At 52.8% G+C, this 86,473-nt stretch carries 72 protein-coding genes and 1 tRNA gene; 40 read left to right on the forward strand and 33 right to left on the reverse strand.

Going from position 1 to position 86,473, the window contains the following annotated elements; translation table 11 throughout:
- The 9 genes from Q4579_RS16535 to rpoC form a co-directional block, all read left to right on the forward strand.
- Positions 1-612 (forward strand): EF-Tu/IF-2/RF-3 family GTPase (locus Q4579_RS16535; protein WP_303565714.1); only part of this gene is annotated, 612 nt, incomplete at its 5' end.
- Between the two features lie 207 nt (positions 613-819).
- Positions 820-1,203, forward strand: a complete 384-nt coding sequence (gene secE, locus Q4579_RS16540; protein ID WP_303565716.1) for a preprotein translocase subunit SecE — start codon at positions 820-822, stop codon at positions 1,201-1,203.
- Positions 1,204-1,215: 12 nt separating this feature from the next.
- Positions 1,216-1,761: a transcription termination/antitermination protein NusG gene (gene nusG / locus Q4579_RS16545; RefSeq protein WP_027254132.1), complete on the forward strand. Its 546-nt coding sequence runs from the start codon at positions 1,216-1,218 to the stop codon at positions 1,759-1,761.
- A 124-nt stretch (positions 1,762-1,885) separates the two neighbouring features.
- A complete protein-coding gene (gene rplK, locus Q4579_RS16550; RefSeq protein WP_211646837.1) occupies positions 1,886-2,314 on the forward strand; it encodes a 50S ribosomal protein L11 in 429 nt (142 codons plus the stop codon).
- A 4-nt stretch (positions 2,315-2,318) separates the two neighbouring features.
- Positions 2,319-3,020 carry a 50S ribosomal protein L1 gene (gene rplA / locus Q4579_RS16555; protein WP_303565718.1) on the forward strand — a complete coding sequence of 234 codons (702 nt, stop codon included), beginning with the start codon at positions 2,319-2,321 and terminating at the stop codon, positions 3,018-3,020.
- A 238-nt stretch (positions 3,021-3,258) separates the two neighbouring features.
- On the forward strand, positions 3,259-3,747 hold the full coding sequence (rplJ, locus tag Q4579_RS16560; protein WP_211646839.1) for a 50S ribosomal protein L10: 489 nt from the start codon (positions 3,259-3,261) through the stop codon (positions 3,745-3,747).
- Positions 3,748-3,808: 61 nt separating this feature from the next.
- Entirely contained in the window at positions 3,809-4,177 is a 369-nt protein-coding gene (gene rplL / locus Q4579_RS16565) for a 50S ribosomal protein L7/L12 (RefSeq protein ID WP_211646840.1), read from the forward strand.
- A 222-nt stretch (positions 4,178-4,399) separates the two neighbouring features.
- Positions 4,400-8,425 carry a DNA-directed RNA polymerase subunit beta gene (rpoB, locus tag Q4579_RS16570; RefSeq protein WP_303565719.1) on the forward strand — a complete coding sequence of 1,342 codons (4,026 nt, stop codon included), beginning with the start codon at positions 4,400-4,402 and terminating at the stop codon, positions 8,423-8,425.
- A 94-nt stretch (positions 8,426-8,519) separates the two neighbouring features.
- On the forward strand, positions 8,520-12,737 hold the full coding sequence (rpoC, locus tag Q4579_RS16575) for a DNA-directed RNA polymerase subunit beta' (protein WP_303565720.1): 4,218 nt from the start codon (positions 8,520-8,522) through the stop codon (positions 12,735-12,737).
- Positions 12,738-12,926: 189 nt separating this feature from the next.
- Here rpoC and rsd read toward each other — a convergent pair whose 3' ends face one another.
- Complete coding sequence (rsd, locus tag Q4579_RS16580; protein ID WP_303565797.1) at positions 12,927-13,418, reverse strand: sigma D regulator; 492 nt, start codon at positions 13,416-13,418, stop codon at positions 12,927-12,929.
- A gap of 156 nt (positions 13,419-13,574) precedes the next feature.
- Between rsd and nudC the strand changes: the two genes are divergently transcribed.
- Positions 13,575-14,369, forward strand: coding sequence for an NAD(+) diphosphatase (gene nudC, locus Q4579_RS16585; protein WP_303565721.1), 795 nt, complete (start codon positions 13,575-13,577; stop codon positions 14,367-14,369).
- A gap of 51 nt (positions 14,370-14,420) precedes the next feature.
- Here nudC and Q4579_RS16590 read toward each other — a convergent pair whose 3' ends face one another.
- A complete protein-coding gene (locus Q4579_RS16590) occupies positions 14,421-14,600 on the reverse strand; it encodes a hypothetical protein (RefSeq protein ID WP_303565801.1) in 180 nt (59 codons plus the stop codon).
- A gap of 244 nt (positions 14,601-14,844) precedes the next feature.
- Between Q4579_RS16590 and hemE the strand changes: the two genes are divergently transcribed.
- Complete coding sequence (gene hemE, locus Q4579_RS16595) at positions 14,845-15,909, forward strand: uroporphyrinogen decarboxylase (protein ID WP_303565722.1); 1,065 nt, start codon at positions 14,845-14,847, stop codon at positions 15,907-15,909.
- A gap of 46 nt (positions 15,910-15,955) precedes the next feature.
- Here hemE and Q4579_RS16600 read toward each other — a convergent pair whose 3' ends face one another.
- Positions 15,956-16,579 carry a uracil-DNA glycosylase family protein gene (locus Q4579_RS16600; RefSeq protein ID WP_303565723.1) on the reverse strand — a complete coding sequence of 208 codons (624 nt, stop codon included), beginning with the start codon at positions 16,577-16,579 and terminating at the stop codon, positions 15,956-15,958.
- Positions 16,580-16,587: 8 nt separating this feature from the next.
- Entirely contained in the window at positions 16,588-17,496 is a 909-nt protein-coding gene (locus Q4579_RS16605; RefSeq protein WP_303565724.1) for a D-2-hydroxyacid dehydrogenase, read from the reverse strand.
- A 69-nt stretch (positions 17,497-17,565) separates the two neighbouring features.
- Here Q4579_RS16605 and Q4579_RS16610 point away from each other — a divergent pair, with 69 nt between their 5' ends.
- Positions 17,566-18,153, forward strand: coding sequence for a YjaG family protein (locus tag Q4579_RS16610; protein WP_303565725.1), 588 nt, complete (start codon positions 17,566-17,568; stop codon positions 18,151-18,153).
- Positions 18,154-18,206: 53 nt separating this feature from the next.
- Here the strand turns inward: Q4579_RS16610 and Q4579_RS16615 are convergent, their stop codons facing one another.
- The gene (locus Q4579_RS16615) at positions 18,207-19,277 is read right to left on the reverse strand and encodes a CNNM domain-containing protein (RefSeq protein ID WP_303565726.1); all 1,071 of its coding nucleotides are present in this window, start codon (positions 19,275-19,277) and stop codon (positions 18,207-18,209) included.
- Positions 19,278-19,764: 487 nt separating this feature from the next.
- Here Q4579_RS16615 and hupA point away from each other — a divergent pair, with 487 nt between their 5' ends.
- Positions 19,765-20,037: a nucleoid-associated protein HU-alpha gene (hupA, locus tag Q4579_RS16620; protein WP_211646849.1), complete on the forward strand. Its 273-nt coding sequence runs from the start codon at positions 19,765-19,767 to the stop codon at positions 20,035-20,037.
- Between the two features lie 45 nt (positions 20,038-20,082).
- Positions 20,083-20,754 (forward strand): DUF1481 domain-containing protein, encoded by a 672-nt coding sequence (locus Q4579_RS16625; RefSeq protein WP_303565728.1) that lies wholly within the window; start codon positions 20,083-20,085, stop codon positions 20,752-20,754.
- Between the two features lie 71 nt (positions 20,755-20,825).
- Here the strand turns inward: Q4579_RS16625 and purD are convergent, their stop codons facing one another.
- Together purD and purH are read right to left on the reverse strand one after the other, a co-directional pair.
- Positions 20,826-22,112: a phosphoribosylamine--glycine ligase gene (gene purD / locus Q4579_RS16630; protein WP_303565729.1), complete on the reverse strand. Its 1,287-nt coding sequence runs from the start codon at positions 22,110-22,112 to the stop codon at positions 20,826-20,828.
- A 96-nt stretch (positions 22,113-22,208) separates the two neighbouring features.
- Positions 22,209-23,801 (reverse strand): bifunctional phosphoribosylaminoimidazolecarboxamide formyltransferase/IMP cyclohydrolase, encoded by a 1,593-nt coding sequence (gene purH, locus Q4579_RS16635; protein ID WP_303565731.1) that lies wholly within the window; start codon positions 23,799-23,801, stop codon positions 22,209-22,211.
- 221 nt (positions 23,802-24,022) lie between these two features.
- Between purH and zntR the strand changes: the two genes are divergently transcribed.
- Both zntR and Q4579_RS16645 read left to right on the forward strand, forming a co-directional pair.
- The gene (zntR, locus tag Q4579_RS16640) at positions 24,023-24,439 is read left to right on the forward strand and encodes a Zn(2+)-responsive transcriptional regulator (protein WP_303565733.1); all 417 of its coding nucleotides are present in this window, start codon (positions 24,023-24,025) and stop codon (positions 24,437-24,439) included.
- Positions 24,440-24,526: 87 nt separating this feature from the next.
- Complete coding sequence (locus Q4579_RS16645; RefSeq protein WP_211646854.1) at positions 24,527-24,808, forward strand: pyrimidine/purine nucleoside phosphorylase; 282 nt, start codon at positions 24,527-24,529, stop codon at positions 24,806-24,808.
- Positions 24,809-25,323: 515 nt separating this feature from the next.
- Here the strand turns inward: Q4579_RS16645 and fis are convergent.
- From fis to Q4579_RS16700, 11 genes are all read right to left on the reverse strand, one after another.
- Positions 25,324-25,620 (reverse strand): DNA-binding transcriptional regulator Fis, encoded by a 297-nt coding sequence (fis, locus tag Q4579_RS16650; RefSeq protein WP_027254108.1) that lies wholly within the window; start codon positions 25,618-25,620, stop codon positions 25,324-25,326.
- A 22-nt stretch (positions 25,621-25,642) separates the two neighbouring features.
- Positions 25,643-26,608: a tRNA dihydrouridine synthase DusB gene (gene dusB / locus Q4579_RS16655; protein ID WP_303565735.1), complete on the reverse strand. Its 966-nt coding sequence runs from the start codon at positions 26,606-26,608 to the stop codon at positions 25,643-25,645.
- Between the two features lie 154 nt (positions 26,609-26,762).
- Positions 26,763-27,647: a 50S ribosomal protein L11 methyltransferase gene (gene prmA / locus Q4579_RS16660; RefSeq protein ID WP_303565736.1), complete on the reverse strand. Its 885-nt coding sequence runs from the start codon at positions 27,645-27,647 to the stop codon at positions 26,763-26,765.
- Between the two features lie 143 nt (positions 27,648-27,790).
- The gene (gene panF / locus Q4579_RS16665; protein WP_303565737.1) at positions 27,791-29,266 is read right to left on the reverse strand and encodes a sodium/pantothenate symporter; all 1,476 of its coding nucleotides are present in this window, start codon (positions 29,264-29,266) and stop codon (positions 27,791-27,793) included.
- The gene (locus Q4579_RS16670) at positions 29,259-29,540 is read right to left on the reverse strand and encodes a YhdT family protein (protein WP_303565738.1); all 282 of its coding nucleotides are present in this window, start codon (positions 29,538-29,540) and stop codon (positions 29,259-29,261) included. The genes panF and Q4579_RS16670 overlap by 8 nt, the downstream gene beginning before the upstream one ends.
- 193 nt (positions 29,541-29,733) lie before the next feature.
- The gene (accC, locus tag Q4579_RS16675; RefSeq protein WP_303565739.1) at positions 29,734-31,077 is read right to left on the reverse strand and encodes an acetyl-CoA carboxylase biotin carboxylase subunit; all 1,344 of its coding nucleotides are present in this window, start codon (positions 31,075-31,077) and stop codon (positions 29,734-29,736) included.
- 11 nt (positions 31,078-31,088) lie between these two features.
- Positions 31,089-31,550: an acetyl-CoA carboxylase biotin carboxyl carrier protein gene (accB, locus tag Q4579_RS16680; RefSeq protein WP_211646862.1), complete on the reverse strand. Its 462-nt coding sequence runs from the start codon at positions 31,548-31,550 to the stop codon at positions 31,089-31,091.
- 22 nt (positions 31,551-31,572) lie between these two features.
- A complete protein-coding gene (gene aroQ, locus Q4579_RS16685; protein ID WP_303565741.1) occupies positions 31,573-32,025 on the reverse strand; it encodes a type II 3-dehydroquinate dehydratase in 453 nt (150 codons plus the stop codon).
- 508 nt (positions 32,026-32,533) lie between these two features.
- Positions 32,534-34,483, reverse strand: coding sequence for an acetate--CoA ligase (acs, locus tag Q4579_RS16690; RefSeq protein ID WP_303565743.1), 1,950 nt, complete (start codon positions 34,481-34,483; stop codon positions 32,534-32,536).
- Positions 34,484-34,713: 230 nt separating this feature from the next.
- Entirely contained in the window at positions 34,714-35,340 is a 627-nt protein-coding gene (locus tag Q4579_RS16695; RefSeq protein ID WP_303565745.1) for a 3'-5' exonuclease, read from the reverse strand.
- Positions 35,341-35,363: 23 nt separating this feature from the next.
- Positions 35,364-37,178: a DUF294 nucleotidyltransferase-like domain-containing protein gene (locus Q4579_RS16700; protein ID WP_303565748.1), complete on the reverse strand. Its 1,815-nt coding sequence runs from the start codon at positions 37,176-37,178 to the stop codon at positions 35,364-35,366.
- A 230-nt stretch (positions 37,179-37,408) separates the two neighbouring features.
- Here Q4579_RS16700 and Q4579_RS16705 point away from each other — a divergent pair, with 230 nt between their 5' ends.
- A complete protein-coding gene (locus tag Q4579_RS16705; RefSeq protein ID WP_303565749.1) occupies positions 37,409-38,581 on the forward strand; it encodes a 3-phenylpropionate MFS transporter in 1,173 nt (390 codons plus the stop codon).
- Between the two features lie 117 nt (positions 38,582-38,698).
- Complete coding sequence (locus Q4579_RS16710; protein WP_303565798.1) at positions 38,699-42,163, forward strand: hybrid sensor histidine kinase/response regulator; 3,465 nt, start codon at positions 38,699-38,701, stop codon at positions 42,161-42,163.
- Positions 42,164-42,402: 239 nt separating this feature from the next.
- On the opposite strand, the gene Q4579_RS16715 is transcribed toward Q4579_RS16710, so the two are convergent.
- Both Q4579_RS16715 and Q4579_RS16720 read right to left on the reverse strand, forming a co-directional pair.
- A complete protein-coding gene (locus Q4579_RS16715; protein ID WP_303565750.1) occupies positions 42,403-44,106 on the reverse strand; it encodes a sodium:solute symporter family protein in 1,704 nt (567 codons plus the stop codon).
- A gap of 14 nt (positions 44,107-44,120) precedes the next feature.
- The gene (locus tag Q4579_RS16720) at positions 44,121-44,387 is read right to left on the reverse strand and encodes a DUF4212 domain-containing protein (RefSeq protein ID WP_211646870.1); all 267 of its coding nucleotides are present in this window, start codon (positions 44,385-44,387) and stop codon (positions 44,121-44,123) included.
- 411 nt (positions 44,388-44,798) lie between these two features.
- On the opposite strand from Q4579_RS16720, the gene Q4579_RS16725 reads away from it, so the two are divergent.
- On the forward strand, positions 44,799-46,553 hold the full coding sequence (locus tag Q4579_RS16725; RefSeq protein ID WP_303565751.1) for a potassium/proton antiporter: 1,755 nt from the start codon (positions 44,799-44,801) through the stop codon (positions 46,551-46,553).
- Between the two features lie 170 nt (positions 46,554-46,723).
- Here Q4579_RS16725 and Q4579_RS16730 read toward each other — a convergent pair whose 3' ends face one another.
- The 3 genes from Q4579_RS16730 to Q4579_RS16740 all read right to left on the reverse strand — a co-directional run bounded on the left by Q4579_RS16730 (position 46,724) and on the right by Q4579_RS16740 (position 50,788).
- Positions 46,724-47,362 carry a response regulator transcription factor gene (locus Q4579_RS16730; RefSeq protein ID WP_303565752.1) on the reverse strand — a complete coding sequence of 213 codons (639 nt, stop codon included), beginning with the start codon at positions 47,360-47,362 and terminating at the stop codon, positions 46,724-46,726.
- 136 nt (positions 47,363-47,498) lie between these two features.
- Positions 47,499-49,358, reverse strand: a complete 1,860-nt coding sequence (locus tag Q4579_RS16735; RefSeq protein ID WP_303565753.1) for a protein-disulfide reductase DsbD — start codon at positions 49,356-49,358, stop codon at positions 47,499-47,501.
- A gap of 128 nt (positions 49,359-49,486) precedes the next feature.
- On the reverse strand, positions 49,487-50,788 hold the full coding sequence (locus Q4579_RS16740) for an anaerobic C4-dicarboxylate transporter (protein ID WP_303565754.1): 1,302 nt from the start codon (positions 50,786-50,788) through the stop codon (positions 49,487-49,489).
- A gap of 251 nt (positions 50,789-51,039) precedes the next feature.
- Between Q4579_RS16740 and Q4579_RS16745 the strand changes: the two genes are divergently transcribed.
- The gene (locus Q4579_RS16745; protein ID WP_303565755.1) at positions 51,040-51,570 is read left to right on the forward strand and encodes an FxsA family protein; all 531 of its coding nucleotides are present in this window, start codon (positions 51,040-51,042) and stop codon (positions 51,568-51,570) included.
- A 51-nt stretch (positions 51,571-51,621) separates the two neighbouring features.
- Here Q4579_RS16745 and Q4579_RS16750 read toward each other — a convergent pair whose 3' ends face one another.
- Positions 51,622-53,013, reverse strand: a complete 1,392-nt coding sequence (locus tag Q4579_RS16750; protein ID WP_303565756.1) for an MATE family efflux transporter — start codon at positions 53,011-53,013, stop codon at positions 51,622-51,624.
- A gap of 215 nt (positions 53,014-53,228) precedes the next feature.
- Between Q4579_RS16750 and Q4579_RS16755 the strand changes: the two genes are divergently transcribed.
- The 16 genes from Q4579_RS16755 to Q4579_RS16830 all read left to right on the forward strand — a co-directional run bounded on the left by Q4579_RS16755 (position 53,229) and on the right by Q4579_RS16830 (position 71,276).
- Positions 53,229-53,519 (forward strand): co-chaperone GroES, encoded by a 291-nt coding sequence (locus tag Q4579_RS16755; protein ID WP_036750845.1) that lies wholly within the window; start codon positions 53,229-53,231, stop codon positions 53,517-53,519.
- A gap of 41 nt (positions 53,520-53,560) precedes the next feature.
- The gene (gene groL / locus Q4579_RS16760) at positions 53,561-55,201 is read left to right on the forward strand and encodes a chaperonin GroEL (RefSeq protein ID WP_303565760.1); all 1,641 of its coding nucleotides are present in this window, start codon (positions 53,561-53,563) and stop codon (positions 55,199-55,201) included.
- A gap of 1,126 nt (positions 55,202-56,327) precedes the next feature.
- Positions 56,328-57,998 carry a group II intron reverse transcriptase/maturase gene (gene ltrA / locus Q4579_RS16765; protein WP_303565761.1) on the forward strand — a complete coding sequence of 557 codons (1,671 nt, stop codon included), beginning with the start codon at positions 56,328-56,330 and terminating at the stop codon, positions 57,996-57,998.
- 45 nt (positions 57,999-58,043) lie between these two features.
- A complete protein-coding gene (locus Q4579_RS16770) occupies positions 58,044-58,346 on the forward strand; it encodes a hypothetical protein (RefSeq protein WP_303565762.1) in 303 nt (100 codons plus the stop codon).
- Positions 58,347-58,746: 400 nt separating this feature from the next.
- The gene (locus Q4579_RS16775) at positions 58,747-59,187 is read left to right on the forward strand and encodes a DUF805 domain-containing protein (protein WP_303565763.1); all 441 of its coding nucleotides are present in this window, start codon (positions 58,747-58,749) and stop codon (positions 59,185-59,187) included.
- Between the two features lie 372 nt (positions 59,188-59,559).
- Positions 59,560-60,180: a hypothetical protein gene (locus Q4579_RS16780; protein WP_303565764.1), complete on the forward strand. Its 621-nt coding sequence runs from the start codon at positions 59,560-59,562 to the stop codon at positions 60,178-60,180.
- Positions 60,181-60,408: 228 nt separating this feature from the next.
- Complete coding sequence (locus Q4579_RS16785) at positions 60,409-61,053, forward strand: DsbA family protein (protein ID WP_303565766.1); 645 nt, start codon at positions 60,409-60,411, stop codon at positions 61,051-61,053.
- A gap of 42 nt (positions 61,054-61,095) precedes the next feature.
- Positions 61,096-61,698, forward strand: a complete 603-nt coding sequence (wrbA, locus tag Q4579_RS16790) for an NAD(P)H:quinone oxidoreductase (RefSeq protein WP_303565768.1) — start codon at positions 61,096-61,098, stop codon at positions 61,696-61,698.
- A 94-nt stretch (positions 61,699-61,792) separates the two neighbouring features.
- Complete coding sequence (locus Q4579_RS16795; RefSeq protein WP_303565769.1) at positions 61,793-62,704, forward strand: LysR family transcriptional regulator; 912 nt, start codon at positions 61,793-61,795, stop codon at positions 62,702-62,704.
- A 94-nt stretch (positions 62,705-62,798) separates the two neighbouring features.
- A complete protein-coding gene (locus Q4579_RS16800; protein WP_303565771.1) occupies positions 62,799-64,256 on the forward strand; it encodes an ATP-binding cassette domain-containing protein in 1,458 nt (485 codons plus the stop codon).
- Positions 64,257-64,464: 208 nt separating this feature from the next.
- On the forward strand, positions 64,465-65,982 hold the full coding sequence (locus Q4579_RS16805) for a 3-hydroxyacyl-CoA dehydrogenase NAD-binding domain-containing protein (protein WP_303565773.1): 1,518 nt from the start codon (positions 64,465-64,467) through the stop codon (positions 65,980-65,982).
- Between the two features lie 11 nt (positions 65,983-65,993).
- Positions 65,994-67,217 carry an acetyl-CoA C-acyltransferase gene (locus Q4579_RS16810; RefSeq protein ID WP_303565775.1) on the forward strand — a complete coding sequence of 408 codons (1,224 nt, stop codon included), beginning with the start codon at positions 65,994-65,996 and terminating at the stop codon, positions 67,215-67,217.
- Between the two features lies 1 nt (position 67,218).
- A complete protein-coding gene (gene hemA / locus Q4579_RS16815) occupies positions 67,219-68,430 on the forward strand; it encodes a 5-aminolevulinate synthase (RefSeq protein WP_303565777.1) in 1,212 nt (403 codons plus the stop codon).
- The gene (locus Q4579_RS16820; protein WP_303565779.1) at positions 68,427-69,605 is read left to right on the forward strand and encodes an MFS transporter; all 1,179 of its coding nucleotides are present in this window, start codon (positions 68,427-68,429) and stop codon (positions 69,603-69,605) included. Before hemA ends, Q4579_RS16820 begins: the two co-directional genes overlap by 4 nt.
- Positions 69,595-70,326, forward strand: a complete 732-nt coding sequence (locus tag Q4579_RS16825; protein ID WP_303565781.1) for an enoyl-CoA hydratase-related protein — start codon at positions 69,595-69,597, stop codon at positions 70,324-70,326. Before Q4579_RS16820 ends, Q4579_RS16825 begins: the two co-directional genes overlap by 11 nt.
- Positions 70,327-70,565: 239 nt before the next feature.
- On the forward strand, positions 70,566-71,276 hold the full coding sequence (locus Q4579_RS16830) for an autoinducer binding domain-containing protein (protein WP_303565782.1): 711 nt from the start codon (positions 70,566-70,568) through the stop codon (positions 71,274-71,276).
- Positions 71,277-71,895: 619 nt separating this feature from the next.
- On the opposite strand, the gene rimK is transcribed toward Q4579_RS16830, so the two are convergent.
- The 4 genes from rimK to epmB form a co-directional block, all read right to left on the reverse strand.
- Positions 71,896-72,795, reverse strand: a complete 900-nt coding sequence (rimK, locus tag Q4579_RS16835) for a 30S ribosomal protein S6--L-glutamate ligase (RefSeq protein ID WP_211646883.1) — start codon at positions 72,793-72,795, stop codon at positions 71,896-71,898.
- Positions 72,796-73,035: 240 nt separating this feature from the next.
- A complete protein-coding gene (alr, locus tag Q4579_RS16840) occupies positions 73,036-74,268 on the reverse strand; it encodes an alanine racemase (protein ID WP_303565783.1) in 1,233 nt (410 codons plus the stop codon).
- A gap of 25 nt (positions 74,269-74,293) precedes the next feature.
- Positions 74,294-75,922, reverse strand: coding sequence for a methyl-accepting chemotaxis protein (locus Q4579_RS16845; protein ID WP_303565784.1), 1,629 nt, complete (start codon positions 75,920-75,922; stop codon positions 74,294-74,296).
- A 274-nt stretch (positions 75,923-76,196) separates the two neighbouring features.
- Positions 76,197-77,219 carry an EF-P beta-lysylation protein EpmB gene (gene epmB, locus Q4579_RS16850; RefSeq protein WP_303565786.1) on the reverse strand — a complete coding sequence of 341 codons (1,023 nt, stop codon included), beginning with the start codon at positions 77,217-77,219 and terminating at the stop codon, positions 76,197-76,199.
- Between the two features lie 32 nt (positions 77,220-77,251).
- On the opposite strand from epmB, the gene efp reads away from it, so the two are divergent.
- Together efp and epmA are read left to right on the forward strand one after the other, a co-directional pair.
- On the forward strand, positions 77,252-77,818 hold the full coding sequence (gene efp, locus Q4579_RS16855; RefSeq protein WP_303565788.1) for an elongation factor P: 567 nt from the start codon (positions 77,252-77,254) through the stop codon (positions 77,816-77,818).
- Positions 77,819-77,925: 107 nt separating this feature from the next.
- Positions 77,926-78,891 (forward strand): elongation factor P--(R)-beta-lysine ligase, encoded by a 966-nt coding sequence (gene epmA, locus Q4579_RS16860; RefSeq protein WP_303565800.1) that lies wholly within the window; start codon positions 77,926-77,928, stop codon positions 78,889-78,891.
- A 12-nt stretch (positions 78,892-78,903) separates the two neighbouring features.
- Here epmA and Q4579_RS16865 read toward each other — a convergent pair whose 3' ends face one another.
- The 5 genes from Q4579_RS16865 to rsgA form a co-directional block, all read right to left on the reverse strand.
- Positions 78,904-79,791 carry a DMT family transporter gene (locus Q4579_RS16865; RefSeq protein WP_303565789.1) on the reverse strand — a complete coding sequence of 296 codons (888 nt, stop codon included), beginning with the start codon at positions 79,789-79,791 and terminating at the stop codon, positions 78,904-78,906.
- A 158-nt stretch (positions 79,792-79,949) separates the two neighbouring features.
- Positions 79,950-81,833 (reverse strand): methyl-accepting chemotaxis protein, encoded by a 1,884-nt coding sequence (locus Q4579_RS16870; RefSeq protein ID WP_303565790.1) that lies wholly within the window; start codon positions 81,831-81,833, stop codon positions 79,950-79,952.
- 177 nt (positions 81,834-82,010) lie between these two features.
- Positions 82,011-83,426: a DASS family sodium-coupled anion symporter gene (locus Q4579_RS16875; RefSeq protein WP_303565791.1), complete on the reverse strand. Its 1,416-nt coding sequence runs from the start codon at positions 83,424-83,426 to the stop codon at positions 82,011-82,013.
- Between the two features lie 131 nt (positions 83,427-83,557).
- Positions 83,558-84,448 carry an archaetidylserine decarboxylase gene (gene asd, locus Q4579_RS16880; protein ID WP_303565793.1) on the reverse strand — a complete coding sequence of 297 codons (891 nt, stop codon included), beginning with the start codon at positions 84,446-84,448 and terminating at the stop codon, positions 83,558-83,560.
- Positions 84,449-84,591: 143 nt separating this feature from the next.
- On the reverse strand, positions 84,592-85,644 hold the full coding sequence (gene rsgA / locus Q4579_RS16885) for a small ribosomal subunit biogenesis GTPase RsgA (RefSeq protein WP_303565794.1): 1,053 nt from the start codon (positions 85,642-85,644) through the stop codon (positions 84,592-84,594).
- 80 nt (positions 85,645-85,724) lie between these two features.
- Here rsgA and orn point away from each other — a divergent pair, with 80 nt between their 5' ends.
- Positions 85,725-86,270 carry an oligoribonuclease gene (gene orn / locus Q4579_RS16890; protein WP_303565795.1) on the forward strand — a complete coding sequence of 182 codons (546 nt, stop codon included), beginning with the start codon at positions 85,725-85,727 and terminating at the stop codon, positions 86,268-86,270.
- 130 nt (positions 86,271-86,400) lie between these two features.
- Positions 86,401-86,473: transfer RNA gene (locus Q4579_RS16895), tRNA-Met, on the forward strand.

The raw sequence follows: 86,473 nt of genomic DNA on the forward strand, positions 1-86,473 counted from the left end.
CTGGCTGAAGCGCTGGACAACTACATCCCAGAGCCAGAGCGTGCAATCGACAAGCCGTTCATCCTGCCAATCGAAGATGTATTCTCAATCCAGGGCCGTGGTACTGTAGTTACGGGTCGTGTAGAGCAAGGTATCGTTCGTGTAGGTGACGAAGTTGCTATCGTTGGTATCAAAGAGACCACGACAACAACTTGTACTGGCGTTGAGATGTTCCGTAAGCTTCTGGACGAAGGCCGTGCTGGTGAGAACGTTGGTGTTCTGCTGCGTGGTACTAAGCGTGACGAAGTTGAGCGTGGTCAAGTTCTGGCGAAGCCTGGTTCAATCACGCCGCACACAACGTTCGAGTCAGAAGTATACGTTCTGTCTAAAGACGAAGGTGGCCGTCATACGCCGTTCTTCAAAGGCTACCGTCCACAGTTCTACTTCCGTACAACTGACGTGACTGGTACTATCGAACTGCCAGAAGGCGTTGAGATGGTTATGCCAGGTGACAACATCAAGATGGTTGTTACTCTGATCGCACCTATCGCAATGGACGAAGGTCTGCGCTTCGCAATCCGTGAAGGTGGCCGTACCGTTGGTGCTGGTGTTGTTGCTAAGATCGTTGAATAATATTTGACGACAAGGCACGAAAAAGGGCATCATTTGATGCCCTTTTTCTACGTTCCGATTCAGATTAGCGCATTTTTTGGTCAGTGTGCCGAGTAAAAAGTGCGTTAGGCGTACAGAGCGTCAATAGGGATTGATTAAATCCTTTGAATGCCTCGCCACTTGCGAGGTTATTTTCGTCTATATTGAGACAAGTTACAGGTTGGTTGTATGAAAGCGAATGCTGAAAACCAAAGCAGCTCTAGTAGTATGGATGGCCTGAAGTGGGTTGTTGTATTTGCACTGCTGGCAACTGCCGTGGTTGGTTTTTACCTGTTTAGTGAGCAGGTAACTTCTGTCGCTGCCAGAGCTGCAGGCGTAGTGGTTCTTGTTGCTGCTGCTGGTGGCATTGCCGCAATGACTGCGAAAGGTAAAACAGCGATCACTTTTGCTCGTGAATCGCGCATGGAAGTCCGCAAGGTCGTATGGCCAACTCGTCAGGAAGCGACGCAGACAACCTTTATCGTTTTAGCTGTCACTGTCATTATGGCGTTAGCCCTGTGGGGTATCGACGGCATCATGGTCCGTTTGGTCCGCCTGGTTACCGGTGTATAGAGGTAAAAGTTCATGAGCGAAGCTCCTAAAAAACGATGGTATGTTGTGCAGGCCTTTTCTGGTTTTGAAGGTCGTGTAGCACAGTCACTACGTGAACATATCAAGATGCATGGCATGGAAGACTACTTTGACGAGGTCCTGGTACCGACAGAGGAAGTTGTTGAAATGCGCGCTGGTCAGCGCCGCAAAAGCGAGCGTAAGTTCTTCCCAGGGTACGTGCTTGTGCAAATGGTGATGAACGATGAAACCTGGCATCTGGTTCGTAGCATCCCTCGTGTGATGGGGTTCATTGGCGGTACTTCTGATCGTCCGGCACCGATTTCTGATAAAGAAGCTGCAGCGATTCTGAATCGTCTTCAGCAGGCAAGTGAATCTCCGGTTCACAAGACCGTATTCGAGCCGGGTGAAGTGGTTCGCGTGACAGACGGTCCGTTTGCCGACTTTAACGGTGTGGTGGAAGAAGTCGATTATGACAAGAGCCGCGTGAAGGTCTCTGTATCGATCTTCGGTCGTGCAACGCCGGTAGAATTGGAGTTTGGTCAGGTTGAGAAAAACTGATCAATAAATAATCAGGCATTATTGTCAGGGGCGCGGAATTGGACTATAATTTCGCGCCCTTTCGTTAGACGGGGAGTCTGTTTGCAGAAAGCAGACGTTTGAACCCAAATTAAGGTAATTTGTAATGGCTAAAAAAGTAGAAGCTTACATCAAGCTGCAAGTTGCAGCTGGTATGGCAAACCCTTCTCCACCAGTAGGTCCAGCTCTGGGTCAGCACGGTGTGAACATCATGGAATTCTGTAAAGCGTTCAACGCAAAAACAGACTCTATGGAAAAAGGTCTGCCGACTCCAGTTGTTATCACTGTTTACAGTGACCGTTCTTTCACTTTCATCACCAAGACTCCACCTGCAGCAGTTCTGCTGAAGAAAGCTGTAGGTATCAAGTCTGGTTCTGGTCGTCCGAACACTGAGAAAGTTGGTACGATTACTGACGCTCAGATTCAGGAAATCGCAGAAACTAAAGCTGCTGACATGACTGGTGCCGACATCGAAGCGATGAAGCGCTCTATCGCGGGTACTGCCCGTTCTATGGGTCTGGTAGTAGAGGGTTAAGACAATGGCAAAACTAACTAAGCGTATGCGCGTTATCCGCGAGAAAGTTGACGCAACTCGTGAATACGACATCAACGAAGCTGTTGCTCTGCTGAAAGAACTGGCTACTGCTAAATTCGTAGAAAGTGTTGACGTTTCAGTTAACCTGGGCATTGATGCGCGTAAATCTGATCAGAACGTTCGTGGCGCAACTGTACTGCCACACGGTACTGGCCGTGACATCCGCGTAGCGGTATTCACGCAAGGTGCTAACGCTGAAGCTGCGAAAGAAGCTGGTGCGGATCTGGTTGGTATGGAAGATCTGGCTGAGCAAGTGAAGAAAGGCGAAATGAACTTTGACGTCGTTATCGCTTCTCCAGACGCAATGCGCGTTGTGGGTCAGCTGGGTACTATCCTGGGTCCACGTGGCCTGATGCCAAACCCGAAAGTTGGTACTGTAACGCCAAACGTTGCTGAAGCGGTTAAAAACGCAAAAGCAGGTCAGGTTCGTTACCGTAACGACAAGAACGGTATCATCCACACCACCATTGGTAAGGTTGATTTTGACGCTGACAAACTGAAAGAAAACCTGGAATCTCTGCTGGTTGCGCTGAAAAAAGCGAAGCCTGCTTCTGCGAAAGGTTCTTTCATCAAGAAAGTTAGCATCTCAACCACAATGGGTGCGGGTGTTGCGCTAGACCAGAATTCTCTGGACGCTAACGCTTAATATTTGCAGAATCGCTGGGATTATGTATAATCCTGCGTTTCGAATTTATGGCTAAGATCCGGGCAGTTTTCCTGCCGGGATCTTCGTCCCAGACCGTAGGTGTTCTCTGAGCTTAATAATTCAGCCTACGTAGACGGTGCCAGGAACATGATTGATTTTTTCTTTCTTGGATCTGCGCCGTACAAACTCTCCTGCAATTTTGCAGTGAGTGGGTAAACACAATCCAGGAGCAAATCCAATGGCTTTAAACCTTCAAGACAAAAAGGCAATTGTTGCTGAAGTCAACGAAGCTGCCAGCGGTGCCCTGTCTGCAGTTGTAGCTGATTCTCGTGGCGTGTCCGTGGGTGCAATGACTACTCTGCGTAAACAAGCGCGTGAAGCGGGCGTTTACGTACGTGTTGTTCGTAACACTCTGGCTCGTCGTGCAGTGGTTGGTACTAACTACGAGTGTCTGACTGACACTTTCGTAGGTCCGACTCTGCTTGCTTTCTCTAACGAGCACCCAGGTGCTGCGGCGCGTCTGTTCAAAGACTTCGCTAAAGAGAACAAAGATTTCGAGATCAAAGCTGCTGCATTCGAAGGCACACTGACTGATGCAGACGTTCTGGCGAAACTGCCGACTTACGACGAAGCGATTGCACGTCTGATGATGTGCATGAAAGAAGCTTCTGCTGGCAAGCTGGTTCGCACTATTGCAGCTATCCGCGATCAGAAAGAAGCCGCTTAATCTATTTGGCTTTTCACTGGTTGCTATTTAAACTAATTGTTGACTTTTAAAGAGAATTGTTATGTCTATCACTAACGAGCAAATCCTAGACGCAGTTGCAGAAATGTCTGTAATGCAAGTTGTTGAACTGATCGAAGCTATGGAAGAGAAGTTCGGCGTTTCTGCTGCGGCAGCAGTTGTTGCTGGCGGTGCTGCTGAAGGTGCAGCTGCAGAAGAGCAAACTGAATTCGACGTAATCCTGACTGCTGCTGGCGCGAACAAAGTTGCTGTAATCAAAGCAGTACGTGGCGCAACTGGTCTGGGTCTGAAAGAAGCGAAAGGCCTGGTTGACGGCGCTCCAGCACCTCTGAAAGAAGGCGTTGAGAAAGCTGAAGCTGAAGCTCTGAAAGCTCAGCTGGAAGAAGCTGGTGCTTCTGTTGAAATCAAGTAATTATTACTTAATTTCTTAGCCTTAATGGCTATGGGCTGGTGGCTAAAAAGCCACCGGCCCTTTTGCGCTGTAGGGTAGTGGTGTTTTTCACATTGTTTTGCAACCATTTCCCATGCGTTTAACAGCCTGTAATCCAGTGCTGTCCCTGCGACAAACAATGTTATTAGTCACTGCCTCTTACTAGAGGTAGTTAGGATCACTTATCAGCGATCTGAGGAACCTATGGTTTACTCTTATACCGAGAAAAAGCGTATCCGTAAGGATTTTGGTAAGCGTCCACAAGTATTGGATGTACCTTACTTGCTGTCGATCCAGCTTGAGTCTTTTGATAAGTTCATCGAGCAGGATCCGGAAGGGCATTACGGTCTAGAAGCTGCCTTTCGTTCTGTTTTCCCAATTCAGAGCTATAACGGCAATTCCGAGCTGCAATACGTTAGCTATCGTCTCGGTGAGCCGGTGTTCGATGTCAAAGAATGTCAGATTCGTGGTGTAACGTACTCCGCGCCACTGCGCGTGAAGCTACGTCTTGTTATGTATGACAAGGATGCACCAGCTGGCACCGTCAAAGACATTAAAGAACAAGAAGTTTACATGGGCGAAATTCCGCTCATGACAGATAACGGTACATTCGTTATTAACGGTACCGAGAGGGTTATCGTATCCCAGCTGCACCGTAGCCCGGGCGTCTTTTTCGACAGCGATAAGGGTAAAACCCACTCCTCAGGTAAAGTGCTGTATAACGCACGCATCATTCCATACCGTGGTTCATGGTTGGATTTCGAATTTGATCCGAAGGATAACGTCTACGTTCGTATCGACCGTCGTCGTAAATTGCCTGCGTCTATTATTCTGCGCGCCCTGGGTTACACCACCGAGCAAATTCTTGACCTGTTCTTTGAGAAGATCAATTTCGAAGTGCAAGGCAAGTCTCTGGTGATGGAACTGATCCCTGACCGTCTGCGTGGGGAAACTGCGAGCTTCGATATCGAAGCGAACGGTACAGTGTACGTTGAGAAAGGCCGCCGGATTACCGCGCGCCATATCCGTCAACTGCAGAAAGACAATGTTGACCACATTGAAGTGCCTGTTGAGTACATCGTCGGTAAAATTTCTTCACGTGATTACGTGAGCGAAGAAACCGGTGAACTGATCGCAGAAGCTAACCAGGAACTAAGCCTGGAAAGCCTGGCGAAGCTGTCTCAGGCGGGTCATAAGTCAATTCAGGTGCTGTTTACGAACGACCTGGACTACGGTCCGTACATGTCTGATACCCTGCGTATCGACAGCACGACTGATCGTCTGAGTGCTTTGGTCGAAATCTACCGCATGATGCGCCCTGGTGAGCCACCAACGCGCGAAGCGGCAGAGCAGCTGTTCGAAAGCCTGTTCTTCACCGAAGATCGCTATGACCTGTCTGCGGTAGGCCGCATGAAGTTCAACAGCTCTCTGGTGCGTGAAGAAACCACTGGCCCGGGAACGCTGGACCACGATGACATCATCGAAGTCATGCGTAAGCTGATCGACATCCGGAACGGTAAAGGTGAAGTTGATGATATCGACCACCTGGGTAACCGTCGTATCCGTAGTGTCGGCGAAATGGCTGAGAACCAGTTCCGTGTCGGCCTGGTGCGTGTTGAGCGTGCAGTGAAAGAGCGTCTGAGTCTGGGTGATCTGGACAACGTGATGCCTCAGGATCTGATCAACGCCAAACCAATTTCAGCGGCAGTGAAAGAGTTCTTCGGCTCTTCTCAGCTGTCTCAGTTTATGGATCAGAACAACCCGCTGTCAGAAGTCACGCACAAGCGTCGTATCTCTGCACTGGGTCCGGGCGGTCTGACACGTGAGCGTGCGGGCTTTGAAGTTCGAGACGTTCACGCAACGCACTATGGTCGTCTGTGTCCGATCGAGACCCCTGAAGGTCCGAACATCGGTCTGATCAACTCGCTGTCTGTATTTGCTCGTTGTAACCCATACGGTTTCCTGGAAACGCCATACCGTAAAGTGGTTGACGGCAAAGTGACCGACCAGATTGATTATCTGTCTGCGATTGAAGAAGGTCAGTTTGTTATCGCTCAGGCAAACGCCGCGCTTGAAGAAGACGGTGGTTTTACTGATGAACTGATCACGGCTCGTCACAAAGGTGAATCTGGTCTTCACCCACGTGATCACGTCCAGTACATGGACGTTGCAACCAACCAGGTGGTTTCTGTGGCAGCGTCCCTGATCCCATTCCTGGAGCACGATGATGCGAACCGCGCCCTGATGGGTGCGAACATGCAACGTCAGGCTGTTCCAACACTGCGTGCAGACAAGCCGCTGGTTGGTACAGGTATTGAGCGTGCGGTTGCGGTTGACTCCGGTGTAACAGCCGTTGCGAAACGTGGCGGTATGGTTCAGTCCGTCGATGCTTCTCGTATCGTGATTAAAGTCAACGAAGACGAGCTGGTACCAGGCGAAGCGGGTATCGACATCTACAACCTGACCAAATACACCCGTTCTAACCAGAACACCTGTATTAACCAACGTCCGACTGTGATGCCTGGTGAACCTGTTGCACGTGGTGACGTGTTGGCAGATGGTCCTTCAACCGACCTGGGTGAACTGGCTCTTGGGCAGAACATGCGTATCGCGTTCATGCCTTGGAACGGTTACAACTTCGAGGACTCCATCCTGGTGTCTGAGCGTGTTGTTCAGGAAGATCGCCTGACCACTATCCACATTCAGGAACTGTCCTGTGTGGCACGTGATACCAAGCTGGGTGCTGAAGAAATCACAGCAGATATCCCGAATGTGGGTGAAGCTGCCCTGTCCAAACTGGACGAGTCCGGCATCGTATATATCGGTGCGGAAGTGAAGGGTGGTGACATTCTGGTGGGTAAGGTAACACCGAAGGGTGAAACCCAGCTGACGCCAGAAGAGAAACTGCTGCGTGCTATCTTTGGTGAGAAAGCCTCTGATGTGAAAGACTCGTCGCTGCGTGTACCGAACTCCGTGTCGGGTACCATCATCGACGTTCAGGTCTTCACCCGTGATGGCGTAGAGAAAGACAAGCGTGCACTCGAAATTGAAGAGATGCAGCTGAAAGAAGCGAAGAAAGATATCACCGAAGAATTCCAGATTCTGGAAGGTGGTTTGCTGGCTCGTGTCCGTTCTCTGCTGCTGTCTGCCGGTTATGCTGAAGACCGACTGTCTGGCATGGACCGTGAGAAGCTGTTCTCGCAGACACTGGATGACGAATCTCTGCAAAACCAGCTGGAGCAGTTGGCTGAGCAGTACGACGAGCTGAAAGCTGAGTTCGACAAGAAGTTCGAAACCAAGCGCCGTAAGATCACTCAAGGTGATGATCTGGCCCCTGGCGTCCTGAAGATCGTGAAGGTCTATCTGGCCGTGAAGCGCCGCATTCAGCCGGGTGATAAGATGGCCGGTCGTCACGGTAACAAAGGTGTTATCTCGAAGATCTGTCCGGTTGAAGACATGCCTTACGATGAGAAAGGTCAGACTGTCGATATCGTACTGAACCCACTGGGTGTACCTTCGCGGATGAACATCGGTCAGATTCTGGAAACTCACCTGGGTCTGGCTGCGAAAGGTATCGGTGACAAGATCAATCAGATGCTGAAAGAACAGCAGGAACTGCATAAGTTCCGCGAGTTCCTGCAGAAGGTCTATGATCTGGGCGATACCCGTCAGAAGGTAGACATTGCGTCTATGTCTGATGATGAAGTTCGTACCCTGATTGAGAACCTGCGTGGTGGTCTGCCAATCGCGACCCCTGTTTTCGATGGTGCACCAGAGCCTTCAATCAAAGAGCTGCTGAAACTGGGTGATCTCCCAGAATCTGGTCAGCTGAACCTGTTTGATGGCCGTACGGGTGAGCAGTTTGAGCGTCCTGTAACCGTAGGTTACATGTACATGCTGAAACTGAACCACCTGGTCGACGACAAGATGCACGCGCGTTCTACTGGTTCGTACAGTCTGGTTACTCAGCAGCCACTGGGTGGTAAAGCTCAGTTCGGTGGTCAGCGCTTCGGTGAGATGGAAGTGTGGGCACTGGAAGCTTATGGTGCCGCTTATACGCTGCAGGAAATGCTGACCGTGAAATCGGATGACGTGAATGGCCGGACGAAGATGTATAAGAACATCGTCGATGGCGATCACCGTATGGAACCAGGTATGCCGGAATCCTTCAACGTACTGTTGAAAGAGATCCGCTCGTTGGGTATCAACATCGAGCTGGAAGACGAGTAATCCTGACTTGGTCAGGGACTCTTAAATCCGGTATCAATATGAAGGCGCCGCTGCCCCGGCGCCTTTATGGGTCAACTCCTCACAGGAGCCGAATGTGAAAGACTTACTTAAGTTTCTGAAAGCACAGCACAAGACCGAAGAATTTGACGCGATCAAAATCGGTCTTGCTTCACCTGACATGATTCGTTCATGGTCTTTCGGTGAAGTGAAAAAGCCAGAAACCATTAACTACCGTACCTTTAAGCCTGAGCGTGACGGTCTGTTCTGTGCACGTATCTTTGGCCCGGTCAAAGACTATGAATGTCTTTGTGGTAAATACAAGCGCCTGAAGCACCGTGGCGTGATCTGTGAAAAATGTGGTGTAGAAGTTACTCAGACCAAAGTACGTCGTGAGCGTATGGGTCACATTGAGCTGGCTTCTCCTGTAGCCCACATCTGGTTCCTGAAATCACTGCCATCCCGTATCGGTCTGTTGATGGACATGCCGCTGCGTGATATCGAGCGTGTGCTTTATTTTGAATCTTATGTGGTTATCGAACCAGGCATGACCAATCTTGAGCGGAGTCAGCTGCTGTCTGAAGAACAGTATCTGGACGCGCTGGAAGAGTGGGGCGATGAGTTCGACGCGCGCATGGGCGCCGAAGCAGTGAAAGCACTGCTGGCCAACATGGATCTGAATGCTGAAATCGAACTGATGCGTGAAGAGCTGGAAGAAACCAACTCTGAAACCAAGCGTAAGAAGCTGACTAAGCGTCTGAAGCTGGTTGAAGCATTTGTTCAATCCGGTAACAACCCAGAATGGATGATCCTGTCAGTACTGCCAGTACTGCCGCCGGATCTGCGCCCGCTGGTACCGCTGGATGGTGGTCGTTTCGCGACTTCTGATCTGAACGACCTTTACCGTCGTGTGATCAACCGAAACAACCGTCTGAAGCGTCTGCTGGATCTGGCTGCCCCAGACATCATCGTACGTAACGAAAAACGTATGCTGCAAGAGTCTGTGGATGCGCTGCTGGACAACGGCCGCCGTGGTCGCGCCATCACTGGTTCGAACAAGCGTCCGCTGAAATCTCTGGCTGACATGATCAAAGGTAAGCAGGGTCGTTTCCGTCAGAACCTGTTGGGTAAGCGTGTTGACTACTCAGGCCGTTCGGTGATTACCGTGGGTCCATACCTGCGTCTGCATCAGTGTGGTCTGCCGAAGAAAATGGCACTGGAGCTGTTCAAACCGTTCATCTACGGCAAGCTGGAAACCCGTGGTCTGGCGACCACCATCAAAGCTGCCAAGAAGATGGTTGAGCGTGAAGAAGCTGTCGTTTGGGATATCCTGGACGAAGTGATCCGCGAACACCCGGTGATGCTGAACCGTGCACCAACACTGCACCGTCTGGGTATCCAGGCGTTCGAACCTGTTCTGATCGAAGGTAAAGCAATTCAGCTGCACCCGCTGGTTTGTGCGGCTTATAACGCCGACTTCGATGGTGACCAGATGGCTGTTCACGTGCCGCTGACGCTGGAAGCCCAGCTGGAAGCGCGTGCGCTGATGATGTCGACGAACAACATTCTGTCGCCAGCATCCGGTGATCCAATCATCGTACCGTCTCAGGACGTTGTACTGGGTCTGTACTACATGACCCGTGACAAGATCAACGCGAAAGGCGAAGGCATGTACCTGGCTGGCTCTGCTGAAGCAGAGAAAGCGTACCGCACCGGCAATGCTGAATTGCATGCCCGTGTGAAAGTGCGTATCACCGAGCACGTGAAAAACGAGCAAGGCGAGCTGGTGAAAAACACCCAGCTGGTGGATACCACTGTCGGTCGTGCCATGCTGTGGCAAATCGTGCCAAAAGGCCTGCCATACAGCCTGGTCAACACGGAAGCACTGGGCAAGAAGCAGATCTCAAACCTGCTGAACACCTGTTACCGTGAACTGGGTATGAAGCAAACTGTTATCTTTGCTGACCAGATCATGTACACAGGTTTTGCTTACGCAGCCCTGTCTGGTGTGTCGGTTGGTATCGACGATATGGTCGTGCCTGATGCGAAATACACCAAGATCGCTGAAGCAGAAGCTGAAGTTGCAGAAATTCAGGATCAGTTCCAGTCCGGTCTGGTGACCGCGGGCGAACGTTACAACAAAGTTATCGATATCTGGGCAACGGCGAACGAGCAAGTTGCGAAAGCGATGATGGATAACCTGTCTTTCGATACCGTGATTAACCGTGACGGTGAAGAAGAGCAGCAGAAGTCGTTCAACAGCGTTTACATGATGGCCGACTCTGGTGCGCGTGGTTCTGCGGCACAGATTCGTCAGCTGGCGGGTATGCGTGGTCTGATGGCGAAGCCAGATGGCTCGATCATCGAAACGCCAATCACCGCGAACTTCCGTGAAGGTCTGAACGTACTGCAGTACTTCATCTCGACGCACGGTGCGCGTAAAGGTCTGGCGGATACGGCACTGAAAACAGCGAACTCCGGTTACCTGACCCGTCGTCTGGTAGACGTTGCGCAGGACGTTGTGATCACTGCAGACGACTGTGGAACCCATGCGGGTATCAACATGATGCCACTGATCGAAGGTGGTGACGTGAAAGAGCCACTGCGCGATCGCGTACTGGGTCGAGTTGTTGCAGAAGATGTGCTGAAACCAGGTACGGAAGAAGTACTGGCACCACGGAACACCCTGCTGGATGAGAAATGGTGTGACATCCTGGAAGAAAATTCTGTCGACCAGGTGAAAGTACGTTCTGTTGTAACCTGTGAAAACGACTTCGGTGCATGCCGTAACTGTTACGGTCGTGACCTGGCGCGTGGTCACCTGGTGAACCAGGGTGAAGCGGTCGGTGTTGTGGCTGCACAGTCAATCGGTGAACCAGGTACACAGCTGACAATGCGTACGTTCCACATCGGTGGTGCGGCATCGCGTGCTGCGGCAGAAAACAGCATTCAGGTGAAGAACAAAGGTTCTGTGAAGCTGCACAATGCGAAGTTCGTTACCAATGGTGACGGCAAGCTGGTGATCACTTCCCGTGCTGCTGAAATGACCGTTGTTGATGAGTTCGGCCGTACCAAGGAAAGCTATAAGCTGCCTTACGGTTCGATGCTGAGCAAAGGCGACAATGATGCAGTTGATGCGGGTGAAGTTGTGGCGAACTGGGACCCGCACACCATGCCAATCATCACCGAAGTAGCAGGTCACCTGCAGTTCGTTGACCTGATTGACGGTGTGACTGTCTCTCGTCAGACCGACGAGCTGACTGGCCTGTCTTCCATCGTGATCCTGGACGGTGCAGAGCGTACCGGTGCAGGTAAAGACATGCGTCCGATGGTGAAACTGGTGGATGACAAAGGCAACGATGTCATGATCCCGGGTACCGAGATGCCGGCACAGTACTTCCTGCCAGGTAAAGCGATCGTTCAGCTGGATGATGGTGCATCTGTAGGTATCGGTGACACACTGGCACGTATTCCTCAGGAATCCGGCGGTACAAAAGATATCACCGGTGGTCTGCCGCGCGTTGCTGACTTGTTCGAAGCGCGTAAGCCGAAAGAGCCTGCAATCCTGGCTGAAATCACAGGTGCAGTCTCCTTCGGTAAAGAGACCAAAGGTAAGCGTCGTCTGATCATCACCCCAACTGAGGGTCAGCCATATGAGGAAATGATTCCGAAATGGCGTCAGCTGAACGTCTTCGAAGGCGAGAAAGTTGAGAAAGGTGATGTGATCGCCGATGGTCCAGAAGCGCCGCACGATATCCTGCGTCTGCGTGGTGTTCACGCTGTTGCTGAGTACATCGTGAACGAAGTTCAGGAAGTTTACCGTCTGCAGGGCGTTAAGATTAACGATAAGCACATCGAAACGATTGTTCGTCAGATGCTGCGTAAGGTAACCATTACCTCCCACGGCGACTCTGAGTTCCTGGAAGGCGAGCAGGTGGAATTCTCCCGCGTGAACATCGCGAACCGTCAGCTGATTGCCGATGGCAAACAGCCAGCACTGTTCGAGCGTGATCTGCTGGGTATCACCAAAGCGTCTCTGGCAACTGAGTCCTTCATCTCTGCGGCGTCGTTCCAGGAAACGACTCGCGTACTGACTGAAGCTGCTGTTGCTGGTAAGCGTGATGAGCTGCGTGGTCTGAAAGAGAACGTGATTGTAGGTCGTCTGATTCCTGCAGGTACGGGCTTCTCTTACCACCAGGAACGTCAGCGCCGTCGCGATGCGGATCTAGCACCAGTTGAGCCACAGGTTGATGCCGAGCAGGCGTCTCAAGATCTGGCGGCACTGCTGAATGCAGGCCTGAACGACGAAGACTAAGTTCCGGGGCAAGCTCCGAGACAAAAAAGGCACCCTCCGGGGTGCCTTTTGTTTATCTGCTGTTTTGCGCCATGAAACGCTGGAAACGGGTTGCCTCTGGTTTCATTGTTGTTGGATTTCAGGACAGATCTGTCTCCGCGTGGTCAGCCGCACCGGACAACGCAGGGTGGGAAGCATAACACCTGCTGGTTAAGCGCCCGGTGGCACCGCCAAACTCTCACTGATGAGTTCAATCAGCTCATCTTCCAGTTCAAATCGCCATTCCATCTGCTCACCCATTTCAGACAAATCCTGATCAAAATCGTCCCAGTCTTCACTCTCATCCGTAATTTCGCAGTAGCGATCAGCGAAATTCAGTAAAGGATCTGTGGTATCTGTGATTTTGTGATAAAGCTGAGAGATTTCAGTGGTAGGAGAGTATCCGGTGGCCTGCCATCTTGCCATGACCTGGTCATAGATCTTAAAGTGACCTTCTGAGATGTAATCCACCAGTTGTTGGCTGAATAGTTGCAGTTGGGCAGAGGTGGGCAGATGTCGTGATTTGTTTTCGAAAGGAGGCAGTCCGGCCAGTTTGCAGTAATCGATCAACAGTTGCTGCCTCGACATGAGCCAGTGATCGATGACATCATTACTGCCACCCCATTGTTTTTGCACTTGTTCGAATTTACTTAACATGACCATGTCCTCATGATCGCCCAGCATCAGTGCATGAGCAGAAAACAATACCTGTCAAACTCTTAGACAGTCCAAGAGTACCATGTATGGCGACGCCAAATTCCGTTGTTCTGTTTAGATTGCCAGCAAAATATCCCCCCTGCAAGGAGAGAGGAATTCCTGATGTCAAAAAAGCAAGACCCTGCTTACTGGTGTGTCATCCGTGATCGCCGGATCTATTTGGAAGCGGGTAAGTTACCGCTAACCCCACCGAGTGCTTTTTGTCTAGATCACACGCGATCGCGTCAGATCGGGAGCTATCAGGGTGTGCCCGTCTGCTGGTTGGAAGATCCGACAGATCTGCCGGATGAAAATTTTTATTCCTTAAGGGAATTACTCGATGTAGATCCGGTTTTGTTTGCATTGGCAGGGAAAGCGCAGCAACTGTCTTTCATGTGTGAGTCGCAGGCGTTTTGTCCGGCCTGTGGCGGGACGGCGCAACTGGCAGATAACGCATTGGCGATGGTGTGTCAGGATTGCAGGCAGCATCATTATCCGCGAGTCTCCCCCTGCATTATCGTGGCTGTGCGAAAAGGCGGGCAGATCTTGCTGGCGCAGCATCCGCGTCATCAAAATGGGATGTACACGGTGATTGCCGGATTTGTCGAGCCGGGTGAAACACTGGAAGAATGTGTGGCCCGTGAGGTGGCAGAAGAAACCGGGATCACGCTGACCAATATCCGTTATTTCGATAGCCAGCCATGGGCATTTCCGTCGAATCTGATGATGGGTTTTCTGGCCGATTATCACAGCGGGCAGATCCGACCTGACTACGAAGAGCTGGTGGATGCCCGTTGGTTTGACTGTGATCAGCTCCCGCCGATCGCGCCGCCGGGCACCATTGCTTATCGTCTGATTCAGGCGACCTGTGATGCCGTCAGTCAGGACGCGGCATTTCGGGAACACAGCCGTGAGTGATAGCAGTCATCAAAAGGGATGGCACCCTGATAGAAAGGAAGCGAGTGTCGGTTACTCCGAGTGAATCTCGGGGATGTCGCGAAAGATGGCTTTGGCGTTTTTGATCAGGTGCGCTGCGTACTGGGGTGAGACGCGGTGCAACTGACCTTTCATCGCTTTGAATGAGCTTTCCCAGCATCTGTCTTTGTAGATGCCCGTTTCGGTAAATTCGATAACAACTTGCAGGTTCATTGATCCTCCAAACTATGTTGCAGCCGATGTTGGCTTCTATTCACCCTAACAAAGAATTGATAAAGAACTGATTAAAATATCTGCAACATTAGATTACCGGAAAAGAAACCCCGGACACTGAACGTATGAAAGGGCGGGTTGATGTGCTCTGAGCGGCATTAATGACTTCCCAGCTTATCCCTTTGGCTGCTGTTCCCGGACCAGAGTGTTACAATAGCGCCATTAACTTGCCAGGATGTTGACAATGACAGAATTGAAAAACGATCGCTATCTGCGTGCTTTGCTCAAACAACCGGTTGACTGTACTCCAGTTTGGATGATGCGTCAGGCGGGCCGTTATCTTCCGGAATACCGTGCCACCCGCAGTCAGGCCGGCGATTTTATGTCGCTGTGTAAGAATGCTGAGCTGGCAAGTGAAGTCACATTGCAGCCATTGCGTCGTTTTCCGTTGGATGCGGCGATTCTGTTCTCTGACATTCTGACGATTCCGGATGCCATGGGGCTTGGGCTGTATTTTGAAACCGGTGAAGGTCCGAAATTTGAGCGTCCGATCTCCTGTAAGGCTGATGTCGACAAAATCGGAATCCCTGATCCTGAAGGGGAACTGCAGTACGTGATGAATGCGGTTCGTCAGATCCGCAAAGATTTGAAAGGCGAAGTGCCGCTGATTGGTTTCTCAGGTAGCCCGTGGACACTGGCGACCTACATGGTGGAAGGTGGCAGTACCAAGGCATTCACCAAGATCAAGAAAATGATGTATGCAGAGCCTGCTGTGCTGCACGCTCTGCTGGATAAACTGGCAGACAGCGTGATCGCGTATCTGAATGCGCAGATCAAAGCGGGTGCTCAGTCGGTGATGGTGTTTGACACCTGGGGTGGCGTCCTCACGCCACGGGATTACAAGCTGTTCTCCCTGCAGTACATGCACAAGATTGTTGATGGCCTGATCCGTGAAAACGACGGCCGCCGTGTACCGGTCACCCTGTTTACCAAAAATGGCGGGATGTGGCTGGAAGCGATTGCGGATACGGGTTGTGATGCGGTCGGTCTGGACTGGACCATCGATATTGCTGATGCAAAACGCCGTGTTGGCGACCGGGTTGCCCTGCAGGGTAATATGGATCCGTCGATGCTGTACGCTGCACCCGAGCGAATTCGTGAAGAAGTGGCAGGGATTCTGTCCGGTTTTGGTGAAGGCACAGGTCACGTATTCAATCTGGGTCATGGTATTCATCTGGATGTGCCGCCGGAAAACGCCGGTGTGTTTGTGGAGGCCGTTCATGAGCTGTCTGCGCCTTATCACAAGTAATCAGACATCTGCCTTTAAAAAGCGAGCTTCGGCTCGCTTTTTTGCGTTATTTTCCCGGCGTTTTTGCGCATAGGCGGCCCAGATGCTGGTGAACGTATTCCCGGATGTAAGGCACGACTTCGGCTTCAAACCATGGATTCTTCTTCAGCCACAAGGTATTTCGCGGTGACGGATGCGGCAGGGGCAGATAGGTTGGTGCCCACTGTCGCCAGGCCCGCACGGTTTCGGTCAGTGTTTTGGGTTTGTCGGACAAATAATAATGCTGTGCATACTGGCCCACCAACAGCGTCATGCCCACATTGGGCAGCAAGGGCCAGACCTGTCCGTGCCATTGAGGCGCGCATTCGGGTCTGGGGGGCAGATCGCCACTTTTACCTTTGCCCGGATAGCACAGGCCCATCGGCATGATGGCTATCTGTGTGGGGTCATAGAAGGTCTCCCGATCCAGCGCCAGCCACTGGCGCAATCGATCTCCGCTGGGGTCATTCCAGGGAATACCGGTTTCATGGACCCGGGTGCCGGGTGCCTGCCCGACAATCATCAGGCGGGCTTCGCTGCTGGCCTGAATCACCGGCCGCGGTCCAAGCGGCAAGTGGGCCTGACACAGCGAACATTGACGGATCTGATGGAGTAACGCAGGTAAGGCGTTCGGATCTGGATTTGTGTTCATCGACAGGTTTAATAACCCCGCTCAAAATCAATCTGAAATTGCAGTGGCTTTCCTTCAACATAGCGCAGGTAGTTAGTTTTGAATATGGTCATCACCTGTTCCGGGAAGCTTTCTGCTGCTATGTGCGGGGTGACTGTGATGGCCGGATGCTGCCAGAACGGATGATCCTGGGGTAAAGGCTCCTGTTTGAATACATCCAGATACGCATGCGCGATGTTCCCGGCATCCAGTGCTTTCAGCAAGCCCGGCTCACAGATCGCATTGCCTCGTCCAACATTGAACAGCAGCGTATTCGAACAATGGCGCAGGCTGTCGGCATTGAGTAAGTCATTGGTTTGCTGCGTTGCCGGTAAAACAGACACCAGGACATCGGCTAGTGCTAATGCTTCATGTAACCGGTGAATCGGAAACATCTGGTCAACATGCGTGGTCGGCTCACCCGAGCGGCTCACGCCAATCACGCGAAGCCCGAGCGCTTTGGCTGCGCCCGCCAGATGTTGGCCAATGGTGCCGGTGCCTAGAATGACCATGGTTTTTTCCGACAGGGCGCTGTAATGATGCTGGTACCATTCTGCGGCTTGTTGCTGCGTCTGATACCGTGCAAAATGACGCTGGTGGCTGATCAGATAACCCAGCACATACTCACTGATCAACTGGCCAAAGAGGCCGCGGATATTGGTCAGACGGTAGTCGGTGCGTAGGCCTGGCTGCGTCAGCGCATCAATCCCGGCATAGGTGGACTGCATCCAGTCCAGCTTCGAACAGTGTGCCAGTTGCTTGGTCATCAGCGGCGGATCGGCCAGGATCAGCGTTGCATCCTGCAGATTTTCAGTGATCTTCAGTTCAGGAAGGTTTTCTTTTTCAATCAGTTGCCTGTAAAGATCGGCTCGGCGGGAAATGATACAGAGCTGGTGCATGTGGCTTTTCCTTTTGCGCTGGCGGGTTATCAAGTAAAATTCAGTGAACCTTTTCAGACAGATTATCCCATGCTTAAAAATCCAATTCAGCTTCGCTTAGAAAAATTTGAATCCTGGCAATACCTGACCTTTATGGCTTCCTTGTGTGAACGGATGTATCCCAATTACGCTCTGTTCTGCCAGGAGACGGAATTTGCTGATCCGCAGCCTTACCGTTTGATCCTCGACAGCGTCTGGGAAATCCTGACGGTGAAGAATGCCAAAATCAATTTTGAGCGGCAGTTGGAGAAGCTGGAAGATATGGTACCGGCAGCGGATGACTTCGACCTTTACGCGGTGAATCCTGCAATTGATGCCTGTGTGGCGCTGTCGGATTTATTGCATGCCCTGCTGGATCGCGATCAGATCCCTGAAATTGCATTGAGCATCAGTGCGTTGTCGGTGGAAACCGTCGCCAATCTGGAAGAAGCGCAAAGCGGCGAAGCCATCACCAATGAAAATCAGAAAGATAACCCGGCAGTTTGTGAAGAGTGGGATGTGCAGTGGGCGATTTATCGTGCCCTGAAAGAAGCGGAAAGTCGCGATATTGAGCTGATTAAGAGTCTGCGCAAAGAATTGCGTGATCCTTGTGTCAGCAATATCGGAATTGAGCTCTGAAGCTGAACCTGATGAAAACGGCAGGCCTGATTGCCTGCCGTTTCTGATGCGTGTTATTGCGGGGATTCGTCGTCCTCATCCCGGTTTTCGATAACGTTGTGCTTTTTCTTCCAGCGTTCCCAGCGTTGAAACGCCAGTTGCTGCATGTCGGTACTGGTGTCTGCCTCATCCACGATTTCCTCGCCGACCAGGCTTTCAAAGATATCTTCCAGGGTCACCAGGCCCAATACAGTGCCGTATTCGTCGACAACCAGTGCCAGCTGCGCACGCTCTTTCATCAGTTTTTCAAACGCAATAGGCACGGTATCCAGATTCAGCACCACAGGTAACGGGCGCATCATCTCATTGAGCGTCATATTGCCCCGGCCACTCTGGCTTTCGGCAAAGAGCTCCAGCCGATGGGCGAAGCCCAGAATATTGTCTTTGCTGCCGCGGTATACCAGCGGACGGGAAAACGGACTGTCTTTGGCTGTCGCCAGAAACTCATTAATCGTCATCGTTTCCTCTACCCGGAACAGTACCGGGCGCGGGGTCATGATCTTCGTGACGCTGACATCGCAAAACTGCAGCAGGTTATGCATGATTTTCGACTCACCCTCTGCCAGCTCGCCGGACTCTTTCGCCAGCATCGCCATGGCAGACAGCTCGTCCCGCAGTTTTGGCGGCTGATGGCCCCGGGACAGTCGGCGGGTAATTTGCTCCGACACCCAGACAAAAGGACGCAGCAACAAGACCATCCAGAACAGCATCCGGGCAGTGAGTGGTGCCAGCTGACGCCAGTAAGTTGCACCAATGGTCTTTGGAATAATTTCAGACAGCAGCAAAATGCCCACGGTCAGAGCCGCCGAGAACACCCCCAGCCACTGGCTGCCAAACACGACGGCCGCCTGCGCACCGGCTGTCGCTGCGCCAATGGTGTGTGCAATGGTGTTTAAGGTCAGAATTGAGGCCAGCGGCCGGTCAATATTGTCTTTCAGTGCAGCCAGTTTGTCTGCCATGGGGTGTTCCTGCTGACGCAGGGTACCGACATAACTGGGGGAGATACTGAGCAGAACCGCCTCAAGGATGGAACAAACAAACGAAATACCAATCGCAATTGCGATATAAATGGTCAGAAGTATCATGCGCTTTTATAAGCTCTCAATGGAATAACAACTTAATATACCTGGTCACTTCAGCGTCGGACTTCAGTATCCGGGCATCGGTTCGGTTGAAGCGCATCATCTTATCTCATGATGTACTCGCCCGGATGATGCAATGCAAAAAATAAAAGCAATGTCCTTTGTTTGCTTCGTTGCCCTGGTTCTCTCATCGTGTGCATTCACGCGCCCTGACATCATCGTTTGTCAGCGGATTGTTGTACTTTTCGTGAGTCAAACCACCCGCAACCGTCCTGATTTCCTGAGGTGACTTGGGAGTATAGATTGGTGCTTTCTGGCGCAAAAGCAACCAGCGCTTTCTTCAGGATAGTAACAATTTGTGAACTTGCGCTCAGTTTATGGTTAAAGAGACCGCAGGCGACCACAGGAAAGTGGACAAACCTTTGCCACATGGGCTTCTTTTGAATTAGAGTGGAATGCGTCTGAAGAAAAACCTTAGAAGGGAACCCGAATGAACAAGACCCAACTGATTGACCTGATTGCTGAACAAGCGGACCTGACGAAAGCGCAAGCAAAAGATGCGCTGGAATCAACTCTGGGCGGCATCACCGAAGCACTGAAATCCGGTGACCAGGTTCAACTTATTGGCTTTGGTACATTTAAAGTAAATCACCGTGCAGCACGTACTGGCCGTAACCCACAGACGGGTAAAGAAATCCAGATCGCTGCAGCAAACGTACCAGCTTTCGTAGCGGGTAAAGCGCTGAAAGACTCTGTAAAATAATTTGAACTCCGTCGATGAGCATTCCTCGACGGAGTTTTTTCTTCTATGAAACGAACCTGCCTGATTTTACTGACACTTCTACTTTCTGCCTGTGGGGCCACCCCGCTTTCTCAACATGCCCGTTCTTCTTCTGAGCTTCTGACCGGTGGTCAAGTTGCCGGGGATGCTGCATCTCTGTATTGGGCCAGCTTTCGCCAGTCAAAACCTGAATCTTTATCGGAACGCGTTTGGGTGGGGGAGTATGGCGAGTACCAGACGGATTATCGCTGGCGGGAAGGCCGACTGCGCGAATTGAAGCGGACCGGAACGGCTCTGAAGGATAATACGGTACAGCCATTTGAACTTCATGTGCGCTACGATCAGCACGGCGAAGCTGTTTTCCAGCGTTACAAAGTGGGCGATGCGGTCTATCCGCTATCGGATATACAGCTGAACCAACTGAGTCAGCAAGCTGAACAGGTCATGGATGTGGTGAAATCTCAATCCCGGGATGGGCTGGAACTGGTTCAGGGGATCTGGGATGGTCAGCGATTGATTCGTTGCGATAGTCAGAAAGCGCTGGCTGTTGAATCCCTGCAAACGGCCCTATCGGGGTATGTTGCACTGGTTGGGAAGCCTCAAGGCCCCGGGAAACTGACTGCAGAGACGGTATTGCTGAATCGAACCGCGACTCAGTCCTGCATTGAGCGACCCGTATTGCTGGGAGAAGCGTCCTAAAACGCCCCAGAGAAATATATAACAAAGGCGCCCGAGGGCGCCTTCATTGATTAGACAGAGTTGCTGTCTGTTTATGCCTGTTCGCGGGCAATGGCACGATAGCCAATGTCGTTGCGGCAGAAAGCCCCGTCCCAGTGGATTTGTTTGGCCAGGGCATAAGCGCGCTGCTGGGCTTCAGAGACGGTGACGCCCATCGCTGTGGCACACAGCACACGACCGCCGTTCGTCACGACCTGACCGTCTTTGCTCGCCGTACCGGCATGGAAGACTTTCTCGGCTTCGCCGTCCTGCTGAGGCAGGCCTGAAATCACATCTCCCTTGTTGTACGCCGCCGGGTAGCCACCTGCCGCCAGAACAATGCCAATCGCAGCACGTGGATCCCACTCAGAGGTCACGGTGTCGAGTTTGCCATCCACGGCTGCAAGACACAGTTCGACCAGATCGGATTGCAGACGCAGCATGATCGGCTGAGTTTCCGGATCGCCGAACCGGCAATTGTATTCAATGACTTTCGGCGTGCCGTCGGCCATGATCATCAGACCGGCGTACAGGAAGCCTGTATACGGATTGCCTTCCGCAGCCATGCCTTCAACCGTGGGTTTGATCACTTCATTCATGACGCGCTGGTGGATGTCAGCGGTCACAACCGGTGCCGGAGAATAAGCGCCCATACCGCCGGTATTCGGTCCGGTGTCGCCGTTGCCGACACGCTTGTGGTCCTGACTGGTGGCCATCGGCAGGATGTGCTCACCGTCAACCATGACGATGAAGCTGGCTTCCTCGCCATCCAGAAATTCTTCAATCACCACACGGTGACCCGCTTCACCGAATGCATTGCCTGCCAGCATGTCCCGGACAGCCGCTTCAGCTTCGGCCAGTGTCATGGCGACAATCACGCCTTTACCCGCGGCCAGGCCGTCGGCTTTCACGACGATTGGTGCGCCTTTCTCTTGCAGGTAGGCCAGTGCCGGTTCGATTTCAGTGAAGTTCTGATATTCCGCGGTCGGGATCTGATGACGGGCCAGAAAGTCCTTGGTAAAGGCTTTGGAGCCTTCCAGCTGCGCTGCCGCCTGAGTCGGACCGAAAATCGGCAAGCCTGCCTCACGGAAGGCATCGACGACACCGATCACCAGCGGCGCTTCCGGGCCGACGATGGTCAGTGCGATGTCATTTTCTTTGGCAAATGCAACCAGTGCCGGTATATCTTCCACACCAATCGCGACGTTTTCTAGTTTTGGTTCCAGTGCGGTGCCTGCATTGCCCGGTGCAACGAAAACGGTCTCGACCTGTGCAGACTGCGCCGCTTTCCAACCCAGCGCGTGCTCGCGGCCGCCGTTACCAATCACAAGAATTTTCATGCTCAGTCCTTTACCTCGTGAGATGGAGGAAAGCCCCTGAACGGATCAGAGGCTGAAATACGCAGGAAGGCGCCGCATTGACGCCTTCGGGAAATGTTAGTGACGGAAATGACGCATGCCTGTGAAGACCATCGCCATGCCGTGTTCATCGGCAGCAGCAATGACTTCCTCATCGCGCATCGAACCGCCTGGCTGAATCACACAGGTGATCCCGGCAGCTGCGGCTGCATCAATGCCATCACGGAACGGGAAGAATGCATCAGATGCCATCACACTGCCAGCGACTTCCAGATTTTCATCCGCGGCTTTGATGCCTGCGATTTTCGCAGAATAAACGCGGCTCATCTGGCCCGCGCCCACACCAATGGTCATGTTGCCTTTGGCGTAGACAATCGCATTGGATTTGACGTACTTGGCGACTTTCCAGCAGAACAGCGAATCACGCAGCTCTTCTTCCGTCGGCTGGCGCTTGGAAACGACTTTCAGATCGCTCAGATCCACCATGCCCTGATCGCGGTCCTGAACCAGCAGACCGCCGTTGACGCGTTTGACATCAAACCCTGTGGTTTTGCTGTCCCACTGACCGCATGCCAGCAAGCGCACGTTTTGCTTGGCAGCAACGACTGCTGCTGCTTCAGCGCTGACGCTTGGTGCAATAATCACTTCAACGAACTGGCGCTCAATCATCGCTTTGGCGGTTTCAGCATCTAGTTCGCCATTGAAGGCGATGATGCCGCCAAACGCAGACGTTGGGTCGGTTTGATAGGCACGGTCATACGCTTCCAGCAGATTTGCACCCAGCGCGACCCCACAAGGGTTGGCGTGTTTCACGATCACACAGGCTGGCTGGTCGAATTCTTTGACACACTCCAATGCGGCATCGGTATCGGCAATGTTGTTGTAAGACAATGCTTTGCCTTGCAATTGGCGAGCGGTTGCCACAGAGGCTTCTTCCGGTTGCGCTTCAACATAGAACGCAGCATCCTGATGGCTGTTCTCGCCATAACGCATGTCTTGCTTCTTGATGAACTGCTGATTGAAGGTGCGCGGGAATTTCGACGTGTCGTCGCCTTCTTTGTTGTCGCCGTAAGAAGGAACCATGGTGCCGAAATAGTTGGCAATCATGCCGTCGTAAGCGGCAGTGTGCTCGAAAGCTGCAATGGCCAGATCGAAGCGGGTTGCATGGGTCAGAGAGCCGTCATTACCAGCCATCTCAGCCAGCACACGGTCGTAGTCGTGTGCATTGACCACAATGGTCACGTCTTTGTGGTTTTTTGCCGCGCTGCGGACCATGGTCGGGCCGCCGATATCAATGTTTTCGACGGCATCTTCCAGCGTACAGCCTGGCTTGGCGACGGTGGCCGCGAACGGATAGAGGTTCACAACAACCATATCAATCGGTGCAATGCCGTGCGTTTCCATGATCGCATCGTCCTGACCGCGGCGGCCAAGGACGCCCCCATGGACTTTCGGGTGCAGGGTTTTCACACGGCCATCCATCATTTCCGGAAAGCCGGTATAATCGGATACTTCAGTGACCTGAATGCCGCTGTCAGCCAGCAGACGGGCCGTGCCGCCGGTGGACAGGATATCAACGCCACGGTTGGCAAGAGCTTGTGCGAATTCAACAATTCCCGTTTTGTCTGATACGCTGATCAGAGCACGGCGAATAGGACGAGCGTTTTCCATTGCTACCATCTCTTTGATTGCGGTGAATTATTTGCCAAAAGCTGACCGGACAGATGGCGGTTGCCTTTGGCAAATAGCCTCACACGGTAATGTGGGATGGGAGGATGTGATGGCGCGTATTTTACATGATTCTCCGTGTTGCGCAAACGTTTGCCTTTGGTGTTTTCTGTCGTATCCAGGGCTACGATTCAGCATGGAGGGTCTGCACATCATGGGGCAATATGGCTAGGTACTTGATTGGACAGCTGGCAAAGCTGTGCGAGGTCAGCAGTGATACGCTGCGGTTTTATGAAAAAAACGGTTTGCTGGTGCCCGGTGAGCGTAGTGACAGTGGTTACCGGCTATACAGCGAAGAAGACCTGTCGCGGGTTCACTTTATTCTCAGGGCCAAAGCGATTGGCCTGAGTCTGGACGAAATCCGGGAGCTGCTGGCGATCCGGGTCGAAGCGGATCAGCACTCCTGTGCCGAGGTGAAAGCGATCACACAGGCCAAACTGGAAGACATCGACAGTAAACTGGCGGAGCTGAAGCGTATCCGTAATGCACTGAAAAAACTCAATGATGCCTGTTGCGGTGAAGACAATGACAATGCAAGTCATTGCTCAATTCTGGAAGCCCTCGCAGATGAACCGCATTGATCACAGTGTCCGGCTGAGAAAGATGTATGCGCTGTCAGGGAACTGTGATAGCGTGAGGAATCCAGCTTTTTCAGGATAAGGACTATCATGCTGAACAATAACGAATATTTTGATGGAAATGTGAAATCCATCGGTTTTGAATCCCAGGGCGATCGCAGCAGTGTCGGCGTGATGCAGCCGGGTGTTTATACGTTTTCAACGGCCGCCCCGGAGCGGATGACCGTGGTCAAAGGCGCGATTTCGGTCAAACTGCCGGGCCATGTGGATTGGGAAACCTACAACGCCGGTGACGATTTTGAAGTCCCGGGCGACGCTTCATTTGAGGTACAGATCCAAGTCACCACAGCCTACCTGTGTGACTACCTGTAAGTCAGGGGCTTCCCGCAATGACTGACACGGGATGTGCCCAGCGCGCATCCCATGTACCCCTCCGATTTCCAGAAGTCACTGTTCGTGACGGATGCATTGTCATCCGAATGAAGCTGAAATTTTCCGGGTGGCGATCCTTGAATGTACTCAAGGCCATCAGCAAGTGGATCACATCGAGCTGTCACGCTTCAGGTATTTGAATGGCGACGGTCCAGTCTTGATAGTGATCTTTATCACTTCTTGTTTTTTGTTTGAATCGTGAAATAAAGACGCTGTCTCGAGGTTTCGTCACGCTCAATTCGATTGGTAGAAAAATTACATTGGAGAGTTGAATTCAGTGTGCGAATGAGTGAGGTCAATTCGAACGGATTCGGGCTGGGAAACTGCTGGCAGCAGAATAACGCTGAAATGGCTGAGCGCTGAGGAAGGGCTGCTTGATCCGTTGATAAAAATCAGAAAGGGGCTCCTGTGTGAACAGGAACCCCTTTCTCTGAACAAAAACAGAAAAGTTCTGCTTAGTTCATACCATACTTTTTCAGTTTCTTACGCAGTGTACCGCGGTTGATGCCCATCATGGTTGCTGCGCGGGTCTGGTTGCCGCGAGTGTATTGCATGATGGTGTCCAGCAAAGGCTGCTCGACTTCTGCCAGTACAAGCTCGTACAGATCATCGACGTCCTGACCGTTCAGCTGGGCGAGATAGTTCTTTAGCGAGGCTTTGACGGAGTCACGCAGAGGCTTCTGTGTGATTTGGTCCTGAGAAGTGACAGTAGTCACTGTAAGTGCTTCGGAAGTCAGATTTTGTTCGAACATATTCTGTAAGCTCTTCTGGTATTTATGCAACGTTGTCGAAGTAGCCTTGCAGCGCATCGAGCTGCTGTTGGGCATCCTCGAGTGCGTTGAAGGTCCGGCGGAAATCACCTGCAGAAGCCTGTTCTTTGAGGTACCAAGACACGTGTTTGCGTGCAATGCGTAACCCCTGGTACTCCCCGTAAAAGGCGTGGAGTGCCTGAACGTGCTCCATCAAAATGCTGCGCACTTCCTCCAGGGAAGGAGCAGGCAAGTGTTCACCGGTTGTTAAATAGTGGTGGATTTCGCGAAAAATCCACGGCCGTCCCTGCGCTGGGCGGCCAATCATCAAGGCATCAGCCCCGGTATATTCCAGGACGAAGCGTGCTTTTTCCGGCGAGTCGATATCACCGTTCGCAATCACAGGAATCGACACCGCCTGCTTTGCTGCCTTGATGTATTCGTATTCCGCTTCCCCTTTGTACATGCAGGCTTTGGTTCTGCCATGCAGCGCCAGTGCCTGAATGCCGCAATGTTCAGCGAGCTGTGCGATTTCGACACAGTTTCGGTTCTCTGTATCCCAGCCGGTCCGTGTTTTGAGCGTCACAGGGACGTCCACGGCGTTGACCACGGCTTTGAGGATATCCTCAATCAGGTCCGGGTACTGCAGCAGGGCAGAGCCAGCCAGGCGCTTGTTCACCTTCTTCGCCGGGCAACCCATGTTGATGTCGATGATCTGAGCACCGTGCGCCACACTAAAGCGGGCTGCATCGGCCATTTGCTGGGGATCAGCCCCGGCAATCTGAACCGAACGGAGACCGGATTCACCTTCATGAACCATACGGTTGAGCGACTTGGCCGTGTTCCAAACGTCTGGATTGGCAGACATCATTTCGCTGACAGCCATCCCTGCACCATGGCGCAGGCACAACTCCCGAAACGGACGATCGGTCACCCCTGCCATTGGGGCAACAATTAACGGGTTGTCTAATTGATAAGGACCGATCTTCAACGTCTGTTCCTGACTATGCCAGTAAGGGCGCGCATTTTACGCATTTTTTGTGGTGCTGAAAAGGCCAATATTTGAGCATCCCTGAATTGCCGGGGAAAAGACCATGGAATTCAGTTAATTGCTCAGAAATTGGTCAATGGACAAATTTGTCCGATCAGGCTTTTTGGCCTGAAATCCGGCACCATTCCTCGCGGGCTGCGATGGGATCTAAACGCAGTTCATCACGGTAATGACTGGCCACATCTTCAGCCTGAGATTCCAGAACACCGGAAATGGCAAGCAGACCTTCGTCTTTCACCAGACTTTTGATCACTGGCGATAGCTCCCGCAGCGGACCTGCCAAAATGTTGGCAACCACCACGTCAGCCTGCAGGTTTTCAGGTTGATCCTGAGGCAGGTAGAGTTCCAGATGATCGGCCACGCCATTGCGTTCAGCGTTATCGCGCGAAGCCAGAATGGCTTGTGGGTCGATATCGATCCCGATCACTTTGGCTGCGCCCAGTTTCAGGGCTGCGATCGCCAGGATGCCGGAGCCACAGCCGAAATCAATCACGGTTTTGCCAGTCAGATCCTGACCGTCCAGCCACTCCAGACACAGCGAAGTGGTCGGGTGGGTGCCCGTTCCGAAGGCCAGACCCGGATCCAGCAGTACGTTGACTGCACCCGGCTCTGGGGCTTCACGCCAGCTCGGACAAATCCACAGGCGGCGACCGAACTTCATCGGGTGGAAGTTATCCATCCACTCGCGTTCCCAGTCTTTGTCTTCCAGTTGCTCAACCTTGTAAGCGAAATCGTCTGCCAGCAGCGGACTGGATTTCAGCAGGCTGAGGACCATGTCCATGTCGCTTTCTGCATCGTACAGGCCCACCACATCGGTATCGCCCCACAGGCGGGTTTCGCCCGGCAGTGGTTCAAAAACAGGGGTGTCCTGTGCATCGAGAAAGGTGACCGACAGCGCGCCGGTTTCATCCATCAGCAAGTCGCCAATGGCTTCTGCATTGGCGGCAGTGGCATTCAGTTTCAGTTGAATCCAAGGCATGATTAAATTCGCTTTCAAAGGGACTTTGACATAAGGCCGCGGAGTTTAGCACGAAAAGTAGTCAGCTCGCATCTGCTTCCTGTCGCGTACAGCAGGAGATCCTGACGTCAGCATCAAAAATAGCACCCGAAGGTGCTATTGGATCAGTGTGTCGTGATTTCTGTCTGGTTTTGCTCTGCTGGGGCCTGTTTGGGCCACAGATAGCTGCCGGCAATGAAACTGATCAGCCCGACCAGCAGAGTCGGCACGATGGCATGAACACCCGCCAGGTCCGGTTTGAGCAACAGCAGCGTCATGTAGCATCCCAGCCCGCTTAGCATCGATGCAAATGCCCCGCCAGCAGAGGCTTTTTGCCAGTAGAGACCCAGCACCAGCGGCCACAGGAAAACTGCCTGCATCCCACCAAAGGCCAGCAGGTTCAGCCAGATGATCATGTCGGGCGGGTTGGTTGCGGCGATGAACACCAGAACTGAAAAGATTCCGGTCACCCACAACGACAGTTTGGGTAAGCGGCTTTCGATTTCTGGGGCTTCGGCTGCCTTGGGACTGAGGTAATTCAGGTAGAGATCTTTCAGCAAAGTGGCAGAGGCCTGAATCAGCTGGGAATCAATGGTCGACATGATGGCCGCCATCGGACCGGCAAGGAAAATCCCGGCCACCACTGGCGGCAGAACGGTCATCATCAGGGTCGGCATGATCTGATCCGGGGTGGCAATATCCGGAACAATCGCCCGGCCCAGTGCGCCGGCCAGATGCATACCCAGCATCAGAAAGGCCACCATGACAGTGCTGATCACCATACCCCGATGCAGGGATCGGCTGTCTTTGTACGACATACAACGCACCGCGGCATGGGGCAGACCTATCACGCCGAAACACACCAGGATCCAGAAACTGAGCATAAAGGGTTGCGATAAAAAGTTGTCCGGCCCGTAAGGTGTTACCAGTGCCGGATCGATCTGATGCAGCGTGGTCACCAGCCCGCCGATGCTACCGCCAGCGTGAATAATACCGGCCAGTAATGCCAGGGTGCCGATGATCATCATGATGCCCTGCAGGGTGTCGGTCATGACCACAGCCCGGAACCCGCCAATGGTGGTGTAAAGGCCCACTGTGACAGCAAAGATCATCAGTCCTTGCGCATAAGACAGTCCGGTGACGGTTTGCAGCAAGCGGGCTCCGCCGACAAACTGCACCACCATGGTGCCAAAAAATGCCAGCAGCAAAGCCAGCGAGGCGAAGATCACCACACCCCGGTGCTGATAGCGGGCATACAGCATGTCATTCAGTGTCAGGGCGTTGTGCTTGCGGGCTTCGATCGCAAACTTTTTCCCCAGCACCCCGAGCGTCAGCCAGGCGGCAGGCAACTGAATCATTGCCAGTAACACCCAGCCCAGGCCCATTTGATAGGCAGCCCCCGGACCACCAATGAAAGAACTGGCGCTGGCATAGGTGGCCGCCAGTGTCATGGCCAGCACGAAGCCGCCCATACTGCGGCTGCCCAGCAGGTACTCGCTTAAAAAACCACTGTCTTGCTGTGTCCGGCGACGAGTGAACAGTGCCAGCGCAAAAACGGCAGCGAGATACAGGACGAGGGGGAGCAGCAGTTGACTATGCATGGTCATCCTCCGTATCCGCAGACAGCGGCATGTCCTGATAAATGAATTTCACCATGAGTGCGCACAGCAATGTAAAGAGAGCCGGTCCGACAATGCAGGCGAGCACAAACCACAGCGGCAGGCCCCAGTACAGCTCTGGCAGGATGTCCTGAGCAGGTTCAGGGGCAACGTAATAGGCAGTGCAGTACCACCACAGAAAATAGGCGACAGCCAGTCCCAGTGCCCATCTGGCTTCTTTGTGCGCCTGACGGTATCGGGTGGAAAGGGTTTTCATACTGAAATTCCGCTCAGTCGGTGTATCACACAGAACGACGTCGAAATGGTGCCGAAATCGTTCTAAAACGAAGAAAAAGAAGGGTATTGTGACAAATGATATTCGTTTGCACCAGATGCAGATGAAAGGACCGGAAGAAATAAAAAGGCTGCCGAGCGGCAGCCTTGATTCAGTGCTGAAAGCGGGATTGCAATTATTGCAGGCCCAGTTTCTTCTCCAGATAGTGGATGTTTGCGCCACCGTGCTGGAAGTTCTCGTCTGCCATGATGTCTTTCTGCAGCGGAACGTTGGTCTTGATGCCGTCGATGATCATCTCGTTCAGGGCATTGCGCATCCGCGAAATGGCCACGTCACGGTTTTCACCAAAAGCGATCAGCTTACCGATCATTGAATCGTAGTGCGGCGGAACCGTGTAGCCCGTGTAGATATGGGATTCCCAACGGATACCCATGCCACCTGGCGCGTGAAAACGTTCGATCTTGCCCGGAGATGGCAGGAAGCGCACTGGATCTTCAGCGTTGATACGACACTCGATGGCATGGCCACGCAGGTGAATGTCGCTCTGGCTGAAAGACAGTGGCTGACCGGCTGCAATCCGCAGCTGCTCTTTGATCAGGTCAACGCCGGTCACCATTTCAGTCACAGGGTGTTCTACCTGAATCCGGGTGTTCATCTCAATGAAGTAGAACTCACCGTTTTCGTACAGGAACTCGAATGTACCTGCACCGCGGTAGCCGATTTCAACACATGCACGGGTACAACGCTCACCGATGTACTTCCGCATTTCTTCGGTGATGCCCGGTGCCGGTGCTTCTTCAACCACTTTCTGGTGACGACGCTGCATTGAACAGTCACGTTCACCCAGATGGATGGCGCCGCCCTGGCCGTCAGCCAGAACCTGAACTTCGATATGGCGTGGGTTTTCCAGGAATTTCTCCATGTACACCATGTCGTTGCTGAAAGCCGCTTTGGATTCCGCGCGGGTCATGGCGATGGACTGGATCAGATCCGCTTCTTTGCGAACCACACGCATACCACGGCCGCCGCCGCCACCGGATGCTTTGATGATCACCGGATAACCGATGCGTTTCGCGATTGCTTTGTTCTTCGCTTCATCGTTGCCCAGCGGGCCGTCGGAACCTGGAACACAAGGCACGCCTGCTTTCTTCATGGCGTTGATTGCAGAAACTTTGTCACCCATCAGGCGAATGGTTTCCGCTTTCGGACCCACGAAGATGAAGCCGGAGCGCTCAACCTGCTCAGCAAAGTCTGCATTCTCAGACAGGAAGCCGTAACCTGGGTGAATGGCAATTGCGCCAGTCACTTCAGCCGCACTGATGATGCGCGGAATGTTCAGGTAACTGTCGGTGCCTTTTGCCGGACCGATACAGATAGACTCGTCAGCCAGCAGAACGTGTTTCAGATCGCGATCCGCTGTGGAGTGCACAGCGACCGTTTTGATCCCCAGCTCTTTACAGGCACGCAGGATACGCAGAGCGATTTCGCCGCGGTTTGCTATGACTACTTTATCTAACATAAGCGCCTCTGTTACTCGATGATAACGAGAGGTTGATCGAACTCAATCGGATCACCATTTTCAGCCAGAACAGCAACAACAGTACCGGCTTTATCGGCTTCGATCTGGTTCATCATTTTCATGGCTTCAACGATGCACAGGGTATCGCCGACTTTCACGCTCTGACCAACTTCAACAAATGGTTTCGCTTCCGGGCTTGGCGAACGGTAGAAAGTACCGACCATAGGTGACAGCACTTTGTGACCCGCAGGCTCAGCGACTGCAGGCGCTGCTTCTGCAGCTGGTGCAGGCGCCGCCGCAGGAGCAGGCGCTGCAACAGGGGCAGGGGCCGCGGCGTAAACCTGTGCTGGCGCAGGGGCTGCAGCAGTGGTACGGCTGATGCGTACGGATTCTTCACCTTCAGAGATTTCCAGCTCAGAAATGCCAGACTCTTCTACCAGTTCGATAAGTTTCTTGATCTTGCGAATATCCATGTATCTATACTCTTCTATTTGTTCATTGAGCATTCTGAAGGCGGCGCACTGCTGCCTCCAGGGCGAATTCATAACCATCCGGACCCAAGCCGCAAATCACGCCTACGGCCTTGTCAGACAGGTAGGAGTGATGCCGGAATGGTTCACGGGCATGTACGTTAGACAAATGTATTTCAATAAACGGTATCGCCACGCCCAGCAGCGCGTCGCGAATGGCAACGCTGGTGTGGGTGTAGGCCGCCGGGTTGATGAGGATAAAATCCACCTTGCCATGTGCCTGGTGAATGGCCTCGATCAGTTCGTGTTCTGCATTTGACTGCAGATGGTCCAGTGTCACGCCCAGTTTTGCGGCTTTGGCGGTCAGGTTTGCGACAATCTGATCCAGCGTATGCTGGCCATAGTGGCCGGGCTCTCGCAGTCCCAGCAGATTCAGATTGGGTCCGTTCAGCAATAAAATGCGGTATTGTGTCGACATATTCAGTTATCTATACCCGTTCTTGGTCTTTTCTTACCGAATCAAGTATCAAAGCACTAAAAAACTGTGACTTTGCTTCCTTTCATGCAAGCCTGCACGGCTTAAAACCTGATTGTTGCTCAATTATAGAGAATTCAGCGCAATTCGCAGCAAAATACTGGTCTAATCAGCACATTTTTGACCTTACACTTGTACGCGAACGGTTGGTATTACTGCATCTTGGGCTGATTTTCACCGCTGGTTCAGGCAGATAGCGGCCAATGAGCAACCACTTAGAAGATAAGCGGCTAATCCTGTTGAATCTTAATCGGTTTTACAGAAAATACCGGCAGGATGCAGCAGGTTCCGCCAAGTTTCCATGCAGTTGTTTCAGACAATGAGAAGGGTTGGGAAGTTCCCCGCGGCGGGTTTTCTGAAATGGGTGACTGACTGCCCATCTTGTTGTCGAGCAGTCAAAAGAAAAAAGCCGCCAGGTGGCGGCTTGAAGATTGCAGTCATTTTGGGTCTGTCAGACCACTTTTTCTTTCTCGGCGATGAGTTTATCCACCACACTTGGATCGGCCAGCGTGGACGTATCACCCAGCGAGCCGGTATCACCGGTTGCGATCTTGCGCAGAATCCGGCGCATGATCTTGCCTGAACGGGTTTTTGGCAGCGCATCAGTCCAGTGCAGGAAATCCGGCGTTGCAATCGGACCGATTTCTTTACGTACCCAGTCTTTGACCTCTTTGTGCAGTTCCGCGGTTGGGACCACGCCATCATTGAGGGTGATGTATGCGTAAATGGCTTGCCCTTTGATGTCGTGCGGGACACCCACAATTGCGGCTTCTGCAATTTTGTCGAAGGCGACCAGCGCCGATTCGATTTCTGCCGTGCCCATCCGGTGACCGGAAATGTTCAGCACGTCATCCACACGGCCGGTGATCCAGTAATAGCCGTCTTCATCGCGACGGGCGCCGTCACCGGTGAAATACATGCCTTTAAAGGTCGAGAAGTAAGTCTGCTCGAAGCGCTCGTGGTCGCCCCACAGTGTCCGCATTTGCCCCGGCCAACTGTCCAGCATCACCAGATTGCCTTCTGTTGCGCCTTCAAGAATATTGCCCATGTTATCCACCAGCGCTGGTTGTACGCCGAAGAACGGACGGGTGGCTGAGCCGGGTTTCAGGGCGGTTGCACCCGGCAGCGGCGTGATCAGAATGCCACCGGTTTCGGTTTGCCACCAGGTATCGACGATCGGGCAACGGCTGTCGCCAATGGTGCGGTGATACCATTCCCAGGCTTCCGGGTTAATGGGTTCACCTACAGAGCCCATAATCCGCAGTGACGTGCGCTGAGTGCCTTGAATGGCTTCATCCCCTTTGGCCATCAGGGCGCGAATGGCGGTTGGTGCTGTATACAGAATATTGACCTGATGTTTGTCGACCACTTCGCTCATGCGGGCGGTGGACGGGTAATTCGGCACACCTTCAAACAGCAGCGTGGTGGCGCCGTTTGCCAGCGGACCGTAAACCAGATAGCTGTGGCCGGTGATCCAGCCCACATCGGCGGTACACCAATAGACTTCACCTTCCTGATAATCGAAGACATATTTGAACGTCATGGTTGCGTAAACCAGATAGCCGCCCGTGGTGTGCAGTACACCTTTTGGCTTCCCGGTGGAGCCCGAGGTATACAGGATAAACAGCGGATCTTCCGCATTCATCGGTTCCGGGTCGCAGTGTGCAGGCACTGCTGCTTTGGCGTCATGCCACCACACATCACGGTTGTTGTCCCATTCGACCGAGTTACCGGTGCGTTTGAAGACAATGACTTTCTCAACACAGTCGACATCCGGATTTTTCAGCGCGTCGTCGACATTCTTTTTCAGGGGAACGTTGCGGCCGCCGCGAACGCCTTCATCGGCAGTCACCACGACTTTGGCTTTTGAATCCGTGATCCGGCCTGCCAGTGCTTCCGGAGAGAAGCCCCCGAAGACGATGGTATGGACTGCACCAATGCGGGTACAGGCCAGCATGGCCACGGCGGCTTCAGCAACCATCGGCATGTACAGGCAGACCACATCGCCTTTCTTCACGCCCTGGGCTTTCAGTGCGTTGGCGAACTGGCACACCTGCAGGTGAAGTTCATTGTACGTCAGCGTGGCATCGTCGCGGGGATCATCGCCTTCCCAGATAATGGCAGGCTGGCTACCACGCGTTGCCAGATGGCGGTCCAGACAGTTTGCCGACACGTTCAGGGTGCCGTCTTCAAACCATTTGATGCTGACATGGCCGGTATCGAAAGAGGTCTGTTTGATGGTGTTGTACGGCGTCATCCAGTCAACAATGTTGCCGTGCTCGCGCCAGAAGGCTTCGGGGTCGGTGACAGACTGCTGATACATGTCGCGGTATTGCTCTTCCGTGATATGAGCCCGCGCAGCAATCTGCGGGTTGACAGGGTAAACGTGAACCTCACTCATTGTACTCTCCTTGTGTTTCCGTCATCGTCCTGTGCGGACCGGATCAATCAATACTTCTGCCACTAACTTGTGCCAGATTCATCACTTCCTCAATTAGACTTTAGGATGAGTGTGCGCAGTCTTCGTTTTTTCTGATGGCTTACATTGAGTTACATCACGCCATCATGTGCTGGTTGGAGGAGTGAGCCGTAATGTTGCGGCAGGTGCCATAACTGACACTGGACCCCGGATCATCCCGGGGAGATCAGGGCCGGTAAATCGCCGTGTTTCAGCCGGACGTAAATCAGTGCGGCAGTAATGCTGTCCTGCAGCGCATCATGGCGTTCAGTGGGGGGTAAATCCAGATGGCGGCTGATCGCCTCCAGACTGAGATCGTAGCAGGTATTGGGTAACTGGCGTTCGAGCTGCGCATGGTACAGATGGCTGACCTCAATCAGTTTATTGGGCAGCGCAAAGCCGAACATCTGCCGGAAGTACCGGTCCAGAATCGTTTTGTCATAGCGGATGTGATAGCCCACCAAAGGTCGGTTACCGATAAAATCCAGCAGTTGGGTCAGGGCTTCACGGGCATCCAGCCCATGCCGGAGATCCTGATGCCGCATTTTGTGAATCGTCACCGATCCGGCATCCAGGCTGTCTGGCGGGCTCAGGGTCAGGTACAGCGATTCACTGGTCAGAATCCGGTTGGCCTGAATCCGCGTGGCTGCAATGGTCACCAGTTCGGCACTTGATGGATCCAGGCTGGTGGTTTCACAGTCGAGCGACACCAGCTCTTCTCCCCGGTAGGGTTCAAAGAGTTTTTTCACAGAATGATGGCGAAACTTGTACTGATACCACCAGCGACGAAAAATATTCATGATGATTCGGGGGCCTCCGGCGATTAGTCTCTCAGCTGGTAGTGGTAGCTGAGCCATTCCTTGAATTTTTTGACGACGTGCAGGCTGTGGCGCAGCACATCCCGCTCTGCCCGGCTTAAGACAGACAGATCCAACAGGTGTTGCAGCCCGGCCACAGCTTCAGGCTGACCGAGTTGCTGCCGCAGCCGGAGGCGAATAAACAGCTTCAGCGCTTCGCTGAGATTCGAGGCCGTTGCCGGTTCCAGTACGTTGCGTTGTTCCAGTGCCGTCAGGCGGCGAAACGTATTGGTGTCTTCGATGCCATATTCGAGTGCCAGCGTCCGCACGCCATGCACAATGGGAAAAATGCCGCCGCGTTTGATGTCCGGACCCTGTTTACTGCGCTTGATGTTGCCAAACAGGGTCAGCGGGACGCTGAACTGGATCGCCGGACGGGCGAAGGTTGCCAGGAGGAGTTCCTGACCGGCCAGGTGCTGCTGCAAGGTGTCCCGAACCGGTCGCAGCAGGTGCGTCTGTCCCGCCACGGCTTGGGCATCCGACAAAATAGCCAGGGTCATCATGGCCTGCTCGTCACCCTGTTCACAGCAGGTCCGGATGCGTTTTTGCCAGCCGGAGACGCTGTGAACCCAGTCCGGGTTGTTCACCATGACTTTTCCGGGACAGGGCGGGTAGCCCAACTGACACAGGGTGTGGCTGAGCTGTTCCATCACCTCTAGCTGCTCGGGCCATTCGATACCATCGGCCAGAATCAGGGCGTTGTCCTGATCGGTTTTCAGAATTTGCTCGCCCCGGCCTTCGGAACCCAGCACCAGCAGACAGCATTGATCCTGCCAGATTTCAGGCACAATCAACTGAAACGCTTTCTCGATGATTTGTTCATTCACGCTGGCAATCAGTTCCATGACAAAGCGGGTGTGAATGCCGTTGTTGAATAAAGTTTGTACCAGAGACGACTGGCTTTCGGCAGCCACCGCCAGTTCCTCAATGCGGGTGGCCCGGGCAATGCGCAGAGTGAGCACGTGCGAGTGCGTTGAAAAGAGGCTCAGCACCTGCGTCATGTCCAGCATGCCGGCAATGTTGCCCTGATGGGTGATCAGCACCCGTTTGACCCGGTGCCGGGTCATCGCAATCATGGCATTGAACAGATAGTCGTCCAGCGCAATGCTGATGACCGGTGTGGTGGCGATCTGGCTGATGGGCGTGCTGGTGGCTTTCCCCGCCAGCATCACGGCATGAAGCAGATCGGTGCGGGTCACGATGCCAAACGATGTTTTGTTGGCGTCTTGCATCTGAATAAAAGCAGCGTCGCAGCTTTCCAGACGCATCTGGGTTGTGGCAGTGTGCAAATCGGTTTCGGGCTCCAGCACCAGACAGGGCTGGATGTTGTCAGTCCGGATGCGGGTCAGGATAAATTCGGCCAGATTCTGCTGACGCTGTGCCTGATCCAGCAGTTGCTGGCGAATCGCCAGATTACTGTCGAAATAGGCGGCAAACTCTGGATTCTGGTGGTACAGCTCAGAAAACAGGGATTGGGGCAGCAGATAGCACAGGGTATCTTCGATGGCGCGATACTGATGACGACTGTGGCCGCTGAGTTGGGCGCGGACGTCGAACAGATCGTCTGTCGTGTAATGGGCAAAATGTTCCTGCCGGTCTGCCGAAGTCTCTTCAACACTGCCTTTCATAATGATGTGCAGCGACTGGCAGAGATCCCCGGCCCGGATAATCACATCTCCGGCTCTGAAATAAGCCACATCCAATGCCTTCACCAGACGGGATTGCTGTTGGGCATCCAGACGGTCAAAGGGGATCAGTGAAGTGTTGAAGGTTTCCGACATGACGCTCTCGCTTCGTTTCGCCGCTGCACGGGCAGTCTGCGGGATGCCCCGCTTCTGTTAGCAGTGTCGCTCAGCGCCTGGATTTGCTCCAGCCGACTTTAGTCTATGGGGGCTCGTTGTGTAGCGGAGCGTCAACGGCTTCCCGCAGTATTTCATGACAATCCGGCTTTGAGGTTATGTGCTCTGCTGGCATAATTTGCGCTCTTTTCTACAGCAGCAGGATGTTCGGGATGTTCAGAAGTAGCCCGTTTGGCTGGACAGCGCAGTATATGTTCGGTTTTTACTTTAACTATGGTGTGTACTTACCGTTTTGGGCCGTGTGGCTGGATGCGCAAGGCATCCCTGCCGGGGATATCGGCCTGCTGCTGGGACTCGGACTCGGGGTACGCTGTTTTGCCAATATGGTCCTGACTCCGCGCATCCATCGGGTGGAGCACTTGCTGCCAGCATTGCGCTGGCTGGCGCTGAGCAGTTTGATCTGCTGTGCTGCTTTTGTGATGGTCAGCGATAGTCTGATTGCGCTGACGGCGGTGATCGTGCTCTTCAATCTCCTGGTGGGGCCGGTGATCCCACTCTCAGACAGTCTGGCGAATTACTATGCCAAACAAGGCCATTTAGACTATGGTCGAACCCGGCTCTGGGGGTCGATTGCCTTTATCGTGGGCTCAACGATTGCGGGGCTGGCAGCCGCCGAACTGGGAGCGTCGGTGATCCCTTGGGTGGCGATGCTCGGACTGGCAGCCGCCTTGTTGCTTTCCCTGCGACAACCCGCTGTGATGCCAGCCGAAGATGCGGCTGGCCGTCCGGCACGCCCGCCGCTGATGGGATTTCTGAAAGACCGCCGGGTGATGCGTTTCCTGCTGATTGTGGCCTTGCTGCAAGGCAGTCATGCGGCGTATTACAGTTTTAGTGCCATGTACTGGAAGTCAATTGGTTACAGCGAGGCGATCAGCGGCTATTTGTGGAGCTTCAGTGTGGTGGCCGAAATTGCCGTTTTTGCGCTGAGTAAACGCTTGTTCGCGGGCTGGAGTGTGGCGGGCATGTTCCGTCTGGCGGCGGCAGGTGTCCTGCTGCGCTGGGGACTGACGGCGACGATGACAGAGCTGCCGATGTTGGTGCTGACTCAGGCGCTGCATGGGGTGACTTTTGCCGCGGCGCATCTGGCTGCGATTCGCTATATTCAGCATGCCCAGAGCCATCAGATGGTTGCACTGCAGGCGCTCTATAATGCCTTGCCGCTGGGGGCTGTGATGGCCGCGCTGACCACGCTGAGTGGCTGGGGCTACGGCTGGTGGGGCGCCGATGTGTTCTGGCTGATGGCGTTGATGGGCCTGCCCGTGCTGGTGATGAAAATTGATGAAGCACCGGCGGCTCACCCGGCGGGTGCTCAGGAAGTGCTTTAATCTCAAACAACTGGCGGGTCATGGGATGTGACCCGCCGGGCGGATGTCCGCACTGAACTGCGTTACACTGCAGTGCGGGCCGAAGGCCGCCACAAGGATGATATTCAGGGAGATCCGATGGAGCAGGGATGGATAGTAGTGCCGGTCTCACTGGCATATCTGGGTTTATTGTTTTTGATTGCCTGGTACGGCGACAAACACAGTCACTGGATGGCGCGCTGGCGTCCCTGGATTTACAGCCTGTCGATTGCGGTGTACTGCACCTCATGGACGTTTTACGGCACGGTCGGGCAGGCCAGTCGTGATCTCTGGTCCTTCCTGCCCATTTATCTGGCACCGATCCTGGTCTTTACCTTTGGCTGGCGGATATTTGCCCGGCTGATTCTGATCGCCAAGCGCGAGCACATTACCTCCATTGCCGACTTCATTGCAGCCCGGTACGGCAAATCTCAGGGGCTGGCCGTGCTGGTCACACTGATCGCCGTGGCGGGGATCCTGCCTTATATCGCCCTGCAACTGCGGGGGATCACCATGGGGCTGGCGCAGGTCGCACCCCAGCTTGCTCAGAACAGCGGGCTGAACGATGGGGATGTCGCCTGGCTGGTCACACTGGCGCTGGCCGCTTTTACTGTGCTGTTCGGTACCCGGCATCTGGATACTACAGAACATCACCGCGGTATGATGATGGCGGTCGCTTTTGAGTCTCTGGTGAAGTTAGGGGCGTTTTTACTGGTCGGGCTCTTTGTCATGGTGCTGTGGTGGGAAGTCCCGGCGCTGGAACTGAGTCAGATTGAAGCCGCCGTGCTGCCTTCGACTTCGATGAATCCGGGCAGCTTCCTGATCCATACCCTGCTGACGATGACGGCGATCATCTGCCTGCCCCGTCAGTTCCATACCACAGTGGTTGAAAATACCCATGCGCCGGATTTGCACCTCGCGCGCCGGGTCTTCCCGATTTATCTGCTGCTGATGGGGGTATTCGTGATCCCCTTAGCTTTGGCGGGCAATGTACTGTTACCGGGCGTATCTGCCGATACTTACGTGATTAACCTACCGCTGATGCAGGGGGCCGACACCATTGCTTTGCTGGCGTTTCTGGGCGGAACCTCTGCGGCCAGCGGCATGGTGATTGTGTCGACCATCGCGCTGGCGATTATGGCGTCCAACGATCTGGTGCTGCCGCTGCTGCTGCGGCGGCTGCGGGTGTCTGGCCGCAATCATGCTGCATTTTCAGGGTTACTGCTGAATATCCGCCGTGCGCTGATCCTGCTGCTGTTACTGGCTGCCTGGGGCTTTCACGAAGTGCTGGACGAGATTGAATCCCTGTCTGCGATTGGTCTGCTGTCGTTTGCGGCAATTGCTCAGTTTGCGCCAGCGCTGCTCGGAGGGATTTACTGGCGGGAAGGGAACCGCAACGGGGTGTACGCCGGGATGCTGGGCGGCACAGCGCTGTGGGTCATCACCTTGATGAGCCAGACGGGCATGCTGGGGGGCACGGCGGAGACCAACCTGCTGCTCTGGCTGCTGACCCCCCCGTCATTGCCAGTGCTCAACGAACTGACCATTGTGGATTGGGGGATGCTACTGAGTATGACGATCAACGTTGTGCTGTACGTGGTGATCTCCATCGTGACCCGCTCATCCCTGACAGAGCGGTTACAGGCCGCGACTTTTGTGGGCGCGCCAATGCCCGAAGCTGATGATGCGCGCTTGTATCAGGCACGGGTCACTGTTTCTGAACTGGAGTTGCTGGCGGCACGTTTTGTCGGGCGCAAGCGGATGCGCCAGGCGTTCAGCCATTTCGCGCAACAGCATCAGTACAATTTCATGCCTCAGCAGCAGGCACCTGCCAGCCTGATCCGGCATACCGAGCGTGTTCTGGCCGGGGTGTTCGGCGCTTCATCTGCACGTCTGGTCCTGACGTCGGCGTTACAGGGACGGAACATGCAGCTGGAAGAAGTGGCGACCATTGTTGATGAGGCTTCAGAGCTGTTTGATTTCAGCCGTGGTTTGCTGCAGGGGGCGATTGAACACATCAGTCAGGGAATTGCTGTGGTCGATAAGCAACTGCGGCTGGTGGCCTGGAATCAGCGCTATCTGGAACTCTTTTCTTTTCCGCCGGGCCTGATTCAGGTCGGGCGGCCCATCGCAGATGTGATCCGGCACAATGCCCGGCAAGGGTTGTGCGGACCGGGCGATCCAGAGGTCCATGTCGCCAAGCGGGTGAAGCATTTACAACATGGCACCGCGCATACCTCCTCCCGCATCCGTCCGGATGGCCGGGTGATTGAAGTTCAGGGAAATCCCATGCCGGGTGGGGGCTTTGTGATGAGCTTTACCGACATCACCGCGTTCCGTCAGGCGGAAGAGGCGCTGAAAGAAGCCAACGAAAATCTGGAAGCCCGGGTGTTGCAGCGCACAGAAGAGCTGCAACAGTTGAACCGTCAGCTGGTGGCTGCCACGCAGCATGCCGAACAGCAGACACAGTCGAAAAGCCGTTTTCTGGCGGCCGTCAGCCATGATTTGATGCAACCGCTCAATGCCGCCCGGCTGTTTTCATCGTCACTGACGGAAGTGGCAAAAGATGCGGAAAGTACCAAACTCGCCCATCATATTGAAAGCGCGCTGGGTGCTGCGGAAGATCTGATCGGCGATTTGCTGGATGTGTCACGGTTGGAGGCCGGAAAGCTGCAGGTGAATGTGCATGTATTCCCGGTCAGTGACGTGTTCAACAATCTGAAGGCCGAATTCAGCGCACTCGCCAAACAGCAGGGCATCGATTTCGCGGTGGTCGACAGTCAGGCGCTGGTTCATTCTGATCCCAAGCTGCTGCGCCGTGCACTGCAAAATTTCCTGACCAATGCATTCCGGTACAACCCCGGTGGCCGGGTGCTGCTCGGGGTTCGTCGGGCCGGAAGTCAGTTGCGGATCGAAGTCTGGGATAACGGTCCGGGGATCCCTGAAGAGAAACAGGCCCATATTTTTGATGAGTTCACCCGTATCGACCGGGGACGCGGCGATCATGGCCTCGGACTTGGGCTGGCGATTGCCCGGGGGATCAGCCGGGTGCTGGATCATCCGTTGTCACTTCGCTCCTGGCTCGGGGAAGGGACGGTCTTTTCGCTGTCTGTTCGCCGGGGGCAGGCGATTCATCTGCCGAAACTGGAGAGTGAATCAGCTCAGGCTGCACACGCTTTGCCGCTTTCCGGCACACGGGTGCTGTGTGTGGATAATGAAAAAGAGATCCTGATAGGTATGGACCATCTGCTGAGTCGCTGGGGTTGCGAAGTCCGGCTGGCTGAGTCGGTCGAGGCTGCATTAGCCCAGTGCGCGCAGGGGTGGGTACCGGATGTCATCCTCAGTGATTATCATCTGGCCGATCAGGAAACCGGTCTGGATGTGCTGGAACAGTGTGAAAGTAAACTGGGGCGGGTGTTCAACGGCGTGGTCATCAGTGCCGATCGGATGCCAGAAACCCAGCAGACCATCCGGCGGAAAGGTTTTGCCTTTATCAGCAAGCCGGTGAAGCCGCTGAAGCTGCGCTCTTTGCTCAACCAGTATAGCCAGGCAAAAATGAGCTAGAGCCTGTTTGATTCGAGCTCAACCCGCCACGCTCACGCGGGGTCCGCAGGGCAAGGTCGCAGCGAGATGATCTGCCCGGTGTGTGTTCAGTCTGAACTGATGCCGCTTGTCTTTTCGGGGCGTTGCTTGGGTGTTCAGGAGAATCAGGCCGGATAAAAAAGCGGAGCCTTTCGGCTCCGCCAGTGGTCGGGGTTTCCCCCGAGTTTGCGACTGAGTGTTGTGATTGTCGATACTCGGTTTTAGTGACTATGCGCCTCGCCAGCACCTTTCGGATAGCGGATGGACTCGACCAACTCCTGCACATCCTCTGGGACTTCGGCGGTGAATTTATTGACGACAATAGCCACCACGAAGTTCACACACATCCCCAGCGTACCAATCCCCTCAGGGCTGATGCCGAACCACCAGTTGTCTGGGGTGCTGGCTGCCGGGTTGATGAACTTGAAGTAAATGATGTACGCCGCGGTAAACAGGATACCGCTCAGCATCCCGGCAATCGCGCCTTCTTTGTTCATCTTCTTATAGAAGATGCCCATGATAATCGCCGGGAAGAAGGACGATGCAGCCAGACCGAAGGCAAAAGCAACCACCTGTGCCACAAATCCCGGTGGATTGATCCCCAGATAGCCTGCACCAATCACCGCCAGTGCAGCACCAATTCGGGCAGCCCTCAGTTCCTGTTTGTCGGTCATGTTGGGCCTGAATCCTTTCTTGAGCAGGTCATGGGAAACCGAGGTTGAAATCACCAGCAGCAGACCCGCAGCCGTGGACAGTGCCGCCGCCAGACCACCTGCAGCCAGCAGGGCGACAACCCAGTTTGGCAGTTTCGCCAGCTCAGGACTTGCCAGAACGATGATGTCACGGTTGATGTTCATTTCATTACGCTCATCGCCTGAATAGAACATCTTGCCGTCGCCATTTTTGTCTTCCCAGGCCACCAGACCGGTTTTTTCCCAGTTCTTGACCCAGCCCGGTGCCTGTTCAGCGGCAACACCCTGCATATCCGGACCATTAATGGTTTCGAACATATTGATGCGGGCAAAGGCAGCCACGGCAGGCGCGGTGGTGTACAGGAAAGCGATGAACAGCAGTGCCCAGCCGGCAGAGATTCGTGCATCTTTGACGCGAGGTACGGTGAAGAAACGGATGATCACGTGAGGCAGGCCAGCGGTACCCACCATCAGAGCAGCGGTGATGAAGAAGACATCTACCATGCTCTTCGAGCCGTCAATATAGGAGTTGAAGCCCAGTTCAGTACTCAGCCCTTCCAGTTTATCCATCAGATACACATCGGTTCCGCTGATAGTGGAACCAAAGCCGACTTGCGGGAACACGGAGCCTGTTACCATGATGGAGGTGAAGATGGCAGGAACCATGAAGGCGAAAATCAGCACACAGTATTGTGCCACCTGAGTGTAAGTGATCCCTTTCATGCCACCCATGACGGCATAGAAGAACACGATGGCCATCCCGATGATAATCCCGATGTTGATATCAACTTCAAGGAAACGGGCAAACACCACGCCGACGCCCCGCATTTGTCCTGCGACATAAGTGAAGGAAACAAAGATTGCACAGAACACGGCTACCATGCGGGCAGTCCGGGAGTAATAACGATCGCCGATGAAATCCGGGACGGTGAATTTGCCAAATTTACGCAGGTAAGGTGCCAGACACAGCGCAAGCAGGACGTAACCGCCTGTCCAGCCCATCAGGTATACGCCGCCGTCATAACCGGCAAAGGAAATAATCCCGGCCATTGAAATGAAAGAAGCGGCTGACATCCAGTCTGCTGCAGTCGCCATGCCATTCGCGACCGGGTGAACACCGCCGCCTGCGACGTAGAATTCACTGGTGGAGCCCGCGCGGGACCAGATCGCGATCCCGATATAGAGCGCGAAAGACAGACCGACGAGTATGAAGGTCCAGGTTTGAATATCCATGAGTGACGACTCCCTTAATCCTCGTGAACGTTGAACTTACGGTCCAGCGCATTCATTTTGTAGACATAGACGAAAATCAGTGCCACAAAGACATAAATGGACCCTTGCTGTGAAAACCAGAAACCGAGCTTAAAACCGCCCAGATTGAACTGATTGAGGAAATCTACAAACAATACCCCGGCCCCGTATGACACGAGGAACCAGATGGCAAGCAAAGAACCCATAATGGTCAGGTTCTCCTTCCAGTAGGCTTGCGCTTGCTCCTTGGATTCAAACGCCATGGTCATCTCCTTACGATGGTCTGTTATTTTCAGTTAAAGAAATGTTACCTGATGACAATAGCAAGCTTCTTTCTGAGGCACAGTCCAACTTTAGTCGGGCAAAAAACGACCAAAACAGGCTGGGATTGAAGAGGTTAGTGATTTCTGTCAATAAAAATGCAATGTTAAATTGGTGTTAAGTTAGCCAAAAGTATAAGGCGAAGAAGGCACTGAGATTGGTGGGGAAGGTGACTCGAATTCCGGTTTTCCCTTGGCAGAAAAATGCTTTCTCAGTGGATTACACTGGCAAGGCATGGAATTTGTTTACATATAGTTTTCTAAATGTCGCTGTATTTTAGGGCAAAATATAAAAGCGTGTCACTGAACCGAGGGACACAGATAACAACAAGAAAGATGATGAATGGAGGATGAGTGGACGCTATTACAATTAACAGCTTTTTTTTGGTTGGTGCACTCCTGATTGCGTTAAGTGTTCTCCTGAGTCCGGTGTCGTCCCGATTGGGGATCCCGATTCTGCTGGTGTTTCTGGCCGTAGGGATGCTGGCCGGTGAAGACGGGCCGGGTGGCATTTTATTTGATGATTATTCGCTGGCTTATCTGGTCAGTAACCTGGCGCTAGCCGTGATTTTGCTGGACGGCGGGATGAGAACCCGGGTTGCCAGCTTTCGCGTTGCGTTCTGGCCATCGATCACACTGGCGACGGTCGGCGTTGCCATTACAACCGTTCTGACCGGCCTGATGGCGATGTGGCTGTTTGATCTTGCGCCGCTACAGGGCATTTTGGTGGGCGCCATTGTCGGGTCAACTGATGCGGCAGCCGTTTTTTCCTTGCTGAAAGGGCGGAGTCTGAACGAACGGGTCGGTTCGACCCTGGAAATCGAGTCCGGTACCAACGACCCGATGGCCGTCTTTTTAACCGTTACCCTGATTGCTGTGCTGAGCAGTCAGGGAGAAAGCTTCGGTGCCGGGTTTCTTGCGCTGAGTTTTGTCAAACAGTTTGGCATCGGGACCTTGCTGGGGTTGGCCGGCGGCTGGGTCTTGTGGCGGATCATTAATCGCAGCCAGTTACCCGAAGGTCTGTACTCTATTCTGGCTGTCAGCGGCGGCCTAATGATTTTTGCCGTGTCGAACGCGCTGGGCGGCAGCGGTATTTTGTCGATTTATCTCACAGGCCTGCTGCTGGGGAATCGTCCGACCCGCGGTCGTCATGCCATTCTGAACGTGCTGGACGGGATGACCTGGCTCAGCCAGATCGGCATGTTCCTGGTACTGGGTCTGTTGATTACACCATCAAATCTGATGGATATCGCCCTGCCGGGTCTGGCACTGGCCTTTGGTATGATTTTGTTTGCCCGGCCGATATCGGTCTGGATTGGCCTGCTGCCATTTCGCAGTTTCACGGCACGAGAAAAATGGTTTATCTCCTGGGTGGGACTGCGCGGTGCGGTTCCTATCATATTGGCCGTATTCCCGATGATGGCGGGTCTGCCAAATGCACAGCTGTATTTTAACCTGGCATTTTTCGTGGTCATGGTTTCGCTGATCCTTCAGGGCGGAACGCTGACCAAAGCCATGTCGCTGGCCAAAGTCGAGCTCCCGAGCCGGCCGGAGCCGGTGTCGCGCACCGGGGTTGAGATCTTCCCGACCTCGGAGTGGGAGTTGTTCGTTTATCGGATGAAAGCCGACAAATGGTGTATCGGTGAGCCACTACGCAACCTGTTCTTACCGCAAGGCACCCGGATTGCGGCGGTGTTCCGGGGAGAGCAACTGATGCACCCTTCAGGTAGTACGCGGCTGGAGGAAGGGGACACGCTGTGTGTGCTGGCGCAGGAAAAAGATCTGGAAGCGCTGAGTCAGTTGTTCAGTGAAGCGCCGGAAAAAGCCGAACTGGTGCGTTTCTTCGGGGACTTCTTTCTGGATGCAAACGCCCGGCTGGCCGATGTGGCTGTGGCGTACGGTTTGGATCTGGGCGATATCGATCCGGCGTTTACGCTCAAGGATCTGGTGATTCAGCATCTGGGGGTAAATCAGGTGCTGGGGGATAACTTTGAATGGAATGGCCTGTACTGGGTCGTTGCAGACGTGATCGACTGGCAGGTGACCAAAGTGGGTTTACGCCTGCCAGAAGAAGAGGAAGAGAAAAATGACGGACCAGAAGAAGCGTAAGTCTGAACTGATACCAATCAAAGTCAGTCAGTGATCAAAAATAGCGCAGGAAAAATGTTTGAGAACAAGGCAGATTTTTAGATAAGTAGTGATTCTACAATCAAAAAATCTAACGCAGTTATCGAACATTTGAACAAGCTAGGATGACCAGTGATTGACTGCGATTGGTATTATTCGCCTCCGAGTTCGTTGAGCAGGATGACCGCCTGCGTCCGGTTCTTGACACCAAGTTTGCGGAAGATGGCGGTCATATGCGCTTTAATCGTTGCTTCAGAGACATTCAGCTCATAGGCAATCTGCTTGTTGAGCAACCCATCCGATAACATGCACAAAACTTTGTACTGCTGGGGGGTCAGGGTCGCAATCTTGGCCGCCAGCGCATCAATTTCCGGATTATCTTCATCTTCACCAATCCCTGGTGGGAAGTAGGGATCGCCGTCCAGAACCTGATTCAGCGCACTGATCAGCGCCCGCATGTCGCTGGATTTCGGAATGAACCCGAAGGCACCATGATGCCGGACCTGACGGATCACCGAGGCCTCTTCGTTGGCAGAAACCACCACCACAGGCAGTTCAGGATATTGAGCACGGAGCTGGATCAGTCCGGACATTCCATTGGCGCCGGGCATTTTTAAATCCAGCAGCAACAGGTCGACATCCGGCTCTTTTTCAAGCAGTTGTAAGAGGGTTTCAAGGGAATCTGCTTCCAGCAGGTTCGCTTTGCTGACCGCCATATGCACCGATTGAAACAGGGCATTGCGAAACAGCGGGTGGTCATCGGCGATGACAATGGTGTACTGAGCGTCCATGGCATTCGTAGTTTAGTTTTTGTTAACGCTAGCATTGCTCAAATGTCAGATCAATTTGTTCCCCCTCAAGATACGAAGTGGATCCGGTCCTTGGTGCCACTTGAGGGGGATTTTATACTGACAGCGTATGCTCAGGTCAGGGTTGAGCAATCAGTTGGTTTGCCTTGAGGTGATCAAGGAAAGGCTCGGCCCCCACAAATCCGGTCAGGCGTGCTTTCGGTGCCTGATCGCCGTCGGCATGCCAGAAATCCAGTGTCGGCAGACCGAGCACGTTCATTTTTTGCAGCAGTTTGATGTCGTCCGGCGTACTTTGGGTGACATCAGCCTGCAGCAGGACAAAGCGCTGAAGCTGTGGGGCAACTGAAGCATCGTGGAAGGTATATTTATCAAATTCCTTACAGGCGACGCACCAGTCGGCATAGAAATCCAACATTACAGGTTTTCCTTCAGCTTTCGCCTGAGCCAGCGCAGCATCCAGTTCTGCCATATCGGCAACCCGCTGGAAGGTGATGTCCGGGACGGGAGCTGTGACCGCCTGAGAGCCGGACGTCTGGAACACGGTCTGGTAGATCGGCAGCAGCGATCCGAGCAGACCGACAATGGCTACGACGCCCACCAGACTGCTGCGCCAGGAATGGCTCAGACCCTGTTTGACGTGATACAGCCAGCCAAACAGCGAAAGGCCAAACCCGGCCCACAGGAAAGGCATCCATGAATCAGGCAGAATGCGTTCCAGCAGGAAGAGCGGCACGGCCAGCAGCACAAAGCCGAAGAAGGCTTTCACCCGATCCATCCAGGCCCCGGCTTTGGGCAGCAGACGGTTGCCGAACATGGCCACCAGAATCAGCGGAATTCCCATCCCGATGGCCAGCGCATAGAGCGCGACAGCACCGGTAAGTAAGTCCCCACTTTGGGCGACATATATCAGTGCGCCGGACAGCGGTGCCGTGGTGCACGGTGAGCAAACCAGGCCGGAAATGGCCCCCATGGCAAAGACTCCGCCCAACTGGCCGCCTTTTTGCTGGTTACTGAGCTGATTCAGCCAGGTCTGGACGCTGGAGGGCAGTTGCAGGGTATAGGCGCCAAACATCGACAGCGCGAGCAACACGAAGAGCGCACTCAGGCCAATCAGCACATACGGATGCTGCAAGGCGGCCTGAAACTGGAGTCCGGCCGAAGCGACCACTAACCCCAGCACGGTGTAAGTCAGTGCCATGCCCTGAACATAAGTGAATGCGAGGGTCAAGGTCCGGCTGGTGCTGAGCTGGCCGCGTCCGAGGACGATACCAGTCAGAATCGGGTACATCGGCAGGACACATGGGGTGAAGGCCAACCCGATGCCCAGCGCCAGAAACAGCAACGGCGTCCACCACTGTTCTGCCAGTTCACTGGCCAGTTGATCCTGCCGGGACTGCGGGGCAGCGGTGTCCGGACGAGATTGAGTGTCGTTTGCCGGGTTTGTTGCAGTAGCGGCTTGCGCCGCTGGAAGGATCAGGTTGGCTTTGACCGGCTCACTGCTGCCGGGCGGTGTACCTGCAACGGCAAACAGCGGGACTTCACGGGTTTCCGGCGGGTAGCAGAATCCGGCTTTGGCGCAGCCCTGATAGCGGACGGTCAGCGTGCCGTTGTCTCCGGCTTGTTTGATCGGAACGTTCAGTGCCATCGACGCCGGATAAATATTGACCTCGCCAAAAAATTCATCCTTGTAAGGCGTCCCGGCGGGCAGGTGAATCTCACCAACCACAGCATCCTGTGTGGTCACTGAAAACTGATGCTGATACAGGTAATAGCCGGGCTTGACCTGCCAGTCCAGCACCAGTTGATCACCACGCTGATCAAAGTTGAATGCAAACGCCTGATCCACAGGAACAAAGCTGTTCTGGCTCGTATTGTCGGTCAGGCCCGGCAGAGAAAACTCGGCCCGCAACGGCAGGCTGAGCAGCAGGCACGCAAAGACAAACAAACGGGTGATGGGCAAATGTCGCAATATCGTCATCAATTTCGGCTCGTAACAGTAAGGGGCTGGCCGCCTGAAAGCGGACTGCTTTTCAGACGACTATACCTGATTGCTCTATGCCTGTCAGACCGGGGAAACGCGTCAGAGTTTCATATCGGTGTTTTCCTTCACGCAATCATGGGACCGAACACAAAACCGAGTGCGACAGAGGCGGCAATCGTGGTGACGCCGGGCAGGAAGAAGGGATGGTTAAACACCAGATTGCCAATCCGGGTCGAACCGGTGTCATCCATCTCCACGGCTGCCAGCAGGGTCGGATAAGTGGGCAGCACAAAGAGCGCGCTGACCGCCGCAAAGGAGGCAATGGCAGTCAGGGGTGAGACGCCGATAGCCAGCGCTGCGGGCATCAGGGCCGTGGTGGTTGCACCCTGGGAGTACAGTAGCATGGAGGCAAAGAATAGCGTGACTGCCAGCATCCACGGATACTGAGCCAGCAGTTCTCCGGCAACACCTTTGATTTCATCAATATGGCTGGCGACAAATGTATCCCCCAGCCAGGCGACCCCTAACACGCACACGCAGGCGCTCATCCCGGATTTAAAGGTCGCGGCATTAGCGATCTGACCCGCATCAATTTTGGTGAGCAGCACAATCGCCATGGCCGCTGTCAGCATGAAGACCATGATGGCATCGTTCCGGCCCATGGCCGGATCAGGGATCAGGCCAACGGCGTCGGACACCAGCGTGGCATAAATCACGACGGCAGCGATGGCCGTGAGAAAAATAAAGGTGGCCGGTTTGGCACTGGCCGGAATCTGTCGGGTCTGACTGCCCTGAACGTTCACCAGACCTTTTGCAAGTCTGTCCTGATAGACCGGATCATCTTTGAGCTCGCATCCTAAAAAACTGGCGATCATCGCTCCGACCATACAAGCCAGAAACGTACTCGGAATACAAATGGCCAGTAACGTCAGATAACTGATCCCCAAAGGTTCCAGCAACCCGGAAAAGAACACCAGCGCGGCGGAAATGGGGGAGGCGGTGATGGCAATCTGAGAGGCAATCACTGCGATCGACAATGGGCGGGACGGCCGGATCCCTTGTTCTTTCGCGACTTCAGCGATGACGGGCAGGGTCGAGAACGCGGTGTGCCCGGTACCCGCCAGCAGTGTCATGCCGTAAGTCACCATCGGGGCATAGAAGGTGATGCGTTTGGGATGTTTGCGTAAAAAGCATTCCGCCAGATGCACCAGCCAGTCCATGCCCCCGGCCACTTGCATGGCAGCGATGGCGGTGATGACTGACATGATGATCAAAATGACATCAACCGGAATGTGCCCGGCGGGCAGGCCCAGTCCGAGCGACAGCACCAGAACACCGGCGCCACCAGCGAATCCGATGCCGATCCCGCCGATCCGCGCGCCGAGAAAAATAAAAGCCAGTACAACGAACAGTTCAATTCCAATCATGACAACCAACCCCTGCGGTGATGTGATTGAAACCGGGTATTCTCAACGGCTCCTTGTCGGAATCGGTTTCAGTGCAATATTTCTTCACAAATTATTGCGTTCACGATATCACCAAATTCAGGCCGGGAAATTGATTCAGAAAGGTGATCCGGTTAAAAGGCTCCGGTGCTATGGTTGAAAATCAGGGGAATCGCGCCATCATACCCCCTGACTGATTTGATTTATTTTCCTGCCTGACAAAAGGGGTGTTTGTGTTTCCTGTTCTCTTGTTGTTGTTTATTCTGGTCCCCGTGATTGAAATTGCCCTCTTTATTCAGGTTGGCGGTGTGCTGGGATTGTGGACCACCTTATTTCTGGTGCTGCTCACAGCCATCGTCGGCGCATCACTGGTCCGCAGCCAGGGTATTGCGACCCTGATGTCGGTGCAGGATCGGCTCAATCGCGGCGAGTTACCTGCCCAGCAGATTCTGGAAGGTGTCATGCTGGCGGTCGCTGGTGTGTTGCTGCTGACGCCGGGGTTTATGACGGATGCCATGGGGCTGGTCGTATTGCTGCCCGCACCCCGTGCAGCGCTGGCCAAATACCTGATGACTAAAGTGAAAGTGCAGAGCATGCATCAGGGCAGCTTTGGCGGCGGTTTTGGTTCACAAGGCCCGTTTTCTCAGCGCGGTCCGTTTGAACGGGATGAGAACGGAGATATCTTTGACGGCGAGTATGAACGCAAAGACGAAAAAGAGAAAAAAGACAAATCAGACGACGATGATCAGCATCGTCTGCACTGAGTGTTGAATCATCCGACCTTGATGCCCTTTTCTTGCGCATGAAAAGGGTTGTCAGCGTGAGATGGACGACGAATCTGCTGCTTGCGTCTCTGTGACTTTGACATGCTGGCGCCGCAATTGTCTCGCATATACCAAGGCTGCCAGGCCACACAGCACATTTGCGACGGCAATGCCGGTAAACAGCCCTTCAGTACCATTGAGTTGTCCGCCAATCCATGCTGCGGGCAGCAACAGACCAAACAGCCGGATCAGGTTCCACAGCAATGCCTGAAATGACAGGTGCAGGGCATTCAGCGCATTGATCAACTGCATACAGACAGCAAGCAAGCCATAACTGGCTGGCACCAGGATCAGGTAATGCCACAGCTGCGTCTGGACGGCTTCATCCTGACTGAACATGGCGGAGATCGGCCAACTGAGCGGCACCATCATGATGAACACCAGTAACTGAAAGCCGATGGCAAACTTCATGGCAGTAAACAACGCTGTAAACGCCCGCTTGGGCTGCTCTGCACCTAAATTTTGTGCCATGAAGGGCATCAGGGCTGAGCCCAGAGCAATCATCACCAGCATCAGTAACGACTCAATCCGCATCGCGGCACCATAGGCTGCCACAGACGCTGTGCCTTGTGTGGCCAGTAACGTCATGACCAGTGCGTTTGAGAGCGGCGTCAGCGCGTTTGAGAGTCCGGCTGGCGTACCTACGTGCAGAATTTGCCGCCAGTCGGCAAAGATGAGTCGTAAATCCGGGGTTGCCAGTAGTTTTTCACGGACAATCAGCACCCGCAGCGACCAGACCAGCGCGACTGCCCAACTGACCCCACTTGAAATGGCTGCGCCTTGCACGCCCAGCTCGGGAAACGGGCCGAGGCCAAAAATTAACATCGGATCGAGCACGCCATTGATCCCACCAGCCAGCATCATAATTTTTGCCGGAGTTTTGGCATCTCCCGTGGCACGAATGGCACTGTTGCCCGCCATTGGGATCACCAGTAGCGGGATCGCCAGATACCAGACGTTCATGTATTCATGAATGATGGGTAGCAGATTGTCTTCAGCCCCGAGCAGGCGGAACAGCGGGTCAATGGTCAGCAGTCCCAGTGCCGATGCCGCGACCACCAGCAGCACTGCCAGCAGGAGGCCGTGGCTTGAGACCCGAGCTGCGGCCTGTGTGTCACCCCCGCCCAGTAAACGGCCAATGCAGGCGGATAACCCCACCCCGACGCCCATGGTGATCGAGTTCAGGGCAAAAGTGACGGGAAAGGTAAAACTCACGGCCGCCAGGGCCTGAGTGCCCAGCAGCGAGATAAAAAAGGTGTCGACCAGATTGAACATCAGGATCGCGACCATGCCGAACACCATAGGAATGGTCAGGCGTTGTAAAACTTCCGGAATCGGATCGGACAACAAACCGTGTTTATCGGGGCGTTCTGCTTGGGTCATAAGGCTCTCGCATACTTCAGTGCCAGCACACCCTAATGCAAAGAATGTGATCCGGCAAAAAAACTGGCAGAAAAAACAAAAAAATTTCGCGACAGGACTTGGGTTCCAGAAAAACGACCCAACATGTCTAGAGAACAGATTTCGCGAGACGGCAAACTCACCGGCTCGCTTTCATACAAACCTATGGATATTACCAAAATCAGGAGAGACGACCGATGAATATTCGTCCTTTACATGACCGAGTGATCGTTGAGCGCCAGGAAGTTGAATCAAAATCTGCTGGTGGCATCGTTCTGACTGGTTCTGCTGCAGAAAAATCGACCCGCGGTATCGTACTTGCTGTGGGCAAAGGCCGCATTCTGGAGAATGGTTCTGTACAGCCGTTGGACGTGAAAGTTGGTGATACTGTGATTTTCTCAGAAGGTTATGCAACCAAGACCGAGAAGATTGAAGGCAAAGAAGTTCTGATTATGTCTGAAACTGACATCTTGGCAATTGTTGAATAATCCATTCACCTCGAATCAAGAATGAAGAAAGGAAGTTAAACATGGCTGCTAAAGACGTAAAATTTGGTAATGACGCTCGTGTAAAAATGCTGGAAGGTGTAAACGTTCTGGCTGACGCTGTGAAAGTTACTCTGGGCCCGAAAGGCCGTAACGTAGTACTGGACAAGTCGTTCGGTGCACCAACCATCACCAAAGATGGTGTTTCTGTTGCGCGTGAAATTGAACTGGAAGACAAGTTCCAGAACATGGGCGCACAAATGGTCAAAGAAGTTGCTTCTCAGGCGAACGACGCAGCGGGCGACGGTACCACAACGGCAACCGTGCTGGCGCAATCGATCGTCAATGAAGGTCTGAAAGCTGTGGCTGCGGGCATGAACCCGATGGATCTGAAGCGTGGTATCGACAAAGCGGTTATTGCTGCAGTTGAAGAACTGAAAGCCCTGTCTCAGCCTTGTACCGACAGCAAAGCGATTGCTCAGGTGGGTACGATTTCTGCGAACTCTGATGCAACCGTGGGGAACATCATTGCGGAAGCGATGGAAAGAGTGGGCCGCGACGGTGTGATCACCGTTGAAGAAGGTCAGGCACTGCAAGATGAACTGGATGTAGTTGAAGGCATGCAGTTCGACCGTGGTTACCTGTCTCCTTACTTCATTAACAACCAGGAAGCAGGCAGCGTTGATCTGGAAAGCCCATTCATCCTGCTGGTTGACAAGAAAATCTCAAACATCCGTGAACTGCTGCCAACACTGGAAGCGGTTGCAAAAGCGTCCCGTCCACTGCTGATCATTGCAGAAGACGTGGAAGGTGAAGCACTGGCAACACTGGTTGTGAACAACATGCGTGGCATCGTGAAAGTTGCTGCTGTGAAAGCACCAGGTTTCGGTGACCGCCGTAAAGCTATGCTGCAAGACATCGCTGTCCTGACGGCCGGTACTGTGATTTCTGAAGAAATCGGCATGGAACTGGACAAAGTGGTTCTGGAAGATCTGGGTCAGGCGAAACGCGTGACGATCACCAAAGAAAACACCACCATCATTGATGGCCATGGTGAAGAAACCGCGATTCAGGGCCGTGTGACGCAAATCCGTCAGCAAATCGAAGATGCAACGTCAGACTACGACAAAGAGAAACTGCAAGAGCGTGTTGCCAAGCTGGCAGGCGGCGTTGCAGTGATCAAAGTTGGCGCAGCAACTGAAGTTGAAATGAAAGAGAAGAAAGACCGCGTTGAAGATGCCCTGCACGCAACCCGTGCTGCGGTTGAAGAAGGCGTGGTTGCCGGTGGTGGTGTTGCCCTGATCCGTGCGGCATCAAAGCTGACCAAGCTGACTGGCGACAACGAAGAGCAAAACGTGGGTATCCGTGTTGCGCTGCGTGCGATGGAAGCGCCAATCCGCCAAATCACTCGTAACGCAGGTGACGAAGAGTCTGTGGTTGCGAACGAAGTGAAGAACGGCGAAGGCAACTTCGGTTACAACGCTGCAACAGGCGAATACGGCGACATGCTGGAGATGGGTATCCTGGATCCAACCAAGGTAACCCGTTCTGCACTGCAGTTCGCAGCATCTGTTGCTGGCCTGATGATCACCACCGAAGCCATGGTCACTGATCTGCCAAAAGACGACGCACCAGACATGGGTGCCGCGATGGGCGGTATGGGTGGCATGGGCGGCATGATGTAGTGCGACGAGAGTCGCGTAGGTAGCTAGCCGAGCGGGCTACGTCCATAGTAACCACTAACTCTATGTTGTGGTTTCTATCCCACCCGCCGAAATAGCAAATAAATAAAACCCGATATTCGGGCTTAACCCAAGCCCGAATATCGGTCCTCGTAAGAGGTCCGATTTTAGGCATGGGCGAAAGTCTGTGTCCCTCGCTTTAGGCGAATGATATACGTTGAAGCAGCACTATTAGTGTCTGTGAAGTAACGGGAATATTCGTGTCTTATTTAAGCTTGAGCCACCTGCACGGTGCGAAGCTGTTTTCATTATTGTCTCAGCCAATCTCTTACTCGGACGGGTAGGTTATTGGATAGTAAGACCTGTTGTTCAGCCAATAGTAGCCTAGGGATAGTGCATCTGCGGTAACGCGGTGTGCGGAGCTTCCTGACAATGTACCCCCACGCAAGTGGTTAACTTTTGCTGCGAAGTGAAGGTTAAGACAATCGCCAATAGCAGGCGGTTTAGGGGCTAGGCTGGGTTATATGGTTAACGTAAGTGAACTACTGATAAACACCGTCAGCCGCGACGAGCGTAAGGCTATTGTCGTGTCGATTAATTGTCCCTTTGGGAGGATTAGCCGTCACTAACGCTCTGACCAAAAGGTATATGGCCGGTTATCTCTTTTACATCTGGGGATACGCTGACTCATGCGCCATCGGTGGATAGGTAGAACCTAAGTAACTCGTGTAATGAAAACGGAACTCGGAAACCCCGTATCCTTGCCTATCAACAGACAGGCAGGTAACTCGCAAGAGAAGCTGTTGAGGGTGCGGGCACAGGAGAGCAGAAGAAGCGAAATCCAGCTTGTAATGAGCTGGATAGAAAGCCAACGTGCTTTCACCGGAAACGGGGCCCACGTCTGCTTGGTCTTTAATTGCGTGAAAATCAGTAAAGCCGTCAAGTTTTACGGTAGTTGAAACTGTCAGAGCCCAATTGTGGGCGTTACCTTTCCTATTGGAGGATTTCGGGTACTGTCAGTAACAAGTTCAAGCCTCATAGGGTAAATCTCTGCCCTATGGGGCACAGATGCGCCTTGTGTTGCTTGATTAACTTATCGTTAATGGAGGAAAGCAAGGTGCATACTTCAATGCAAATTGACGTATCTGCATCCTCCCACCAGACACAGCAGTGGCACAGCATCGACTGGTCACTAATGTATCGTACGGTGAGAGGGCTACAGGTACGGATCGCAAAGGCAACGAAAAAGTCTGACTGGCGACAGGTCAAAAGACTGCAACGCATGTTAACTCGTTCGTTTGCTGCCAAGGTGATAGCCATTCGGCGCGTCACTGAAAACAGAGGGAAAAACACACCGGGTGTTGATGGAGAAATCTGGAACACTCCTGCTTTGAAATGGGGAGCCATAGATCAACTGACGCGTAAAGGCTACAAGCCAATGCCGCTGAGGCGAGTCTATATCCCTAAAGCCAATGGCAAACGCAGGCCGCTGGGAATACCAACCATGCGTGATAGAGCAATGCAGGCACTATACCTGTCAGCTCTTGAACCCATATCGGAAACCACGGCGGATCGAAACAGCTATGGCTTTCGCCCGAATCGCTCTTGTGCTGATGCTATCGAACAATGTTTCGTGAACCTCAGCCGCAAGGCTAGTGCCCGTTGGGTACTGGAAGGTGATATCAAAGGGTGTTTTGACTTTATCAGCCATGATTGGCTTATCGCCAATATTCCTTTGGAAAAGGCGATACTCAAGAAGTGGCTGAAAGCCGGATTCATGGAATCTGGGAAGTTTAACTCGACGGAGGCGGGTACACCGCAAGGTGGGATTATCTCACCTGTACTCGCTAATATGACCTTAGACGGGCTGGAAACGGTGCTCGAATCCCACTTCGGGAAGAAGAACACAAAAGCCAGTTACAAAACTAAGGTCAACTATGTGCGTTATGCAGATGACTTTATCATCACTGGAATCTCGAAAGAGCTACTGGAAAATGAGGTTTTACCCATTGTTGAAGCCTTTATGGCCGAACGTGGACTGCAATTGTCAGCAGAAAAAACGCTGATCACGCACATAGACGACGGGTTCGATTTTCTCGGGCAGAATTTGCGTAAATACGACGGCAAGATGCTGATTAAGCCGTCAAAGAAAAACGTGAAGAATTTTCTGCGCGGTATACGAGATTATCTCAACAGCCATAAAACGGTGCCAGCTTCAGCGGTGATAGCGAAGTTGAATCCGATGATCAGAGGATGGTGTAACTACCACCGCTGGGTATGTGCGAGTGAGACATTCAAGTATATCGATTACCGGATCTGGAAAATGTTATGGCAGTGGTGTCGCCGAATTCATTTGAATCGCCGTAAGCGTTGGATTAAAGAGAAATACTTTAAATCAGTGGGCGATAGAAACTGGGTATTCAGCGCACTGAAACCGAAAGGGGAAGATGGTCACTACCGCTTGCAGAGTGCAGCGAGAGTGAAAATCGATAAACATGTGAAAATTCGAGCAATAGCTAACTGTTACCTACCGGAGGACGAACAATACTTTGAGCGTCTGAAGATGCAAAGATTGAAGAAATCTTTGTCGGGTAACTGGAAGCTGTGGAAGATTGTCGAAAGACAAGATTACAAATGTGCGGTGTGCCATCAGCAATTTAACTCGGAAGACGAATGGGATATTCACCATATCGTCAGAAGAGTCGATGGCGGCACGGACATAAGCTCGAATTTGATGATGTTGCATATCAATTGCCATCGGCAAGTGCATACCCATATGAAATATATTTTTATGAAATGATACTCTATAGTCTATGGTGCTAAATGCACGACTAAGGAGATCGAAATGGGTATTGCAAAACGGCATATGGAACATATGGAAGATCAAATCAATGTAGCAACTGAAATTGCTATTGAGGCTGGTGTACTGGAGCGCTGTGAGTACTGTGAAGCAACCGTTTTCCAAGGAGAAGAGGATGTTGAAGAGGCTTACAAGCTAGGTAGCCATCGCTTTAAGAATGGCGACTTTGGTGGTCTTTTCGAGAGCCAACTTGAATTGACAGACGCAATCAAAGAATCGGTTGAGTCTGGAGACCATGCTGCTGATATGTGTTACCACTGCCATGAAAAAATGTATGGTGATGACTAAGTCATCGTTGCTGGTTCATATCTCGGTATGGGCTTATAAAGGCTTGAGCCGTATGCGGGGAAACTCGCACGTACGGTTCTTAGGGGGCGGTGGCGCAGTAATGCGTCGCCGCTACCCGACATCAGCCCCGTCATCTGTGATGAATCTGAAAACCCGCCGCAAGGCGGGTTTTTTTATGGGTAATTTTTACTGTCTGATGTTTGTATTTTCAATGTGATTTGAGGTGCTGAGGGTTGTATGTTGAGGGGGATGGAGATATACAATCTCTGGCGACCATAAGACCCTCAAAATAAACCTGTTTTTTAAAGTCGTCGTGAGAATTGAATCCGCTGCTCAATATTTAATTTTTAATTCAACCTCATCTTGATAAAAAAATATACTGATTTTATTTGAGGTGTTTATGATTGAAAAATATTTGAATGTTTGGAAGCGTAGTTTTGATTATCAATCCAGAGCGACTCGTTCGGACGTGTTAATTTTTACTTTGATTCATTGGTTTGTGGCTTTGCTTTTGTCACCTTTGTTGACGGTGTTTCAAGGTAGTTGGATTATTTTATTCTTTTTGCCTTTTGCGCTGATATTGATGGTTTCCATCGTGCCTTCTTTATCCATGCTGGTGAGAAGGTTTCATGACATGAATATGAGTGGAAAGTGGTTGGGTGCTTACTTCGTACTGAGTCTGATCCTTTTCTACTTGATGGTTAACCTGATGAAAGGGTTTAGTGTGTTTTCTGGGTTTGCTTTCGTGCTCTTTTTGATACTGCAACTCACCCTATCAATGTTGATTTTCTTGTCGCCTGAACATTTTGAAAATCGATATGGGAAAGACCCAAGGGGATAATCAATCAAACACTTTCTGCTGTCTCCTGGGACAATCATGAAAGTTACCGCGACGAAGCCCTCTGCTCCTGTCGGTGGGTGTCATGGTTACAGGTCGTTTTCAGTGATGAAAGGTGGCATGTCATGTATCACGCCTGATAGCCTGTCCCCCGGAATCTAGCAAGGCATCCAGCGTTGTACGGGGGGTGTGAAGTAAGCACCCCCGTCATTTGTTTTGTATTGTGGAGATTCCTTCTATTTTCTGAAATTTATTTGTATATCAGTAATTATTATTCTTACAGGGTTTGAATTTTCAATATTTTCATGTGTACCAAGCAGTTCCATTTCAATGAAAATTCCTTATTGAGATTATTTTCACAAGTAGGGATCTTTCATGTTCATGAAGACGATGTTTGGTACAGCGATGATGAGAAAATTCATGCCTTTGATGGCTTTCAGCGGTTTTTGCATGACCGGAACTGCGTACGGCAGTGATTCTGAACAGGCATTTATCGAACAATACCACCTGGATGCTCAGATACATCAGGTACCAGGAAATCAAATGCTTTCTGATGATCGTCTGAGTGAAATGTTTCAGGCACAGGCCAGAAGTTTGAAGATCTGCCGGGGAGATTTTATTCCAGCAGGGTATGTGATCACCAGTACGGCGGTAGACTTCAACTGTGGTAGCTGGCAGCACAGTGATAATGCTTACATTCTTTCATTGGCACCGACAGATGGTTCAACGTTCAAAACTTGTGCGGGCTACCACAGCCGTGTTTATGACGGTTTCGTGATTATCGCGAATATTTATAACCCGGCCTGTAATTTTGGTTCCGGTAATTCCGTGAACGGAAGTACACAAGTCTTTGCAGATAAATACCGATCCAGATTTACCGTCTGTGCGAATTCTCCGATTCCCGATAATTACACCCTTGGCAGGCATCACTTCTCGATCAGTTGTCGGGTTGGTTCTAGCATGAGTAACAATGCTTATGAAATTACCCGAAATTAATGCGGTTCGACACTGAAATACCCGCAGCTCGCTGCGGGCTTGATTGATTCTTGAAGACAAAACAAGAACGACCCTTGCAAAAAATCGATAATACCCGCCAATTCTTTGCAATTTTTATCCTGCGGCTTTCCCCCTAAGATAATTCCTGAGCTGAACGATCAGCATGCACTGCCTGGCCTGGCCAGGCTTTGAATTTGATGCACTGAATCTGAATTGAGGAAACTATTTATGTCGGATACAAAGCCCCAAATCACCCTGGAATTTTTTCATGATGCCGTCTGTGGCTGGTGTTATGTCCTGAGCCCAAGACTGCGCAAGCTGGCTGAACGTGCCGATGTCGAAGTGAAACAGCGCTGTTTCGTATTGCAGCGTAATGATGACGAGATGATCGCGCGCTTTGGTTCACTGGCAGCGGCGAAACAGGAAATTCTTAATCACTGGGTGGCTTGTCAGCAGCATGCGGATGATCCGGATCGGTTTGATATTGAAGGGATGCGCGCCAAGCCTTTTTCTTATCCGAGCGGTTATCTGGCGGCGCTGGGGGCGAAAGCAGCCGAGCTGATGGGGAACTCGGATACCCATTGGGATTATTTTGATGAAATTCAGCATCTTCACCTCAAAGTGAATGACAACATCGGTGATCGTGACGTGATTCTTGCGGCTGCGAACAACATCGGGCTGGATACCGTGCGTTTTGAAACACTGCTGGACAGTGATGCAGTGCGAGAAGCCGTGGAAGCGGATCTGAAGCGTGCCCGGGCATTTCATCTGCGCAGTATTCCCAGCCTCATCATCAATGGTGAGCAGGTGGTTTCGCAAACCCTGACGGAGCAGGCGCTTTTAGAACTGCTCACTCAGGTTGAGCCGGTTTAACCGACACACATCAAATTCATCTGAATGAGGCGAGGAAATACCATGAATACAAAAGTTTTAGTGCTTTATTACTCCAGCTACGGACACGTTGAAACCATGGCGCATGCGGTCGCAGAAGGGGCAAGAGGTGTCGGCCATGTGGACGTTGATATCAAGCGGGTACCAGAACTGGTGCCAGAAGAAATTGCACGACAGTCTGGGATCCAGATCGATCAGTTGGCACCGATTGCCAAGCCGCAGGATCTGGCTGATTACGATGCGATCATTTTTGGCACCCCAACACGCTTTGGCAATATGGCATCGCAGATGCGGAACTTTCTCGATCAGACCGGCGGATTATGGTTTGAGCAGAAACTGGTGGGAAAGATCGGCAGTGTGTTCACCTCGACTGGCACAGGGGGTGGCAATGAGACCACGCTGCAATCCTTTCATACCACCTTGTTTCACCATGGCATGGTGGTCGTTGGATTACCATACACCGCACCGGGTCTGGCTGATGTCTCGGAAGTCAAAGGGGGCTCGCCTCTGGGGGCTGCCTGTATTGCCGGCGGAGATGGCTCCCGTCAGCCATCAGAAAAAGAGCTGGCCCTGGCACAATTTCAGGGCATGCATGTCGCGACACTGGCGAAAAAGCTCAGCCGGTAAATTACGGGTGCAGGCAGGTCCTGGTACCGAAGGTTGTTGCCTGAACCTGCCGCATTCAGTCATAGTGCGTTATTTCTGTATCAAGGGATGAATCATGACCACTGCGCGTGTCACGCTGGAAATGTGGCGGGCTTTTATCGCCATTGCCGAACAGGGCAGTGCTGCGAAAGCCGCGCTGTTGCTGCATAAGAGTCAGTCGGCGGTTTGCCACAGTATCAAGAAGATGGAGTCACTGCTTGGCCAGCCGTTGTTTGTGGTCGAAGGGCGGCAATCGGTGCTGACGGAGCTTGGGCAGGCATTACTGCCTCGTGCCCAGAGCCTGCATCATAATGCGGTTCAGATTGAGTCTGTGGCATCGAAATTTCAGGGGCAGTTGATGACTGAAGTGAGTCTTGCTGTGGACGTTCTGCTGCCGCATACACTGACTCAGTCAGTCTTTGAACGCTTTTACGCGTTGTACCCGAATGTTTCTCTGCGGATTTATGAAACGGCGCTTTCCGGGGCGGGTCAGTTGCTGGCGTCCGGTGTCGTCTCACTGGCCATTGCCAGCCAGTTACCGAAAGAAACCGTGGCTGAACCTTTGCTCGATCTGGAATTACGTTGTGTCTGTGCCCCCGATTTCGCATTTGCTCAAGCACAGCAGATGACTCAGTCGGAACTGAAAGCACATCGGCAGGTGGTGATCCGGGATTCTGGTCAGCAGAATACGGACAGTGGTTGGTTGGGTTCGCATCAGCGGCTGACGGTGAGCAGTCTTGATGCGGCGGTTGCAGCGGTTCGGCGCGGTTTGGGATTTGGCTGGCTGCCACAACATGCGGTGGCTGAACCCTGCCGTCGGGGGGAGTTGGTGCTGGTTGATTTGTCCCATGGACAAAACCGGCGGGTGAGCCTGAAATTGGGAATGAACCCGGAACTGGCTCATATCGGTGAAATCAGCACTTTGTTTGAGCTGTTCCACAGCCTGAGTATGGCTACGGATGCTGTGGCATCGCTGGAAGCTGAGTGAATCGCTTTTTTATTGTCTTATTAGTCAGTTTTTGCATAGAAATTGCACAGCAAGTCATGCAAGATGAGCAGAAAGGACGACAAAGGAAGCGATCATGCACATTCAGGGATTATCACACCATACCGAATCCGCCTCGGTTTCTGTAGCGGAGTGGCAGCTTGAGCCAACCCAGCACTGGGGGATTTTTTCCACACACAGCCATGCTGCGACCTTACTCGTACGTATTTTCAGTGGTGAACTGACACCGGAAAAAGGCCAGATTGAAGGGCTGCCGCAGCGAATTGCCTGTATTTCACTGCACGAGCAGCAAAGGTTGCTGGATCTGGAACTGGAAAAAGATGAAACCGATTTTGCCGATAGTATTGATTACGGCACCACAGTCGAGACCTTGGTGTTGGAGGCGGGCTGCAGTGCTGAGACTTTGGAATTGCTGCTTGAGAAAGCCGATTTGCGCCATCTGCGTCACCGGGGATTCCGGCAACTGTCGACGGGCGAAACCCGCCGGGTGATGCTGGCCAGAGCGCTGGCTGCCAATCCTGAATTATTGATTCTTGATGAGCCCTACGCCGGGCTGGATGTCCGGCACCGCCAGACACTATCTGAGTTGCTGCAAGAGCTCTCTGCGCAGATGCAGATTTTGATTGTGACCTCCCGGGAAGATGAGTTGCCGGACTTTATCTCCCATGTGGCTTTATTCGACGAAACATCACTGTCGCAGACGCTGACGCGCGCTCAGTGGCTGTCCCATCCGGTGATGGCGCAGATGAAGGCGCTGTCTGCACAGAAAAGTGATGCCATGCTGGCGTTGTTGCAGGCGCATCAGTCTAAACATGTATATCCCAATCCGTTGGTCGAGATGCGTGAGGTCAGTGTCGCGTATGTGGGCGCCACCATTTTTACCGGTGTGAACTGGCAGATTGAACAAGGACAGCATTGGCAGATCCGCGGCCCGAATGGCTGCGGCAAAAGTACCTTGCTGGGGCTGATCCTCGGCGACCATCCGCAATGCTACAGCAACGACATCACAGTGCTGGGTATGAAACGCGGCAGTGGTGAAACTATCTGGGATGTGAAAAAGCACATCGGGGTGGTGTCTTCTGCCTTACATCTGCAATATCGGGTTGGTTGTCAGGCGCTGGACGTATTGTTGTCCGGATTTTACGACTCAATCGGACTGTATCAGCAGCCGAGTAAACGCGAGGTTCAGCTGGCTCGGGAATGGCTGAATCTGCTGGAAATGAGCGCGCTGGAAAAGGTCAGTTTCCGGGCATTGGATTACGGCCAGCAACGGCTGCTGCTGATTGGCCGTGCGCTGATCAAACAACCGGCATTACTGATTCTGGATGAGCCGTATCAGGGGCTGGATTTTCTCAACCGGAAGCTGGTTTTTCAGGCCCTCAACCGGATTGCCTCAGCGGGGCTGAGTCAGTTGCTGTATGTGACCCATCATGAAGAAGATACGCTGGATGCGATTCAGAACGTTGTCGATTTCGAACCGGACCCGGCTGGAGGGTACCGGATACAGCTACGTGCTGCACCTGCTGTGAAATAGCGCGAACTTGCACCGAAAATCAGCAGAGGCTCGCATTTGCGGGCCTTTTTCTTTCGTTTAAGTCTGACGACGATCCGTCAGTATATGGGGCATGATTCCAGCCGTAAACCTGTCATTTCTGCCAATTGAAAGACCTGATACAGACGTTTAACTTAATTCTGTTTTGAAATATTTGGTTACATCTAAATCCATTTTTCAAGAGAGTGTTATGTCTATCAAACAGTTGGCAGTGGTTGGGGCCGGAACGATGGGACGAAGTATTGCTTATTTATTTGCAATGCATCAGATACAGGTCGTCCTGTATAACCGGAAAGAAGAAACTTTGAAATCGGCAGCGACCTATATTGCCGAGGATTTAAAGAGAAGAGAAAGCAAAGGAAAAATCACGCCGCAGCAAGCGGAGCAAATTCAATCAAAGATTCAATACACGACACGCATGGAGACGCTGGCAAATTCTGACATTGTCATAGAAAGCATTGCAGAAGATGAATCGCTCAAAGCCGATATACTTGCAGCCATTGAACAAAATGTCAGTACCGATTGTATCATTGCAACCAATACGTCCTCATTATCACTCAATAAACTGTCCGCAGCGCTGAAGCATAAAGCAAGATTTATCGGCCTGCATTTCTTCAATCCGGCGCACATCATGAAGCTGGTTGAAATTATACCGTCCTTTTTTTCCTCCCCAGCGACGACACAAGCTTGTCAGGCATTACTTGATCAGGTGGACAAGCGTTCGGTGATTTGTCAGGCGACTCCGGGATTTATTGTGAACCGGATGGCACGTCCTTTTTATCTGGAAGGCTTTCGTTTACTGGAGGAAGGCGTTGCAACTGCCCAGCAAATTGATAAAGCGCTGAAGGCGGGCGGTCAATTCAGAATGGGGCCGCTGGAACTGACTGACTTTATCGGGCAGGACGTGAATTATGAGGTGAGCCGGCAGATCTGGAAGGCGATGCAGTTTGATGCCCGTTATACCCCCGTTCATCTGCAGCTATCGCTGGTGGATGCCGGTTTGCTTGGGCGCAAGAATGGCCACTCCTATTTTCAGTCAGCAAGTGAAGAGGAGACATCGGACAGCCTTGCAGCCAAGGCATTCACGGCGCCGGTGTCGATACAGATTTCAGGTCAGCACGCCTTTTCGGATTACCTGAAAATCATGCTGACCACCCGCAGTGATGCGATTCGGATTGAACACACAGAGGCTCAGGAACCAGCCCTGATTTGTGTGAATGAGTCTTTTGTCATAAGCGTGACCGACGGGAGAACGGCGGAATCGCTGGCTCGGGTTCATGGCATGGATACGTTTGTGATCGACTGGGCACTGGATTATTCCGTCTCTGATTATCTGGTGGCTGCGCATAACAAAGGTGTCCGTGCTGAGCACAGAGAGCTTTTTCTGATGCTCATGCAATCCCTTTTCCCAACAGTCGTCCTGATTAAGGATTCCCCGGCGCTGATTGTTGCCCGGGTACTTTGTAGTCTGATCCATGAATCGATTTTGATGACAGAAAGCGGTATCTGTACCCGGCAGGATATTGAACTGGCTTCGGTTGATGGCGTGAATTATGCCAAAGGAATTTTCACCTGGCTGCAATGGCTGGGAGAAGGGCCGGTGATTCAAACGCTCAGCCAGATGGCCGCGCTACTCAATAGTTCGCGGTACACCCCGCACTACAGTTATCTCCATAATGCGCCGCTGTCGGCTGCGATGGCTTCCTGAGGATCAAGCAGATGATCAATGATAATCATGTATATGTGGTGGATGGCACCCGCTCAGCCATTGGCAGCTACGGCGGCTCACTGGCGCAGACCCGGCCGGATGATCTGGCGTCTGAAGTTATCAAAGCTTTAGTCGCGAAACATCCGGGTATGGCCCGCGATATTGATGAAGTGGTGCTGGGATGCGCCAATCAGGCCGGAGAAGATAACCGGAACATTGCCCGGATGGCGAGCCTGTTATCCGGGCTGGATCAGTCTGTTCCTGCCATGACTTTAAACCGGCTGTGTGCCTCCGGACTGGATGCGGTGATTTATGCAGCCACCAAAATTAAGGCCGGAGACTGCGATGTTGTGCTGGCGGGCGGGGTGGAGAGTATGAGCCGTGCACCGCTCGTGCTCAGTAAAAGCGAGCAGGCATTTGATAAGGGCGTGCAGTTGTTCGATACCACGCTGGGCTGGCGTTTTGTCAATCCGCATCTGGCTGAGTCCTACGGCTGTGATGCGTTGGGGATCACGGCGGAGAACGTGGCCAGAGACTATGGGATCACCCGAGAAGCACAGGACCGCTTTGCGCTGGCATCGCAGCAAAAGGCAAAACAGGCGATCGGCGTTGGCAGGCTAGCGAAAGAGATCACGCCGCTCACCGTCCGGCTGGACCGAAAAAATCAGGTGGTTTTTGAGCAAGATGAATTTCCCCGACTGACGCCGCTGGACAAACTGAGTCGGCTGAAGCCTGCGTTTCTGGCAGATGGCACCGTGACTGCAGGGAATGCTTCCGGAATCAATGACGGTGCAGCCGTTTTGCTGATTGCCTCCGGTCGGTATGTGAAGCGCCATCAACTCAAGCCCATCGCTGAAATTGCTGAGAGTGCCGTGGCCGGTGTTGCGCCGTCCGTGATGGGAATCGGCCCTGTGGCTTCAACGGAAAAACTGCTGCAAAAAACCGGTTATACCCTCAATGACTTTGATGTCATTGAGGTGAATGAAGCGTTTGCCGCGCAGGTACTGGCGGCACTGAAAGTCTGGCAGATCGACGCAGATGATCCGCGCGTCAATCCGAATGGCGGCGCCATTGCACTGGGACATCCGCTCGGAATGTCCGGGGCACGGTTGGTACTGAGTGCCGCCATAGAGCTGTCAGAACGTCAGTTGCGAACAGCATTAGTGACAATGTGTGTCGGGGTTGGCCAGGGCGTTTCTCTGGTGATGAAAGGAATTGAACAGGAGCAACATTAAGATGGACGCATTACGAACTCTGGAACAAAAACTCGAAGAAACCAAAAAGCTGGGCCGTTTCCGGGAGTATCTGAATCTTGAGCGGAGCGTGGTTGATAAACCCTGGGTGGTGAATCACACGTCGGCAGGGGATCAGCGGATCAACGTTTGGTGCTCCAATGATTATCTGGCGATGAGTCACCATCCGAAGGTCCTGCTGGCTGCGACGGATGCCCTGAACCGGGTGGGACTGGGGACTTGCGGTGCGCGCAGTATTTCTGGGACTTCGGTTTATCATACCGAGCTGGAACACCTGCTGGCAGACGCTTATCACAAAGAAGCAGCGCTGCTGTTCACGACAGGTTTTGGTGCGAACGATGCCACTCTGTCAACCTTGTGCAACGTGATTCCAAATCTGATTGTTTATTCCGATGCGCTGAACCACGCATCGATGATTTATGGTATTCGGCACGGGAAGGCTGAGAAGAAAATCTTCCGGCACAATGATGTGGCGCATTTAGCTGAATTACTGGCAGAAGCTGATCCTGAACGTCCCAAGCTGATTGCATTTGAATCTCTGTATTCCATGGACGGAGATTTTGCCCCGATTGAGGCGATGGTCGAACTGGCTGAGCAATACAACGCCATGACTTATCTGGATGAAATTCACGCTGCAGGAATTTATGGTGCGCAGGGGCTGGGGTACGCAGAAGCCAAAGGATTACTGGATCGGATCACCATGATCCAGGGTGGATTTGGGAAATCTTATGGTTCAGCAGGCGGTTATATTGCGGCTCCCCGTTCGGTGGTTGAAGGAATTCGCAGCTGGGCACCCGCCTTTGTATTCAGTACTTCATCACCGGCTCCTGTGGTTGCCGGGGCTTTGGCAAGCTTCCGGTACACCATGGAAAATGATATGCAGCGCAAGCATCTGCTGGCGATTATTGAGCATCTGAAAGCCGGATTGCGGGATGCTCGGATCCCGCTGGTTTCAGAAGACAGCCATATTCTGGCCATCCATGTGGGTGACCCGTTTAAGAATAAAGCCATCAGCAAAATGCTGCTGGACCAGTATCAGATCTACGTTCAGCCCGTGAATGCGCCGACAGTGCCCGCTGGAACCGAACGTTTGCGGGTCACGCCGACAGCAGCGCATACGATCAAAGATGTCGATCAATTCCTTGTGGCACTGACAGAGGTCTGGCAACAAGTGGATTCAGGGAGGACTGAATGAGTTCACCACAGAATCACGGTTACCGGCTGGCCCTGTGCCTGATGGCAACGGGAACCTTCGCTATCGGGACCGATGCTTTCATCGTTGCAGGTGTGCTGTCTGAAATCTCAGACAGCTTTTCTACCAGTGCGTCTCAAACCGGTCAGCTCATCACTATCTTTGGTCTGAGTTATATGGTGTTCGCGCCGCTCAGTGCCTGGCTGATGGGAAACCTGAACCGGAAGAATATCCTGCAGATTGCATTGCTGCTCTTTATTCTTGGAAACATGATGTGCGCGTTTGCAACGAGCTACTTCGTTGTCTCCGCGGGGCGGGTTCTCGCTGCACTCGGCGCTGCTTCCTTCACCCCGCAGGCGGCTGCGGCCGCTGCACAGCTTGTGCCGGAAAACCGAAAAGGCATGGCCATTTCAGTGGTTTATGGTGGCATGACCCTGGCAATTGCCTTGGGAATACCATTGGGAACTTTTCTGGCACAGTTCATTGGCTGGCGTGAAATCTTTCTGATGATAGCGGTCCTGGGGGGGATTTCATTTTTCGGCCTTACCCTGTTATTGCAGGATTTCGCGCCTCCGGGCAAACATTCACTGCAGGAGCGACTGGCACCACTGCGTCAGAAAGCAGTCCTTACAACATTACTGGTCACCTTTTTCGCAGTTTGCTCTGAGCACATTGTTTACAGCTATGTCAGTGTCCTGCTGCAGGATACTGTGCTGGCCGGAAACGCTATTTTGCCCGTAGCACTGTTGATTTTCGGGGTGGGCGCCGTGATGGGTAACTTTATCTCCGGTGTGATGACAGACACGCTGGGCAGCAAATTTGTATTGCTGGTGGCGGTGACGATTCAGACGCTGTCTTTGTTCCTGTTGTCTTTCAACCTGACATCACCATGGTCTGTGATCGGGATTTTCCTGGTTTGGGGGATCACCGGTTGGATGTATCTGGTACCCATTCAGCATCATCTGTTGTCACTGTCGGAGCGTTTCGGGGCGCTGACTGTCTCACTGAACAGTTCCGTCCTGTATGCCGGGATTGCTGCCGGAGGCATGATGGGCGGCGTGTCTCTGTATCTCTGGCCGGTGGAATACCTGCCTTTGCTGTCACTGCCACTGGGGATTGCGGCGATTTTGATTGCTGTCCGCTATTTTCACGAGGAGCAGCCTGTTTATGAATCCTGAATCCTTGGTTGTACTGACCCGGCCACGGCCGGAGATCGCTGTGATTCAACTGAACCGCCCGGATAAGAAAAATGCCATGAATCTGGCGATGGCCCGTGAGATTCAGCAGCATCTGGATGACTGTGAAGCAGACCAGTACATCCGGGTCGTTGTGCTGGCGGGACAGCCAGGCTGTTTTTCTGCCGGAATGGATATTCAGGCATTCCGGCAGGGAGAATTACCGGTTGTTGAACCGAACGGCTTTGCCGGACTGATCCATGCACAGCTGAGCAAAGTGCTCATTGCTGCCGTCGATGGTGTGGCTTACGGCGGTGGGTTTGAAATGGCGCTGGCCTGTGACTTGATTGTTGCCAGCCGAAGCGCGCGATTCAGCTTTCCGGAAACCGGCCTGGGCCTGGTGGCAGCGCAGGGCGGATGTGCCCGGTTGCCGTTGCGGATATCCCCGTTTATTGCCATGGACTGGTTACTGAGCGGTCAAGTGATCACGGCCGAGGAAGCCCATATTCAGGGTGTTGTATCTCGCTTGTGCGAATCGGATGCATTGCAGACTGCGTTGCAACTTGCTGAGCAGATAGCCGGAAAATCCCCGCAGGCGATTCAGGCTGTGAAAGCGATTGTGAAACAGGGCCAGCAAGTGGCTGAAACGGCGGTATTTGATTATCAGCAGGACTGGGTTCACCAGTTGCGTCAGGCGCAGCAGACAAAATCCACTGTTTCTTAGCGAGCTCCCTGTTCCCCCACGAAATCACCCCGGCAGTTTTGTCTGTCCGGGGTGATTTTTTTCTCTTTACCTCAATGCTCGGCTTGATTATCCCTCCCTTCTGGCCAAAGGCCGCCCGTATTTCACTTGACCGGTCCGTCGAGTTCGGGCATTAATTATGCAACTTGATGCTTTTATTTTTTAGTGCGCCAGCATCTGTGATGGTCAGAGCGGTATTCAAACCAACCCGGGAGTCTTACATGGAAGTGAAAACAGAAGAGATCATGGCAAAACTACAGGCGGAGGTGGAGGATCAGGCCGCGTTTCTGGAAACGCTGGCACATTGTGCACAGCAACTCGGTTTTCGATATTTTGCCTACACCATTTTTTCAGGTTATCCCCTCAGCAATCCGAAGATGCAGATGGAGACCAACCTTCCTGACGCCTTTGTAAATCAATATAAGCAGACTCGGACATACTTACAGGACCCGGTCATGGAGCAGGCGCAGCATTCGACATTGTTGTTTCAGTGGGATGCTGATTTTTATCTTCAGCATGAAGAACTCTGGCAAACATTGGTCGCACTCGGGATAGCACAGGGTTGGACGCAGTCCGTCAGAGATTGTTATGGCCGACTGGGCGTTCTGACATTTGCTGGTAAAGCGCCGGCAGAGGTGACCTCTCAGCTCCCTGTGGAAACTTTGTTTCTGTGGCTGTCGCAACTGACTCATAAAGCGCTTCGGGATGCGCTGATGTCAGAGGAAGATGATGCGATCAAAGATGTATTAACCCTCAGAGAGAAAAATATCCTGCGCTGGTGCAGTGAAGGTAAATCGTCTAAAGAAATTGCAATCTTGTTGGGGATCAGCGAGCGAACCGTGAACTTCCATGTCAGTAATTCCATTAAGAAATTGTCGGTCGCGAATAAAACGGCTGCGACAGCAAAAGCCGCATTTCTTGAGCAGCTCTGAGGAGACAGAGTGAAAGCCGATCTCAGGTTCATCCGGAAAAAAGCCTGAAAAGCTGCACGCTGAATTTATTTTATTTTAAATCAGTACTTTAGTTATATTTTTTGATGTTTGAGAATGATGGCAATCAATGCGTACAGTAAAATGCTGATTTTTCTGCAGAAAGCTGTATGTTCTGCTCTGCAACAGATCCTTTCGTTTTTCCTGATTCACTAGTGTTGAGTCTGAGAAAAAAACAGTTCACCTGGGAAAAAGCCGGAAAAGCTGTACAGATAATTTTTTCATTTATTTTCAGTGACTTGGGTGTTTCTCTGATGGCGATTGATTCACTGGTTGAAAGTGTACACCAATAAACTGCTGTCTGTGGTAAATGCTGTACGGAATGATGTTTTATTTGTCGTTTGTCCGGGGCTGGCTGTTTATGTCTGACAAATCATCCGTCAGAGTTCATTGTGAAAATTGCCGGAAAAGCTGTACATGACTTTTTATCTTATAAAAACAATAACTTATGTTTTGTTTGTGATGCGACTCATTCTGTGGGTTGGATCTGGTCAGGATTTTGCTGAACTTTAATCGATTTGCTGTACAGGCTGCGTGAGGTAAACACGCAGCCTTGGGGGAATTACTGATCCTGATGACGACGCTTCTTCTTAGCGTGTTTTTCAATGTATTCAACAATCATGCTGGCAATGTCTTTGCCGGTCGCATGTTCAATGCCTTCCAGGCCCGGCGATGAGTTCACTTCCATGATCAGCGGCCCCCGGTTGGAGCGCAGCAAATCGACACCTGCAACATGAAGCCCCATGGCTTTGGCTGCGGCAACCGCAGTGCGGCGTTCTTCCGGGGTGATACGGACCAGAGATGCACTGCCACCCCGGTGCAGGTTTGAGCGGAATTCACCGTCAGCCGCCTGACGTTTCATCGATGCAATGACTTTATCGCCCAGGACAAAACAGCGAATATCAGCACCGCCAGCTTCGGCGATGTACTCCTGAATCATGATGTTGGCTTTCAGGCCCATGAAGGCTTCAATCACGCTCTCGGCTGCTTTCTGGGTTTCTGCCAGTACCACGCCAATGCCCTGAGTCCCTTCCAGCAGTTTGATCACGACCGGCGTGCCCCCCACCATTTTAATCAGATCTTTGATGTCGTCCGGTTTGCTGGCAAAGCCTGTGATTGGCATACCAATACCTTTGCGGCTCAGTAGCTGCAGGGAGCGCAGTTTGTCCCGGGAGCGCGAAATTGCAATCGACTGGTTGATGGAAAACACATTCATCATTTCAAACTGGCGCAGCACAGAACAGCCGTAAAACGTAATATCCGCCCCGATTCGCGGAATAATGGCATCAATACCGACCAGATCGTGTCCTTCAAAGTGAATCGAGGGCTGAACGGAGTTGATGTTCATGTAACAGCGCAGGGCGTTTATCACCACCGCTTCATGGCCGCGCTGCTCACAGGCTTCGCGCAGACGACGGGTGGAATACAGATTTGCGTTCTGGGACAAAATGCCAATTTTCATCGTGTTCTCATCAAAAAGCTGGAGGAATCTGAGCGGGTTGGCTGGCGAACCTGGAATTTCAGCTCAGTAAAACGGACGCAGAATATGCCTTGAAAGTGACCAAGAATCGAGAGGTTGGACCATGATCTCTTTTCATGGTGACGAGAAGAGAATTTACTCAATCAAGAGGAATGCAGAGAAGAAGCTGGCTGGAAAGGTCCCCTGAGACCAAAGGGGGGATGGTCTCAGGGGAGGGCTGAATTATTTCAGCACTTTCGGGTTGGACGTGCCCCACAGCGTGTAGATTTCAGACAGAATCCGGCCTGAGTGATCTTCTGTTTCGCCAATGGTGATTTCGTCGCGGCCCTGACGGCCAAACAGCACCACTTCATCGCCAGGTCTCACGCCTTTGATATCTGTGATGTCGACCATGGTGGTGTTCATTGACGTTGAACCCAGTACTTTGGCACGCTGACCGTTAATCAGTACTTCACCCACACGGCTCATTGAGCGCGGGAATGCATCAGAATAACCGAGCGGCAGGTTAGCCAGCACAGAATTACGCGTCAGTGTTTCTGTTTTGCTGTAACCAATGGTTGAGCCTTTTGGCAGACGGTGCACAGAAGCAACCTGCGTCTTGAACGACACAATGCGCTTGTACTCAGGGTATGCTGGCGTGGTGTCACCATACAGCGCGCCACCGGTACGAACCATGTCCAGATGTGCTTCCGGCACCATCAGTGTGGTGAAAGAGTTTGCCACGTGCAGCAATACATCATCACGATCCAGATCCGTGTGGTTGAAAATCCACTGGCTGTCTTGTTTGAACTGGTGCAGGCCGTCACGGATTTCATTCAGATCTTCCGTCGGGAAGTGCGTCATGATACCGACCACTTGCAGGTGACGGGTGTTTACAATCTTACGGGCTTCTTTTTTCCCGTGCTTGGTGCGCATTTCCAGACCGTTACGGCCCATGCTGGCAGAGTTCAGTGCCAGATGTACCGGGATCACCGTGCCGTGTTTACGTGCGATGCGAGCAATAATTTTTGCCTGCTGCTTGGTGCCGATCAGCTCTTCCAGTCCCAGATCGACAGCGGTTTCGATCTCAGACGGAGTCGCAGCACGCAGACGCATCAGGCGGCCGTTAAAGCCCAGCTCACGCGCCAGACGTGCTTCCGCATTACTGGTGATCCCCACGCAAGAGATCCCGCTTTGTATTACGGAAGGCATCAGGTTGGCAATACCATTTCCGTAGGCGTCTGCTTTCATGACGGCACAGATCTCGGTGCTGCTGCCAACATGGTTTTGCAGGTGCATAATATTCGATTCAAACGCTGCCTTGTCGACTTCTACCCATGCATTCGCAGTTTGAACTTCATCCATGGTGTTCGCGTGCTCAATGCTTGGCAGCATTGGTGCAGCAGTCGCATGCATTGAAGCAGAAGTTGTCCCCATCATGGCGAGGGCAATCAGTGAGAATTTAAAGTTTTTCATTGTAAGTCTCTGTTGTTATTACAGGTTACAGGGAGAATTGATTGACGACCTGATGCAGTGCATTCGCACGGCGTTTCAGTTCATCAACACCCTGCTGAGCTTCCAGAGTGGACAGGCGGTTTTCTTCCGCGCTGTCACTCAGAGAAGCGACATTGCGAGACAGATGATCTGAGGCGTGAGCCTGCTCCTTGACCGAACCGGCGATTTCTTCCATGCCGGAACTGACCGCTGAGATTTCCTGGTTAAAGGAACTGAGGGATGCGTTGGCTTGATCTGCATGCTGCACGCTGCTGTCGACACGATCGACGGCGTGTTGCATGGTTTGCGTGGTGTCGCTGGTGTCTGTCTGAATCGAGCGGATCATGGTGCTGATCTCGACGGTCGCTTTTGAGGTGCGTTCAGACAGCTGACGTACTTCGTCAGCGACGACCGCAAAGCCGCGGCCTTGCGTACCGGCACGTGCTGCTTCAATTGCAGCGTTGAGTGCCAGCAGGTTGGTTTGATCGGCGATGTCTTTGATTACTTCAACAATTGAATTGATTTCACCGGCACGGCTGTCCAGCTGCAGCAGTTTATGGGCGACGGTATTGGTTTCCGTCTGGACCGACTGCATCCCGCGGACTGCATGATCAATGGCTTCAACGGTGCTTTGTGTCAGCAGTTCAAACTGACCCATCTGCTGATTGGCGTTGTCGACAATCTCGGTGATGCTTTGTGCACTGGCGGCCAGTTCTTCGATGGCGGTTGCACTGCTGCCGACATGATCGGACTGCGTGACAGAACGCTCGGCGACCGCGCGGATCAGTGAATCCAGTTGCGCGCTGGTAGCGGCGACGCTGTCTGATGACTGCTGGACTTCCAGCATACGGTTCCGCAGGGCTGCCATGAAGATATTAAAGGAATCGGACATTTCTCCGATTTCATCCTGGCTGCTCACTTTGACGCGCTGGTTCAGATCCCAGTTGCCGTTTGCCAGCGAGCGTAATACTGCGTTCAGGCCGTTGATCGGCGTCACGATCAGGTTGGCAATCATGCGGCCGATAAACACGGCCAGAACGAGAAAGATGGCAGCGACTATGAAGGTTTTCTTCAGAGCTTCCGTTTTGACTTCTTCAATGTCGGTGAGTTTGACATCAATCCCGATGACATGAACTTCTCCGTTATCATTTCGGAAAGGCACAAAAATCGACCGGTACAGGCCGAATTCGCCCTGATAGCTCTGATACTGAGCCTGCTCTGTTCGGAAGGCTTCATACAGCATTTCCGGCACTTGCTGATAGCGCTCCAGATACCAGTTTTTGTATCGGCCACTTTTCCACTCTTTTTCATCGCGGTTGATGTAGGTGTAATACACCTGGCCGCCACGACGTACGGTGGCATAAGCCCATTCCAGCTTGGCCCCCTGTGTAAAATGGGTCAGATGGGATGAAATGTCGTCATAAAGGGCGTCATCACGGTTGGCTTCATCGTTGGGCAGATCGCCAATGAGCTGCTCCACGGCATAAGCTGCTGTGTTTAGTTCAGTGTCAATACTGCTCATCGCTGAATTGACCAGAGTGTGGTAAGAAATCGCAGACAAGGCCGCGATGATTATAAGCGCGATGGCTGTGAACAGCATCGAAAGCTTGGTTTTTAGGTTCCAATTGGCAGTCATGACTTATTCCGAATGCTAGAGTGAGTGATGTGAATCACAAAAAATGTATACCCGTGTATTCGGCGGCCAGTCTATTGACATTATTAACACTTTCAAATGCTAATCATTGATTAATTTTATTTGTTTTTTATTTGTTTTTGTTTTGTTTTTCAGGTGTATGTGCTGTTGTTTTCGGGATGTGGGAAAGGTTGTTTTTTGTGGTGATTTATTGCTTTTTATTCACCAGACATTGGCGCAGCGGCAAAAACTTGGGAGGGGCCGCTGCTCGTTTCATTTATTCCAGATGTAAATCCAGAGGCGTTTTACTGTTGCGCCCACCAATCTCCCGGGTCAGTTTCGGAACCAGATAACCCGAGACCTGTGCGATCAGTCCGGCCATGAGCCGGCGGGCTTCCTCATCGCTGACCATGAAGTGGGCAGCGCCCTGAACCTTGTCCAGTACATGCAGGTAATAAGGCAGAATCCCGGCATCAAACAGGGATTCACTCAGATTCACCAGTGCGTCTACGGAATCATTGACCCCCCGCAGCAGGACACCCTGATTGAGCAGGGTTACCCCGGCATCACGCAATGGCGACAATGCCTGAGACAGGGTGTCGTTGATTTCATTGGCATGATTGATATGGGTGACCAGAATGGTTTGCAGCCGGATATGTTTCAGCAGCGAACAGAACTCCGGCGTGATCCGAGCCGGAATCACGACAGGCAGCCGGGTGTGGATCCGCAGCCGTTTGATATGCGGGATTTCGGCGATGCCTTCAATCAGCCAGCGCAATTCACTGTCTTTTGCCATCAGCGGATCACCGCCAGAGAGAATGACTTCGTTCAGCTCCGGATGCGCAGCAATGTAATCCAGCGCCTGCTGCCACTGACGTTTGCCGCCCGGATTATCCTGATACGGAAAATGACGGCGGAAACAGTAACGACAGTTGATTGCGCAGCCCCCTTTCACAATCAGCAGCACCCGGTTGCGGTATTTGTGCAACAGGCCGGGCTGTTCGTTTTGCTGCTCTTCCAGCGGATCCTGAGAAAAGCCTTCGTGTACTTCAAACTCTTCGGCCAGTGGTAGAACCTGACGCAGCAACGGATCGTGCGGGTTGCCAATTTCCATCCGATCGACGAAGCTTCTGGGAACACGCTGCGCAAACAGCTTTCTGGCTGCCAGCCCTTCTTGCCAGGGGGCGGGATCAATCTCCAGCAGCCGGAGAAGTTCAAGCGGATCCGAGATCGCATTGGCTAACTGAGCGAGCCAGTTTTGCTCAACAGTGGCGACGTTTCGGGTTATGATGTGCGGCATGAAAATAACTCGAAGATGTTAAGAGGAAAAAAATGGCGTCTTTCAGCACGAATGAATTCCGCGGCGGAATGAAAATTATGCTCGATAATGAACCCTGTGTCATTATCGAAAACGAATTTGTGAAGCCAGGCAAAGGCCAGGCATTCAACCGAGTCAAAATCCGTAAGCTGCTGTCTGGCAAGGTTCTGGAAAAAACCTTCAAGTCTGGCGACTCCGTTGAAGCGGCAGACGTCGTTGATACGGATCTGGATTACTTGTACAACGACGGTGAATTCTACCACTTCATGAACAATGAAACCTTCGAGCAAATCGCAGCTGATCTGAAAGCAGTGGGCGACAATGCGAAGTGGCTGGTTGAAAACAACACCTGTACGCTGACCCTGTGGAATGGTAACCCAATCGCAGTGGCGCCACCAAACTTCGTTGAACTGGAAGTGGTTGAAACGGATCCGGGTCTGAAAGGCGATACTCAGGGCACGGGCGGTAAGCCAGCCACGCTGTCAACCGGTGCAGTGGTGCGTGTACCCCTGTTCATCCAAATCGGTGAAGTGATTAAAATTGACACCCGCTCTGCGGAATACGTCAGCCGCGTGAAGTAATTCATCGCGTGATCAGACAAGGGCCGCATCATGCGGCCTTTGTTGTTTTCATCCCCGTTTCATGTCTGCAATTTTCGACTCAGATGAAAAAAGACTCTCCTATGACAATGCATTGGCAACCCACCGCTGAGATCGCAACCCTGCGACAGCGCGCTGAAATTCTGGCGTCGGTTCGTGATTTTTTCGCACAACGCGATGTTTTGGAAGTGGATACCCCGGCCATGAGCCAGGCTACTGTCACCGATATTCACCTGCATACTTTTCAGACGGCGTTTGTCGGGCCGGGCTTTGCTGACGGCCAGACCTTATATCTGATGACCAGTCCGGAGTTTCATATGAAACGTCTGTTGTCGGCAGGCAGCGGCCCGATCTATCAGATCTGTAAATCCTTCCGCAATGAAGAATCCGGCCGTTATCACAATCCGGAATTTACCATGCTGGAGTGGTACCGCCCCGGTTTCGACCATCACGCGCTGATGGATGAAATGGATGCGCTGTTGCAGCAGGTCCTGCACTGCGGTGCTGCAGAGCGGATGAGTTATCAGCAGGCTTTCTTACAAGTGCTGTCTGTCTGCCCGCTGACCGCTTCCATGGATACGCTGAAACAAGCGGCGTTGCCGCTGAATCTGGGCGATGTGGCGGCAAATGAAACCGATCGCGATACCTTGCTGCAACTGATGTTCAGCATGGGTGTGGAGCCGGTGATCGGGCAGCAGGTGCCAGCCTTTGTGTATGACTTTCCAGCGTCTCAGGCGGCACTGGCGCGGATCAGTCCAACAGACAACCGCGTGGCAGAACGCTTTGAGGTCTATCATCAGGGAATTGAACTGGCAAACGGCTTTCATGAACTCTCAGATGGTGATGAGCAACTGGCGCGCTTTGAAGCTGATAATGCCAAGCGTGTTTCTATGGGGTTACCACCTCAGCCGATTGATCATCATCTGGTCGCTGCGCTGAAAGCTGGATTCCCCGACTGTGCCGGGGTTGCACTGGGCATCGACCGTCTGGTGATGCTGGCGCTGAAACAGACTCATATTGCCCAGGTTACAGCGTTTCCCGTCACGATTGCCTGAGCCTTGTCTGGCTCAAAACTGCAGGATCAGCCCGGTGCCAATCACGGCCAGAATGGCGCCCAGCCAGGCTGCCGCCGGTGGACGATGTCGGGTGTAAAGCCAGAGCAATGGCAGGATCATGATAGGGGTGGTGGCGGATAATAAAGCCACCATCCCGACATCGCCATGCTGCAGTGCGAATAAAATCAGGGTCATGCCGACGGCCATGGCCAGAAATCCGTTCAGTGCCACCATCCCGAGGATCCGCCCGTTGATAGGCTGGCGTGGTTTGGCAATCTGCGCGCCGCTCAGGCGCAGCACACTATGCGCGCTGAACGCTGCGGCCATTCGCATTGCAGAAGCAGCCACCGGATCCAGTGTTGTCTGCATGGCCGGTTTGGCAATAATCGCCCCGAGTGACTGACACAATGCCGCAGTTAACCCCAGCATCACCGCCACGCCCAGACTGCCGGTGATGGCTTCAATCTGATGTTTCTGACTTTTCTGGCCGAATAAAATGGCGGTCACGACCCCGGTAAAAACCAGTAACGCGCCCACCAGTTTCCAGCCGAACAAGCTTTCATCAAACAGCCAGATCCCGAGCAGCGCCGAGAAGACGGCATGACAGGAGAACAGCAGTCCGCCCCGTCGCGGACCAACCCGGTTAAAACAGGCAAACAGGGCGGTATCTCCAATGAAGATCCCAATCAGCCCGGACAGCACCATCACCAGTGCGAAGTCCCAGGAAACCGTGGACCAGCCACCGTTGAATGCGGCCATGGCGGTGAGCATCAGGGTGACGCAGGCCATGCGCCAGCGGCTGTAGGCAAAAGCACCTAAATGGCGGGAGGGTGTCACGGAGATTAAACTGCTGACCGCCCAGAGTGCGGCGGCGGCCAGTGCCAGCCATTCGTAGCCCATGGATATCCTTATTGAAAATGACTGCGAAGGCAGTGCGTCATGCTGATTGGCTGCATATCATGCAGCAAAGTGGCCGAAATTGGTATGGGAGAAAGAAGGTCTGTATCAGGGGGAAAACACGGCCAGCAGAGCTGGCCATGTCCAGTGAAGCAGGGGCGTTAAATTTTGAAGCGAGAAACGTCCTGCCGCATCGCTTCCGCAGACTGATTCATCGACTGAGCGCTGTGGCTGACATCCTGAGTCTGGGTTGCCAGATGATCCGACACATCGCGAATGGCCTGTGTATTGCGGCTGATATCTTCACTGACCGCCCGCTGCTCTTCTGCTGCGCTGGCGATTTGCGTGGCCATATCTGAAATTTCCCCAATGGACTGGGTGATTTGCGTCAGGCTGTCACTGGCTGCCTGTGCATAATCGACACTCTGACCGGCCAGATCCGTGCTGGCGCCCATGCTGTCAACGGCCTGGCGGGTGTTATTCTGCAGGGTTTCAATCATGGCCCGGATTTCTTCCGTGGAGTCGTGGGTTCGCTGACTCAGCACACGCACTTCGTCGGCCACCACTGCAAAACCGCGGCCTTGTTCACCGGCACGGGCGGCTTCAATCGCGGCATTCAAGGCCAGCAGATTGGTTTGTTCTGCGATGCCCTGGATGGTTGCCAGAATATGGTTGATGTCCTGCGCATTGGCTTCCAGTGCCTGAATGACTCGGGCTGCATCCTGCACCTGATTGGCCAGCGACACAATGGCCTCGCGGTTCTGGCTGATGACACTTTGTCCCTGCGCGCAAGCGCCGGTGGACGACTGCGCTGCGGAGGCGGTCAGTTCGGCATGGCTGGCCACTTCGGCAGCGGTGGCCGACATTTCATGGATGGCCGTGGCGATCTGGTTGATCTCATTCTGCTGGCCGTTGACCCGTTCTGAGGCCTGACGCGCCTGATGGTAAGATTGCCCGGCCTGTTCACTTAACGTATTCGAACGGCTCACGATGCCCTGAATCATATGCTGCAGCTGGCTCAGGAACAGGTTCATGTTTTCTGCCAGTTCACCAACTTCATCCATACGCTCAATGGCAATGCGCTGGGTGAGATCGCCGCTGCCCTGCGTGAGTGCATGAACAGAGCGGTTCAGTTCACTGAGCGGGCGGAGCAGGCTATTGATAATCAGACCGGCGATCATGGCGATGACGACATACATCAAGAGTGAGGCCAGCAGCGTAAAGGAAAGCACTTTACCAATGGCCGCATAGGCCATGGATTTGTCTTCCATGATCCCGATAGACCAGTCTGTGCCGGCAATCGGTGCCACCAGAATCAGTTTATCACTGTTATCTTTATCAAAATGGAACTCGGCAACGGTCTGGCTGCCGTTCAGGCTGCGGATAAAGCTGGGAGTCAGATCGTTATCCAGCTGTGTCAGCGGCTTGCGGCTGAGAGAGGCGTCCTGATAGGCCACCAGTGTATTATTACCGTCAATCAGAAAGGCGCTGCCGGCATTGTCGATCTTCAGACTGAGGATTTTGTCGATAATGTGAGTCACCGTCAGATCGGCGGCGAGCACACCCTGGCGTTCGCCATGAAATGCGCGGGCAAAACTGACCACCAGGCTACCGTCAAAATCCTGATAAGGCTCGGTCAGGATGAGTTTGCTGGACTTGATGGCATCCTGATACCAAGGGCGGGTACGGGGATCATAATCAGCCGGCCAGTCTTCCGTTTTATCGCCATACGCAATGCTGCCGTCCGTAAATCCGGCATAGACCGACAGAAAATCACCGGCCCGTTTGGTCAGTAGTAATTCTCGATCGACATTGTCTGTCGTGGCAATCAGTGGCAGGTTTGCCAGCATGAGATTGCGTCGGGCGTCCAGCCAGTCGGCAATATAGTCGCCGGTTGCTGCGCTGATCGCGCTCATTTGTGCATTCACTTCGCTGGTGGTTTCTTCGCGAAGCTGGGAAATAGAGATGCCAGCCTGAATCGCGCTGACGGTCGCAATGATGGCAGCAATGGCTACCTGTATTTTTAGCTTAATCGTGAATTTCATACTGCAATTCCGGTTTGGTTGACCCCTTCTCATCCCGACGAAGGCGGTCAAGATGCCATAAGTGACTCAACCAGAATTATCAGCGAAACCGATGTTTGCTTTACATCAAATTAACAGGTCTATTGTTAAGCTGTGATCATGATGCCAGTTTTAGGTGCGAGTGTTACAGGGATGCATTCATAAAAACAATAACGCTGCCAGATAAAGCAGCCCCAGCCCACTGAGGCCGACCAGCATCCCGATTTTCATCATATCCCGGCTGTGGAATAACCCTGTTGAATAAGCCAGAGAGTTCGGTGGCGTTGAGACGGGCAGAACCATGCCTAAAGATGCAGAAAATGCCAGAATCACCAGCATGGACATCAGGCCGCCGGTGCCAGCCAGTGTCGGAACTGAGGTGGCAATCGCTGCGCCGATGGGCATCAGCAAGTTGGCGGTTGCGGTGTTGGACATAAAATTTGCCATCAGCCAGCACAGCAAGGAAAGCAGGGCCAGCACGAGCAGGGCAGGCATCAGCGCATAATCGATCGCATGAGCCAGTTGCCGGGCCAGTCCGGTTTTTTCCAGCGCCATGCCGATGGCGATCCCTCCGGCAACGAGCCAGAGCACATCCCAGTTGAATAGCTTGAGCTCTTCTTTGCCAATGATGCCCGTCAGGGTAAACACAGTCAGCGGGATCAGCGCAACCACGTAGGCATTCATGCCATGAATTGCGGTGGTCAGCCACAGCAGAATGGTGATCCCGAACGTCAGATAGACCACCCAGGCTTGCCAGCATTGCTGGAACTGTCCGTCCAGTTTGAGCTCAAGTACAGAAAGCCGGGCTGGAAACAGGCGCTGCAGTAACCACCAGGCCAGCCCAAGCTGAAGGAGCACGAAGGGTAAGCCGATGGCCATCCAGCTCAGAAAACTGATGCTGTGCTCACCGGTGAGGTATTGCAGTGCGATGGCATTTGGCGGTGTGCCGATAGGGGTGGCGATACCGCCGGTATTTGCGGCGACAGGCACAGCCAGCACCAGAGCTTTTACGCCGGTATCTTCTTTCGGCACCGAAGCCAGAATGGGAGTCAGTAGGGCCAGCATCATCACGGTCGTAGCCGTGTTTGACATGAACATCGAAAACACGGCTGTGATCAGCATGAGTCCCAGCATAATATAGCGAGGTTCATGGCCGAAGGGCTTGAGCAGGACCCGGGCCAGATTGGTATCCAGTCTGTATTTCGCTGCGGCAATGGCCAGCGCAAATCCACCCAGAAACAGCATGATAATTGGGGAGGCGAAGGCGTGAAAAATATCAGTATAAGAGAGCAGAACACCGAAAGCGGGGTTGTCAGCGGGATGACGGAAAATGCGGAGGCTTTGATCTGACAGCAGGATCAGTTCCAGTACGATGATCAGTAAAGATGTGGCATAAACCGGAACAGGTTCGAGTATCCAGAGCAGGGCAGCCATGACGAAAATTGCCAGTAACCGGTGCTGAATCAGGGTCAGTCCGTCCAGCGGGATGGCTTCAGTGGGGATTTGCAGCAGGGCAAATGGCAGGCCAAAGGCGATCAGTAATTTCAGCAGTTGTACGAAAGATAGTTCCCGCATGTTGGATGCTCTGACTCAAAACTGGCTCAGGCAGCTTAACATGTCGTGTTTATGCATATGCTGGAGCAGATCAAAAATCAGGCATTAAAAAAGGGACGTGATGAACGTCCCTTTAGCGATGATTGTCCGACTTATGCGTCGTTTGCTTCCGCCGCCACAGGCGATTGCAAGCGGGCATAGGCTTCACCCATCCGGGTTGGAACATTCGGCGCCAGAACTGGCTCGAAATTCACCATGCCTTTCGGGAACAGGTTGATGACGGTGGAACCCAGCTTGAAGCGGCCCATCTCTTCCCCTTTTTTCAGGGTAATGGCTTGCTCACCTTCCGCCGGATAATCCCAGCGACGGACAACTGGACCACGCGGTGGGGTAATGGTGCCAGCCCAGACGGTTTCGATACTGCCAACAATGGTCGCGCCGACCAACACCTGAGCCACCGGACCGAACTCAGTATCAAAGATACACACCACGCGCTCATTGCGGGCAAACAGGTTCGGCACGTTCTCTGCGGTCAGCGGATTGACCGAGAACAGATCGCCCGGAACATAAATCATCTGACGCAGTGTCCCGTCACAAGGCATATGGACTCGGTGGTAGTCGCGTGGCGACAGATACAAGGTTGCAAATTCGCCTTCGGCGAACTCATCAGCCAGCGCCTGATCGCCACCCAGCAATTCAACCGCTTCGTAAGTGTGCCCTTTCGCCTGAATTAACTGGCCTTTTTCAATCGGGCCCAATTGGCTGACACAGGCATCAGCCGGATGACAAAAGACATCGGCTTCCGTATTCAATGGACGTGCGTCTTCTTTCAGCTCGCGCACGAAAAAGTCGTTGAAAGTCGTGTAGGCACCCGGATCTTCGTTTCGGGCCTCAGACATATCAACTTTATAGCGGTTGATAAACCAGCGGATGACCGCGGTGGTTACAAAGCCGCCTTTCAAATCAGCTAACTTGCCTGCCAGACGGGTCAGGGCATGTTTCGGCGCGCAATATTGCAGGCCAATTTTCAGGTTATCGCTCACAATAAGATTCCAAATGTATGATAAATCAATTGCTTGGTCTGTCACTTGATGCGACGCTGACCCGGGCAGCGAATTCTACCCGACTTCGTTGGTGAAGTCAGGCAGTGCTGCCGGAAGAGGAAGCCAGCTCGCAAAGTCACGGCTTAATTTTGCTTGTTCCGGGAAAACTGACGGTTTGCGACGTTTTCCGACATGCTGTCGATGATTTTATGGTAGCTGTCAAAGCGTGTCTGACTGATCTTGCCTTCAGCCAGCGCTTTACGCAGCAGGCAGCCGGGATCGTCTTTGTGTTTACAGTCACGGAATTTACAGCCACCGAGATAGTCACGGAATTCGACAAATGCTTTGGTCACTTGTTCCGGTTCCAGATGCCAGAGACCAAATTCGCGCACTCCCGGGGAATCGATCAAATCGCCGCCTTCGGCAAAATGATAGAGCCTCGCCGCTGTGGTTGTGTGCTGACCCAGTCCGGAGTTCTCTGACACCGCACCGATCTCTGCTTCAACTTCTGGCATCAATGCATTCACCAGACTGGATTTACCGACACCGGATTGCCCGGCGAAGATACTGATATGGCCTTTTAAATCGGCTTTCAGGGCATCCAAACCTTCTCCGGTCACAGTACTGACGTAACGTACTTCGTATCCAATGGCACGGTAAAGTGCGAGTGTTTCCTCAACCTGAGTGCGGCTTGCGTCATCCAGCAGATCGACTTTATTGAGGACGATCAGGGGCTCGATAGCCACCGTCTCTGAAGCCACCAGATAGCGGTCAATAATGTTGAGTGACAGTTCCGGCAACACAGAAGAAACGATGATAATTCGATCCACGTTTGCCGCCACCGGCTTCACACCATCATAATAGTCTGGGCGTGTCAAAACGGACGTGCGTTCATGCACCGCCTCGACGACACCAGCAATGCCCTGGAGTGTTTCAACGCCTGGCCGCCAGACAACCCGATCCCCAGAGACCAGGCTCTGAATGCTGCGACGCAGGTTACAGCGGTGAATGTCCCCGGTTTGTGGATCTTCAATATCGGCGTGCTGGCCGAAACGCGTAATCACAAGGCCTTCACGGGCATTCTCCAGCAGGGCTTCATCCCACTGGACTTCTTCTGCGCCACGATTAAGGCGCTTATTTTGATTAGAGCGGACACGCCGGCTCTGACCTTTAGTCAGCTTTTTCTTTTTTGCCACAAGATTATCGTTCAGTTTGGTTGGCTTTCATTTCAGGCTAAGTATGATACATGCTTTAGTCATCAAATAGGCAACTTCCAATGACAATCAGCGATCAGAACCTGATTTGGATCGATCTGGAAATGACAGGTCTGGATCCCGAGACTCACAAAATCATTGAAATTGCGACCATTGTTACCGACCCTCAGCTGAACATTTTGGCTGAAGGACCGGTACTGGCCATTCATCAGCCACCGGAAGAACTGGCAAAAATGGATGACTGGTGCACCAATACCCATACGAACAGTGGCCTGGTTGCACGGGTAGAACAAAGTCAGATCAATGAACAGGAAGCCGTTCGTCAGACGATCGCGTTTCTGGAACAGTGGGTCCCGAAGGGCAAATCCCCAATCTGTGGTAATAGCATTGGTCAGGATCGTCGGTTCTTATATCGTTATATGCCTGAACTGGAATCTTATTTCCATTACCGCTATCTGGATGTCAGCACCCTGAAAGAGCTGACGCGTCGCTGGAAACCTGAAATTTTGGATGACCTTCACAAAAAGGGAAGTCATCTGGCACTGGATGATATCCGGGATTCGATAGCTGAACTGCGTTTTTATCGTGAACAAATCTTTAAGATTTGATGTTTTAATGAACGCTTGAGCTGAATGGCGGAGATTTTTTTTCAGAACTATTGCATCCGCCTTTTTTCCTCGTATAATGCGCAGCCTCGAAAGGCAATAATGTTTTAGTTTGCTTTTCAGTATATTCGGACGCGGGGTGGAGCAGCTTGGTAGCTCGTCGGGCTCATAACCCGAAGGTCGTCGGTTCAAATCCGGCCCCCGCA

The sequence above is a fragment of the Photobacterium sp. 1_MG-2023 genome (genome assembly GCF_030547945.1).
Taxonomy (GTDB): Bacteria; Pseudomonadota; Gammaproteobacteria; order Enterobacterales; family Vibrionaceae; genus Photobacterium.

Bases quoted from the DNA above. Each gene is read 5' to 3' on its own strand.
- secE (WP_303565716.1), top strand. From the start codon at position 820: ATGAAAGCGAATGCTGAAAACCAAAGCAGCTCTAGTAGTATGGATGGC.
- nusG (WP_027254132.1), top strand. From the start codon at position 1,216: ATGAGCGAAGCTCCTAAAAAACGATGGTATGTTGTGCAGGCCTTTTCT.
- rplK (WP_211646837.1), top strand. From the start codon at position 1,886: ATGGCTAAAAAAGTAGAAGCTTACATCAAGCTGCAAGTTGCAGCTGGT.
- rplA (WP_303565718.1), top strand. From the start codon at position 2,319: ATGGCAAAACTAACTAAGCGTATGCGCGTTATCCGCGAGAAAGTTGAC.
- rplJ (WP_211646839.1), top strand. From the start codon at position 3,259: ATGGCTTTAAACCTTCAAGACAAAAAGGCAATTGTTGCTGAAGTCAAC.
- rplL (WP_211646840.1), top strand. From the start codon at position 3,809: ATGTCTATCACTAACGAGCAAATCCTAGACGCAGTTGCAGAAATGTCT.
- rpoB (WP_303565719.1), top strand. From the start codon at position 4,400: ATGGTTTACTCTTATACCGAGAAAAAGCGTATCCGTAAGGATTTTGGT.
- rsd (WP_303565797.1), bottom strand. From the start codon at position 13,418: ATGGTCATGTTAAGTAAATTCGAACAAGTGCAAAAACAATGGGGTGGC.
- nudC (WP_303565721.1), top strand. From the start codon at position 13,575: ATGTCAAAAAAGCAAGACCCTGCTTACTGGTGTGTCATCCGTGATCGC.
- Q4579_RS16590 (WP_303565801.1), bottom strand. From the start codon at position 14,600: ATGAACCTGCAAGTTGTTATCGAATTTACCGAAACGGGCATCTACAAA.
- hemE (WP_303565722.1), top strand. From the start codon at position 14,845: ATGACAGAATTGAAAAACGATCGCTATCTGCGTGCTTTGCTCAAACAA.
- Q4579_RS16600 (WP_303565723.1), bottom strand. From the start codon at position 16,579: ATGAACACAAATCCAGATCCGAACGCCTTACCTGCGTTACTCCATCAG.
- Q4579_RS16605 (WP_303565724.1), bottom strand. From the start codon at position 17,496: ATGCACCAGCTCTGTATCATTTCCCGCCGAGCCGATCTTTACAGGCAA.
- Q4579_RS16610 (WP_303565725.1), top strand. From the start codon at position 17,566: ATGCTTAAAAATCCAATTCAGCTTCGCTTAGAAAAATTTGAATCCTGG.
- Q4579_RS16615 (WP_303565726.1), bottom strand. From the start codon at position 19,277: ATGATACTTCTGACCATTTATATCGCAATTGCGATTGGTATTTCGTTT.
- hupA (WP_211646849.1), top strand. From the start codon at position 19,765: ATGAACAAGACCCAACTGATTGACCTGATTGCTGAACAAGCGGACCTG.
- Q4579_RS16625 (WP_303565728.1), top strand. From the start codon at position 20,083: ATGAAACGAACCTGCCTGATTTTACTGACACTTCTACTTTCTGCCTGT.
- purD (WP_303565729.1), bottom strand. From the start codon at position 22,112: ATGAAAATTCTTGTGATTGGTAACGGCGGCCGCGAGCACGCGCTGGGT.
- purH (WP_303565731.1), bottom strand. From the start codon at position 23,801: ATGGAAAACGCTCGTCCTATTCGCCGTGCTCTGATCAGCGTATCAGAC.
- zntR (WP_303565733.1), top strand. From the start codon at position 24,023: ATGGCTAGGTACTTGATTGGACAGCTGGCAAAGCTGTGCGAGGTCAGC.
- Q4579_RS16645 (WP_211646854.1), top strand. From the start codon at position 24,527: ATGCTGAACAATAACGAATATTTTGATGGAAATGTGAAATCCATCGGT.
- fis (WP_027254108.1), bottom strand. From the start codon at position 25,620: ATGTTCGAACAAAATCTGACTTCCGAAGCACTTACAGTGACTACTGTC.
- prmA (WP_303565736.1), bottom strand. From the start codon at position 27,647: ATGCCTTGGATTCAACTGAAACTGAATGCCACTGCCGCCAATGCAGAA.
- panF (WP_303565737.1), bottom strand. From the start codon at position 29,266: ATGCATAGTCAACTGCTGCTCCCCCTCGTCCTGTATCTCGCTGCCGTT.
- Q4579_RS16670 (WP_303565738.1), bottom strand. From the start codon at position 29,540: ATGAAAACCCTTTCCACCCGATACCGTCAGGCGCACAAAGAAGCCAGA.
- accC (WP_303565739.1), bottom strand. From the start codon at position 31,077: ATGTTAGATAAAGTAGTCATAGCAAACCGCGGCGAAATCGCTCTGCGT.
- accB (WP_211646862.1), bottom strand. From the start codon at position 31,550: ATGGATATTCGCAAGATCAAGAAACTTATCGAACTGGTAGAAGAGTCT.
- aroQ (WP_303565741.1), bottom strand. From the start codon at position 32,025: ATGTCGACACAATACCGCATTTTATTGCTGAACGGACCCAATCTGAAT.
- acs (WP_303565743.1), bottom strand. From the start codon at position 34,483: ATGAGTGAGGTTCACGTTTACCCTGTCAACCCGCAGATTGCTGCGCGG.
- Q4579_RS16695 (WP_303565745.1), bottom strand. From the start codon at position 35,340: ATGAATATTTTTCGTCGCTGGTGGTATCAGTACAAGTTTCGCCATCAT.
- Q4579_RS16700 (WP_303565748.1), bottom strand. From the start codon at position 37,178: ATGTCGGAAACCTTCAACACTTCACTGATCCCCTTTGACCGTCTGGAT.
- Q4579_RS16705 (WP_303565749.1), top strand. From the start codon at position 37,409: ATGTTCAGAAGTAGCCCGTTTGGCTGGACAGCGCAGTATATGTTCGGT.
- Q4579_RS16710 (WP_303565798.1), top strand. From the start codon at position 38,699: ATGGAGCAGGGATGGATAGTAGTGCCGGTCTCACTGGCATATCTGGGT.
- Q4579_RS16715 (WP_303565750.1), bottom strand. From the start codon at position 44,106: ATGGATATTCAAACCTGGACCTTCATACTCGTCGGTCTGTCTTTCGCG.
- Q4579_RS16720 (WP_211646870.1), bottom strand. From the start codon at position 44,387: ATGGCGTTTGAATCCAAGGAGCAAGCGCAAGCCTACTGGAAGGAGAAC.
- Q4579_RS16730 (WP_303565752.1), bottom strand. From the start codon at position 47,362: ATGGACGCTCAGTACACCATTGTCATCGCCGATGACCACCCGCTGTTT.
- Q4579_RS16735 (WP_303565753.1), bottom strand. From the start codon at position 49,358: ATGACGATATTGCGACATTTGCCCATCACCCGTTTGTTTGTCTTTGCG.
- Q4579_RS16740 (WP_303565754.1), bottom strand. From the start codon at position 50,788: ATGATTGGAATTGAACTGTTCGTTGTACTGGCTTTTATTTTTCTCGGC.
- Q4579_RS16750 (WP_303565756.1), bottom strand. From the start codon at position 53,013: ATGACCCAAGCAGAACGCCCCGATAAACACGGTTTGTTGTCCGATCCG.
- Q4579_RS16755 (WP_036750845.1), top strand. From the start codon at position 53,229: ATGAATATTCGTCCTTTACATGACCGAGTGATCGTTGAGCGCCAGGAA.
- groL (WP_303565760.1), top strand. From the start codon at position 53,561: ATGGCTGCTAAAGACGTAAAATTTGGTAATGACGCTCGTGTAAAAATG.
- ltrA (WP_303565761.1), top strand. From the start codon at position 56,328: ATGCAAATTGACGTATCTGCATCCTCCCACCAGACACAGCAGTGGCAC.
- Q4579_RS16770 (WP_303565762.1), top strand. From the start codon at position 58,044: ATGGGTATTGCAAAACGGCATATGGAACATATGGAAGATCAAATCAAT.
- Q4579_RS16775 (WP_303565763.1), top strand. From the start codon at position 58,747: ATGATTGAAAAATATTTGAATGTTTGGAAGCGTAGTTTTGATTATCAA.
- Q4579_RS16780 (WP_303565764.1), top strand. From the start codon at position 59,560: ATGTTCATGAAGACGATGTTTGGTACAGCGATGATGAGAAAATTCATG.
- Q4579_RS16785 (WP_303565766.1), top strand. From the start codon at position 60,409: ATGTCGGATACAAAGCCCCAAATCACCCTGGAATTTTTTCATGATGCC.
- wrbA (WP_303565768.1), top strand. From the start codon at position 61,096: ATGAATACAAAAGTTTTAGTGCTTTATTACTCCAGCTACGGACACGTT.
- Q4579_RS16795 (WP_303565769.1), top strand. From the start codon at position 61,793: ATGACCACTGCGCGTGTCACGCTGGAAATGTGGCGGGCTTTTATCGCC.
- Q4579_RS16800 (WP_303565771.1), top strand. From the start codon at position 62,799: ATGCACATTCAGGGATTATCACACCATACCGAATCCGCCTCGGTTTCT.
- Q4579_RS16805 (WP_303565773.1), top strand. From the start codon at position 64,465: ATGTCTATCAAACAGTTGGCAGTGGTTGGGGCCGGAACGATGGGACGA.
- Q4579_RS16810 (WP_303565775.1), top strand. From the start codon at position 65,994: ATGATCAATGATAATCATGTATATGTGGTGGATGGCACCCGCTCAGCC.
- hemA (WP_303565777.1), top strand. From the start codon at position 67,219: ATGGACGCATTACGAACTCTGGAACAAAAACTCGAAGAAACCAAAAAG.
- Q4579_RS16820 (WP_303565779.1), top strand. From the start codon at position 68,427: ATGAGTTCACCACAGAATCACGGTTACCGGCTGGCCCTGTGCCTGATG.
- Q4579_RS16825 (WP_303565781.1), top strand. From the start codon at position 69,595: ATGAATCCTGAATCCTTGGTTGTACTGACCCGGCCACGGCCGGAGATC.
- Q4579_RS16830 (WP_303565782.1), top strand. From the start codon at position 70,566: ATGGAAGTGAAAACAGAAGAGATCATGGCAAAACTACAGGCGGAGGTG.
- rimK (WP_211646883.1), bottom strand. From the start codon at position 72,795: ATGAAAATTGGCATTTTGTCCCAGAACGCAAATCTGTATTCCACCCGT.
- alr (WP_303565783.1), bottom strand. From the start codon at position 74,268: ATGAAAAACTTTAAATTCTCACTGATTGCCCTCGCCATGATGGGGACA.
- Q4579_RS16845 (WP_303565784.1), bottom strand. From the start codon at position 75,922: ATGACTGCCAATTGGAACCTAAAAACCAAGCTTTCGATGCTGTTCACA.
- epmB (WP_303565786.1), bottom strand. From the start codon at position 77,219: ATGCCGCACATCATAACCCGAAACGTCGCCACTGTTGAGCAAAACTGG.
- efp (WP_303565788.1), top strand. From the start codon at position 77,252: ATGGCGTCTTTCAGCACGAATGAATTCCGCGGCGGAATGAAAATTATG.
- epmA (WP_303565800.1), top strand. From the start codon at position 77,926: ATGCATTGGCAACCCACCGCTGAGATCGCAACCCTGCGACAGCGCGCT.
- Q4579_RS16865 (WP_303565789.1), bottom strand. From the start codon at position 79,791: ATGGGCTACGAATGGCTGGCACTGGCCGCCGCCGCACTCTGGGCGGTC.
- Q4579_RS16870 (WP_303565790.1), bottom strand. From the start codon at position 81,833: ATGAAATTCACGATTAAGCTAAAAATACAGGTAGCCATTGCTGCCATC.
- Q4579_RS16875 (WP_303565791.1), bottom strand. From the start codon at position 83,426: ATGCGGGAACTATCTTTCGTACAACTGCTGAAATTACTGATCGCCTTT.
- orn (WP_303565795.1), top strand. From the start codon at position 85,725: ATGACAATCAGCGATCAGAACCTGATTTGGATCGATCTGGAAATGACA.